Annotated in this window: 116 protein-coding genes, 1 pseudogene and 1 riboswitch (2 of these 118 cut by a window edge); of the genes and pseudogenes, 59 read left to right on the top strand and 58 right to left on the bottom strand. The window is 44.7% G+C overall.

Annotated features, from left to right (window positions below; genetic code table 11):
- Positions 1-116, bottom strand: the 5' end (the start) of a protein-coding gene (locus tag R7044_RS12245; protein WP_225455604.1) for a DsbA family protein. The gene continues 601 nt to the left of window position 1, outside the view; 116 of the gene's 717 nt are visible here — the first part of the coding sequence; it begins with the start codon at positions 114-116; its stop codon lies off the left edge, out of view.
- 96 nt (positions 117-212) lie between these two features.
- The gene (locus R7044_RS12240; protein WP_081107505.1) at positions 213-500 is read right to left on the bottom strand and encodes a hypothetical protein; all 288 of its coding nucleotides are present in this window, start codon (positions 498-500) and stop codon (positions 213-215) included.
- Positions 501-948: 448 nt separating this feature from the next.
- On the opposite strand from R7044_RS12240, the gene R7044_RS12235 reads away from it, so the two are divergent.
- The 5 genes from R7044_RS12235 to R7044_RS12215 all read left to right on the top strand — a co-directional run bounded on the left by R7044_RS12235 (position 949) and on the right by R7044_RS12215 (position 4,482).
- Entirely contained in the window at positions 949-1,686 is a 738-nt protein-coding gene (locus R7044_RS12235) for a nucleoside recognition domain-containing protein (RefSeq protein WP_064376878.1), read from the top strand.
- Positions 1,686-2,153, top strand: coding sequence for a YjiG family protein (locus R7044_RS12230; protein WP_005374849.1), 468 nt, complete (start codon positions 1,686-1,688; stop codon positions 2,151-2,153). The genes R7044_RS12235 and R7044_RS12230 overlap by 1 nt, the downstream gene beginning before the upstream one ends.
- 9 nt (positions 2,154-2,162) lie before the next feature.
- Positions 2,163-3,287, top strand: coding sequence for a M20 family metallopeptidase (locus R7044_RS12225; protein WP_064376876.1), 1,125 nt, complete (start codon positions 2,163-2,165; stop codon positions 3,285-3,287).
- 206 nt (positions 3,288-3,493) lie between these two features.
- Entirely contained in the window at positions 3,494-3,868 is a 375-nt protein-coding gene (locus R7044_RS12220; protein ID WP_033906664.1) for a YkvA family protein, read from the top strand.
- Positions 3,869-4,038: 170 nt separating this feature from the next.
- The gene (locus R7044_RS12215) at positions 4,039-4,482 is read left to right on the top strand and encodes a DUF6795 domain-containing protein (protein ID WP_033906665.1); all 444 of its coding nucleotides are present in this window, start codon (positions 4,039-4,041) and stop codon (positions 4,480-4,482) included.
- Positions 4,483-4,615: 133 nt separating this feature from the next.
- Here the strand turns inward: R7044_RS12215 and R7044_RS12210 are convergent, their stop codons facing one another.
- The 4 genes from R7044_RS12210 to R7044_RS12195 all read right to left on the bottom strand — a co-directional run bounded on the left by R7044_RS12210 (position 4,616) and on the right by R7044_RS12195 (position 9,613).
- Positions 4,616-5,080, bottom strand: coding sequence for a DUF6795 domain-containing protein (locus R7044_RS12210; RefSeq protein ID WP_033906666.1), 465 nt, complete (start codon positions 5,078-5,080; stop codon positions 4,616-4,618).
- A 402-nt stretch (positions 5,081-5,482) separates the two neighbouring features.
- Positions 5,483-6,787: a dicarboxylate/amino acid:cation symporter gene (locus tag R7044_RS12205; RefSeq protein WP_025768631.1), complete on the bottom strand. Its 1,305-nt coding sequence runs from the start codon at positions 6,785-6,787 to the stop codon at positions 5,483-5,485.
- Positions 6,788-7,176: 389 nt separating this feature from the next.
- Positions 7,177-8,442: a DUF1835 domain-containing protein gene (locus R7044_RS12200; protein ID WP_005374868.1), complete on the bottom strand. Its 1,266-nt coding sequence runs from the start codon at positions 8,440-8,442 to the stop codon at positions 7,177-7,179.
- Positions 8,443-8,722: 280 nt separating this feature from the next.
- Entirely contained in the window at positions 8,723-9,613 is an 891-nt protein-coding gene (locus R7044_RS12195; RefSeq protein WP_033906667.1) for a LysR family transcriptional regulator, read from the bottom strand.
- A 109-nt stretch (positions 9,614-9,722) separates the two neighbouring features.
- Between R7044_RS12195 and R7044_RS12190 the strand changes: the two genes are divergently transcribed.
- Both R7044_RS12190 and R7044_RS12185 read left to right on the top strand, forming a co-directional pair.
- On the top strand, positions 9,723-10,031 hold the full coding sequence (locus tag R7044_RS12190; protein ID WP_005374871.1) for a monooxygenase: 309 nt from the start codon (positions 9,723-9,725) through the stop codon (positions 10,029-10,031).
- 7 nt (positions 10,032-10,038) lie between these two features.
- Complete coding sequence (locus tag R7044_RS12185; RefSeq protein WP_017634450.1) at positions 10,039-10,410, top strand: hypothetical protein; 372 nt, start codon at positions 10,039-10,041, stop codon at positions 10,408-10,410.
- 65 nt (positions 10,411-10,475) lie between these two features.
- On the opposite strand, the gene R7044_RS12180 is transcribed toward R7044_RS12185, so the two are convergent.
- The 4 genes from R7044_RS12180 to nfsA form a co-directional block, all read right to left on the bottom strand.
- Complete coding sequence (locus R7044_RS12180; RefSeq protein ID WP_064376872.1) at positions 10,476-12,635, bottom strand: polysaccharide biosynthesis tyrosine autokinase; 2,160 nt, start codon at positions 12,633-12,635, stop codon at positions 10,476-10,478.
- A 29-nt stretch (positions 12,636-12,664) separates the two neighbouring features.
- Positions 12,665-13,105 (bottom strand): low molecular weight protein-tyrosine-phosphatase, encoded by a 441-nt coding sequence (locus R7044_RS12175; protein WP_064376871.1) that lies wholly within the window; start codon positions 13,103-13,105, stop codon positions 12,665-12,667.
- Between the two features lie 69 nt (positions 13,106-13,174).
- Entirely contained in the window at positions 13,175-14,296 is a 1,122-nt protein-coding gene (locus R7044_RS12170; RefSeq protein ID WP_033906671.1) for a polysaccharide export protein, read from the bottom strand.
- 418 nt (positions 14,297-14,714) lie between these two features.
- Entirely contained in the window at positions 14,715-15,437 is a 723-nt protein-coding gene (gene nfsA, locus R7044_RS12165; protein ID WP_053350001.1) for an oxygen-insensitive NADPH nitroreductase, read from the bottom strand.
- A gap of 195 nt (positions 15,438-15,632) precedes the next feature.
- Between nfsA and R7044_RS12160 the strand changes: the two genes are divergently transcribed.
- Positions 15,633-16,274: a MarC family protein gene (locus R7044_RS12160; RefSeq protein ID WP_005374889.1), complete on the top strand. Its 642-nt coding sequence runs from the start codon at positions 15,633-15,635 to the stop codon at positions 16,272-16,274.
- A gap of 190 nt (positions 16,275-16,464) precedes the next feature.
- Positions 16,465-17,337 carry a patatin family protein gene (locus R7044_RS12155; protein ID WP_017634445.1) on the top strand — a complete coding sequence of 291 codons (873 nt, stop codon included), beginning with the start codon at positions 16,465-16,467 and terminating at the stop codon, positions 17,335-17,337.
- 53 nt (positions 17,338-17,390) lie between these two features.
- Here R7044_RS12155 and gbpA read toward each other — a convergent pair whose 3' ends face one another.
- The 3 genes from gbpA to R7044_RS12140 form a co-directional block, all read right to left on the bottom strand.
- Positions 17,391-18,854 (bottom strand): N-acetylglucosamine-binding protein GbpA, encoded by a 1,464-nt coding sequence (gene gbpA, locus R7044_RS12150; protein ID WP_225455602.1) that lies wholly within the window; start codon positions 18,852-18,854, stop codon positions 17,391-17,393.
- Positions 18,855-18,952: 98 nt separating this feature from the next.
- Positions 18,953-19,053: riboswitch (cyclic di-GMP riboswitch) on the bottom strand.
- A 268-nt stretch (positions 19,054-19,321) separates the two neighbouring features.
- Positions 19,322-19,822, bottom strand: coding sequence for a fasciclin domain-containing protein (locus R7044_RS12145; RefSeq protein WP_005374896.1), 501 nt, complete (start codon positions 19,820-19,822; stop codon positions 19,322-19,324).
- 80 nt (positions 19,823-19,902) lie between these two features.
- Positions 19,903-21,384 (bottom strand): cryptochrome/deoxyribodipyrimidine photo-lyase family protein, encoded by a 1,482-nt coding sequence (locus tag R7044_RS12140; RefSeq protein ID WP_225455601.1) that lies wholly within the window; start codon positions 21,382-21,384, stop codon positions 19,903-19,905.
- 108 nt (positions 21,385-21,492) lie between these two features.
- Between R7044_RS12140 and R7044_RS12135 the strand changes: the two genes are divergently transcribed.
- Positions 21,493-21,798 carry a DUF6482 family protein gene (locus R7044_RS12135; protein ID WP_017634442.1) on the top strand — a complete coding sequence of 102 codons (306 nt, stop codon included), beginning with the start codon at positions 21,493-21,495 and terminating at the stop codon, positions 21,796-21,798.
- Positions 21,799-21,866: 68 nt separating this feature from the next.
- Here the strand turns inward: R7044_RS12135 and R7044_RS12130 are convergent, their stop codons facing one another.
- Both R7044_RS12130 and R7044_RS12125 read right to left on the bottom strand, forming a co-directional pair.
- Positions 21,867-22,847 carry a rhodanese-related sulfurtransferase gene (locus R7044_RS12130; RefSeq protein ID WP_017820145.1) on the bottom strand — a complete coding sequence of 327 codons (981 nt, stop codon included), beginning with the start codon at positions 22,845-22,847 and terminating at the stop codon, positions 21,867-21,869.
- A 464-nt stretch (positions 22,848-23,311) separates the two neighbouring features.
- Positions 23,312-24,607, bottom strand: coding sequence for an alpha/beta fold hydrolase (locus R7044_RS12125; RefSeq protein WP_017820146.1), 1,296 nt, complete (start codon positions 24,605-24,607; stop codon positions 23,312-23,314).
- 210 nt (positions 24,608-24,817) lie between these two features.
- Here R7044_RS12125 and R7044_RS12120 point away from each other — a divergent pair, with 210 nt between their 5' ends.
- Complete coding sequence (locus R7044_RS12120; protein ID WP_225455600.1) at positions 24,818-25,975, top strand: D-alanyl-D-alanine carboxypeptidase family protein; 1,158 nt, start codon at positions 24,818-24,820, stop codon at positions 25,973-25,975.
- Positions 25,976-26,059: 84 nt separating this feature from the next.
- Here the strand turns inward: R7044_RS12120 and R7044_RS12115 are convergent, their stop codons facing one another.
- Positions 26,060-28,717, bottom strand: coding sequence for an alpha-amylase family glycosyl hydrolase (locus R7044_RS12115; protein ID WP_031780902.1), 2,658 nt, complete (start codon positions 28,715-28,717; stop codon positions 26,060-26,062).
- Positions 28,718-28,846: 129 nt separating this feature from the next.
- The gene (locus R7044_RS12110) at positions 28,847-30,310 is read right to left on the bottom strand and encodes a helix-turn-helix domain-containing protein (protein WP_225455599.1); all 1,464 of its coding nucleotides are present in this window, start codon (positions 30,308-30,310) and stop codon (positions 28,847-28,849) included.
- Positions 30,311-30,477: 167 nt separating this feature from the next.
- Between R7044_RS12110 and R7044_RS12105 the strand changes: the two genes are divergently transcribed.
- Both R7044_RS12105 and R7044_RS12100 read left to right on the top strand, forming a co-directional pair.
- Positions 30,478-31,131: an oxygen-insensitive NAD(P)H-dependent nitroreductase NfsB gene (locus tag R7044_RS12105; protein WP_054574889.1), complete on the top strand. Its 654-nt coding sequence runs from the start codon at positions 30,478-30,480 to the stop codon at positions 31,129-31,131.
- 69 nt (positions 31,132-31,200) lie between these two features.
- Positions 31,201-31,491, top strand: coding sequence for a putative quinol monooxygenase (locus R7044_RS12100; protein ID WP_054574890.1), 291 nt, complete (start codon positions 31,201-31,203; stop codon positions 31,489-31,491).
- On the opposite strand, the gene R7044_RS12095 is transcribed toward R7044_RS12100, so the two are convergent.
- Positions 31,488-32,411 carry a LysR family transcriptional regulator gene (locus tag R7044_RS12095; RefSeq protein WP_005374928.1) on the bottom strand — a complete coding sequence of 308 codons (924 nt, stop codon included), beginning with the start codon at positions 32,409-32,411 and terminating at the stop codon, positions 31,488-31,490. The genes R7044_RS12100 and R7044_RS12095 overlap by 4 nt on opposite strands.
- A gap of 132 nt (positions 32,412-32,543) precedes the next feature.
- Here R7044_RS12095 and R7044_RS12090 point away from each other — a divergent pair, with 132 nt between their 5' ends.
- On the top strand, positions 32,544-32,762 hold the full coding sequence (locus R7044_RS12090; RefSeq protein ID WP_005374929.1) for a VF530 family DNA-binding protein: 219 nt from the start codon (positions 32,544-32,546) through the stop codon (positions 32,760-32,762).
- A 1,482-nt stretch (positions 32,763-34,244) separates the two neighbouring features.
- Here R7044_RS12090 and R7044_RS12085 read toward each other — a convergent pair.
- Complete coding sequence (locus R7044_RS12085; RefSeq protein ID WP_005374933.1) at positions 34,245-34,697, bottom strand: acyl-CoA thioesterase; 453 nt, start codon at positions 34,695-34,697, stop codon at positions 34,245-34,247.
- 210 nt (positions 34,698-34,907) lie between these two features.
- Here R7044_RS12085 and R7044_RS12080 point away from each other — a divergent pair, with 210 nt between their 5' ends.
- Positions 34,908-35,672 carry a ferredoxin--NADP reductase gene (locus R7044_RS12080; RefSeq protein WP_005374935.1) on the top strand — a complete coding sequence of 255 codons (765 nt, stop codon included), beginning with the start codon at positions 34,908-34,910 and terminating at the stop codon, positions 35,670-35,672.
- Between the two features lie 180 nt (positions 35,673-35,852).
- Positions 35,853-36,299, top strand: a complete 447-nt coding sequence (locus R7044_RS12075; protein ID WP_025768614.1) for an RDD family protein — start codon at positions 35,853-35,855, stop codon at positions 36,297-36,299.
- Between the two features lie 60 nt (positions 36,300-36,359).
- On the opposite strand, the gene R7044_RS12070 is transcribed toward R7044_RS12075, so the two are convergent.
- The 10 genes and pseudogenes from R7044_RS12070 to R7044_RS12025 form a co-directional block, all read right to left on the bottom strand.
- Positions 36,360-37,031: a DUF2057 domain-containing protein gene (locus R7044_RS12070; RefSeq protein WP_225455598.1), complete on the bottom strand. Its 672-nt coding sequence runs from the start codon at positions 37,029-37,031 to the stop codon at positions 36,360-36,362.
- Positions 37,032-37,247: 216 nt separating this feature from the next.
- Positions 37,248-38,396 carry an AI-2E family transporter gene (locus tag R7044_RS12065; RefSeq protein WP_005386936.1) on the bottom strand — a complete coding sequence of 383 codons (1,149 nt, stop codon included), beginning with the start codon at positions 38,394-38,396 and terminating at the stop codon, positions 37,248-37,250.
- Entirely contained in the window at positions 38,389-39,075 is a 687-nt protein-coding gene (locus tag R7044_RS12060) for a potassium channel family protein (RefSeq protein WP_047102392.1), read from the bottom strand. The genes R7044_RS12065 and R7044_RS12060 overlap by 8 nt, the downstream gene beginning before the upstream one ends.
- Before the next feature lie 16 nt (positions 39,076-39,091).
- The gene (locus R7044_RS12055; RefSeq protein WP_033906681.1) at positions 39,092-39,982 is read right to left on the bottom strand and encodes an HlyD family secretion protein; all 891 of its coding nucleotides are present in this window, start codon (positions 39,980-39,982) and stop codon (positions 39,092-39,094) included.
- 12 nt (positions 39,983-39,994) lie between these two features.
- Positions 39,995-40,198, bottom strand: coding sequence for a DUF1656 domain-containing protein (locus R7044_RS12050; RefSeq protein WP_005374946.1), 204 nt, complete (start codon positions 40,196-40,198; stop codon positions 39,995-39,997).
- Positions 40,198-41,841, bottom strand: coding sequence for a TolC family protein (locus R7044_RS12045; protein WP_054730103.1), 1,644 nt, complete (start codon positions 41,839-41,841; stop codon positions 40,198-40,200). Before R7044_RS12045 ends, R7044_RS12050 begins: the two co-directional genes overlap by 1 nt.
- Positions 41,842-41,851: 10 nt before the next feature.
- Positions 41,852-44,026, bottom strand: coding sequence for an FUSC family protein (locus R7044_RS12040; RefSeq protein ID WP_225455597.1), 2,175 nt, complete (start codon positions 44,024-44,026; stop codon positions 41,852-41,854).
- A gap of 388 nt (positions 44,027-44,414) precedes the next feature.
- Positions 44,415-45,284: a DMT family transporter gene (locus R7044_RS12035; RefSeq protein WP_206970601.1), complete on the bottom strand. Its 870-nt coding sequence runs from the start codon at positions 45,282-45,284 to the stop codon at positions 44,415-44,417.
- Positions 45,285-45,425: 141 nt separating this feature from the next.
- A pseudogene (gene yidZ / locus R7044_RS12030) lies at positions 45,426-46,390 on the bottom strand (HTH-type transcriptional regulator YidZ).
- Complete coding sequence (locus tag R7044_RS12025) at positions 46,365-47,555, bottom strand: MFS transporter (RefSeq protein WP_206970602.1); 1,191 nt, start codon at positions 47,553-47,555, stop codon at positions 46,365-46,367. The pseudogene yidZ and the gene R7044_RS12025 overlap by 26 nt, the downstream one beginning before the upstream one ends.
- 132 nt (positions 47,556-47,687) lie before the next feature.
- Between R7044_RS12025 and R7044_RS12020 the strand changes: the two genes are divergently transcribed.
- Both R7044_RS12020 and R7044_RS12015 read left to right on the top strand, forming a co-directional pair.
- The gene (locus tag R7044_RS12020) at positions 47,688-48,158 is read left to right on the top strand and encodes a GNAT family N-acetyltransferase (RefSeq protein ID WP_005386917.1); all 471 of its coding nucleotides are present in this window, start codon (positions 47,688-47,690) and stop codon (positions 48,156-48,158) included.
- A 24-nt stretch (positions 48,159-48,182) separates the two neighbouring features.
- The gene (locus R7044_RS12015; RefSeq protein WP_206957654.1) at positions 48,183-48,641 is read left to right on the top strand and encodes a GNAT family N-acetyltransferase; all 459 of its coding nucleotides are present in this window, start codon (positions 48,183-48,185) and stop codon (positions 48,639-48,641) included.
- Between the two features lie 34 nt (positions 48,642-48,675).
- On the opposite strand, the gene R7044_RS12010 is transcribed toward R7044_RS12015, so the two are convergent.
- Positions 48,676-49,188, bottom strand: a complete 513-nt coding sequence (locus R7044_RS12010; RefSeq protein WP_005374970.1) for a DUF2799 domain-containing protein — start codon at positions 49,186-49,188, stop codon at positions 48,676-48,678.
- A gap of 259 nt (positions 49,189-49,447) precedes the next feature.
- On the opposite strand from R7044_RS12010, the gene R7044_RS12005 reads away from it, so the two are divergent.
- The 4 genes from R7044_RS12005 (at position 49,448) to R7044_RS11990 (ending at position 53,431) form a co-directional block, all read left to right on the top strand.
- Entirely contained in the window at positions 49,448-50,158 is a 711-nt protein-coding gene (locus tag R7044_RS12005; protein WP_033906689.1) for a response regulator, read from the top strand.
- Complete coding sequence (creC, locus tag R7044_RS12000; RefSeq protein ID WP_033906690.1) at positions 50,158-51,600, top strand: two-component system sensor histidine kinase CreC; 1,443 nt, start codon at positions 50,158-50,160, stop codon at positions 51,598-51,600. Before R7044_RS12005 ends, creC begins: the two co-directional genes overlap by 1 nt.
- 75 nt (positions 51,601-51,675) lie before the next feature.
- Positions 51,676-53,016, top strand: coding sequence for a cell envelope integrity protein CreD (creD, locus tag R7044_RS11995; protein WP_033906691.1), 1,341 nt, complete (start codon positions 51,676-51,678; stop codon positions 53,014-53,016).
- Positions 53,003-53,431, top strand: a complete 429-nt coding sequence (locus tag R7044_RS11990; RefSeq protein WP_033906692.1) for a DUF2809 domain-containing protein — start codon at positions 53,003-53,005, stop codon at positions 53,429-53,431. Before creD ends, R7044_RS11990 begins: the two co-directional genes overlap by 14 nt.
- Positions 53,432-53,668: 237 nt before the next feature.
- Here R7044_RS11990 and R7044_RS11985 read toward each other — a convergent pair whose 3' ends face one another.
- On the bottom strand, positions 53,669-54,343 hold the full coding sequence (locus R7044_RS11985; RefSeq protein ID WP_025768603.1) for a fructose-6-phosphate aldolase: 675 nt from the start codon (positions 54,341-54,343) through the stop codon (positions 53,669-53,671).
- Positions 54,344-54,597: 254 nt separating this feature from the next.
- Between R7044_RS11985 and R7044_RS11980 the strand changes: the two genes are divergently transcribed.
- Together R7044_RS11980 and R7044_RS11975 are read left to right on the top strand one after the other, a co-directional pair.
- Positions 54,598-55,539 (top strand): glycyl-radical enzyme activating protein, encoded by a 942-nt coding sequence (locus R7044_RS11980; protein ID WP_025768602.1) that lies wholly within the window; start codon positions 54,598-54,600, stop codon positions 55,537-55,539.
- Positions 55,540-55,541: 2 nt separating this feature from the next.
- A complete protein-coding gene (locus R7044_RS11975) occupies positions 55,542-57,965 on the top strand; it encodes a formate C-acetyltransferase/glycerol dehydratase family glycyl radical enzyme (RefSeq protein ID WP_225455596.1) in 2,424 nt (807 codons plus the stop codon).
- A gap of 84 nt (positions 57,966-58,049) precedes the next feature.
- Here the strand turns inward: R7044_RS11975 and R7044_RS11970 are convergent, their stop codons facing one another.
- On the bottom strand, positions 58,050-58,595 hold the full coding sequence (locus R7044_RS11970) for a TetR/AcrR family transcriptional regulator (RefSeq protein WP_225455595.1): 546 nt from the start codon (positions 58,593-58,595) through the stop codon (positions 58,050-58,052).
- Positions 58,596-58,693: 98 nt separating this feature from the next.
- Here R7044_RS11970 and R7044_RS11965 point away from each other — a divergent pair, with 98 nt between their 5' ends.
- The 4 genes from R7044_RS11965 (at position 58,694) to R7044_RS11950 (ending at position 60,240) form a co-directional block, all read left to right on the top strand.
- Positions 58,694-59,167 carry an HPP family protein gene (locus tag R7044_RS11965; RefSeq protein ID WP_005374998.1) on the top strand — a complete coding sequence of 158 codons (474 nt, stop codon included), beginning with the start codon at positions 58,694-58,696 and terminating at the stop codon, positions 59,165-59,167.
- A gap of 138 nt (positions 59,168-59,305) precedes the next feature.
- Entirely contained in the window at positions 59,306-59,521 is a 216-nt protein-coding gene (locus R7044_RS11960; RefSeq protein ID WP_136976825.1) for a TIGR02450 family Trp-rich protein, read from the top strand.
- Between the two features lie 112 nt (positions 59,522-59,633).
- A complete protein-coding gene (locus R7044_RS11955; protein WP_005386881.1) occupies positions 59,634-60,011 on the top strand; it encodes a PH domain-containing protein in 378 nt (125 codons plus the stop codon).
- 10 nt (positions 60,012-60,021) lie between these two features.
- Positions 60,022-60,240, top strand: coding sequence for a DUF6500 family protein (locus R7044_RS11950; RefSeq protein WP_017634431.1), 219 nt, complete (start codon positions 60,022-60,024; stop codon positions 60,238-60,240).
- Here the strand turns inward: R7044_RS11950 and R7044_RS11945 are convergent.
- The 9 genes from R7044_RS11945 to fliD form a co-directional block, all read right to left on the bottom strand.
- Positions 60,237-60,524, bottom strand: a complete 288-nt coding sequence (locus R7044_RS11945; protein ID WP_005375002.1) for a hypothetical protein — start codon at positions 60,522-60,524, stop codon at positions 60,237-60,239. The genes R7044_RS11950 and R7044_RS11945 overlap by 4 nt on opposite strands.
- Before the next feature lie 77 nt (positions 60,525-60,601).
- Positions 60,602-61,597 carry a flagellar motor protein MotB gene (locus tag R7044_RS11940; protein WP_225455594.1) on the bottom strand — a complete coding sequence of 332 codons (996 nt, stop codon included), beginning with the start codon at positions 61,595-61,597 and terminating at the stop codon, positions 60,602-60,604.
- Entirely contained in the window at positions 61,597-62,454 is an 858-nt protein-coding gene (gene motA / locus R7044_RS11935) for a flagellar motor stator protein MotA (protein ID WP_005375006.1), read from the bottom strand. Before motA ends, R7044_RS11940 begins: the two co-directional genes overlap by 1 nt.
- A gap of 10 nt (positions 62,455-62,464) precedes the next feature.
- Positions 62,465-63,193: a FliA/WhiG family RNA polymerase sigma factor gene (locus R7044_RS11930; RefSeq protein ID WP_005375008.1), complete on the bottom strand. Its 729-nt coding sequence runs from the start codon at positions 63,191-63,193 to the stop codon at positions 62,465-62,467.
- 12 nt (positions 63,194-63,205) lie between these two features.
- Entirely contained in the window at positions 63,206-63,706 is a 501-nt protein-coding gene (fliL, locus tag R7044_RS11925) for a flagellar basal body-associated protein FliL (protein ID WP_005375011.1), read from the bottom strand.
- A 22-nt stretch (positions 63,707-63,728) separates the two neighbouring features.
- Positions 63,729-64,802, bottom strand: coding sequence for a flagellar hook-length control protein FliK (locus R7044_RS11920; protein ID WP_205391352.1), 1,074 nt, complete (start codon positions 64,800-64,802; stop codon positions 63,729-63,731).
- Positions 64,799-65,119, bottom strand: a complete 321-nt coding sequence (locus R7044_RS11915) for a hypothetical protein (protein ID WP_005375013.1) — start codon at positions 65,117-65,119, stop codon at positions 64,799-64,801. Before R7044_RS11915 ends, R7044_RS11920 begins: the two co-directional genes overlap by 4 nt.
- Entirely contained in the window at positions 65,103-65,489 is a 387-nt protein-coding gene (fliS, locus tag R7044_RS11910) for a flagellar export chaperone FliS (protein ID WP_005375014.1), read from the bottom strand. The genes R7044_RS11915 and fliS overlap by 17 nt, the downstream gene beginning before the upstream one ends.
- A 32-nt stretch (positions 65,490-65,521) precedes the next feature.
- Positions 65,522-66,868, bottom strand: coding sequence for a flagellar filament capping protein FliD (gene fliD, locus R7044_RS11905; protein ID WP_005375015.1), 1,347 nt, complete (start codon positions 66,866-66,868; stop codon positions 65,522-65,524).
- 416 nt (positions 66,869-67,284) lie between these two features.
- On the opposite strand from fliD, the gene R7044_RS11900 reads away from it, so the two are divergent.
- A complete protein-coding gene (locus R7044_RS11900) occupies positions 67,285-67,572 on the top strand; it encodes a hypothetical protein (RefSeq protein ID WP_005375016.1) in 288 nt (95 codons plus the stop codon).
- Positions 67,573-67,642: 70 nt separating this feature from the next.
- Here the strand turns inward: R7044_RS11900 and lafA are convergent, their stop codons facing one another.
- The 9 genes from lafA to R7044_RS11855 all read right to left on the bottom strand — a co-directional run bounded on the left by lafA (position 67,643) and on the right by R7044_RS11855 (position 75,853).
- Complete coding sequence (lafA, locus tag R7044_RS11895) at positions 67,643-68,494, bottom strand: lateral flagellin LafA (protein WP_005375019.1); 852 nt, start codon at positions 68,492-68,494, stop codon at positions 67,643-67,645.
- 301 nt (positions 68,495-68,795) lie between these two features.
- On the bottom strand, positions 68,796-69,566 hold the full coding sequence (locus R7044_RS11890) for an EAL domain-containing protein (RefSeq protein WP_017633491.1): 771 nt from the start codon (positions 69,564-69,566) through the stop codon (positions 68,796-68,798).
- A gap of 19 nt (positions 69,567-69,585) precedes the next feature.
- Entirely contained in the window at positions 69,586-71,676 is a 2,091-nt protein-coding gene (gene flhA / locus R7044_RS11885) for a flagellar biosynthesis protein FlhA (RefSeq protein ID WP_205391354.1), read from the bottom strand.
- Between the two features lie 31 nt (positions 71,677-71,707).
- A complete protein-coding gene (gene flhB / locus R7044_RS11880; RefSeq protein WP_005375025.1) occupies positions 71,708-72,835 on the bottom strand; it encodes a flagellar biosynthesis protein FlhB in 1,128 nt (375 codons plus the stop codon).
- A complete protein-coding gene (gene fliR / locus R7044_RS11875; protein WP_005375027.1) occupies positions 72,832-73,608 on the bottom strand; it encodes a flagellar biosynthetic protein FliR in 777 nt (258 codons plus the stop codon). Before fliR ends, flhB begins: the two co-directional genes overlap by 4 nt.
- Positions 73,608-73,877, bottom strand: coding sequence for a flagellar biosynthesis protein FliQ (gene fliQ / locus R7044_RS11870; protein WP_005375036.1), 270 nt, complete (start codon positions 73,875-73,877; stop codon positions 73,608-73,610). Before fliQ ends, fliR begins: the two co-directional genes overlap by 1 nt.
- 12 nt (positions 73,878-73,889) lie before the next feature.
- Entirely contained in the window at positions 73,890-74,648 is a 759-nt protein-coding gene (fliP, locus tag R7044_RS11865; RefSeq protein ID WP_005375037.1) for a flagellar type III secretion system pore protein FliP, read from the bottom strand.
- An 18-nt stretch (positions 74,649-74,666) separates the two neighbouring features.
- Entirely contained in the window at positions 74,667-75,038 is a 372-nt protein-coding gene (gene fliN, locus R7044_RS11860; RefSeq protein ID WP_005375038.1) for a flagellar motor switch protein FliN, read from the bottom strand.
- Positions 75,035-75,853 carry a FliM/FliN family flagellar motor switch protein gene (locus R7044_RS11855; protein ID WP_005375039.1) on the bottom strand — a complete coding sequence of 273 codons (819 nt, stop codon included), beginning with the start codon at positions 75,851-75,853 and terminating at the stop codon, positions 75,035-75,037. The genes fliN and R7044_RS11855 overlap by 4 nt, the downstream gene beginning before the upstream one ends.
- Before the next feature lie 379 nt (positions 75,854-76,232).
- On the opposite strand from R7044_RS11855, the gene R7044_RS11850 reads away from it, so the two are divergent.
- From R7044_RS11850 to fliJ, 8 genes are read left to right on the top strand one after another with little or no spacing between them, the layout of a single operon-like run.
- A complete protein-coding gene (locus tag R7044_RS11850; RefSeq protein WP_225455593.1) occupies positions 76,233-77,252 on the top strand; it encodes an OmpA family protein in 1,020 nt (339 codons plus the stop codon).
- Positions 77,252-78,583, top strand: a complete 1,332-nt coding sequence (locus tag R7044_RS11845; RefSeq protein WP_017820535.1) for a sigma-54 interaction domain-containing protein — start codon at positions 77,252-77,254, stop codon at positions 78,581-78,583. Before R7044_RS11850 ends, R7044_RS11845 begins: the two co-directional genes overlap by 1 nt.
- 15 nt (positions 78,584-78,598) lie before the next feature.
- Positions 78,599-78,955, top strand: coding sequence for a flagellar hook-basal body complex protein FliE (gene fliE, locus R7044_RS11840; RefSeq protein ID WP_005375045.1), 357 nt, complete (start codon positions 78,599-78,601; stop codon positions 78,953-78,955).
- 3 nt (positions 78,956-78,958) lie between these two features.
- On the top strand, positions 78,959-80,710 hold the full coding sequence (gene fliF / locus R7044_RS11835) for a flagellar basal-body MS-ring/collar protein FliF (protein ID WP_005384024.1): 1,752 nt from the start codon (positions 78,959-78,961) through the stop codon (positions 80,708-80,710).
- Positions 80,679-81,692: a flagellar motor switch protein FliG gene (locus R7044_RS11830; protein ID WP_005375048.1), complete on the top strand. Its 1,014-nt coding sequence runs from the start codon at positions 80,679-80,681 to the stop codon at positions 81,690-81,692. The genes fliF and R7044_RS11830 overlap by 32 nt, the downstream gene beginning before the upstream one ends.
- Before the next feature lie 4 nt (positions 81,693-81,696).
- Positions 81,697-82,452, top strand: a complete 756-nt coding sequence (fliH, locus tag R7044_RS11825; RefSeq protein ID WP_005375050.1) for a flagellar assembly protein FliH — start codon at positions 81,697-81,699, stop codon at positions 82,450-82,452.
- Positions 82,445-83,791, top strand: coding sequence for a flagellar protein export ATPase FliI (gene fliI / locus R7044_RS11820; protein WP_005375057.1), 1,347 nt, complete (start codon positions 82,445-82,447; stop codon positions 83,789-83,791). The genes fliH and fliI overlap by 8 nt, the downstream gene beginning before the upstream one ends.
- 24 nt (positions 83,792-83,815) lie before the next feature.
- Positions 83,816-84,256, top strand: coding sequence for a flagellar export protein FliJ (gene fliJ, locus R7044_RS11815; protein WP_005384016.1), 441 nt, complete (start codon positions 83,816-83,818; stop codon positions 84,254-84,256).
- Between the two features lie 16 nt (positions 84,257-84,272).
- Here the strand turns inward: fliJ and R7044_RS11810 are convergent, their stop codons facing one another.
- Together R7044_RS11810 and R7044_RS11805 are read right to left on the bottom strand one after the other, a co-directional pair.
- The gene (locus tag R7044_RS11810) at positions 84,273-85,331 is read right to left on the bottom strand and encodes a S1 family peptidase (protein ID WP_025768593.1); all 1,059 of its coding nucleotides are present in this window, start codon (positions 85,329-85,331) and stop codon (positions 84,273-84,275) included.
- A 73-nt stretch (positions 85,332-85,404) separates the two neighbouring features.
- Entirely contained in the window at positions 85,405-86,298 is an 894-nt protein-coding gene (locus R7044_RS11805; RefSeq protein ID WP_033906699.1) for a LysR substrate-binding domain-containing protein, read from the bottom strand.
- 128 nt (positions 86,299-86,426) lie between these two features.
- On the opposite strand from R7044_RS11805, the gene R7044_RS11800 reads away from it, so the two are divergent.
- The 6 genes from R7044_RS11800 to R7044_RS11775 all read left to right on the top strand — a co-directional run bounded on the left by R7044_RS11800 (position 86,427) and on the right by R7044_RS11775 (position 91,448).
- The gene (locus tag R7044_RS11800; RefSeq protein ID WP_025768592.1) at positions 86,427-87,350 is read left to right on the top strand and encodes a DMT family transporter; all 924 of its coding nucleotides are present in this window, start codon (positions 86,427-86,429) and stop codon (positions 87,348-87,350) included.
- Positions 87,351-87,449: 99 nt separating this feature from the next.
- Entirely contained in the window at positions 87,450-87,896 is a 447-nt protein-coding gene (locus R7044_RS11795; protein WP_005375065.1) for an SRPBCC family protein, read from the top strand.
- An 83-nt stretch (positions 87,897-87,979) separates the two neighbouring features.
- A complete protein-coding gene (locus R7044_RS11790; protein WP_033906857.1) occupies positions 87,980-88,732 on the top strand; it encodes a phosphatase in 753 nt (250 codons plus the stop codon).
- Positions 88,733-88,888: 156 nt separating this feature from the next.
- A complete protein-coding gene (locus tag R7044_RS11785; protein ID WP_005375067.1) occupies positions 88,889-89,278 on the top strand; it encodes a cytochrome b562 in 390 nt (129 codons plus the stop codon).
- A gap of 219 nt (positions 89,279-89,497) precedes the next feature.
- On the top strand, positions 89,498-89,857 hold the full coding sequence (locus R7044_RS11780) for a hypothetical protein (RefSeq protein WP_080276971.1): 360 nt from the start codon (positions 89,498-89,500) through the stop codon (positions 89,855-89,857).
- Between the two features lie 151 nt (positions 89,858-90,008).
- Positions 90,009-91,448: a PepSY-associated TM helix domain-containing protein gene (locus R7044_RS11775; RefSeq protein ID WP_225455592.1), complete on the top strand. Its 1,440-nt coding sequence runs from the start codon at positions 90,009-90,011 to the stop codon at positions 91,446-91,448.
- A gap of 50 nt (positions 91,449-91,498) precedes the next feature.
- Here the strand turns inward: R7044_RS11775 and R7044_RS11770 are convergent, their stop codons facing one another.
- From R7044_RS11770 to R7044_RS11760, 3 genes are all read right to left on the bottom strand, one after another.
- Complete coding sequence (locus R7044_RS11770) at positions 91,499-91,882, bottom strand: VOC family protein (protein WP_009704980.1); 384 nt, start codon at positions 91,880-91,882, stop codon at positions 91,499-91,501.
- Between the two features lie 30 nt (positions 91,883-91,912).
- A complete protein-coding gene (locus tag R7044_RS11765; RefSeq protein WP_104980165.1) occupies positions 91,913-92,842 on the bottom strand; it encodes a LysR family transcriptional regulator in 930 nt (309 codons plus the stop codon).
- Positions 92,843-92,919: 77 nt separating this feature from the next.
- Complete coding sequence (locus R7044_RS11760; RefSeq protein WP_158173230.1) at positions 92,920-93,393, bottom strand: hypothetical protein; 474 nt, start codon at positions 93,391-93,393, stop codon at positions 92,920-92,922.
- Between the two features lie 288 nt (positions 93,394-93,681).
- On the opposite strand from R7044_RS11760, the gene R7044_RS11755 reads away from it, so the two are divergent.
- The 4 genes from R7044_RS11755 (at position 93,682) to R7044_RS11740 (ending at position 97,438) form a co-directional block, all read left to right on the top strand.
- Positions 93,682-94,365, top strand: coding sequence for a spondin domain-containing protein (locus tag R7044_RS11755; RefSeq protein WP_005384002.1), 684 nt, complete (start codon positions 93,682-93,684; stop codon positions 94,363-94,365).
- A 9-nt stretch (positions 94,366-94,374) separates the two neighbouring features.
- The gene (locus tag R7044_RS11750) at positions 94,375-95,070 is read left to right on the top strand and encodes a spondin domain-containing protein (RefSeq protein ID WP_054579352.1); all 696 of its coding nucleotides are present in this window, start codon (positions 94,375-94,377) and stop codon (positions 95,068-95,070) included.
- Positions 95,071-95,216: 146 nt separating this feature from the next.
- Positions 95,217-95,948 (top strand): response regulator transcription factor, encoded by a 732-nt coding sequence (locus R7044_RS11745; RefSeq protein ID WP_192947989.1) that lies wholly within the window; start codon positions 95,217-95,219, stop codon positions 95,946-95,948.
- A 116-nt stretch (positions 95,949-96,064) separates the two neighbouring features.
- Positions 96,065-97,438 (top strand): sensor histidine kinase, encoded by a 1,374-nt coding sequence (locus R7044_RS11740; RefSeq protein WP_205391359.1) that lies wholly within the window; start codon positions 96,065-96,067, stop codon positions 97,436-97,438.
- Positions 97,439-97,465: 27 nt separating this feature from the next.
- Here R7044_RS11740 and R7044_RS11735 read toward each other — a convergent pair whose 3' ends face one another.
- Positions 97,466-97,981 (bottom strand): superoxide dismutase family protein, encoded by a 516-nt coding sequence (locus tag R7044_RS11735; protein ID WP_104976434.1) that lies wholly within the window; start codon positions 97,979-97,981, stop codon positions 97,466-97,468.
- A gap of 541 nt (positions 97,982-98,522) precedes the next feature.
- Between R7044_RS11735 and R7044_RS11730 the strand changes: the two genes are divergently transcribed.
- The 11 genes from R7044_RS11730 to R7044_RS11680 all read left to right on the top strand — a co-directional run bounded on the left by R7044_RS11730 (position 98,523) and on the right by R7044_RS11680 (position 112,234).
- Positions 98,523-99,932, top strand: a complete 1,410-nt coding sequence (locus tag R7044_RS11730) for an aminotransferase class V-fold PLP-dependent enzyme (RefSeq protein ID WP_005375092.1) — start codon at positions 98,523-98,525, stop codon at positions 99,930-99,932.
- A 62-nt stretch (positions 99,933-99,994) separates the two neighbouring features.
- Positions 99,995-100,927 (top strand): transporter substrate-binding domain-containing protein, encoded by a 933-nt coding sequence (locus R7044_RS11725; protein ID WP_225455591.1) that lies wholly within the window; start codon positions 99,995-99,997, stop codon positions 100,925-100,927.
- The gene (locus R7044_RS11720) at positions 100,924-103,254 is read left to right on the top strand and encodes a putative bifunctional diguanylate cyclase/phosphodiesterase (protein ID WP_005375094.1); all 2,331 of its coding nucleotides are present in this window, start codon (positions 100,924-100,926) and stop codon (positions 103,252-103,254) included. The genes R7044_RS11725 and R7044_RS11720 overlap by 4 nt, the downstream gene beginning before the upstream one ends.
- A 212-nt stretch (positions 103,255-103,466) precedes the next feature.
- Entirely contained in the window at positions 103,467-104,660 is a 1,194-nt protein-coding gene (locus R7044_RS11715; protein WP_005375095.1) for a glycine C-acetyltransferase, read from the top strand.
- Positions 104,661-104,704: 44 nt separating this feature from the next.
- Positions 104,705-105,736: an L-threonine 3-dehydrogenase gene (tdh, locus tag R7044_RS11710; RefSeq protein WP_005394871.1), complete on the top strand. Its 1,032-nt coding sequence runs from the start codon at positions 104,705-104,707 to the stop codon at positions 105,734-105,736.
- A 387-nt stretch (positions 105,737-106,123) separates the two neighbouring features.
- A complete protein-coding gene (locus R7044_RS11705; protein ID WP_005375099.1) occupies positions 106,124-106,669 on the top strand; it encodes a spore coat U domain-containing protein in 546 nt (181 codons plus the stop codon).
- A gap of 39 nt (positions 106,670-106,708) precedes the next feature.
- Positions 106,709-107,206, top strand: coding sequence for a spore coat U domain-containing protein (locus tag R7044_RS11700; protein WP_033906710.1), 498 nt, complete (start codon positions 106,709-106,711; stop codon positions 107,204-107,206).
- A gap of 20 nt (positions 107,207-107,226) precedes the next feature.
- Complete coding sequence (locus R7044_RS11695) at positions 107,227-107,982, top strand: molecular chaperone (protein WP_169628864.1); 756 nt, start codon at positions 107,227-107,229, stop codon at positions 107,980-107,982.
- Complete coding sequence (locus R7044_RS11690; protein ID WP_405540575.1) at positions 107,982-110,408, top strand: fimbria/pilus outer membrane usher protein; 2,427 nt, start codon at positions 107,982-107,984, stop codon at positions 110,406-110,408. Before R7044_RS11695 ends, R7044_RS11690 begins: the two co-directional genes overlap by 1 nt.
- The gene (locus tag R7044_RS11685) at positions 110,405-111,373 is read left to right on the top strand and encodes a spore coat U domain-containing protein (protein ID WP_225455590.1); all 969 of its coding nucleotides are present in this window, start codon (positions 110,405-110,407) and stop codon (positions 111,371-111,373) included. Before R7044_RS11690 ends, R7044_RS11685 begins: the two co-directional genes overlap by 4 nt.
- A 141-nt stretch (positions 111,374-111,514) precedes the next feature.
- Positions 111,515-112,234: a carbonic anhydrase gene (locus R7044_RS11680; RefSeq protein WP_225455619.1), complete on the top strand. Its 720-nt coding sequence runs from the start codon at positions 111,515-111,517 to the stop codon at positions 112,232-112,234.
- A gap of 72 nt (positions 112,235-112,306) precedes the next feature.
- Here the strand turns inward: R7044_RS11680 and R7044_RS11675 are convergent, their stop codons facing one another.
- Positions 112,307-113,410 carry a mechanosensitive ion channel family protein gene (locus tag R7044_RS11675; protein WP_065275477.1) on the bottom strand — a complete coding sequence of 368 codons (1,104 nt, stop codon included), beginning with the start codon at positions 113,408-113,410 and terminating at the stop codon, positions 112,307-112,309.
- Between the two features lie 301 nt (positions 113,411-113,711).
- Here R7044_RS11675 and R7044_RS11670 point away from each other — a divergent pair, with 301 nt between their 5' ends.
- A complete protein-coding gene (locus R7044_RS11670; RefSeq protein ID WP_005375109.1) occupies positions 113,712-114,059 on the top strand; it encodes a helix-turn-helix domain-containing protein in 348 nt (115 codons plus the stop codon).
- A gap of 90 nt (positions 114,060-114,149) precedes the next feature.
- Here R7044_RS11670 and lldD read toward each other — a convergent pair whose 3' ends face one another.
- A protein-coding gene (gene lldD / locus R7044_RS11665; protein ID WP_005383962.1) for an FMN-dependent L-lactate dehydrogenase LldD crosses the window boundary here: on the bottom strand, positions 114,150-114,334 show its final stretch. It continues 955 nt past the right edge of the window; only the last 185 of its 1,140 coding nucleotides appear in the window; the start codon falls outside the window, past its right edge; the stop codon is at positions 114,150-114,152.

Genomic DNA, 114,334 nt, shown 5'->3' with positions numbered 1-114,334 from the left:
TCTTTTAGTATCTGAGTAACTTCCTCTAGCTTTTGTTCTGCGGTCTTTTCTGATGCGAAAGATACGGCAGGTACGATAGCCATCGTTAACGCCAAAAGTGTACGAGTGAATGTCATAATATTTCCTAAAACTTTTAAATTTCGTTGTTTGTTATGTGAAGTGAATAAAATATGTACAAAAGTCAGGCCGAAAGGTCTCTCGCCTTGCTGGCTTTATTCTCTAAACACGCAAAGTTTTAGGTGAACCCGATACTTTTCCGGTATCGGTTCTGTGTATTCCAGATAGCGAATTGCTGTGGTTGTCATCGGCAGCGCCACAACCAAAGCAAACAGAAAAAATGGAATAAGAATATGATCAAACTGATGTTGGTACGCTTGAACCAGCTTTTCTGAAAGGTCGCAAGATGGTGATAAATTCACACTCTCATCTTGCTGACTCTGTATTTGGTGAGCCTTCGGGCAGCTTTTCGAGAAACCAGAATTTTGGCTTAAGCATATCATCACCACCCAAAGCACGAGGGCGAGTGTCCATTTGGCTATTTTATATTGTGAGCGTAACAATGGGTCGTATAGTCCTGTTAATTCTGGTTTATACCGTTTACATATGACCGGGCCATCCTAACCTAAATTTCGTGGCTGAATGTTACTTTCGAGTTAATCGATATTGCCTCAATGCCAAAGTATGAAGTACGTCATGAATGTTGTAGAAAGCAATATTCGTCAGAATCATTTGTTGAGTTGATGAAGAAGTCGTGAGCTATCGACATAGATTAATATACCTAATTGTTAGCACAAATTTTTATTATCTTTCAATTGTGATTGGAATCATAAAACAAAACTTCATAACTGAGTCGCGATAATGTTCGGCAGGCGGATTGATTTTGATCATCTCTCTAGCACATTATTCAGGTGAACATATGTGTTAAGTTCCACATGTGTAGGTAATGTTATGAAAATTCCTGTTCAAACTGAGCGTAAAGTTACACTGGGGTGCTACGTTGCTCTGGCGTTTGCGGTTGTGTTCTTTTCTGGCCTGATGCAATCTAGCGAATGGTACGGTGTATTCGATTTTACAACGCTCAATGGCTCTTTCGGCAAGGTGGCGTATGGTGTCACCGAAACGGCTGACGGTGTGCAAGTTGCAACAACGTCGCTTCGCGGTACTGGTGGTAGCGGTGCTCGCGACGGTTTCATTTTCGCACTTACTTTGATTCCAACTGTTATGTTCGCCTTAGGTATGATCAACGTACTTGAGCACTACGGTGCACTTGAAGCAGCTCGTAAGCTTCTTACTCCTCTTCTGCGTCCTCTAATGGGCATCCCTGGTAACTCTGGTCTGGCTTTAATTGCTTCTCTACAAAGTACCGATGCAGGTGCGGCAATGACGCGTCAGCTAAAAGATGAAGGTCACCTAACTAAGCGTGAAACGGACGTATTTACCATGTTCCAGTTCACTGCAGGTGCAACCATCGTGAACTTCTTCTCATCGGGTGCTGTGCTGTTCACACTGACGATAGCTGACGGCTCTCTAGCAGTAACGTCTTCTATTGGTTTAGCAGTTGTGGTGATGTTCGCATTTAAGATCATCGGCGCGAACCTGTTCCGTATCTACCTGAACATGACGGAAGGTAAAGAAGACAAGCAAGACCCAAACAAATCAGAGAACCTAAAAGAGGAGACGGCATAATGGGTGACGTTAAAGCGAAAAAACCAATGGTGACGGATATCTTCGTCGAGGGTGCTAAGAAAGGCTGGGTAATTGCGACTACCTCTACGGTGCCTAACGTATTGATGGCGTTCGTTATCATCAAAGCGCTTCAAATCACTGGCGCGTTGGATCTGATGGGCACGGTGTTTTCTCCAATCATGGCAGTGTTTGGTCTTCCGGGTGAAGCAGCAGCGGTATTGATCGGTGCTTGGATGTCGATGGGCGGTGCGGTTGGCGTAGTGATTACGCTGTTTGACCAAGGTATCCTGAACGGTACGCACATTGCGATTCTTGCGCCTGCTATCTACCTAATGGGCTCTCAAGTTCAGTACATGGGTCGTATCATGGGTCCAATTGGTACTGAAGGTCGTTACATCCCAGTTATGATTGCAATCTCAGTATTGAACGCGTTTGGCGCAATGCTGGTGATGAATCTGTTTGTCTAGGAGTGAGTCATGCAATTCTCTCTAAATGAATATCTAGAAGAGCTACGTCCGCTGATTAATGTGGATTGTGGCACTTACACGACTGATGGTATCGAGTTTATCGCTTCTCAATTTGAAGAGAAGTACCAAGCGATGTCAGGTTGGAGCGTAAAACGCATCGACTGTGGCAGAGCGGGCATCGGTCTTGAAGTTCGAAACAAGCCGGAAGCTGAGCAAATCGACGTAATGCTGATTGGTCACATGGATACCGTGTTCCCTGTGGGTACTGCTGAGCTTCGTCCAATGTCTCAAGATGCAGAGAAAGCCTACGGTCCGGGCGTCTCGGACATGAAATCTGGCTTGCTGAACATCGTATACGCGATGCGCAATCTAGACCAAGCGGTGTTGGATAAGTTGTCTATCGCTATCTGCATGAACCCAGATGAAGAGACGGGCTCTCTGGACTCTGTGGATTGGATTCAATCAGTTGCGAAAAACGCTAAGAATGTGCTGGTTGCAGAAGCAGCACGTGCAGACGGTGGTTTAGTGAAAGCGCGCAAAGGCATGGCTCGCTACAAAATGACCTTTAATGGCGTTGCTGCTCACGCAGGTAACGAGCCAGAAAACGGCCGCAGCGCAATCACTGAGATGGCGAATTGGATTCTGGCTGTCAATGCAATGACCAACTTTGAATCTGGTACTACGCTGAACGTCGGCATTGTTTCTGGCGGCAACGGTGCGAACATCGTCCCTGAGCACGCGGAAGCGATCGTGGATGTGCGTTTCTGGAGCAACGAAGAATACGATGATGTCGATAGCAAGCTAAATGGCATGCTGGAAACACCATTCGTTGGTGGCGTGAGAATTGAGTTGGTTCGTGAAGCTTATAAGCCTTCTATGGTGCCAAGCCCACAAACAGAAAGCCTGATGATGCTAGTTGAAGAAGCCGCAAGTGAACTGGCGATCGACATCAACTGGAAAGAAGTAGGTGGTGGCTCTGATGCAAACAACACGGCGATTCTTGGTGTTCCAACTTTGGATGGTCTAGGACCTATCGGTGCGGGCTTCCACAGCGATCAAGAGTACTTGTTGCTTGAGTCTATTGAACCACGTATCAAAATGTTGATACGTGTACTGGAGAAGATTGTTCAATAAGGCATTCTGCTTCTAAAGCTTGGCTCCCAAAGCTGTTGGTTTCAAAACCATTTGGTTTCCAAAGCAATAATCCCTGGACTTCGGTTTGGGGATTTTTTTATCTAGCCATTTTGTTTCCTTTCTTCATTATCATTACGCGCTATTAATCCTACGTTCAGGTTCATCGCCTTAATATCTATGCCACAGTCATAAATTTAGGAGGCACGATGACCACAAGCATGTCTGTAAATTCGGCGTCCGATGACGTCTTAGACCAAACGATGCAAGCACCAGATGAGAAAACCTTCTGGCGTAAAATGAAAGCGTCGGTTAGGAAAGCGGGTGAAGAAATTGCCGTAATGGGCATAAAATCATGGCTCGCGATGACAGATTCTAACACCTCTGTTCGCCATAAGGCGATTTTAGGTGGAGCATTGGCTTACTTCGTATTACCAACCGATATGGTGCCAGACGTACTCGCTGGCGTCGGTTTTACCGATGACATGGCAGCACTTACCTTAGCCGCGAACTCAGTCGGTAATGCCATCACTAAAGAACACGAAGCACAAGCCAGAGAAAAACTGAATTCGATGGTGGAGTAGGTATGGCCCATCAAACATGTTCTATGTTTGGTTTAGCGCAAACAAGAAATTGTTATTTTTAACATTTACTCAAAGCACACGAGCTCGTAACAATACGTTTTTCCGTAGTAGATTTGCTCGATTTGAAAGGGTACTTTCAGATTCAAGTTTTTATCTAAGAGAAACCTTTCATGTACAGGTATACGCCAGATATTATTGGTATGCTAACTTTGAACGTAAAACCGTTGTCATCTCAATTAGTGGTCCTCCGAGTCGGTGTGCGTGGAACCATTCATGAGTTTCAAACTATTACTGATGCTAACGGATCGTTTGCCTTCCCTGCATTTGAAGAGCATGAGTCTCAAGACTTATTGAACTTAGATCAGAAATACGTGCTCGTTTTCCTGAAGACTCATCTAGCAAATGGAGAAGAGGTGACGATATGGGAGTCTTCAATTGATGGTTATGAGACTTATGAGTTTGCTAGAGAAAATATGGGAAATTTGAATTGTGAAGTAACCAATGAAGTTTACTACTTCGCTTTTTCTTATTTTGGAAATGGTGAAGATGATACTTATGTGTACAGTCAGTGCAAACTAACTGGTTATGTAGAATCAGGAGTATACGAAAGTTAAGTAGTGAATTACTTTAGAGAAATATTCTGCGAATTAGCACTTTGATTGATATGTTTAAACTTGATTGAGGCGTGCAGGTATAACTTTTTCTTTTAAAGAACTTTGAGTTTAATAATCATCACAATCATAAACTCTATGAAAAATGTCTTTTATATAAAAATCCATTTAAATTGCAGTTGCTAATAACCATTAGATCTCCAGCATTTTCTAGATTGATATTCTTGAAAAAGTATCGAAACTCGGTACCTTCAAGCTCACAGTAAAGATTACTTAAGTTGTCCTTTATAAATATAGGTGGTGAAACGTAGTTTAACTGAGACTCCCAAATATATTTCTTTTCTTCATTTATATAGGTATATATTCCGATATATGAATATGTTTGATTCAAAGCTGATTCTTTGAACCTTTGAGCATGTATGACTGGTTTAAAGTGAAATTCACCTAACTCATTAGTACTTGAACTCCTTTTGTAATTATTTTTTAAAAAATTAGCTTCTAAGTAAACCGTTACATTTTCTAGAGGTCTTTGATCAAGAACTAAAGTACCTTTTACCTCTGGGCTTAATGTATATTTAAATTTCTTAAAAAAATCGAACATACTTTCGTTGAAACCTAATGCAAGTATTGGAAATGAGAAAATGAATAAAAAAGACTATTTTTAAACATGAAATTATGATGTATGTATCTTAGTACCAACTTAATTATCAGACTACTATCTATCGCGATTTGGTTTTGAACTTTAATTTGATAATGGAATTTGTATCTCTATATGATGAAAATGTTCCTTATATCATTTTCAAAGTAATAAACATAGGCGAGTTATCTTAACCCTCTAGATGAACTAATATAGAATCGAACTACTTACCGATTAGTAATTGAAACAACCTCGGGGGACGAGAAATTTATCTAAACCTTTTTGACTTCGGGTTAATTGGAAATAAAAAACCACCTTAGAGTAAGGTGGTTTTTGCTTAGACAGGATAATTTAACTTGGAAGGGTTTAAGCTTCCGCGCGTTTCAGGTGCACTTCTTCTTCGGCTACGCCTGCCATTGGGTCGTTGAAGCGAGCTTCATCCAATGCACCCTCTGATTTTGCAACGATGACGGTTACAGCACTGTCACCAGTGATATTTACCGCGGTACGAATCATATCAAGAAGACGGTCAACACCCATGATGAGCGCGATACCTTCAAGCGGCAGACCAACTTGGTTCAATACCATAGCAAGCATGACAAGACCCACACCAGGAACACCTGCGGTACCGATAGACGCCAGAGTTGCCGTCATGATAACCATTAGGTAATCGCCCATAGTTAAATCAATATTGAAAGCTTGAGCAATAAACGCAGTTGCTACGCCCTGCATGATCGCCGTACCGTCCATGTTCACGGTTGCACCAAGTGGTACTGTGAACGATGATACACGGTTCTCAACACCCATGCGGTGCTTTGCTGTTTCCATTGTCACTGGAATCGTCGCGTTTGATGATGCGGTCGAGAAAGCAAACATGATCGCGTCTTCCATCTTACGCAGGAACGTAATTGGATTTAGACCAGTGAAACCTTTTAACATTAAGCTGTAAGTGACTAGGCCGTGCAGGACAAGCGTCCCCGCCAGTACTAAGAAGTACTCTGCCAGATTGACGATTGCGCCCAGACCAAGACCAGTAAATAGCTTCGCCATTAAGAAGAACACACCATAAGGCGCCAAGTTCATCAAAATCGCAACCAGTTTCATGATCACTTCATTCAGATCAGCGAAGAACGCTGCAATACGTTCACCAGGTTTGCCTGCTGCGCTGATCGCGATACCAAATAGTACCGCGAACACAATAACTTGCAGGGTTTTACCTTCAGCCATCGCACTGATAGGGTTGGTTGGGAACATATCGATGATCACCTGACCCAAAGATGGTGCTTCTGCTGATTTGAATGAACTTGCTGCGGTTAGGTCAGCGCCAGCACCTGGCTGGAACAGAGTACCCATAGTTAGAGCAAGCGTAATCGCGATAGCCGTTGTTGTAACGTAGAAAGCGAGGGTTTTACCGCCCATGCGACCCAGTGTAGAAAGGTCTTTGAGAGAGCTAGTACCACAAACTAACGAAACAAATACTAGCGGTACAACAAGCATTTTTAAGCTGGCAACGAAGATCTGTCCACCAACTTCGAATAATCCATTAACAATGTATGCGTCGACAAATCCGTTGTCGGCAAAAAGTGTGCGAATTGCAAATCCTGTCAAGATACCCGCAACCATACCTAAAATTACGCGGCTGGTAAGCGACATCGGTTTCTTGGTATTCATGAGAACACTCCTTATAGTTATGCACCTTGAGTTCACTTCAAAGCGGCGAGCAGATTAGCAGCGGAGTGAGAAAATACGAAAGAATAATCCTCTAAATGGTTAATAGATGTGAACTTTATCACTAATAAAAATGGGATTTTAACCAAATATTAACGAATTGGCCGGATTAAAAGTTTGTATTTTAACACTTTTATCGAATATACAACCGATAACAAAGAGGATTTACAATAAATTTTAATAAGAGATAGAGTGCATACTCTCTTTGAGTGGATGCATTTCTGCATAACTATTTAAGTTGTATTCAGACTAGCGGTCGCTTCTTTAGCGATACTTTAGTATTGAGTGTTCATCAGAGCCAACGAACCTTTTATGCTTTCATATTTGTCAACTCAATGATGGTTGGCAAGTGTAGTTAGTTGGAGGTGATCCCAGCTCCAATAACTTTGACTGGTATTTTTAATCCCTCCAACCCAATAGCATTGTTTCGCTCGTATTAAACCCTCCAAACACTGCTTGCCAGCCTCAGTGATACGGACGCTTTGTTCCCACCAGTGCCTTTCACGTGATTCAATCGTGATCAACGGTGTTTGACACTGTGCTAGAGGGAGGAGTAACGCGTAAAACATCACGTCTCCTAGGTAAGGAAGAGGTTCTAGTTGTTGATATTGCTCAAACCAATCTTTGATGGGAATTGAACGATTTTGTGAGCTCAAGACCTTTAGTGCGAGGTGTTGTGTCAAGCTCAATCCAGTTTGTGAATTAGGTAACTCTTGCAAATGGCGTTTAAGCACGTTGAATATATTGGGCAAGCAATCCAGGTTATGCTGCTGAATCAAATTAACTATGGAAATAGGTGTCGGTGATGTAATAGCGTGCCAACACCGTTTAGCCTGACTGAATAATTTTGCTGTCACAGGTTTACGGTATCGCCAACAAGAACGAATAGCTTCTTCAGGCAACTGCCCAAAGCCGATGAATCGTTCAGTGCCCGGGAACTGGTTCAACTCAATGATCTCTATCACTTTATTCTCTACATTCTCTAACTGTGTTAGAGCACGAATTAGCATCAATTGATCATAACTGTCATGTTCGACCCAAAAGACGATTCGTTCAAATACATCACTTTGCAACAGATCGAGGTTTGATTGTTCCAATGTGACTATATCTTGAACCGAGTCTTCACGCTTCATCACAGGCAGCAGAGTCTCTACGACATATTGGGCACGAATGGCAAGGAAGTTCTGTGGTGTTGCTGGTATGGGGCCAATACAAAGCGGATCGATCAGGGCTAAAAATGTCCCTTCAAATCCGCTGGCTTTAAGTTGTTGTTGAATGTCGTGGCCACAACGAACGTGTAGCGTTTTTACTTTTGCATCTAGGGGCGGTTTTTGTTCTTTGATGGCTAGTTTGTGCGCTTCTAGCTCTTCGACATGAGCTTTTAGTTTACTCCAACTGGATAAGCCCAGTTCTCTTGCGAGTGCATGTTGAACGTCAGCCAATTGAATTGTATTGGGAGCCAAAGATTCTGGTTTGGAGTGAAATCGCTTAACTAACTCCAACGTGGCGTCATCGTATAGGCGGATAGCTTTGAGCCTTTTTTTAGCAATGGATTTTTGCTGATTGATATTGATCGAGAAGCTATTTGTAGAGTTCATATTTCACCTTTCTTATTTCTTCCACACTCGCCTAAATAGAAGCTAAAAAGAAGGTAAAAACAGATTGTGCCTGCTAAACCAAGCAGGTGAGGATATTGCCGTGAACCGAGTTCTTTCCGCGAGTGTTGGGTGCTTTAGGCATGAGCAGAGTGATAGTAGGTGGTCGCTATCCTTCGTGCAACCTTTTGTGAGAGTGTAGCGTCACAAAATGGCCGTTTCTCTATGTTTAGGGAGAATCAATAGGCGATAACACTAGCGATTCAACTCAATACCACTGTTGCTAGACTCGAGTTTCTACACTTTTGAGTAAAATACGATAAAGCGCTTGAGTCGCAGGACCACTTTTGGCTCCTTTGGGCAAAGTGAGGTGCAGCGCAACTTGATATTGATGGGAGTGTTCGAGCTCCAATACTTTAATTTTATCGCTCTTTCGGGCTGAGACTAAGTGCGCTGGTAGCCGACAAAACCCAACGCCTTGCTCTACGGCGTGAAAAGCGTGGTCGAAGTTATCGACGGTAATACGCTGACGTGCGCGTAACCAACCCACATCTCTTTTCGTTTTGTCTGAATCACCTAAGTCACGGATGACAATTTGGCTGGTGGTTGCAAAATCGTCGATGGAAACATGCGGCTTTTTAGCGAGTGGATGGTGTGCTGCGATTACAGGCAGCATGGTTGTTACGCCAAATGCTTCGGCAGGGTAGTTGGTTATCGGTAAGTTGATGATTGCGATGTCAGCGAGCTCATTTACGACCATTTCGGTTGTTTTGCTCAGTGACGTTTCAACCACTTGAACGGAGGTCGTGTTGTTGTCCTCCAAAAATTGACTGAGTGGTGCATAAAGCCAACAAGGGTCACAAAGATGATCTACTGCGACCGTGATTTGAGATTCCACCCCACTTTTTAACTGCTCGCTGATGACTTCTAGTTCCCGCGCTTGTTCAAGCATGGATTGTGCACGACGCAGTATGGTTTTGCCGTGCTCTGTCAAACCCGCTTTGCGCCCTCGTACTTCGATAAGTTGAATACCAAGTTGGTCTTCTAACTTCCTCACCGAGTAGATCAATGTAGTATGGCTCTTGTTGAGCAGTAAAGCTGCGGATTGAATGCTGCCTTCTTGATTAATCGCTTGTAGCGTTTGCCATTGTTCTAAGGTCGTTTTTAGTCTCATGAGTCAATTTTTTAGACAGTTAATGGCGAAATTATGAACTTTTCTGTCAGTTTTATAAAGGTAATAATCTTGTCATCGAAAACGAGTCAATAAGAAGAGGAGACTCAAGATGGCGAAATTATTGCAAGTTGATTTTGAATTTCATGGTCCGTTTGGTGACGAGATGTCGAATGCTCTGGTCGACTTAGCTAAGTCGATTAACCAAGAGCCGGGCATGATTTGGAAAATCTGGACGGAAAGCGAAAAAGACAAACTCGGTGGTGGTATCTATCTTTTTGAAGATGAAGCCACGGCGCAAGCTTATCTCGAAATGCATGCCGCACGCTTACGAAAAATGGGCGTAGTCGAAGTACGAGGTCAAATTTTCGATATCAATGTGCCGTTAACGACGCTCAATCAAGGGCCTATTAGAGGATAAGGAGATGATGACCAACCGCACTTTTCTAACCGTTCATGGTGTCGTATATACGGTATTCGCTTTTGCGTTGTTTTTTGTACCAACCATAATGTGGCCGATGTATGGAGTACAAATTAACGACCAGTACGCGCTGTTTTTATCGCAGCATACTTCGATCTTTTTAGGTGGAATCGCAGCGGTGAGTTTGATGTTACGTAATGTGGAATCAGGGCATACTGCGAAACAGCTGTTTAAAGCATTATTGATTACTAATGGCTTAGGGGCAGTGATTACTACCTATGCCGGCATTATCGGAGTATTTGTCGGTTTTGGTTGGAGTGACCCAATATTCTTTGTCTTGCTTAGTTTGATTACGTACAAGCAACTAAGAGTGCAATAGAAAAAGCCCTGCTGTTTCTAGCAGGGCTTTGTCATATTTGGTTTAATTAGCGATCTAAATTCAAGTTATGATTCGCTTTTGTACGCGTAGTTATAGTAGCCGTATCCATAGCCGTATGAGTTAGATGCTTTTTTCTCAACTGCATTGAGAATCACACCTTTAACTTCAACGCCTGATTGCTCGAAGCGACCTTGCGCGACTTCAATCTCCTTCAAAGTCGTTTGATCAAAACGAGCGACCATCAGAGTTGTTCCTGCAAGCGCGCCAACAATGCTTGGGTCGGTAACTGCGAGTACAGGCGGTGTATCGATGATGATTAGATCGTATTCTTTTGATACTTGTTCTACAAATTCAACAAATCGTGGATGCATCAAAAGCTCTGATGGATTTGGTGGTACTTGACCACGAGTAACCACATCCAAGTTTTCAACTTGACTTGGCTTGATTGCGGTTGCTCGATCAATTTTTCCACTTAGTAAGTCAGATAACCCTTGCTCTGCTGTGAGGCCAAAACATTGCTGTAAATAACCTTTTCGCATGTCAGCATCCACCAAAAGGACTTTTTGACCCGTTTTAGCCGCAACTGCAGCAAAGTTAGTTGATACAAACGTCTTACCTATGGAAGGCGCTGGGCCTGAAATCATTAAGACATTGTTTTTGGCTTCCAACATTGCGAAGTGTAAGCTGGTTCGAAGTCCACGTAGTGCTTCAATTGATAGATCTGCTGGATTGGCATTTGCTAAAAGAAGTAAGTCTTTGTTGTTTTTACGTTTTAGCTTGTTCGCAACTTCCAATTGTTGTGCTGATTTTGGAACACTTGCATATACAGATATTCCAGTTTGCTCAATTTCATCAGGAGAAGTCACTCCACGATGAAACGCGGTTTTTACCAGAACAAATGCGACAGCTACCATGCCTCCTAGAAGAGTAGCCAAAACCACAATCAAAGGTTTTTTCGGTTTAATAGGAACGGCGTAAGATTGTGCATTGTCAATAATACGCACATTACCCACGGTGCCAGCTTTTATGATATTTAGCTCTTGAACTTTATTCAAAAGTTGGATGTAGATTTGCTGGTTTACTTCGACATCACGAGTCATACGCAAGACTTCGCGCTGTGTTTTTGGTAGTTTTTGAACTTGTTTGTTAAGACGCTCTTTCTCTTGCAGTAATGTCTGACGTTTGTCTAACAGCGATTTATAAGCTGGGTGGTCTTGGGTGAATTTTTGACTGATTTCACTTTCTTTAAATGTTAGCTCATTAAGTTGGGCTTCAAGTGCCACCATCACTTTTAGAGTCGATTGTGCTTCGAGATTTAAATCGATAGATTCGTTTTCTTGTCTAAAACTGTTCAATGTATCTTCTGAAATAGTTAGCTTGTCCTTAATCTCGGGTAAATGACCTTTAAGGAAGTTGAGGCTCTGCTCAGCTTCAGCTGAGTTTCTTCTAACATTCTGCAAAAAATAGTTTTGAACAACGTCATTTAAAACAAGCTGATTGTGGTCTGGGTATTCACCTTCAATACTTAGAGATACAATACCTGTTTGGCTACCTCTCTCTGAAATAGAAAGTTGTGAGGCTAACTTGTTGATAGCATCTAACTTGCTTATTTTACTTATTGTAAAAGTATCTTCATTTTGAGCATTGAGCTGGTTCACTTTTACACGATAGCCATTCATCTCAATTAGTTGACCAACTGAACCAGAAAGTACCATTTGGTCTTCAAGCATCAAGCTGAATTGACCTTTCTCGATGTCTGTAGCAATCAGTTGATGAGATAATCCTTTAGCCGTTCGAGGTACTTCAAACGTGGTCAAAGAAATGTAGTTTTGAGTACCGTTGATTCGTGCTAGACCTTTACCAACAAAAGGTAAGTAATCAGGAGTGGCAATGGTTGTTAAGTTAAACTTATCAACGGTATCGCCAAGAATCATTCTCGATTTAATTATTTCAATTTCTGTAGTTGCAGATGATTCGGCAGAAAAGAGTTCTCCCATGTCACCGACCATCGCCGAAATACCACCTGAACTTTTCTTTTCGATTTGTATTAACGAGTCGGCTTTGTAAATCGGAGTTGATAGCAACGCGACCGCGATACCTAATGTTGCAAAAAAGAGTGTAATACTGATGATAAACCATTTCGCGTCTATCAATATGCCGAAGAGCTTGCCTAGGTCGATCTCATCATCAGCAAGAGCAGATGGTTGTATTGTTTGGTTAGCCATTATTTTTTATTTCGCCAAGTGATCTGAATTTATATTTTTTTTGCCCATGCATGAGCAGCATTTTCAATCAGAGATAATGCATGCTCAAAGGCTTCTCTACTCTGTCTGTATGGATCTGGAATATCCACGGAACCTATCCAGTGACCAAATAACATTGCTTTACCTCTAGCCTCTGGTACCAGCTCCGTCAAAGCATCGATATGACCTTGTTCCATCACCAATATTAGGTCTTGTTTTGCGCACAACTTAGCGGTTAGCTGCTGCGCTTTGTGGTCTAGCAGGTAGATACCACGTTCTGACGCGACAAGTCTGGCGGTTTCATCTGCTGGCTTTCCGGTTAGGCGACTTTTTTCTACGGCAATACCCGCCGAAGAAATCTGTTTATCTGGGAGTAGTTGCTGTAGTAACCGCTCTCCTGTGGGAGAGCGACAAATATTACCTACACACACGACAAGAATGTTCGAAAACATGTTTTGCTCCTTATAGACAACGTTTGAATGACTTGTTTATGTTCAAACAAGCCCTTCAGAATGCTTTTTCTATGGCCAAGTCCTGACTCGAAGGACGCCTTCTGTAAGTTCATTGAAGCCTGAGATGGTAGGTACTAGTTGTGCAATAACGCGATTCCAACGACTGATAGGCGCCGCAGTGACATAAACGATGTCATACGGTTTCAGAGCAAATTCAGTACCAATAACGAGCGCTGCCGCATCGGAGACATCAAGTTGATATATGTCGCCCAGTGAACCTGCGTCTTGTGACCTCCTAATTACGAATACACCTGTCGCATCCGCTGATATCTGATTAATACCGCCAACGTTGCTCAGAGCTTCCGTAAGGCTCATGCCAGCGCGATCTATTTTCAGTAGTTTAGGATCGTTAACTTCACCCATAACGAAAACCTTTTGTGAATCATTTCTTGGCACATGGATGATATCACCTGGTTGAAGTAGCCTATTTTCAGTGAGGTCGCCTTCTTGCATCAGCGCATAAAGAGATATGTTTTCAACTATGCCGTTTCTTGTCAGTGTTACATTTTTCCAGTCGGCGTTTTCGGCTAATCCACCTGCACGGTTAATTGCATCTAACAAGGTGAGTGGGATGTTGGTGATTGGTTGTTGTCCAGGATTACTTACTTCACCAGTAATGTAGGATTTTTTCGAACGAAAAGCTGCTACGCTGACATCCACTTGAGGACTTTCTATGTACTTTGCTAATCGGCGAGAAATATCAGCACGAATTTGACGAACGTTTTTACCCGCAACTTCAACAATACCTATATATGGATAGAAGATAGTACCATCAGCATGTACCCAATTCCCCGCTTCAGCAGAGCTGCGATAAGAACCAGCAGGAATAGTTAGTTCTGGGTGATCCCAAATAGTAATGTTTAGTATATCTCCAGGGCCAACCTCATACTCATAAGCGCTAAGTTGGCGATCTAGTTCAGGGTTGGATTTGGCTTCTATCCCCAAACTTTTAAGTTGAGATACTTTATCAAGTGTAAGTGGAAAAACATTGAAATCAGAAGTGCGACTAACATTGCTGTCTTCGACGAAGTTTTTTCCATCTGTGGAAAGGTGACTACCGGGTACAGTACATCCAGAAAGAAGTACTGAGGAGAGCACTAAACTAGCTAGCTTTTTATGTTTGAAATTCATGTTTTTTCATTCATCTGACGTAAAGAGCGAGTTGCTGGTAGCAACATTCTTTTCCAGAAAAGACTTCACAACATAACCTTATAAGCACCACCTTCTTCTATTTATAAAGTGCTCAATAAGGGATTGATTGCATCTGGAGGCATGAACTCTAATGAATTTCAATGATTAGAGCAATAGACAATAATGCAGCAAGTGTCCAGATAAATATCGTATTTTTATGTTTTCACTTACAAGATTTCATATTTCGGATAAAAAACTTGTTCAATTAGCTCAAATTTTGTTTATTAGCTCTATATGTAGTGTTTTCTTTCTAAAATACAACCAAGAAAATCTACCGACTAATTATCTCGTTGTATTAAATAGGATTATCAAAAGTGTGACTCGGATCTCTTTTTTGTTTTGTTGTCTTTCGACATGGTCACTTCTTCGCTAGCCCCTTCCCATTCAAATACGGCAGGATGTGCGGACGTGATTCGCCAGCCAGTTTACTGGTGACTTCTTGCGACCAAGTACTCTGTTTTTGATTGCTCGAACGGTTTGCATAGTAGTTTTGCATGGTTTGGTCATACGTCTGAATATCATCCAAGTTTAGGTCTTGATACTGATTCTCATGCACCACGACATGCTTAGGTAGGCGAGGTTTTACTTCAGGGGCTTGATCTGGATGACCAAGACACATACCAAATAAAATGGCGGTATTTTTAGGTAAACCTAATAATTCGTCTACTTTTGGGGCATTGTTTCGTAAACCACCAATATACACGCCTCCTAGTCCCATCGACTCCGCCGCAAGCAAGCAATTTTGTGCCATGATCCCCGAGTCTACAGCGCCTATTAGCGTTAACTCGGTAAAATCAGCTTGAACATCTGGGTTGATACTGGCATGGCGCTGGTAATCAATACAAAACACCAAAAACTCAGCCGCGCTTTCAACGTACCCTTGATTTCCGGCATATTGAGCTAATAGCGTACGTTTTTCTTTGTCGGTCACGCGGATAATTGAAACGACTTGCAACATGCTTGATGAGGACGCCGCAAGGCCGGCTTGAAGAATGGCATCTAATTGTTCGCTCTCAATCGGTTGTGAGGTGAATTTTCGAATTGAGCGGTGATTGAGAATTGTTTGAATCGTGCTGTTCATGGTGACTTAACATCCCCTGTTACGTGTAAAGGCTGAAGACTCACCTTAGCGACATTTGATGAGTCGGTAAACTATCTCAAAAGAAAAACAATGCTTGGCGCATAAGTGTGAAGGCGAATCGAGAATACACCACTCGTTCTGTTTGAGAGCGTATATACTGTTTTTAGAATCAATAATTTAAATGCAGTGGAAAATATGAAAGAACTCATTGTTCATACAGTTACGGTGTTTATGGGCTTCTTTGCCATCATGAACCCTATCGCCAATATTCCCATCTTTTTGAGTTTAACTGCTGATGAAGATAAAGAAACCATCCGTTCCATTGCGCTTCGCTCGGTTTTTATTGCATTTATTATCATCGCGATATTTTCTATTGCCGGTAAGTTAATTTTTGATTTGTTTGGTATCACGCTTTATGCATTGCGAATAACAGGCGGTATTTTGGTGTTTTTGATAGGTTTTAACATGCTTCAAGGTGATTCGACGCATCAGAAAACCAAAGAGAAGGCGTATTCACCAGCTCAGCAACGGGCGGCATTGAGTATTGCAGTGTCTCCACTGGCGATGCCAATATTAGCTGGGCCTGGAACGATTGCTACCGCGATGAACTTTGCGACAGCGGGTGGTTTCGATCAAACCATTATTACTATCGTTTCTTTCGCTGTCCTCTGTGTGATCACCTATGTACTGTTTTTATTTGGAGACAAATTGGTCAAAGCGGTTGGACCAAGTGCTCTAAATGTTGTGACTAAAATGATGGGCTTAATTCTAGCGGTTATTGGTACTCAAATGTTCATTGATGGCGCGGGCGAAGCCTATAAAACGGTTTTCTCCTAGATTTCTCTTAGACCTTGCCACCTTGGTTAAGCCCGCAATTACATTTCTAACGGGTACGGATTTTTTGAACTTTAGTTTTCATTTTCTAAGAGAGAAATAAATAGACTTCACCTATTTCAATAATAAGAATATTCAATTGTTGTGATTGCACGAATTTCATTACTCTTTTGGCAAGGAGAATGGGGGAAATATGGCAACAAAAGCAATTGTAGTAGAAGGTGGCGCGATGCGAGGCGTCTTCGCAAGCGGAGTGTTAGATGCGTTTTTAGAGCAGAGTTATAAACCGTTTGATTTTGCAATCGGTGTATCTGCTGGTGCATCAAATTTGATTGGGTATTTGACCGACTACCCGCATCGCAGTATTAACGTCATTACTAAGCTGGCCACAAGTAAACGCTTTTTTGACCCGACTCGCTTCGTTAAAGGTGGGGACCTCATCGATGTGAAGTGGTTGTTTGAAGAATCTAATCGCTTGTATCCCGTCGATGAAAATAAACTGTTTAATGGCGTTCCTTTTCTCGCAGCGACAACAAATGTAGATACAGGGCAGGCAGATTACTATCGCGTGACACGTGATAATTTTCACCATGCGATTGAAGCGACAACAGCATTACCGATTGCCTACAAGCATACCCCTTGTTTTTCTGGCGGTTGTTATACCGATGGTGGGGTCGCTGACTCTATACCAGTGCGTGAGGCTTATCGTCGAGGGGCTCGCGACATAACCGTAGTACTCTCTCACCCGCTGAATTATGCCAAAAAGCCAGTTAAGACCACATGGCTGATGAAGAAACTGTTTGCGGAGCACCCCAAAATGGCGGATGCGATGTTAAGACGTGCAGATAACTATAATCAATCATTAGAGTTTATTCGTAACCCTCCACCAGGAACACATGTTAGGGTAATTGCCCCACCAGATAATTTTCATGTTCAGCGCTTATCAATGCGACAATCCGTTTTACTAGAAGGGTATGAAATGGGGCTGATTGAGGGGCGAGCGCATCTCACTAGTTTATCTGGTGTTCATGGTTTAGACCGGGAAAATTGTCATTTTTGCGTTTGATTATAAAAGAGCCTCATAGTGAGGCTCTTTTTACTTAACGTTCGAAGGGTGATTTAGTTGACTTTATCCCAAGCCATCTCCCAGTGTGAACCTATTCCAGGCTCGTAATGGTTTGCGCTTTCTTTCCACTGCATACAGTAACCAGAGTATGGGAAAGGTTTACATTGATAAATGCCCCCGTCGCTGGCAAGCACTTTTGTGCCCGCCGTGTAGCTAGATAGTCCTTCAGGGAAGACAAAATCGTACTCACCAGATGGTGGCGGAGTAACTGACTCTTCTTTTAAGTGAAAGTCGAGTGTTTGCTGAACCACCAAGTTGCCATCTTTATCCTTAATACGTGTCACGAGCATATGGTGACCCGGCTCCGATTTACTTAAAGCGAGCGATATCGCCTCTACCGAGCCGTCTTTCATTTCGTTTGCCCAACTTGCAAGTGGTTCGCGATGGTGATTGTAAACGGTGAGTTCTGCATTTAAATCGCCTTCAGAAGTTAGTGTCAGATCCAACGTTGTCGGTGTTGACTCAATGATATACTCGTCTGCTAAGCCATCTACTGTGAGTGAGTATTCTGGAACAGGAGTTTCAATGTTATAGCCGATCTCTACTCGCTCAAGGCCGCTATTTGCTTGCAGATACACCGGATTAGTACCATAAACAGGAGTGAATTTATCCTCTGCATACTGCCCGGCTTGCAGTTTTGCTTGTTCTTGGTTTAGCTTAGTCGCGAGTGCGTAAGACCAGTTTTTCGCTTGGCCCATTGCTGCATCGGTAATTTCTAGTTCAGTTCTATACGCCACGTTTTCACCTGCTTGATCAAATACGCGTGTATAAACCGAATCCCCAATATTTAAATCCATTGTAGGAATAATTTGACCGCCTTGCTTCCAATCTGGAATAACGGGACTGCCACCATCAAATTTCACATCGATCACGTTATAAAATGAGGCTGCAGTGTCGCCAACATCCCATACTGCCAGGATGACATGGTATCCCTCGCGAGTAGGCACATTACATTGATGGCTTACCTGTTTCGGGGGTTGAACCATATTGCCGTCGACGACACAGAAAGGAGTTAGATCAAAAGAGTCTCGTGATAGTGAAGCGTTTGGGTTCCAATCAGGCTTGGTGATGTAATATTTCCAGTCGCGCGTCACGTGGTTAGCGGTAAATGTCCATTCAAAAGTTTGTGTACCTGCTTGAATAGGGCGTTTTACCCAACGGTCGGCAGTTTGCTCATCAAGGGCAGCTGCTAAAGCGGTTTCGGCACTCGCTATTTTACCATCGCGAGGCCCTGTTTCGGGAAAGCCATCAGGGCCTTCAACGCTTTGCGGTTCATATTGAATCGCACCGCAGTTATTATTTTTTTCGTTAGTATCTGGCGATGGATACTTACATAGTGCCGAGCGACTTGCAGCGACACCACCATTGGTTTCTGATACATAACCGTGAGCCGCAGCACCTGAGCTAATGCTTGCAAGTGCTAACGCGAGTACGGATTTGGTTGGAAATGATTTCATCACATGTCCTCTGTTATGGCTGACAAACTAGTGTCACACCCCGGCGCATGCTGAGCATAAAGCAACGCTACAGAAATTGGACTTCTGTAACACTGCGTCATGGTAACCCCGCTATCATGAGCATTCTTTTAGATTTTTAAATGCTGACAGACCGGAAGCTTTGCGTCCCACCCTTTCGAATGGTTTGCCGAAATGTGATTGAGCAGCCAAAAATTTAGCTTAAGAATTTACATGTGGAAAAGTAAACGTCACTGACATGGAATCCTGTTCTCAAATTGAAAGATAACGATATCTTAACCTCGTCAATATTGTGCAGTGTCGTATTGCAAGGTATTGATTTTAATTTTGTTTTTATCCTTTTTATAGTCATGGTGAATGAGTGGGGGTGGGGATAAGTGGAGAGGAATCGTGCTAAGGGTGGAAGAAGTTCTGTCTAAAGGGCGGAGTGTACCGCCCTCTGGATGGTGTTATTTCGGCATAATGACAGTATCAATCACGTGAATGACACCGTTTTTAGCTTTCACATCGGTTGCGATGACATTTGCATCGTTAACCATGACTTTATCGCCCATGGTTTTAATCATCACATCTTGCCCCTGAACCGTAGTCGCTTTGTCTAGCTTAACAACATCGGCAGCCATCACTTTCCCTGGGACGACGTGATAAGTCAAAACAGATACTAACTTGTCTTTGTTTTCCGGCATTAAGAGCATGTCGACTGTGCCGTCTGGCAGTTTTGCAAAAGCGTCATCCGTTGGTGCAAAAACAGTAAATGGGCCTTCCCCTTTGAGAGTGTCAACCAGGCCCGCTGCTTTCACCGCAGCAACAAGCGTATTGAAAGAGCCATTTTCAGCGGCAACGTCGACAATATCGGCTTTCATCATGCCATGCTCATGAGCCTGAACGGGAAGCATAAAAGATAATGTCGCCATCAGTGTCGCCGCGATAACTAAGATACGTTTGAACATAATGTGTTCCTTACTAGTTGAGGGTACAACGGGTTCCCTGGAGTGTGTTTGCATTTGTACGCATCGTGATTGAAAGATGATCATCGCGTCCTACTTTCTTTTGAGGGTCTAACATGTCGCGCAAGAATTCGTCTGCCTTCTTGTTTCACATCAGCTCGTTTCCGCCACGTCCATAAGCGCTCTCTTGCTGCCTTAGCTGCTTTGTCTGGTGCGATAATAGGTGCAAGGTAACGGCTATCTGGCTGCAATTGATACATGACAGCTTCCATCTGGGTCATTGTCCAGGGCTCGAATAAAAGAGGGGGAGGAACCATTTGTAACTCAGGTACCCACTTGTAGATGAACGTACCGTTAGGATCATGTTCTTGGGCCTGCTTGATCGGATTATAAATACGGATTGTGTTAGTCCCGGTTACTCCTGCTTGCATTTGGAATTGTGGGTAATGAATTCCAGGCTCAAAGTCGAGAAACAGTTGCGCTAAATGCGTTACACCTACTCGCCAATCCATGTTCATGTGGTGAGTAAGAAAGCTAACCAGCATGGCACGCATGCGAAAGTTAATGTAACCAGTGTGGTGCAAACAGCGCATGCAGGCATCAATCAAAGGTACGCCAGTATGCCCGGATTTCCATGCTGCTAACTTTTCTTCATCGAAAGTACTACTTTGTTTAATCAATGGTTCGTAAGCCCGATTAACGCAGTAAAACTCCATGTCGTATTCCGATTCGAATTTTTGGATGAAGTGACAGTGCCAATGAAGCCGTGAAGACAATGCAATTAAGCTGCGACGAAACCCAGCGACTTGCCAGTGTTTCAAAAGGTATTGATAAACTTCACGCAAGGATATGTTACCCCAAGCGAGATATGGAGAAAGTCGAGTACAGGCTGTGCGTGAGGCTGTGGGACTAGAAATGCTTCGATAGTAATCACGACCTCGACGATGAAAAAAGTCCTCTAGTGTTTTCCAAGCGAGCCGGCTTCCTCCCGTTTGCATTCCTTTGCATTTTGATAGCCAGGATGATGGTGGCGAAAACGAACAGCCGAGAGCTTCTGCATCCAATGAATGCAATAAGTCGGTTTGGAGCTCAATAGGGCTTATTGAGGCTCTCATGACAGAGTCCCAATGTTTGTCCCAACCTTGCCGGTTTTTTGCACCTCTGATAACAGCACCGTGTTCGAACTCAAACCAGTCGATGTTCTGCTTATACAGCCAAGCGGCAACTTGTCGGTCTCGTTCAAAGGTGCAGTTGAGTCCTATTTCTTGGTGAGAAAAAACAGCGTTGATTTGATATTGCGCTTGAATTGATTGGAAACATGCTAAGGCATCGTCAAACAGCACCGTGATTCGATGCCCATACGCTTTGAGCGTTTCATCCATGTCTTGCAGTGATTGCCAAACAAATCGCCAGTGGCGCTCAGAATAGTGTGGGTTGTTCAATAGCAATGGTTCAACAATATACAAAAGCACAGTTGGGTGCTTTGTTGATAATGCTTGAGTTAGTGGTTGATGGTCAGTCAGCCTTAAATCTCGCTTTAACCACACGACATTGATTGTTTGCATCGGAATCCTCTTTGTTTCCGATGTTGTACGCAAGTAAACCGAAGAAATCTCATCCAATGATCGGTTTTATTCCACAAAACGTAGAGGTAACTTTTAGGGAGGTGACACATGGCAATAGCATTGAGTAAGTTACAAAAATACTTCTATGTGGACAAATTGGTCATTCATTCGCTTGATCTCGCATTGTATCAGGCATCTGTTGTGATTGATGGAGAAGCGCAATTTATCACTGATGACAACGGTATCTTTTTGAGGGCTCATTCCCTGATCGAGATGCAAAAGAAGTGCAGGAATATCAAAGCAAATAAGCAGGTCTTAGTGCATCAAAGTGCTTATGATGAAATGGTGGGGCTACCCGAAGGTAAAAGAGACAATCAACTAGAGGTATTGGTGAGGGATACAAAATTGTATTGAAAGAGTATTGGTGCGCAGTAAAAGCGAGCCACCTTACGGCAGCTCGCTAAATATAAGGAGAGTTAGGCTTAGTCTTGTTTACGCTGCGCTTCTTTTTGCGCGTACTTAGCGGCACGTCGAGCTTCTCTTTGCTTGGCACTTTCACCACCAACATGCTGCTCGCCTCGCTGCTCTGCAAGAACAATTTGTTTTTCACGCTCGCGGAATCGAGCAATTTGTTCTTCTGAGTGTTTGCCGTGACATTTTGGACAGCTCACGCCTTGCTCGAACAATTCTGACTGTTTGTCTTCTTCAGTGATCGGTAGACGACAAGCGTTACATAAATCGTAATCTGCTTTTTCTAGCTGGTGGTTCACGGCAACACGACCGTCAAATACGTAACAATCGCCTTCCCACATGCTCTCTTCTTGAGGAACTTCTTCAAGATATTTAAGAATGCCGCCTTCTAGGTGGTAGACCTCATCAAAGCCCTGTTCTTTCATGTAAGCCGTTGATTTTTCGCAGCGGATACCACCGGTACAGAACATCGCAACTTTCTTGTGTTTTGCCGGGTCCATGTTTTCTTTTACATAGTCTGGGAATTCACGAAAGGTTTCAGTATTTGGGTTTACAGCGCCTTTGAATGTCCCGATCTCGATTTCGTAATCATTACGTGTATCGACAACAAACACTTCAGGATCAGCAATAAGATCGTTCCACTCTTGAGGTTTCACGTAAGTACCCACTACGTGGCGAGGGTCTATACCTTCAACACCTAATGTTACGATCTCTTTTTTCAATTTCACTTTGGTGCGATTGAATGGCTGGGTCTCAGAATACGACTCTTTGTATACGGTGCCAGTCAAACGAGGTTCGTTGTTTAGCCACTCCAGTAGCGTATCAATACCTGCACGATCAGATGCAACAGTACCGTTGATACCTTCACTTGCCAGTAGTAATGTTCCGCGAATATGGTGTTTTTCCATCAACGCAAGTAATGGCTCGCGTAGCTCTTGATAGTTATTCAGCTCAACAAACTTGTACAGCGCACAAACTACATACTGACTCATGAGGTTTCCTTTAAAAATACAGGTGGTCAACGACCTTAAAATTTTAGCGGCACGAAGTATACCTGACTAAACTAGTCGGAAATACGGACAAATTATACGGATATTATGAGTAGGCGGGGCCTGGCGGTCTTTGGTAGGGGGAGCATGTCCGCAGGTGAAGCCGCTATGTGTTCAAATTATAAGCATTAATTATAGTGGGTTAGGTAGGTTGGAGCCGATACTTTTGGTTTAAATTTATGCTGTTATTCTCTTTTAGGCCCTTCAAAAAAGTTAGGCGCAAGAAGCACCAAGTAATCACCGGAGTCATTGACAAGGAAAGGACATGTCGCAGTTTTATACATGAGGTGGTGAGGGATAAAGGTTTAGGGACAAAGAGTGAATGACTGATCGCCATTGTTCATAAACCGCTATAAAACGCCTTTTCACCACATACTGAAAAGGCGTTTTTCTAACGTCTGCCGTGCTTATTTCAACGTAGCTGCGGTCTGTTTTCCCATGGCAATGAGCCTGTCGAGAATACGTTCACCGTCGGCACGTAAGCCGTTGTGCTCGTACTCATTGGTGATCCACGCTTTTGAGTTTGGTATTAACGCGAGCGTCTCTCGGCTGATATCCATTTCAACAAACATATCATCGGCGTAAACGGCGCAACTGACAGGCACTTTGTTCTGAGCCAGTTGTGTTTGATCGTACAGCGTTGTCCAATCTTCTTTCGCTGCCAATATTTCTGCGGTGTCTTTTAGTGGCTTGAGGTTAACGTATTGGTCGAACATCCATGGGAAGACCATTTCCCCCGTAAAGTAAAATGGCTTGCCAGATTCATAATTAAACTCTGATCGGGTTTGGCGAACGCGGTGCGCACTCCAATTCGACGCGAAGCTTTGACAGTAAATCGATTCATGCAAAATGGCGTAGATCGGGTTGGTTTGGAAGTTTTGCTGCGCCAACATATCGTTTAAGAACTCATAACGAAGTTGTGGTTTGCCGTTCACTTCAATCAACGCGCTTTCTAGCCAATAGTAAGTTGGTAAGAAAGTATCACTCACACCAAAGTTGATGCCGATTTGTTGAAATTGCTCCACCGTGAAGCGTTGACCATTTGGTAGGTACTCTTCATTTTCCAGCAAGTGATTCGCAATGTTTTGGCAAAGTTGTTGCGCACTTGGAAATTGTTGGAAGAACGCTTGGTTTTTCTCCATGGTGCGTTTGAAAGTGGCTTCATACACATCGTCGGCATGACGTGAGACTGATGGCACGCCACCTGTGATGTAGCTTTGTAGCAAGCTATCTGGGAACAAAGACAAATAGGTGAGGGAGCAAAACCCACCAAAGCTTTGACCTAAGATCGCCCATTTTTCGACGCCAAATTGCTCACGAATGTATTCCGCGTCGCGCACGATGTTATCCGCTCGGAAGTGGCTCAAGTAGTCTGCTTGTTGCTCTGGCGTGAGGTGAGCAAGCGTCTGGTGATTAATTACGCTGCTGTTGCCCGTACCGCGCTGGTCGAGAAGCAAAACTCGGTACTCTTGCAGGGCGCGTTTTACCCAGCCGTTATTGCCGTTTTGACGTGGAGAGGGAAAGCCAGGCCCGCCCTGAAAGTAAACCAACCAAGGTTTGGTCGATTCTTCATCGCCAACTAGGCAAACCGAACGGGCGAAGACTTCAATGGTGCCTTTGCTCGCGTCTTGGTAATCCAGAGGAACGGTAAAACTGTGGGGAGTGTAATGCAATCCTGCGTCGATAAATGATTGAGCGTTCATTGTTATCTTTATTTCCTTATTGAGGGGTAGCGCTACTTTACTGCGAATGGCGCGAAGAACCAATGCTATTTCCCAATTGCCTCTTTAGTTCTATACCTTGGTCAAATCAATGTAAGTTCAAGAAAATGAAACGATTAGCGACTGGTGCAACTGGTTGAGTGAGCTATGCTCAATAGAGTTGCGACAAAGTAAGAGCATGGAGGAAGTCGGATGAAAGTGTCACTGGCTCGATGGACAATTGTGACTTGTTTAATAAGCGTACCTACTTTTGCCGTTGTTACGCCCAACCCACCTCAGTTACAGGCAAAAGGCTACGTATTAATGGACTTTCAATCCGGTGCCATTATTGCCGAGCATAATGGGCGAGCAGGCCTTGCTCCGGCGAGTTTAACCAAGTTGATGACCGCTTATGTAGTTGGACAAGAAATCAAAGCGGGGCGTTTGAAATGGGATGATGTTGTCACCGTGAGCGAAAACGCGTGGTCGGCCAAGTTTCCCGGTTCTTCTAAAATGTTCATCAAACCGAAAGATGAAATTAGTGTTGCGAACTTAATGCGCGGCGTGATCATCCAATCAGGAAATGACGCGTGCGTTGCACTGGCTGAGCACGTTGCAGGTAGTGAACGCGGCTTTGTCGCCTTGATGAATGGTTGGGCGGAGAAATTAGGACTGCAAGACACCTATTTTGTGAACTCCCATGGTCTTGATAGTGATGGCATCCAAACCTCACCAACCGATATGGCAAAACTCATGCAGTCGATCATCAGCGATGTTCCTGATGTGTATGCGCTATACAGCGAGAAAGTCTTCAAGTGGAACGACATTACGCAGTACAACCGCAATAAGTTGTTGTGGGACAATTCCATTGATGTCGACGGGGGCAAAACCGGCTACACCAGCAATGCCGGATACAGCTTGGTGAGCTCGGCCAAAGAAGGAAGAATGCGCCTTATCTCGGTGGTGATGGGTACGCCAAGTAAACAGGCTAGGATCAGCCAATCGAAGAATCTACTCAGCTATGGTTTTCGCTTTTATGACACCCAGCAAGTTGCTAAAAAGGGGGAAGTTGAGTCTAAAGTTCGCGTTTGGAAGGGAAATGCTAATCAAGTTGAAGCGATCTTCGCTAAAGATGCCTATCTCACTCTACCTCGTTCAATGACGGCTGGGCTTGATAAGAGTGTGGTGTTAAATGAACCGTTGATTGCGCCGATCGCGCAAGGAGATGAGATTGGTAAGGTCGTTTGGAAAAGCGATGACAGTACCGTGGCGAGTTATCCCTTGGTCAGCAGCCAAGCGGTAGAAGAGGGCTCGTGGTTCGGTCAGCTTTGGGACAGTCTGGTGCTGTGGGTGAAATCGTTCTTTAACTAGAATAAAAACGAGCAGAAGTGTCTTTCTGCATTCTTTTGTTGATGGCCGCCCAGCTAAACGCTGGGCGGTGTCTTTTTTAACGGTTTATTCCGACAAGGTGATGATTGGTAAATCGTCCCAAATCTTACTTTCATCCGATGCGCCACCGGAGAAGTTCCAAGGGCCTTTGTCTTGCTCTAGCGGACGGTAAGTTGCTGAAAGACCGTCTAAGTCCCAAGTCGTGACATAGAAACGGATACCATCGAGCGAATCTGGGCGGCCTAGTGCATCGCTAGCAAAGTCCATTGAAATGGTGTTGTTGGTTTTGTCTACTGTCACTGTTGGTGCTGGCGTTACGGCTTCTCCCCATGTCGTCGCATTTGCTCCTTTGGTGTTGTAAATAGAGCTTTGCCAGCCAAAAACAACCGCATTGCGACTCCAGGTTCCGCTTGGCATAGAAGCGTTGATCTTCGGTAGCTCAGACAAGTTGGTTGCGGCTTCTTCAGGTAAATCAATGAAGATGGTGAAACCTACGTGGTCGAAGCCGTTTGGTGGTAACCAAGTGTCGGTGATTTTGTCCATAGTGAAGGTCAAACGTACGTTACTGCCAACGGTAAACACTTCTGCTTTATTGATTGCGAGTTGGCTGTTGTCTTTGTCGAACGTTGGATCAGTTGGTAGCGAGTAGTTACCATTAGGGCCGCCCATGCCGTCTTGTGCATCGCCTGCATCATCAATGGTGTCATCCGGTGTGTTTGACCAGCTTAGGTTAGAGACAAAATTCACGTCCTCGATGCCTGCTTTTTTCTCGGTGGAGTAAATCGCGAAGCGGTGTTGCTGTTCGCCAATTGCAAAGTGACGAGTCGACAGCGTGACGCTAAACTGACCATCATCGCCTACAGTAATGGCTTGCGCCGTTTCCAAGTTACCATCGACGACGAGGCTCAACTTCTCGTTGGCGTTCGCACTACCCGCGATAACAATATCACCAGTGATGGTTTGTCCTTCCCAATCTTGAGCAAGTCGGATATTGAGGTCTGGGGTATCTACAGATTGATTGCTGCTTGTTTTTGAGTAAATCACTGCTGACTTGGCTGGCAATTCAAGGGTTACGTGACCATTTTCATCTGCGACTAACTGCTCTGGAGCTTCTGCCCAGTTCGACATGATTTGTTGTTGGAAGACGGTGCCGCCAACTTGTTCTACATCGAGTTGGTTCATCAACATCGGCGAGTTGGATGTATTCATCACAACCAAGACTTCGTCGTTATCCAACGTTCGAGTAAAGGCGAACACGCCCGCGCCCGCTTTATCGCTGCCAATCACTTTCATTTCGCCGCGTGTCATGACTTTGTTTTCAGTGCGTAGCTTGGCAAGTTCTTGAATAAACAAGTACATCTCACTGTTTTGGTCGAATGAGTCTACGTAGTTGCCATCTTCACGATACCCTCCGGCGAACATCGCATCACGCGCCGCTGACATCGCTTGCTCTGTACCTTGGTAAATCACAGGGATGCCCGGCACTGCCATCATTGTGATCAGAGCTTGCTTCATATCGTTGACACTGCCTTGCGATAGAAAACGTGGCATATCGTGGTTATCAATGAAGTTCGGCATGATGTATGGATTCGGGAACATGTCCATCATTTTCTCAAGACGGAAACGTAAATAGTCGGTCGGTTGCCCTGATGCAAATACGCGCGTCATGGTCGCTTGCAATGGGAAGTTCAGTACCGAGGTTAGCTGTTTCGGCGAGCCACTTTCACCGATGTAAGTCAGCATCTTCTCTTCGCCTTCGGTGTGGTAGGGCGCAGATGTTTCGAATACTTCACCAAAAGTGAGGAAGTTGTCACGACCAGTATCAACCGCTTGCGTCATCACACCATCGTCGGCGTGTAGGAAATCGTTCCAGAAATCGTGTTCAACAAACTTCACCGTATCGATACGGAATCCGTCGACGCCGACTTCGCGAATCCATTTTCGGTAGCTCTCTTTTAGATAAGCGCGTACTTCAGGATCGGACGTATTAAGGTCATCCAAATCAGAGAGCTGCCAGGTTTTTTCTTGTACCGGATCGTTGTGGTCGGTGATGGTTGGCGTCCAGTGGTAGCTGCCTGTGCCGTCTGTTTTACACTCGTTCATGTTGAGTGGGTACGGCAGTTCTTGCCCGGCGGGTAGTGCATTTTTTATCAAACGGAAACCTTGACAAGGTAGGCTTGGATCATAACTGTAAGGATCGTCGTAGGTAAAGAAGTTGCCTACATGGTTGGTCACGATGTCCTGAATTAAGAACATGTTACGCGCATGTACTTCGCGTGCTAACGCTTGGTAGCTTTCCATGTCACCAAAGTGTTCATCCACTTTTTTAAAATCGCGCGCCCAGTACCCGTGGTAGCCGCCGTAGTTTTGCTCAGCATCCCACCATTGGTTAGCAACTGGCGGAGTAATCCAGATCGATGTGGCACCGAGAGTTTCGATGTAGCTTAACTTATCACTCACGCCAACGAGGTCGCCGCCGCTGAACTTTTTATCCGACGTCGGATCGAATTCGTTTTGCCCTTGATCATTAAGAGCGCTGTCGCCGTCGTTAAAACGGTCGATCATCAAGAAGTAAATGATCTGGTCTTGCCAATCAGGAGATGCCACGTGGCTTCCTGTATCGGTTGGCGTAGTTTCATCGCTACCACAGCCAGAAAGAGCTAAGGCGATCGCTAAAGGTAGTATTTTTATTTTATTCATAGGGTTAGGTAAGTTTTCAAACACGGTTTTTGTCTCCGTTATGCAGCAATGCGGAAACGATAAATCAAGGGTTTGAAATTGAGAGTGTCATTTCACGCCAAAAAAGACGTGAAATGATGTCACGAAGAGACGATTTTGATCTGACCGACAGTTTTAATTGAGCGGTTGCACAATAGGATATTGTATCGGGTAATGATCTTTCGCGAGCTCGTTGTCGGATTCATCATAAAGGCGGAAACGGCACTGCTTTGCAGTTTGAGTGAGCGATAATTGCAGCACCCAACAAGCATAATGTAGCGAGTGTTGGGTCAAGCGCATTGCGTGAGGTGTGGGGTCATCATCGACGTAACAGTCAATCCTCGAAACGTTTTCAAGTCGGCATGCCAGTTCGATAAAGAGCGTGTATTGCGCCCCAATATTAATAAGCTGCCGAGTCGGGACAATGTATTCCGTTGCGCCAATTAAAAGCCCCTTAGAAACCACATAGTCACGCTGGTGGTTATTCTCAATGTAACGTTCCCCATCGACTTCATAACAAAGGCGAAAGGTAAGGGGGTGCGCTACCGGAAGTTCGGTCGTTGCCCAGAGTTCGGTGCCATGACTTAAAAAACGCTCGAAGAAGGCGGGGTAGCGCCGCCATGCGCCATCACGGTCACGGCATTCTACCGAGACCACTTTTTCAAACGCAATATTGTCCACTTCCATCCAGATTTTGCCGACAGGTTGGTCGATGTGGTTATCGTCGAAGGTATTGGCTTTGGCGTAGTATAAGCGGATCGGTTGTTGATTTAGTTGAGTTCGGTTATCCAAACATTGTTGGCGATATTGCATGGGTGAAAACGGATACCAACGACGAAAAGTGCGGTGAAAGTTCGAAGGTTCTTCATAACCAAGTTGATAGGCGATTTGCTGCGTTGTGAGTTGGGTGTCGGCAAGCAAAGTGAGTGCTTGCTTTCTTTTAGCGAAATCAACGCATTGAGAGTAGCTCATTTGCTTCTCTTGCAGTCGACGTTGCAAGGTGCGTTTGGAGACGCCCAGTTGCCTTGCCGCTTGCTCTAACTTGAGCGCGTAATTGCTGTTTTTGATGAACAAGGCGTTCAAAACACTCAGCAATTCGGGTTGCTCAATTGGCTGGTGAGAAAGCAGCAAATAAATATGTTTCACCAGTTCAAACACGCTTGAACTCGTTTTAGAATCTCGCGTTTCCCCTAGAAAAATATCGGCCGCGAATGGATTGCTGGCTTGAACTTGTACTTGTATTGATTCGCTTAGCTCAAGCATCTCCAACTGCATTCTGAGCAAGCCAAACACCGACTCCGCCCAATTTGGCATATCGGCCGTTCTACATTCGACTTGCAGATGGATTTGGGCATCACCATGTTGCAATGTGACGTACAAACGGCGGTCGAATAATGAGACACTTTTACTCCACCAAAGCAGCCCTTCTTGGAGGTTAGGCGCTTCTTTCAACATCATGCATTGCAAGGCCACCAACTTCTCAATGTGCCAATATTCGCCGGCAATTCGAAGGTGATTGTGACCGAGCTTTTTGCACAGAAAGGATGTAATAACGTTATCTTGAGGCAGCATGAGTTGAGTTTGGTTGCGAGCAAACATGCATTATTGCTGAAAAGATGAAGAAGTTCAGTGAGAACGCTCAAAGCCTTTCTTATCGTTTTATTTTCAAATTTATTTTGAAAATGTTTTTAATCGAAATCGGTTTTTCCCTTTATCTCATGAGGTTATGCTGTTACACAGCTTAAATTCATTAATTGGAGAACCTCATGGATATCGTACAAGCTGCAAAATCTCGTTACTCAACGAAAGTGTTTGACCCAACGCGCAAGCTACCTCAAGAAAAAATCGACGCAGTTAAAGAGCTGATTCGTTTTAGTCCATCGAGTGTGAACTCCCAGCCTTGGCATTTCATTCTGGCAAGCACAGAAGAAGGCAAGCAGCGCATCGCTAAAGCGGCGCAAGAGAATTACGCGTTTAACGCGGCGAAGATTCTCAACGCATCTCACGTATTGGTGTTTTGTGCAAAAACAGGCATTGATAACGACTACATTGAAGCGCTAATGGCGCAAGAAGAAAAAGATGGCCGATTCCCAACCGAAGAAGCGAAAGCGGCTGTGCGCGGTGGTCGTAGCTACTTTGTGAACATGCACTGTTTTGATCTGAAAGATGCAAACCATTGGATGGAGAAACAAGTTTACCTCAACGTGGGTACGTTGCTGTTGGGTGCTTCGACGCTAGAAATCGATGCAGTACCAATTGAAGGGTTTGATCCAAAAGTGCTGGATGAAGAATTTGGCTTGCGTGAAAAAGGTTATACCAGTGTTGTGATCGTGCCGCTTGGCTACCACGCGGAAGATGACTTCAACGCGAAAACGCCAAAGTCTCGCTGGGACGCAGAAACCGTATTCACCGAGATCTAATTCGAGCTTACTTACAGGTGACGTAGAACCCTGTAATCAATATATAAATCGCAAAAGAGTGATAAAACGATGATCCACTTAGTTGCAGAAGTTAAAGCCTATCCAGATCGTAAGGGTCAGGTGGCGAATTTGCTTTCTGGTTTACTAGAGCCAACTCGCAAAGAAGAAGGCTGTTGCCAATACGAGTTGTATCTCGACGAAAAAGTTGATGGCCTATTTATGTTCCAAGAAATCTGGGCATCGCAAGAGGCCTTGGATAAGCATTTGCAAAGCCCGCATATGGCGACGTTTCTTGAAACATTGGAAGAGAATGATTGGGTTGAATATACCCAGATTCGTCCTCTTCGATTTATCGCCTAATGACAGAAGGTTGCCAGCACGTTGGCGCGTTGCTGGCAGCATTTTTGTTGGATAAAGTCGCGGAAAGTCCGAATCGTTGGCGTCAATAATCGACGATCGGCGCACACCATGTAGAGCGGCACTGGGCCGCAATCCCACTCTGGTAACACTCGCACCAATCTTCCTTCGATTAAGTCTCGGCTAATGTCCATCAACGATTTATTCGCAATGCCTTTGCCTTTGATCGCTAACCGGTGTGGCAAGTCACTGTCGTTGCTCAACAAGTTACCGCTGACCACGATTTGTTCTTTCTCGCTGCCACGCGTGAGCGTCCATTTGTTGTAGACCGAATCCGCGACCATGTAGCACAAGCAGTTGTGTTGTGTTAAATCGGCAGGAGAGGCGAGTTCTGGATGTGTAGCTACGTACTCTGGCGATGCACATAATATCCGTTCGTTTGACCCACATAATGCCAATACGACCAGATTGGAGTCGGCCGGCTCGCCGTAGCGAATCGCAATATCGACAGGCTTGGTGTACATATCCGTCAAGCTATCGGACAGCTCTAGTTTAATGGAAACATTTGGGTAGAGATCGATGAACTCATCCACCCAATCGAGCAACATATTGCGACCAAAATCGGAGGGTGCAGTAATGTGCAGCTGACCAGACAACTCCCCGCGCGCACTTGAGATCTGATCCAACCCCTCTTGCAATGTTGCCAACGCTTGCGTGGTTTTGTCTAAAAACAGTTCGCCCTCTGAGGTTAAACGCAGGCTTCGGGTGGAACGCACAAACAACGGGAAACCGATTTGCCCTTCAAGACGCTTAATCGATGCGCTAATGGCGGCAGGTGTCATGTCCATGCTGTTAGCGGCTTTTGAAAAGCTGCCTTGGCGCGCGGTTTCGACAAAAATATTGAGGTCGTTGAGGGCTTTCATAATGAAAAGGGCTTTTAAGAAGTTTGGGCTACTATAGGGGAGAGTTGTAGGCCAATTCAAGGTTAAAACATTAGGTTGCACGGCGAGTTTGAGTTAGATTAGCGCGCAACTTCACTTTACCGGATCAATAGCATGAGCCAACAGCAGCCGAATAACCCACTTCACGGGTTGAGTTTAGAGAAAATCGTCACCCGACTAGTTGAACACTTTGGTTGGAATGGCATGTATGAGCGCGTTCGTGTGAACTGTTTCAAGAAAGATCCTTCAATCAAATCGTCGCTGAAGTTCCTGCGTAAAACGCAATGGGCGCGGGACAAAGTCGAAGCGCTGTACATCGAGACATTCTGCTAACCGCTCTATGGTCTGCAGCAGCGGTAAGTAGATTCTTAGTCTCGCTTTGGCTCGCTAGAATGACGCAGCTTTTCTTATCGCGTAGGTTGGAAGAGTCGCTCCACTGATACGTCCAAAGTGATTTTCCGGATGGTCACTTAGGCTTATCTGGAATCGCTTTTTTAGATGGTTTTGTAGAGGTCATAGCCAAACTCGAACTGTTATTCTGAACCGAGAGGAACGAGCGTGATTCAGAATTTACCCTCAGATTGTATTGAGTTTATTCATGGCTCTATGGTCTGTAGCAAGCGGCAAGTAGATTCTTAGTCTCACTTTGGCTCGCTAGAATGACGCAGCTTTTCTTATCGCGTAGGCTAGAAGAGTCGCTCTACTGATGCGTCTAAAGCGAGATTCCGGATGGTCACATAGGTTTATCTGGAATCGCTTTTTTAGATGGTTTTGTAGAGGTCAGAGCCAAACTCGAACTGTCATTCTGAACCGCGAGGAACGAGCGTGATTCAGAATCTACCCTCAGATTGTATTGAGTTTATTCATAGCTCTATGGCCTGCAGCAAGCGGTAAGGTAGATTCTTAGTCTCGCTATGGCTCGCTAGAATGACGCAGCTTTTCTTATCGCGTAGGCTGGAAGAGTCGCGCTGCTGATGCGTCTCAAGCGAGATTTCGGATGGTCACTTAGGCTTGTCTGGAATCGCTTTTTTAGATGGTTTTGTAGAGCTCAGAGCCAAACTCGAACTGTTATTCTGAACCGAGAGGAACGAGCGTGATTCAGAATTTACCCTCAGATTGTATTGAGTTTATTCATGGTTCTATGGTCTGCAGCAAGCGGCAAGTAGATTCTTCGTCTCGCTAGAATGACGTAGCTTTTCTTATCGCGTAGGCTGAAAGAGTAGCTCTACTGTTACGTCTAAAGCGAAATTCCGTATGGTCACATAGGTTCTTCTGGAATCGCTTTTTAGATGGTTTTGTAGAGATCAGAGCCAAACTCGAACCGTCATTCTGAACCGCGAGGAACGAGCGTGATTCAGAATCTACTCTCAGATTGTATTGAGTTTATTCATGGTTCTATGGTCTGCAGCAAGCGGCAAGTAGATTCTTAGTCTCGCTAGAATGACGCAGCTTTTCTTATCGCGTAGGCTGAAAGAGTCGCTCTACTGTTACGTCTAAAGCGAAATTCCGGATGGTCACATAGGTTCTTCTGGAATCGCTTTTTTAGATGGTTTTGTAGAGATCAGAGCCAAACTCGAACCGTCATTCTGAACCGCGAGGAACGAGCGTGATTCAGAATCTACTTTCAGATTGTATTGAGTTTATTCATGGCTTTATGGTCTGCAGCAAGCGGCAAGTAGATTCTTAGTCTCACTTTGGCTCATTAGAATGACGCTAGTTATCTTATTACGCGGGCTGGAATGGTACCTCAGCATCATTCCCGATAGCGATGAAGAAGCGCTGTCGGGAACCTCGCCTTTAATCTCTCGTTTATTGCTACTCCAAATGATGCGTACTACCCACGGTTCCTTCCAAGTCTAAAATCGACTGGCGAACGTGATCTGGAATCGCAGCTTTAACGTTGTTCTTAAAATCGAACATCACACCAGTGGCGGTCGCGATGGTCGCAATTTTACCCCACTTCTTACTCAGCACTTGGTACTCCATCGTGATGCGATCTTCTTGCATGTCGATTACGCGAGAACCGACTAATAGCGTGTCTGGGTAAGTAACAGGCAATTTGTAGCGGCATTGAGTCTCGCTCAGTACTGGCCCAATTTGCGAGGTCTGCAGGTCGACCAGCAGGTTAATTTTGTTGAAGTAATCTAAACGTGCGGTCTCGAAGTAGCGAAAATAGACCACGTTATTAACGTGTTGCAGAGCATCCATTTCACCCCATGCGACTTTTATCTCTGTGATAACGGGAAAGTCCTTTAACAGTGTGTCCATTTTTATTGCTCCTTTTTCATCTGCTTTGCCACAAATTGCGACGCGACTTATCACTTTGAGCATTTATTCTAGATGTAATCATTTAATATGTAATAAAATTGTTTTTAAAATGTGAAATGAAATGGTGGTTTGATTATGTAAACTAGAAACTTTACATAATTGAGTTGAAGGCGTAAGTTTAACTAAGAGTAACCAGATAGGAGGTGTCTCATGATTGAACTCAAAGGTTTCAACCTCGCAAGAGTTGAGAAACGCATCGATTGGACAGGTGAGCTGTTCAGTTTGAGAATATCTGGCGCGCCTCTTTCCTTTAAAGCTGGCCAATTCACCAAGCTTGCTTTGCTTGATGATGAAGGTAAGCCGATCAGCCGCGCTTACTCTGTGGTTAATGCGCCAAGCGAGCAATTCGATTGGTTGGAGTTTCTAATAGTAGCCGACCCTCAAGGACAACTTTCTCCACGGCTCCAAAAGCTTAAATCTGGTGATAGCATTTATGTCGGTGCCACCGCACATGGCGATTTAATCCATGATTCTATTCCTAAACAGGCTCATGACCTGTGGCTGCTATCTACAGGTACGGGGATTGGACCGTTTTTGTCGCTGCTGGATGATATAAACTTACCGCCTCACAATGAGCGCATTGTGCTGGTTCATGCCGTTCGTTTCGAAAAAGATCTGGTTTATAAATACCTAATTGAACAGCTTCAGCAACGATATGAAGGCAGATTAAAGTATATACCGATAGTTAGCAGGGAAGTGGTTGATGGTAAATTACAAGGCCGAATTCCTGAACTCATCGAATCGGGTTTACTGTCCAACGCCGCTGATGCGCCATTCTCAGCTCAGCGTAGCTTTGTCATGATGTGTGGGAATCCACAAATGATCAAAGATACCGTGCCCGTTTTACAAGAGCTAGGCTTGGAAAAGTATCGCCATCAAACTGGGGGAAATATCATTTACGAACGTTACTGGTAGCGTTTTGTTAAATTGATACGGTTATGCTCAAGATGTAATGATTACTTTTGAGATACGACCGCGATTTAGTATGTTCTTAGTTGAATATTATGTTGGCAATACCTAAACTGCGCTCACCATTGCGCGTCTGTACACTCAGTCATTCTCGCTTAACCAATTACATTGAGGTGACTGAAGTCCATGTATGCTTTTATCGCGAGCAAGCAACAGAGAATCATTGCTGGTTTTATCGATCTGCTCTTTACGATGGTGGTCGTGTTAATCATCGCATTGAGTATTAACTCTTTTCTTAACGACTTTCAGCTCTCTTTAGCAGATAACCTCACGCTTGTTCGTGAAACTCAGGCGTTTTACTTGCTTTCTTTACCAACGGTTTTAATGATCAACTGGAATGCATTGAGTCATGGGCAAACCATTGGTATGCGCATGATTGGTATTAAAGTTGTAATGAAAAATGATAGTAAGGCAACGAAAGTTACAGCAGGGTTAAGGCTTGTTATTAGCTACTTACTGGAGATGCTCATTCCGGGGATCCCGTTGGTAAATTTGGCATTGTTGTTCTTTCATCCGGAGCGACGTTTGTTGCATGACTTGATCGCCAATACTAAAGTTGTCCAAGTTTCCTAATTTTTTGATCGAAAAAGCCACGTGAAGTGGCTTTTTTAATATCGATAAAGTTAACCAGATTTACTGTTGATTAACATAATTCTTAAAGCGAGCTTTGGTTTCTGCGTCTGCTTTTTGGTACCAGAAGTGCAGCATCTCTTCAGCTGTCGAATCCGCTTTAACCGCAGTTGCTCTCACTTGCTTCATATCCGCAGGAACCTTTGCAGGAAGCGTGACTGGCTGCATGGTCGCTGCGCCAGCAAAAGCCACGGCTGCTGCACCGCCAGCTTGGTTATAATCTTCGATTTCACGTACGTAATCACGACCGATTTGCATACCCGGTTTGAGCAACTTGTCCTGGTCAACCGCGATTGCGTTGCCTGAATCATCAACCAGTTTCCAATCTAAGTCTTTGATCTTCTCTTCCGCATCACGTAGGTTGCGGTATTCTGGCATTTGTAGAGTGAGTTCGGCATTGGTCGCGTCAAATCGTGTAACGATAACATCGCTTTCAACACTTAAACGGTCATTACCTTGGTTGAAGTAAGGGGCGAAACGAAATACGACTTGGTTAAGGCCATCAGGTAACGTCAGTGTTCTTTCAGAGGCGAAAAAACCACCCGAAAGATCTGCTTTTTCACCGTTAGCCGCCAATACTGAAACGTTGTCAGGAACACTCACGGTTACATCTGCGAATGCCATGCCACTCATTGCGAGAGCAAGCGCACAAGTTAAAGGCTTGATCAATTTCATTGTTTTTATCCTAAGCAAATTAGTGGTCATCGAGAGTGCATCGTTCATTGCCCGATTGCAACTCCCAAGTGTAATAAGTATGAAAATTTAACAAGAACGTCATTTTTATCGCATTTATTACGACGAAACTGTGATCCAAATAGAATCAAACCGCTGAAATGCAGCGGTTTGATATCATAAGTTATAGATTAAATTTCTTTCTAACTTATTGATTTATTAAATGCCAGCACCGTGTCCAGGTTCTGATTGGTCATCAGAAGCGTCTTGTTGTTCTGCCATTTCTTCTTGCTGTTGTGCTTTCTCAATGCTCAACCACCAAACAAATAACTCATACCAAATTGCTAGGATAACGGCACCTAAGAACAGACCAACGATGCCGTAGAAAAGCATACCACCGATGGCACCGAGCAGAATCACAGGCATTGGCACGTCGACGCCACGTCCCATTAACATTGGTTTGAACAGGTTTTCAGAAAGAGCCGCAACTACGACCCAAACAGTAAACATGGTTGCTGTTGAGGTGTCTTGGGTCATGTACATGAAGCCAATCACAGGTAGCACTGCGAGCAACGCCGGGAGCTGAGCGATACATAAGATCATTAGAAGCAGTGTGAGTAAACCTGCTGCCGGAACGCCAAATACGAAGAAACCAGCACCGATCAACAGTGCTTGAATCGCCGCTACACCGACTACGCCAAGCAGTACGCTTTTAATTGTCGCTGCGATAAGCGTGGTCCAGCTTTTTGCGTTTTCACCAGCGGTACGAATCGCGATGGTTCTTAGGCCTGATGCCGCAGATTCAGAGTACGTCATGAAACCTGCTGCAATCGCAAGTGACAAGATTGAAAGCAGTAAACTTCCCAATACGCCCCCCAGTGTACCCAGTAAAGATGTGAGTCCTGCCTTTATTTGTGGCATAAAGGTTTGAATCGCTTGCTCAAGATTAGTAGCGAATAGGGTCCACACTTCGTAGAGCTTATCACCCACGATAGGCCAATCCGCTACGGAAGGTTTTGGCCCTGGTATTTTCACTTGACCATTTTGTAGTACTTCAAGCGCGTGCGTTGCACCATCCACAATGGAGCCTGATACCATAACAAGTGGCGTGACAAGGAGGGCAATACCAAGTAAAGCAATGGTTGTGGCTGCCAGACCTCTGCGACCACCATATACACGCTGCAATTTTTGGGTAAGCGGCATTAAAGCGACGGCTATAATAGCGCCCCAAATAACCGGAAGTATGAAGGGTTTGATGATGTCGTACGTAAACATCAGCAAGACAAAGATCAAGCCAATGCGTATTGCTGATTCCACCATATTACTGATGAAAAGCTTACTGTCGATTTTTACCGATTGTTTATCCATTTTTGTTTACCTGATGATCAATGTTAGAACTGACGAGACTTGAAACAACAATCGCCATATAAAAAACACCTGTGATGGCCTCTAAATACACCACGACTTGAGCCAGTGGTGTTAGAGGACTAATGTCGCCATAACCGAGCGTGGTTAAGGTAACGAAACTGAAATACGCTGCATTGGAGAAGTTCTGCCCCCAAGAAATCGCTTCCATACCGGTAAAGGCTTCAGGCGAAAACTCAAGCAGAATGAGGTAGGCAATCGCCCACATCAGACCAAGTAGCAAGAAAAGCGCTACCGAGCCAATGACTTTGTTGCTGTTGACATGGCCGGTGAAAAGAATCTGTCTTGCGATGGATTTAAAAGTGCCGAAAAAGAACGCAAAGGTGAGGGCAAGCATCACCACATTCATCTCTCTGATGTTGAAAACGGTCTTGATCACAATCACAAGAACCCAAACACCAAACAGGCTATAGAGGAAACGAGACCAGGTTTTGTCAAAGCGAAGGCTCGCAAAACAGACGATAAACGTCAGAACCGTGAAAGCCTGAAGTATGTGTTCAATCGTCCCTTCACCTACGACTTGTGCCATCGCACTCCCTAGCAACAAAATCACTAGCGCTAAGGTTAGATAGAAGAAGTTGTTTTCTTCATTAATGTTTTTGAGGTTTTTACCAATGACCATGGCTCTTCTCACTTAGTTATTGTTCACTTTCTGCGGATGACTCTTTCATCACCATGATGGACGCAGAAAGCCCGAATCGAAGATCAACATCTTCAGGAAGTTCTTGTAGGGAGATTCGCACCGGAATACGTTGTGCTAAGCGAATCCACTGAAAAACAGGGTTTACGTTTGGAAGAAGGTTGTAGCCGACCGTGCCGTCTTTGGGCGCAATACCCCAACCAATCGAGTCAACCGTCGCGTCAATTGGCGTGTCTGGGTGAGACATCAAAGTGACACGCGCTTGGCTGCCAGGTTCGATTTGCGCAAGTTGGTTTTCACGGAAGAAACCAAATACCCAAAAGCTGTTTTTGTCGATCAGTGCGAGCAGTGGTTGGTTTGCGACCGCTTGCGTACCGTTTCTAATATCGAGGTTAGATACAAAACCATCGACGGTCGCATAAACTTTGGTAAAGCTGAGATTAAGGCGTGCTGATTTTAGTTGCTCTTCTGCAGATTTGATTTGCAGTAGCGACTCTTCGTAAGCGATTTCACGACGAATCAGATCCTTGTGAGAAACCGCGCCACGGTCTTTGGCACGAATGTCTTTTAAGCGGTCATATTCGATTTTTTTACCGCGAGAGCTAACAATGGAGCGCTCCAGTGCTACTTCGGCTTGAGATAACGCAACCTGGTAAGTCGCAGGGTCGATTTCAAACAGTAAATCCCCCGTTTTTACTTCTTGGTTGTCTTGCACCGCGACATTTACAATTGGGCCTGATACGCGAGGAGCCACTTTGATGACGTTAGCACGCACTTGCCCATCTCGTGTCCATGGGTTATTAAAGTATTCCTCAAACTTTTGATAGCCGAGCCAAGCTGCGCCACCAAGAATGACAAGATTGAGTGCGATTACGAATAGTTTTTTCATCTTGTTTGGCACCTAAAATTGAATATAAAAGCTGTCGATGGCCACCACATAACCGACCATGATGGCAATAAACGTCAGAGACGGAAAAGCGATGAAGCGAGACAAACGTGTCTTGTTCAATATCATCACCGTTATCCACGTGGCCGTGACGGCGAGAAAGAGCACGAGTAGCGTAGGAGAAAAGTAAACGTCTCCCCAAGAAAGTTCATGAGGCATTAGAGATCCTCCGTTTTGTTCTTATCGCCGTTTTCCGTCGGTGTTTCGATAGGCAAAGGCGGCAATACGCGGTTTTCTTCATTTAAATAACTTCCCCAGTCAGTGCGCTCTGTCATCTGCGTGGCAATCGATTCACTGATGAAAGGTTTGCCTGTTTGGGTTTGCCAGCCTCCACCGAGGGCTTTGTAGAGCGCGACAACTTGGTTCGCAACATTACCTTTGATCGTTGCGTAGCTGTCTTCTGCGCGGGTCATTTTTTCTACCGAGTTAAGCAGACGTTCGAATGAAATTTGTCCGTTTTCGTACTGTGTCATGGATATGTTGAACGCACGAATGGAAGAGTTGACCGATTGCAAGCGTAAATCTTTTTGCTGCAAATACAGGTCATATGCTTCGATTGCATTGGTGACTTCATTAACGGCTTGCAGTACCTTTTTGTTGTAGTTCGTCAGCGTTTCTTGGAAGCGAGCATCTTCGAAACGAATGTTATTTTTCACGCGTCCGTATTGGAAAATGTTCCAACTGAACGTTGGGCCAATCACCATGGTGAGCGAATCGCTAAAACTGAAACTGCTGCCATCGGGAACCGTACTGTCGATACCGATGGAACCGAACAACGAAAAGCTTGGGTACAGAGCGGTTTCTGCCACGCCAATCTGCGCACTTTGCGCGCGAGCTTGCATCTCAGAGACTTGCAAATCCGGACGTCGCATCACTAAGTTAGCATCCACTAATGTATCCAAAAGCGGTGGACGTGGCACAATGGAACGCTCGTCGGTGCCCGATAGCGCCGATTTTCTGCCCGTCGCTTTGAACTGGGCTTCGTACTCAGCGATTTGCTTGTGCATCCCATCCGACTGTAGCAGTCGATCTACTTCTTCTGGTAACAGACCCAGTAGCAAAGCCAACACAGTACGTGATTGCTTCATTGCCACTTCGAGGCTCGGTAACGCTGCTTTGGTGGTGTAGAGTTGGTTTTTAGCTTGTTGAACGTCCAATTCTGTAACGTTGCCAGAGTCGAACTGCACCTGAGTAATACGTACGACACGCTCTTGAATCTCGATATTGCGGCGAGACAGCAAAATACGTTCTTGGAATGTGCGATAGTTGATGTAATTGCGCGCCACTTCGGCGGTTATGGTGACCATGATGTCGTGATACGATGCGATGGATGCGTAGTAACCCGCTTCTGCCGACTCAATACCGCGAGCATACTTGCCCCAAACATCCATTTCCCAAGCAGCATCAAACGACAAAGTGGCGTTATTCACGCCCTGATCATTTACGTAGGCACGCGCTAGGTTTCCTGACACGCTTTGAACTTGTGGGTATTGCAAGCCAGTCGAAATACCAAGCAATGAACGTGCTTGGACAATTCGTAGCCCTGCGGCTTCTAAATCGAGGTTTTGTTTGCTCGCCAACTCAACCAGCTGATTAAGAGTTGAGTCATTAAATTGCTGCCACCATTGTTGTAGCTGTTGCTCTGATTGCTGCGTATCTTTGGCTGCTTTTTGCACCGACCAGTCACTTGGCAGTGGCGCCTGCTTTGGATGAACATAATCTGGTCCTACCGTGGTACACGCACTGAGTCCGAGCAAAGAAAGTATGGCGAGGCTTGGTTTGGTTAGTTTTGGAAGCATCATATCCCCACCTTTAAAAACGCTTCTGTTGTAAGTTCACCCAATCGATATCCTCGTAGGTTTGCTTGCAATGCTTGATTGCTTCGAACACGTTCCGTTTTAAATTCAGCAAGATATAAAAACCGGCTATCTCTGAATAAGCGTAGTCAGATAAATCCAACTCACTAAAAAAATCTTCCAGTTTATCTTCGAATGTTTGGTAATCCTGACTGTATTGGTCGAATACGGAGTCGAGTTCTTGTGTTGCTTGATGGCTGGCTAAAGCGCCTGCCATCAAAGGAATGATGGAATCGCGGTGTTGTTGACGAAGCTGAGTAATCAGCGGATTGGCCATCAACTTTTTCTCGGCGGCCATTAAGATGTTGATGTGATTACTGAGTACATCACACGCTTTGCTAAACGCGCCAATCGCTTCTGGCGTGGTTTTATCAAAGTGTTTGTGGTTGATTTTCGAACCCCAGACTTTGAGCTTTTTCGATGAGACATTGAGCGTCACCAAGTGCAAGGCCCGTTTGAGCGGCGTAATAACCGAGCTGGACTGCTGTTGATAGGTAGTGAACAGCTCTCGGGTATGTCGGAAGTAGCGTTCTTTTATGGTCAAAAAGAGGTGTTCTGGTCGTGAGCTAAACGGGAAGTAGTGCGCGAAAATAATCATGAACACCACCATGTAGAACAACAGCATGATCGTCATGAGGATCCCGAAGTGATAAAACATGTTGTTGTCTAAACCAAGAACAAACAAGCCAATCATATAGAAAATCGTCACTGGCCCGTTAAACAGATAAAAACCGATAAAGGTGTAGATAAAGATAAACAGGCCAAGTTCTAATCCGAGATCCAATTGCGGAAGGATGAAGACGTAAGAAGGTACCGCGAACAAGAAGCCGAAAGTGAACAGAACAAGTAACAATATCGGGTGCACAGGTACGAACGACAGCAAAGACATAAACATGGTCGAGAAGACCACGAACGAGTAGCCGCCTGGTGGATTGAAATAAATCCAAATCAGTCCTGCAACCCAATAGGTAACAAAGGTTTTGACCGCAGTTTTAAAGTTTTCTGCGTCCCACCATAGAAACTTGCCTTTCGGTTTCGGCAGTGGCACGTCAAAGGAGACATTGTTCGTCACAGAGTCAATGCAGCTAATGCTCTCCGCTAAACGCGACAAGTTTTGATGCATCAGTTCCAATAGGTGACCAAGCGTAAGCGCAGAGCCTTTCTCTAGGTGAGCTGCGTCTTCAAGCAACGCTTGGTTGTATTTGACTTTGAATTCCTGGGCACGATAAGCGGGTTCTTTTTCGTCCCAGACTTGTTGGCAGGTATCAAATAGCGCGTCAATTTCCGCCACGGCTTGAGCAAAGTTGCTGATGCTTTCACGGTCTTGCTGGTGGCTAAAGTGGCTGTGCGCCGCGACGGTCAATTGTTGCGTTACCTGCTTGTTCAAATGAACTGCCAAGCGCCACTCTTTCATGTAGGCCGACACTTCACTGCATTCCACACTGACCGTAGCAAAGCGCTGTTCGAGCGCATTTTGGGCGGCAAACATCTGTTCGATGAGAGTGTCCACGCTAGGTTGTGGCTCTTCAGCTTCTGGATTTTCTTCTCCGCCTTCTTGAGGAGAGATTTGCCCTGCCGATTTTTGCTCGAAATTTTGCAAGATAGCGGTGAACAACGCGCGTTGTGCTTGGTTGAGTTGTTCGATGAGCTGTCTTAGGTTTTGTTCTGTTTTGGTCGGGAATAAGAAAGTTCCCACGAGTGTGTAAACCACCACCCCAAACACCGTCATATAGGCGCGGTCAACGCCATAAAGGAACGCACCTTCTGCGTCACCGCCATTGGACATCATCAACGTCATCACACCGGTCAGCATGAGTAGCGTAGGATCTTTTTGATAGGCATTACGGAAGTAAAAAATGAAAGAGACCACAACCGACACGCTCAGCATGTACAGCAAGCGATCTTGAGCAAACAACCCCACCAGTAACAAGCCAACCACGGCACCAACCAATGTACCTAACACGCGTAAGGTACCTTTGGCGAGGGATTCACGACGACTGCTTGTGGATGCAATCAGCATCACTGTGGTTGCGGCCGTCGATGCTTGCGGCCAACCCATGGCAAACGGGATCAGATAAGCCAGAGTTAGGCTAAGCGATACTTTAATAGCGAATTTTATTTTGTCGTTCATAGTGTCAAAGTTTGCTCAGGCTTATCGTTATAAGTTGATGAATTTCTTATATGAATAATCAGAATCTTGTTCTGAATAAATTCGGGGGGCGGAATATAGCGGGTGAAAAAGTGTGCTTTGTAAACCCTTTGTCAAAACAAAAAGTGCGTATTTGGCTTGATCTCGCGCTAGCCCTTGGCGTTATTGGTGAAACGCCTAAAACGAGCAAATTCGCGATCTGTGATGATTCTCACTTTTGAAACAAAATCGCTGCATTGTGTGAGCCAATTCTCACCTTATATTCTTCGCCTGGTACCAAAGCAGACCACTTGTACCATCTGCAATGAGCTTTACTGCTTTAAAAAGCATAGATGATGAATGGGTATTTGAGAGGGAAAGTTATTACTTTTTATCGGCTTGCCGATTGTTCGTTTGTTTTTTTGGATCGAGATAAAAAAACCAAAGCGATCCCACCAAGAATGATGCCGCTGGTTAAAAGAGTATGCAGTGAAAGAGGCTCGTGGAGTACGATGCTGCCGAGTAGCAAAGCAATGGCTGGCACGGAAAGTTGGCTGACGGCGGCTTGAAGCAAAGAGAGCTTACGTACGACTTGGTACCAAAGTGTATAACCAAGGCCAGAGGCAATGGCACCAGATGCGATAGCGAGCAACACTCCGCTCAAAGAAAGGTGGATTGAGGACAGCATCAATGGTGATAGGAGTATGCCAATTATAGATGCAGCGATGAATCCCCACGTGATGCCACTACTTGGAGAAGGCGCTTGTTTGCCGAGCGCAGTAAACGCAGCCCAGCAAACGCCAGAAATCAACATGAGAAGTGCAGAACTGATATCGGGGCGAGTGGCAGATGGCAACATTAACCAAACAAAGCCAACAATCGAAAGGCCGATACCGATGATTTCGAGAAACTGAAAGCGCTCACCTTGCCACCAATAGATTGCCAGTAACGTCAGTTGCACGGCACCAAACAGAAGCAAAGCACCAGTTCCTGTCGCCAGTTGTAAGTACGCGAAAGAGAAAAGGGCAGCGTAACCAAATAACGCCACGCCAGCAAAAAAGCGAAAGCGAGAAGTTGGCCGATCGGTTTTCCACTGGCCTCTCACGACAAGCATTGCGATTAAGGTAATCGCGCCAGATATCAATCGAACGAGCGTGAAGCTTCCTGCATCAATTAACCCTTCTGCCAAGGCAATTCGACACAATAATGAATTGGCAGCGAACGCCAGCATTGCAATAGCAGTGAGTAAAAAGGTCGACATCCTTGATCCTTAGCGTGTAAATGAACAGCTAGTGTAGATCCAAAAGAACATTTTTATTAGTTGATAAAGTGATTAGTTATAGCTATCAGAGCAAGAAAGTCATTAAAAATAACCAGATAAAACCTGACCTTAGCCTGAGTCTTACTGTGGTTGGGAAGGTTGTTTGTACAATGACTTAATGGTGTTTTTCAACCATAGCAATTTGGGATTGTACGCATTGCGTTTATGCCAAATCATGGTAAATGGAATCAGTAACTTGTCTTGTTGAGCTTGGTCTAATGGAATTGGCAAGCACACCAAATCGAGATGCAGCTTTTCTGTATAACTTTTGCAATAGTGCGGCGCGGTGGTGATCATGTCATGCGTCGGCTGCGCTGCCATAAAAAGGGATTGCTCAAAGTTGGACATCGTCAGCCCGATAGAGCGCTGTAGCCCTAGTTCCGTTAATACTTCATCCAACGCCCAAGTTTCACTTTTTTCCCAAACAATATTGATGTGTTGGTAGCTCAGAAAGGTCTCGAGATTCCACTCTTGCTGTAATGCCGGATGATCTTTATGTAAATACACCATCGGCAGGTCATAAAATAGAATCTCAAAATCCAAGAAATAAGGCAGAAGATCCAACGACTCTTTCGATCTCGGGTGACTCTCTCGGCCGGTAAAACCGATATCCGCCTCGCCTCGAATGATGGCGTCGAGTGAGTCGTAATCCCAGTTACTGGTTTTTACTTTCGCTTCAGGGTATCGCTGGTGGATAGCGACGATGAGTCTGTCCAGCATTGTGAGCACTAATGGCGACTCAATCGTGATATCCGCACTCCTTTAGGCGTAATATCGCTGCGTTTTTCTGCAATCTGGCAGCCAATTTGCAGCCATTCTGCAAGATCTTGCTCCATGCTTTGTGCCAAGGGCGTTGGCGCAAGACCTTTAGGTGTTTTGACAAACAAAGGATCATCGAACCAATGACGAAGTTTGTTGAGCGACTTACTTACGGTAGAGGGCGTAACGTTCAGCTTTTTCGAGGCTTTCGAGACGCTTTGCTCTTGCAGCAATAATTGCAGAGTGAACAGTAAGTTTAAATCAAGTCGCGCTAGGGATTTCTTCATAATGGGTATCGTGAACAGGCTTTGGAATCAATAGTATTAGAGCAAGGCTGATTACGCTACCTAACAATAAGATAAACACCAACATATTCAGTGCACTAACGCCGATGAAACCCATAAACCAAATATAGAACGCTGAACTACAAACTTGAGCAATGCCCAGTAACGAGCTAGCCACGCCAGCTTGTTGAGAGAATGGGCTGAGCGCTTGGCTCATGGCCACGCCAAAGCCACAAGCGAAACCAGCGCAAATCAGCCCAAGTCCGAATACATAGTAAAGAGATTGTCCATCATGGAAATGGGCAGCACTGAGCACGATGCCTGCACAAGCGAGCAATACTTGAGAGGTGATCATTAAGGTTCGCTGCTTAAAAATCCCCAATGCCAATGGCGCCGAGAACGAAATCAACATACTGATCGTCGCAGTCCCTGCCATGATGGAAGAATAGCCGCCGCGATCAAAACCAAGCATGCTCATCACGACAATTGGTGAAGCGGTAACAAAGGTCAGAATGGTGGTCACTCCAAGTGCAGTAATGATCAGCCTACTGATAAAAAATCGCTCGAAGAAAGTCTCTTGATGGCTCTCTGGCGCTGTCTGTTCTTCACCTTGTTGGCTGGGTAGTGATTCCTTGAGAACAAAAATGGCCAATACACTGACGAGAATGCCCATTCCTGCCATTGTGGTAAACAAACTCGGCCAAGGAAATTTCAGCATAATCAAGTGACCAATCACGGGTGCGATCACTGGAATGATACAGGTGATGCCATTGAGCATCGACAATACTTTCGCGCGGCGTTCATCGTCTAACGTGTCGCGTAAAATCGCGAACGCGACGACATAGCAAGATCCAGCACCGACGCCTTGGCAAAAGCGAGCAATCAAGAAAGTGTTTGGTTGTTCAGCCATCCCGCCGAGAAAAGATGCGAGCACGAAGATCATCGCGCCGACGACGGCAACAGGCTTTCGTCCCACAGAGTCTGCAATTTTTCCCGCGAATAACATCGTGGTAGCCATGCCAGCTAAATAGATCGAAAACGCAATATGCAACTGAGATTCACTGGCGTTGAGATCTGACGCAATTTGAGGCAAACCAACAAGATACAAATCAATGGCAGTAGGGTAGAGTAAGACGAGTGCAAAACTGCAAAGTAAAAAACGGGACATGGAAACCTCTCTATCGAATGGCGAGGATAATAGAGTGCTAAACGTTTGCCTGCGAGTGGGAAATACGACACCAGGTATTTCTATTTACGACATACCCTGTATGAATTGAGCATAAAAACAACAAGGAAGATTATGATTACCATTGAAAAGTATTCGCCTGAGCGACATGAACAAACTTGCGAACTTAGTGTGCTAGAAGAGCAATCGCAGTTTACGGTCGCGGATGTGGGTGAAATGCTTACGCGTCTTGAACCTACAGAACTTCCGCATCTGATTTTGACAGACGATGATGTGGTTGGCTTTTTTCTATTTGATGCTGCTTACAGCGAGAAATACGATTTTTGCCCGAAAAACAGTTTAGGCGTACGTGCTTTGCTGGTGGATCACCGTCATCAAGGCAAAGGCATCGCCAAGCAAGCCATTCAACAGTTTGCCGATTTCGCCAAACGCCATTATCCCGAGTTTGATGCGCTTTATCTCACTGTGAATTGCCGCAACATACCCGCTTATCAGTGCTATTTAAAATCAGGGTTTGAAGATACCAATGAGCTTTACCACGGCGGCCCCGTTGGACCGCAACACATTATGAGACAGCCGCTTTAGCTAGGAAAAACCAAGGATGGAAAGATGAGGATTGAAATCGACAATTTAGAACGGCTGCAAGTGATAGCGCTGTTGGAAGGACATTTACAGGACATGTACGCCACGTCACCACCAGAAAGCGTGCATGCGTTAGATTTAGATAAGCTCAAAGCGCCAGAAGTGACATTTTGGACCGGATGGAAAGGTGAGCAACTGCTTGGGTGTGCAGCGATTAAAGAGTTGGATGACCAACACGCGGAGCTGAAATCCATGCGCACCACGCTTACGGCAAGAAACCAAGGTGTGGCATCTCAATTATTGATTCATGTGATTGAGCAAGCGAAGCAAAAAGGTTTGCAGCGCTTGAGTTTAGAAACGGGCTCGATGGAGTTTTTTAAACCAGCGCGCCTGTTGTATGAAAAGCATGGCTTTGTGTACTGCGAGCCGTTCGGGGATTACGAACTCGATCCGAACAGTCAATTCATGACCCTAGAACTGAGTTAGGGCCATGAATTTTTAGAAGCTAAATCCAATCGATTTAGAAATTCAGATTCAAGTTGATGGTTGGCGACAAGAGGCTTGAACGCTCGTCAGCCAATCGCTTTCTCTTCTCTTTCAGTCTCTTGGCATTATCTTTGTCTGGATTGCCATCAAGCTGATTATCGATGACCGAGATTTCAGTATCGATTTGTTGGATGCGTTGCTGGCGTTGATATTCTTGATGACCTAACTGGTAGTTCTCAATAAACTCTTTGCTGCTGCATACACCGTAATATTCTTTGCCTTCGATACCGACAGTGTACCCATTGTCTGGTGAGCAATATTGGATAGTGCCTTTATCAAAGCCTTCTTTCCATTTCGCTCGGTCGGGTGTCACACCCGCTTCACCACAGTCTTCGGTATAGCTATTGATAATGTTTGGATCGTTGCCATCTCGGCCATCTTGATAACCTACGTTGTACCAGTTTGCCGTTTTGCACTCATCCGGAGACATGCTGGCGCAACCTGAGAGCAAAGTCAGTAAAGCCAGGGGGATTAGCGCTCTTTTCATCAGTGACTGTCCTTTAAATAAAATCGAATTGATAACTTGAGTTTAAAATGAACACTGTTCATATCAATGGTTGAAATCATTGTATTCACAATTGTGGTGACCCATTAATCTAAGTGATAAATTTATTATGCTGAATAGAAGTGTGTTTGATTAGTATTATCCACGAACTGCGCCTTTGCTGCATCAATCCACTAGCCTTGGCCCCAAATTAAGTGATAATACCAACATAAAGATAAACACCGTCAATGAGGCTAAGACATTGAGCGAACAACCCACCGTCCTTATTATCGAGGATGAATCTGCTATCGCAGAGAACCTGATTCATGTATTAGAGATGGATGGCTACCACGCAGAGTGGTTTGCAACGGCAGGAGAGGGCTTAGCCTTTTTGCAGCATAACTCTGCAGCGTTACTTGTGTTGGACGTAGGCTTACCGGATGGCAATGGTTTTGAATTGTGCAAAACCATCCGTGAGTTTTCTGATATTCCCATTATCTTTCTCACCGCAAGAAGCGATGAAATTGACCGTGTAGTGGGCTTGGAGATTGGCGCGGATGATTACGTGACGAAGCCATTTAGTCCGCGTGAAATGTTGGCGCGCATTAAACTTAGAATCAAAGCTAAAGCGCCAATGATGGAGCACAAACCAGAGCCTGTGGCTGTTCCAGAACAACCTCAATTGAGCCATGATTTGGTTGCGCAAAACTTTGACTACGGTGTTGGCGGGCAAATGCTTGGGTTAACTGCGGTCGAATTTAAGATTCTCGATAAGCTGATTTCCGTCTCTTCCAATGTATTGAGCCGAGAGCAGCTCATGGTCGCGGCAGACATGGCGCCAGAGGCTGCATACGAGCGCAATATCGATACCCACATCAAAGCCATTCGCCATAAGTTGAAGCCGTTTGAGATGTCTGAACGCATCTGTACCAAACGTGGCTTTGGTTACTTTTACTGCATTAAAGGTGAATGATGAATCGCTGGCCGAAGATCCCGCTTGGACTCAGACTGTTTTTTCTCTACTTCATCTTAGTCGGAATGACGGCTTACATGGTGAGCAAAACCGTTGTCCAAGAACTTAAGCCAACCGTGCGTCAAACCACTGAAGAGACGCTGGTGGATATGGCGAACTTGCTCGCGGTATTGGCAGAAGAGGACGTTGCAAACGGAAAGTTGTCTGAGAGTCGCTTCTCCAAACTGCTAGCGGCTTATGGGCAGCGAGAACCTCAAGCGCGCATTTGGGAAATTGGCAAAAAAGCGATTAATCATCGAATTTACATCACCGATAAACAAGGGATTGTGATTGCGGATTCTTGGCAGCAAGACGTTGGCAAAGACTACTCACAATGGAATGATGTGTATCTCACGTTGCGCGGTCAATACGGCGCGCGCAGTACCATCGAAGACCCGAAAGATCCGCTTTCAACCGTCATGCACGTTGCTGCGCCCATCTACCACAAAGGCGAAATCATTGGCAGCGTGACGGTGGCAAAATCTAATCGCTCAGTACAACCCTTCATCGATCTTTCTAAACGCAATGTATTGTTTTGGATGGTGTGGATGAGTGGTTTAGTGCTATTGGCAGGGGCATTGTTTGCTTGGCGAATTCACTCGGCACTGAACAAGCTAGAAGACTACGCGACCAAAATGGGTGAGGGTGAAAAGGTCTCTAAGCCAACATTTCGTATCTTCTATGAGTACGGCACGCTAAGCGACGCATTGGAGAAAATGCGCAACCAACTCGACGGCAAACAATATGTGGAAGAGTACGTACAGACGCTGACTCATGAGCTGAAAAGTCCGTTATCAGCGATTAAAGGCGCGAGTGAAATATTGCAAATGCCATTGCCTGAAGAAAAGGTCACGCGCTTTGCTGGCAACATTGAGCGAGAAAGCGACCGCATGCAGTCATTGATTGATAAGTTGCTAGAACTTGCTCGTCTTGAAAAGCGCCCCGAGCTAGAACAAGTCGAAGCTATCTCGCTAAAACAAATGGTCAATGAAGTGGTTGAATCGGCGGATGCGCGCTTGAGTGCTAAGTCGGTGATTGCCAACATCCAAATTGATGACCATCTCTCCGTACTTGGTGATGCCTTCTTACTGAAACAAGCCGTTTTTAACTTGATGGACAATGCGCTGGATTTTGTTGATTCAGAGGGACGCATTGAATGGAAAACTGAGGTCACGAAAGAGAAGGTATGCCTGTCGATTTTCAACTCAGGTCCTCACATTCCTGACTACGCGATGCCTCGTTTGACCGAGCGCTTCTACTCCCTCGCTCGGGAAAATGGCGTTAAGAGTACTGGGCTTGGGCTAAATTTTGTTGAGCAAGTGACCAAGCTGCACAAAGGTAAGTTGCAAGTCGAAAACGTCGATTCTGGTGTGAAAGTGACCTTGATTTTACCAACTCCATAGAAACTCCACATTAGCTCCATTCGTTCTCCAAATTGCTGATTTAGATTACTCCCATCAGCAAATGGAGAATGAAACATGAAAAAGATCCTCAATAACCAACTCGGCACGAAGTTCGCCTTCGTGCTGTTTTTGTTTGTCTTACTGCAAATCCCGCTTTCAATGGTCACAGGGCTGATCTCAGAACGCTCATATCGCCAAGATGAAGTCAGAAACGACATCGCACGCAGCAGCAGCGGCGAACAGCGCATCATTGGTCCATTCATCATGGTTAATTACACCGAAACCAGTTACCGAGATGACAAAGTACAGATTAAAGAGCGTCGTAAATTTCTTTTACCTAGCACTTTTGATATGAGCGCGAATCTGGACAGTTTTGAAAAGTACCGAGGCATTTACCGCGCGCGTTTATACAAAGCACAAGTGGTACTGAAAGGCACTTTTGATGCAGACGATCTCGCGGCGTTGCAGGGGCTTGATATTGACAACATGAGCCTAGTCGTTGGCATTGAAGACAGCCGTGGATTGATTCGTTTGGATGACATGACCATGGCGAGCTCTTATATCGAAGTCGCACCGGGAACGGGGTTAAATCAGTTACCACAAGGCTTCCACAGTGATCTGACACTTGCAGACCTAAACCCAGCACAACCTTTGGCATTCGATCTTAACTTCTTGCTACAAGGGATGGGGCAGCTTCAAGTCACACCAATCGGCAGTCAAACAACGGTTGAACTCTCTTCAACTTGGGCACATCCAAGCTTTATCGGTGATTACTTACCGGTGTCATCAGAAGTCTCTGAGGATGGATTTAATGCACAATGGGCGAGCAATAACTTCTCTACCAATATCGCGCAGCTGTTCCAAAGCTGTTTGTCATCGAATCACGCTTGTCACGAGCTTGAACAGCGACAAATGGGCGTAGATTTGATTGATCCCGTGGACCACTATTTGAAATCCCACCGAGCTGTGAACTATTCACTATTGGTTATCACATTAGTGTTTGCGAGTTTCTTCTTACTGGAGCTGTTCCAAGCGCGTCCGGTTCACCCTGTGCAATACGGTTTTATTGGTCTGGCTTTAGCGCTTTTCTATCTGTTGTTGATTTCGATGAGTGAACATCTGGGCTTTAACTGGGCATATGTGGTGTCGGCAGTCGCATCGACGGGGCTTTTAAGTGTGTACGTGAGCGGTATGTTGAGCAACACCAAACACGGCGCGATATTCGGAGTGTGTTTGCTCACTCTCTACGGATTACTGTTTGGCTTGCTACAAGCAGAAAGCTACGCATTGGTTATGGGGACATTACTGTGTTTCGCGATTTTGAGCTTCACTATGGTCATTACACGCAACATCGATTGGTACGCACGAAATAAGAAAGAAGAAGAAAGTGCAAAGGCGAATCATGAAGATATTTAAGCGAGCAACTCTCACTGGTCAGCCAAGCGATATGGTGGAAGAAACGTGCGCTATCCACCTGCGATTTTCTGCAAAAAATGGACTGAAAAGCTTGGTGTGTTTTATCGCATTGGTCGTTATTGCGCTCTATATTCGAGACAGCTTTATTCGTCCGACATTTGGTGATGTTCTGGTTGTGGTTTGGCTCTACTACTTTCTTGCAAGCTTGTTCTCCATGCCCGTTAACTGGCTGGTTTCACTGGTGGTGTTGATTGCGTTTGCTGTCGAGTTGGGGCAATTGCTTCAGGTCGTAGCTTGGCTTGGTATCGAACCTTCATCGCCTCTGGCTGTAATTTTGGGCGCCACATTTGATTGGAAAGATCTGCTGGCTTATAGCATCGGAGGTCTACTGTGTTGTTGGATGGAAAAGCAATGAAAACCGAGATGAAAGCCATTGCGCTACCAAACCGACTCCGCCATTCCAAACGAGGTATTCGTAAAAGGATCAAAATCAGTTTACTCAAGCGCGTGTACCTTTGGTCACTGACCAATAGAGAACTACTGTAGCGCTACTTCTCTATCTGAAATACAAAAGGGAATCTTAACTCACCGGCGCACAGGTGAGTTAAGACTCCCTTTATTATTCATTGAGACGTCTAGCTGCTACTTTTAATTAGCTTTCAAATGAAAGTTTCTCGCCGAACGTCTCTTTCCAGTCTTTATCGAACTGCTCAACCGCCGGTTTTACTGCTGGGTGAGCGAACATTTGTGCCGCCACATCGGTTGGCAATGTAATGGCTTCGATGCCCAGTTTCATCACTTCCATCGCTTGTTGAGTGTTCTTGAAGCTGGCTGCCAAAATCTTCGCTGGTAGTTGGTTTTGATCGAGCAACAATTGAAGATCCGCGACCACTTCAACACCGTTGCCGTTCATCGCATCAATGCGGTTTACGTAAGGTGCTAGGTAGTCAGCACCGCACAGTGCCGCTAGGAAACCTTGTTGAGCTGAATAGATAGCCGTGGCGAGAACCTGAATTCCCTCTTTTTTCATTAGCTTAATTGCTGCTAAGCCGGTTTCTGTTGCTGGCACTTTTACCACTATATCGTAAGGCAATTCATTCAGTTGGCGCGCTTCTGCCACCATACCTTCGACGGTTGAACTCACGACTTGAGCGTGAAAGCGAGGTGTACCGCCAAGTGCTTCTTGCATGCCTGCTAGGGTTTCATTCAGTCCCTGTTTTGACTTCGCCAAAATGCTTGGGTTTGTCGTCACGCCTTTTAGCGGTAGGCACTGGTTAAAGCGTTTTACTTCTGCCACATCAGCAGTATCTAAATAAAGTTCAATCATGGTTTCTACCTTAAACAAAATCTTCGTTTTGATGATGGGATCACTATAGATCTGACAATCGAACGAGATCTTGATTTTGATCAATTGAAGTTTCATTTGAAACTATAATAATTTCATTAAATGAAAGTTGAGTGAAACTTGTAAACGCTCAAATGAAGCTTTCAGTTCGAACAAAGAAAAGCCGCTGATAAGACTTAACCAGCAAGAAACGGATTAAGTACACAGCGGTAGCACAGACCAAGAGGCAAGCAGAGATGTATTTCAATATCCAACGATTCTCTACCCATGATGGCGATGGCATTCGTTCCATTCTTTTTCTTAAAGGATGCAGCTTGTCTTGCCCTTGGTGTCAAAACCCAGAAAGTCGCAGCGAAAAACATTCACTGTTGTTTGATCAGCGAAGCTGTATGGAAGGTTGCCAACTGTGCGTTTCTGCTTATCAAGCCACAACTCAATCCAGAGCGGATAGTGAAACGGTGAGCGATGGTATTCAACGCATCGACAACCAGATCATCATCAATCGCAAAGCCATCAAAGAAGACCAGCTGATCGCGCTGCGAGACGTCTGTCCTACGCAAGCACTGACTGTCTGCGGTGAAGAGGCGAAATCAGACATGTTGTTCGACACCTTGATGAAAGACAAACCTTTCTACGACCAAAGCCAAGGTGGTGTGACCTTCTCCGGTGGTGAGCCACTCATGCAAGCAGATTTGGTGGCAGAACTCGCGCAGCGTCTGCATGACAACCAAGTCTCTACCGCCATTGAATCGTGCATGCATGTGCCGTGGAAGAATGTCGAAAAAGCCGCGCCGCATATTGATTGCTGGTTGGCGGATTTAAAACACACTGATGAAGAAAAGTTTCTTAGCTGGGCGAAAGGTTCACTGAAACGCATCAAAGACAATTTCCGAAAACTGGCACCTATCGCGAAACGCATTGTGATTCGTGTTCCCGTTGTGCCGGGGTTCAATGACACCATCGAAGAGTTGAAAGACATCATCGATTTTGCGGCTTCACTAGAAAGCTGCCAAGAACTTCACTTGCTGCCGTACCACACGCTCGGCATCAATAAATACCGTTTGCTCGATATGCCTTACGAGTGTTCTGACAAGCCACTAAACAAACCAGAACTGCTAGAAAGCGCCATGCAATACGCAAGCGAAAACACCCAACTTAACGTGATTGTAAGAGGTTAACTATGGACCTGAATTACCTTCCTGAGCGTATCAAAGCGCACAAATCGGCACTGGTAAATATCGTAACGCCACCTGTCTGTACCGAGCGTGCAGAGGCATACACTCGTGCTTATCAAGCAAACGAAGACAAACCTGTGATTGTCCAACGTGCGCTAGCACTGCAAGAGCACTTACGCACTCGTACGATTTGGATTAAACACGATGAGTTAATCGTCGGTAACCAAGCGAGCAAAGTGCGCGCTGCGCCTATTTTCCCAGAATACACTGTACGTTGGATTGAAGCGGAAATTGATGAGCTAGCCGACCGTCCTGGTGCAGGCTTTGCGGTCACTGAAGAAGATAAACAAAGCATCCACAGCATCACACCGTACTGGCGTGGCAAAACCGTTCAAGACCGTTGTTATGGCTTGTTTACTGATGAGCAGCAAGAGATCTTAGCCAGCACCATCATTAAAGCTGAAGGCAACATGACTTCTGGTGATGCGCACCTTGCGGTGGATAACGAGAAAATCTTGAAGCTAGGCATGAACGGTTTGTTAGAGGATGTTCGTCAGCACCGTGCTAACAATGATGTTTCGACCTTTGAAGGCTTGAAGAAAGAGCAGTTCTATAAATCAGTCGAAATCGTACTGCTTGCCATTCAAGATCACATGGTGAGCTACGCTGAATTAGCAGCAAAAATGGCGTTAGAAGAGACGCGCCCGCTGCGCAAAGCTGAGTTAGAAAGCATTGCGGCAAACTGTCGTCATGTAGCAAGCCACGCACCAGAAAACTTCTGGCAAGCACTGCAATTGAGCTACTTTGTTCAGTTGATGCTACAAATCGAATCGAATGGTCACTCGGTTTCTTTCGGTCGTATGGACCAATTCCTCAACGAATTTTATGTTCGCGATATCGAAAACGGCACGATTGAAAAAGACTTTGCACTAGAGCTTTTACAAAGCTGCTGGTTGAAGCTGCTTGAAGTAAACAAGATTCGCTCTGGCGCGCACTCAAAAGCCTCCGCAGGTTCTCCGTTGTATCAAAACGTGTGTATCGGCGGTCAGAAGTTGAATGAAAAGGGTGAACCTGAAGACGCAGTGAATCCCCTTTCTTGGGCGATTCTGGAATCTTGTGGTCAGTTGCGTTCGACGCAACCTAACTTGAGTGTGCGTTACCACGAAGGTTTGAACCAAGAGTTCTTAATGGGTTGTATCGAAGTGATTAAGTGCGGCTTCGGTATGCCTGCGTTCAACAACGATGAGATTGTTATTCCTGAATTCATCAAGCTTGGTGTAGAGAAAGAAGACGCTTACAACTACGCATCTATCGGCTGTATCGAGACGGCGGTTCCGGGCAAATGGGGTTACCGTTGTACGGGCATGAGCTTCATTAACTTTGCTCGTATCCTGCTCGCTTCATTGAACGAAGGTGTGGATGCAACAACGGGTAAAGCTTTCTTGCCGCACGATAAGTCATTAGCAAAAGGCAACTTTGAGAACTTTGAGCAAGTAACGGCTTCTTGGGCAGAGCAAATCCGCTACTATACCCGCAAATCGATTGAGATTGATACAGTCGTCGACAGCGTACTTGAACAGCAAGCTCAAGACATCTTCTGTTCAACGCTAGTGGATGACTGTTTGGCTCGCGGTAAAACTGTGAAAGAAGGCGGCGCGAAATACGACTGGGTATCGGGCTTGCAAGTCGGTATCGCCAACTTGGGTAACAGCCTAGCAGCAATCAAACACCTTGTTTTCGATGATGCGCAAATCACCCAACCAGAGTTGGCAAAAGCATTGGCAGAAGATTTCGACGGCATGGAGAACGAGCAGCTTCGCCAACGTCTTATCAACTTTGCACCAAAATACGGTAACGATGATGATGCGGTAGACCAACGACTGGCAGAAGCGTACCAAGTGTACATTGATGAGCTAGAGCAGTTCGTTAATACGCGTCATGGGCGTGGTCCAATTGGCGGCGGTTACTACGCAGGTACTTCAAGTATCTCGGCAAACGTCCCATTCGGTGCTTCAACCATGGCAACGCCAGACGGTCGTAAAGCGAAAACGCCATTGGCAGAAGGTGCAAGCCCGTCATCTGGCTCAGACCGTTTAGGTCCAACGGCTGTGTACAATTCGGTCGGTAAGATCCAAGCAAATAAGATCCTTGGTGGCGTGCTGCTTAATCAGAAGTTAAGCCCGGCAGCGGTTGAGTCTGAAGGGGATAAACTCAAGCTTTCTATGTTGATTCGTACCTTCTTCAACCACCACAAAGGTTGGCACGTGCAGTACAACATCGTCTCTCGTGAGACCTTGCTAGCTGCGAAGAAGAATCCTGAACAATATCGTGATCTTGTCGTGCGAGTTGCAGGCTACTCAGCGTTTTTCACCGCGCTATCACCAGATGCTCAAGATGACATCATCGCACGTACTGAGCACGAGCTGTAAGTACACTGATTAACTAAAACAAAAGGCACCGATTGGTGCCTTTCGTTTGAATACTTAATCCGCAAATGACTATACCTGAACGCATTAAAGCTTGTGCAAAATGGTCACGCATTTCTTCGTGACGTTGTCGTACTCTTTCGTCATGTAAGCGGTAGTGATCGCGCCCTCTTTCATGATGCAAATGGCATCGAGTAATGAAGCGTTGTCTGATTTGAGATAGCGTTGAATTAGCTCTCTGACTTGCTGTTTATGGTAGCGGCAATACGTTGCGATCTCGCCACTGTCGTCACTGAATTCCGCGGACGTACTGATGAAAAAGCAGCCGCGAAACTCGCCCAATTTTTCTTCAGAGCCATGAAACCAGCCGTTGAGTGCTGTAAATAACTGATCGATCACCTCCGCGCACGTTTGTGCTGAAGAAAGCTTTTCCTCCAACCATTCCATAAATACTTGGTGGCGTTGTTCTAATGCGGCGATGATAAGCGCTTCTTTGCTCTCAAAATGGTTATATAGCGTGCGTTTAGCCACGCCGGAAACATTGAGGACTTCATTGATGCCAATAGAGTTGATGCCTTGTTTATAAAACAGTGACAAAGCTGTGTCGATCAATAACTGTTTCTTTTTGTTCATAACTACGTCCTCAAAAAGTTCCATAAACACATATTGACAAAGGTAGACAGATTTGTCTATTTTATTTTGTAGACAATTCGGTCTACTTTGAGGTGTTTATGAATAATTTAATTTTATCGTTGGTTGCCGGGCTTGGCGCTACGTTGGCTATTGGCGTATTGTCCTACGCTGAGGTATCACTGACGGAGGTTGTACTCCTGATGGCACCATTTGGTGCTACCGCAGTACTGGTGTTTGGGGTGCCTAGCAGCCCTCTCGCTCAACCAAAAAACGTGATCATTGGTCACTTCATTACGGCATCTATCGGTATTGCGTTTAGCCAGTATGTTGACGTCACGCCGGTCACGCTCGCGATTGCGACGGGGCTAGGTGTGTCTGCGATGCTGATTACGAAGACCACTCATCCACCTGCTGGGGCAAATCCAATTTTGATCATGGCGTCTGGGCAGGGATGGAGTTTTCTCTTCACGCCTGTCCTGATTGGCGCGGTAGTGATTGTTCTGGTCGGTAAAGGGTTACAGTTGCTACAAAGTCAGTACTTAAACCCTCGACTGAATGGTCAGAAGACCTAGTCGGATTGTAGTTAGAGCCGCGAAAGGGAGTGATCTCTTTTGCGGTTTTATCTTTTGTCGGTTTGCAAAAACAAAATCTGATTCTCTCTTGGTATTCAGTCGTATACATCAACATGGTAGTTAAATTGGTACAATGCGATGAACAGAATCCACCCTAAGAAACTATTGCACAGTAAATGGACGGCAATTTCACCTAAAAACAAAGAGAAGCATTTTGTCGTGACAGAAATGGAACTAGATGAAGATGGTAACGTTGTGAGATGTGTCATCGAGGCAGTCATTAGTAAACGCGACCGAGAGATGAACTGGCAAGACCTAAAAGACTCTGAGCAATGGATGCAAGGGTGGAAGTGAGTGACGCTTCGTTGTTGGGCGAATCAAGCAGAAACGTGCGTTGCGAGTAGGCAAAAGTGGTGCTATCTGATACGTTGATAATTCGTTCTAACGCCCACTCAAAGGATTAATTATGATTGATTTCGACAATTCCTCTGTATTTAAGCTTAAGCCGATTGACGTTTCTAATGCCAGAGAAGACTTCCTTAAGTTCTTGATTGATGGTGAGACTATTTTCGCTGCTTTTAAAACAGTTCGTGACCAAGTGGTGTTTACGAACAAGCGAGTGATAGCGGCAAATGTGCAAGGGATTACCGGCTCAAAAGTGGATTACACTTCTTTGCCTTACAGTAAGATCAATGCATTTTCTATCGAGACCTCTGGTACTTTTGATTTGGATTGTGAAATCGAGTTCTTCATGAGTGAGGTGGGAAGAGTGCGTTTTGAAATTAAAGGCTCGTTTGATTTGATTTCTTTCAACCGTATGGTTAGTGAGTATGTACTAGGTTAAGGGATTAGAAATGAGAGCTTCGCTGAGAGACAAAATTATAGAGGTCTGTGACAAAAAGATCGCGAGTAAAGGTGAATTGGTTGGTCTCTCATTTTATGCGTTTTTCGCTAATAAAAATGACGACCCAGAGCTGTTGATGGAAGCGGCTACGTGGTGGATTCAGACTCATCAGCTCGACCACTTCGAAAAAGCAGTAAAAATAAAATCAATGGTCGAGTCGGGGAGCTAAATTAAAAAAAAGAAGTAAAGAAAGCAGACAAATGCTAATAACGTTGCGGACAAAACAGGGTAGATAATGTAAGAGTCCTGCTTGTTGGTTCGTTGAAAACATAGCGAAACAAGTAAGACGTTATAAACAACAAGTAACAAGCTGATCATGGTTCCGCTGTTTAGTGTCATACTTGATAGCTGAGTTAAGAAAAACGCCAATAAAAGGTAATCGAAGACAATGAGCCATAAAAAGGCTTTCTTTAGTAAGTCGCTTTTTCTTTTTTCGGATGATGTTATGTGCATATAGAACTCAACTAAAAAGTCACAGTAACAGAGGCTTTGGTTAGAGAGGTCACCATCAGAGTGGTGACCTTTTAAGGTTATAATTCTTGAATTTTTACTTCGCTGGTGGCGGTATCGCCGGAGTAATTGATGACTTCTTGACGAATGACTGGTTGGTTAAATTCAGCCTTATCTTTCGCTTTTTGCAGTTCACTTTCTTGGTGGTTGCCAAAAAGGGTCTCAAGCACTTTAGCGGCAGGAGTCGTTAAAACAAACAGCTCAATACGACGGTTTTCGCTAGAATCTGGCTCATCAGGATTAAGCAGCGCTCTATCTGACATACCCGTTACCTGCATTACTCTATCGTCCGGCATACCGCCTTCAACTAACGTATTTCTTGCTACGTCTGCTCGAGAGGCTGATAACGCCCAGTTAGATTGACGACCAAAACGCTTTTTAAATGGAATTGCATCTGTGTGTCCGCTGATGATCAGAGGGTTGTTAACACGATGAAATATAGGCGCTAGTGCGAGCAGTAAATCTTCAAAAAAAGGAGTAAGTTCTGCACCACCACGGCTGAACATATGCTGTTTGTAATCATCTTGAAGGACGATACGCAAACCTTGTGGTGTCACCGTGACGTTTACATTTCCCTGCGCATTAATTTGGGCAGTCATTTGCTCAATTACTTTCGCTAGTGCGGCAAGTTGCTCTTGAGTATCGAAGTTACCAGGAATCAAAGAATCAATTTCTGGTCCATCCCCATCACCTTTGAAGTAAGAGCTTACCACATGGTTGGAGTTGTGTTTACTTGGCACAGAAGAGTCCTGTGCCAAGTCGATAGGAGAAATACTTTGTGATGTATCAAATGGGTTGCCGTAACTCTTGTCGAATACGCTTGAACTATGCAAGTGGGCAACAATCGCTTTACGCTCTTCTTTGTCTACCACCTGCATAACCCAAAGTACAAGAAACAGCGCCATTAGGGCGATCATGAAGTCAGCAAACGCGACTTTCCACGCGCCGCCATGAGACGACTCATCATGGCTGTATACTTTGGCACGTTTGAACACTACATGCTCTTGTTTTTGCATTATCCCTCCTGTTCAGCTAACCACTTCTCCATTTGGTTGAATGTTGGTTTGATGTCTAGCTGAATATGTTTACGACCAGCGTCAATGGCGAGCAATGTCGGCTTTTTCGCTACGTAGGCAACCAAGGTTGCACGAACGCACTCAAAAGCAGTCATATTACGTTTTACTCGCTGAGCCATGGCGTTACTTAGTGGATCTAAGCCACAGTAACAACCGAAAATACCAATGAATGTACCAACGAGAGCTGCCGCAACGTGATAACCAATCATAGCGATTGAGCCATCAATAGCTTGCATGGTGATAATGATGCCACCAACTGCTGCAAGAATACCGAAGCCAGGTAGTGCTTCTGCTGTACGCTGTAGTGAGCGTGAAGGTAAAAGCATTTCGTTCTGTATTGCTTCGATTTCTTGCTCTAGCAGTCCCTCTAATTCATGAGGCGACATCTGTCCCATTGCCATTAAACGTAAATTGTCAGTAATGAAAGAAATTAGGCGATGATCTTCTGCGATCGTCGGGTAAGCGAGGAACATAGAGCTTTGCTCCGGAGCCTCAATATGAGAATCCAGAAACTTGTATCCGCGGTTTCTCGCTGTCTCTAGCAAGTTGTTGAGTAGTGCCATTAATTCCATGTAGTACTCATGCTCTTCTGTTGGACCTTTAATGGTCGCTGGCACTTGGCGACGCATTTCTTTCAGTACATGAGGCGGATTACCGATGATCAAAGAACCAGCAGCGGCGCCAATAATGATAAGGAATTCGGCTGGCTGCCAGATAGCACCTAAGCTACCACCGGCCCACATATATCCACCGAAGACGCACACCAGGATAGTGAGCACTCCAAAAAACTTTTGCATCTTGTGACTCCTAAGAGGACATTAATTGGTTGAGTTGTTTCAGCGCTTGTTTGTGAAGCTGACATATACGAGGTGGTGTCAGATCCAATACCAGAGCTATTTCGTGTAAGTTGAGTTCATGTTGATAGAACAGAGTCAGGAGCAGTTGATCGCGCTTAGGTAATTTACCCAAAGCACTGTCTAAACTACGACGAATATGTTCATGTTCCATGCCATCGTATTGCCCGCCAATGTAGCTATCACCGCTGCTCTCCATCAGTTGGTCAAGGCTTTGCATCTCGCCTGCGAGAGCGGCATTTTGGCGGTTGTAATAATCTTGCTCATTCGTCCCTAAAGCCTGGATGATTTCGGCATCCGTTGGCATTCGACCTAACGTTCGAGTGAGATCTCGAGTCACGTCGTTGAGCTCGTGGGCTTGTTGACGAGTCTTACGTGAACGCCAATCTAGTCGGCGTAATTCGTCTAAAATAGCTCCCCGAACTCGACAAACGGCGAAAGCAGGAAAGTGAGGATCGTCAACATCGCCATATCGGCGTCCAGCCTCGACTAGAGCGATAAGGCCTATCTGCTGCATATCTTCAATACTACAGTGAGAAGTGGCATGAACGCGCAGCTGGTTAACTACGCGTTTTACCATGACCTGATGACGTTGTAGCAATGCGTTTTCATCAATTGGTCGTGACGGTGTTGTCACTTCCTCTTCTGTGGTGTAAGTGTCTTGTACATTCATGTCTAACATGGTTGTGCTCCGTTATTGCACAACATATTTAGTCAACAAAACATCGTCGATTTCTCGGACGATGTCTGTTTTGGCAAAAGCGAGTAGAAGCGTTTGCTTCACTTCGTCTTGCAGAATATCGATGGCACCCGCTTGCTGTAACTGATCAAACGTTTTGTCGCTAAACAGTTTTAATAGAGAGTTTTGTACCATAGGCATGTATTCATCGATCTCTTTGATACGCTCTGGACGGCGTGTCTCAATTGCCAGTTCTAGCATCACAAAGTGAGTCTGTTTCTTGCCTTTAACGGTCAAAACGACTTTGTCCAAAGGATGGAAGCTAGGACCTTTACTTGTCGGTTGTTCTGTGACCAAAAAAGACAGTGGAGAGTCTTCGATCAGTGAACCAGAGTCAGGTGACTCTTGAGCGTGTTTGTTTAAGTACCAGATTCCGCCCATAATTGTGACGGCCGAAACGAGGGCACTGGTGATGATCATGGCGATAAACAGGGCGATCATTTGTTGTTTGGTCATAACCTTTTTCCTCGAAGATTCACTAAGCTTGAGTGCTTAGCCAGTGTTCTGAATAGTTAGTTGTTGTCGTGGTTTGGAATTCACCAGATTCTCGTGCGGCGAAAATATTGGCGTCTTCTTCGTTTGCATGTGGGTCATTTCGACCTTGGTTTTGATCAGAGCCAACATTGACATCGACATGAACGAAGTTTTGCTCTTGTAACTCAGTACGCAATCGTTCCGAAACTTGCATTAAAGCTTCTCGTGTTGCTGCGGCATTGGCGTTGATGTGGACACTTAATCGGTCACCTTCAACACGTACAAGTAAATCCAATTTCCCTAAGTCTGGTGGGTCTAGGCGGATTTTTGCTTCTTGTACATTTTGTTGAGCTTGGAGCGTCACGCGATCATGTAAAACTTGCATCATTTGCTCGCCCCACTTTCCGGCAGTGGTATCAACACGCACCGCTGCCCACTCAGAGCCTTGAGCTTGAACATGACTCGTAGCAACCGGTGAATGTGCAGGTTGTGTTGTAGGAGCTTGTGCTTGAAGTAGAGATGCGGTTGGTTGCCCTTGAACAGGTTGATTCAAAAGAGTTTGAAACTCAGCACCGGAGATAGGCAAACGCGAACTCGATGAAGTCGGCAGACTTTGCTTCACATCTTGTTTTGATGATGTGTTTAACATAGCGTTAGACGAATCTTGAGTAACAGACTTAACTTCGCTCGCAGCCATTAAAGATGACGCTTTTCCTAGTTTCTCAGCCTGCTTCTCTGCCATGGTAATCATACCCTGGGTTAAAGCTTGAGCTTGCGCTGCAAGATCAGTCGATTCTGTTAACCCTGGTGTACTGGTCAAGTTGGCATCCGGATCTGAAGCTGAGCGGTCATCAGTATCAAAACCATGACTTTGTACTTTGTTTGCGTTGTTCAAAGTAGAGGCCGTAAGGTGAAAACTCGGTACCGCTGACGCAGAGTTAAAGTCTTGCTCACCATTCTGCTTGTTCCCTGATTTAAAACCATGAGAAAAGCCGTGTACCGAGTTCGCTTGCTTGATGTGACCCTCATTGTTAGCTGGCGAATTACCCGAGTGCTGAGTGGAAGAAGGTATGATCATTGAGTTAGCTCCATGGTCATTGCTAATTGATAGGCCATAGCGCGTTCTTGATGGTCATTGACCATGTTCATCTCTTTTTTCAACTCGTTGGTCGACTTCTCTAATACTGCGAAGGCATTAGCGTGCACTGTTTTCGCTCGCTGGATTTCAGGTGCAAGCTTAGGATCTTTCAAAAAAGGCTTGTGACTGATCAAAAGCTCTCGCAACTGCAAGTCGTACCGCTTGAGCGCATGCCAATCGGCCGTTTTTGCGGCGAACTGGATGAGCTGAGATAAATGACGGAATCGCTCTGGCGATACTTTATGCTTGTTGTCCAAAATTCATCCAACCTTCACGAATGTTACCCATTACACGCTCAACGTTAACCAAGCGATTTGCATCGTTTTGCACGCTAGCGTAATAAAGTTCGACTTGGCAGAAGTCATACAGCTGGCGTAGGTTTTCCGCAATTTCACCGCCGTTTTCATCATCTAGAGCACTTGTTAGTCCAATCAAGATGTTCATGCATTTGTTGATTCCATTCCCTTTCTCGGCCAAACGATTTGCGGCTAGGTGGCCGCGAATACGTTCAACTTCATCGAGTAGGCCATCGATTAACATGATGACCAATTGGTGTGGATTTGCTGCTGCCGCTTGAGCGTCGAGATCGACTTGTTGGTACGAATCGTAACCAGAATCCATAAGCATGAATATTTCTCCTAAATTTGGAACCAAATGTCTTATTTTTGAGCATTAAACATGGACATGGTTTGGTTCATTTGGGTCATAATTGAATTCATTTGAGTGAATTGTTTGAGATAGCGGTTGTACGACATTTCGTACTTACGCTCTAAATTGGTTTGTTTATCTTTGATTCGGTCTAAGCTTGACTGTATTGCGTCTTTACGCGTGCTGAAGGTACCTGATGAGAACTTCAAGAAAGGCTCTACCATCGCGTCAAGAGAATCTAGCAAAGCGTCATCTCCATTAAACAACGCCTCTAAGCCTGCGCTGTTTGTTTGTTGAGCTTCTTTGAACTTTTCTTGATCAACTTTCATTTTACCGTTGCGGTCTAGGCTCACGCCGATTTCGCTTAGGCGCATACCATTGTGTTCACCTCGGATTAACCCCGTTAACTGACTCTCAATAGAACGCAATGTCGAGTCGCTAGCGAGCACGCCGCGTTTCTGATCTTCACCGCCAATTTGGGTGTACTGATCGATAGTCGAAACAAGGGCATTGTAGGTTTCCACAAACTTATCTAGTTGTTCTTTAGTGCCTTCGCTATCAGCTCCAATTTTTAAACCGATTGGCGAATCTCCCGCGGCTTGCGGTTTAGATACGGTAATGTCAACACCGTCGATGACACCTTCAAAAGTATTACTTGCGTTGGTTAGTTTCAGGCCTGAGTCTTTTGCACCTAGCCACATAACCGCATCTTGCGGAGCGTTGATTTGCTTGAGGTTGGTGAAGGCGTCTTCAAACCACGCTTGGCCAGTACCCGATGCAGATACGTTGATCTTATTTTCGACACCAGTCTCAGTGCTCGATAGCATAAAGTGTGTTTGACCATTCGAGCGAACTAGAGTGGCGTTAACGCCAGGGTTATCCGTGTGATTGTTAATCGCACTGGCTAAATCGCTGATCGTTGCAGTGCCGTCACCATTAACATCAACGGAGGACAAGTCTAGAGTCATTGTTTCACCGTTGATGGTGAATTCTAAAGATCCAGTTGTTGGTACTTCTGTCGTTGCCTCAAGGTCTGCAGGCATACCTGTAGATACTTGATGCGCCGTTGCCACTTTTTCTACAAAAATCTGATAGTTACCCGTTAGCGCTTTAGCATCCGCGTTTGCAGTAAAGTTACCTTCTTGAGAGAGTGTCGCACTGTTTTTGATGATGCTGTTTGTACTGTTATTCATCTCTTTCATTGCAGTACGAAAATCACGTAGTGCGCTTTCAACTTTATTAAAAGCTGACAGTTGTGACTGGTACACATTAGCTTGCGCTTGGTAACGGTTTTTGAATGGGTTTGTGTCCAATTGTGCGAATTGGGTTGCCATTTTTACTGGGTCTAAAGAACTCATGAGGTGTGCTCCTCTCATCTCTTATTGGCTTGAATACTTTGAATGCTACGCCTTAGTTTAATTATCAGTGGCAAGATACGTGCCGTATATTAAATTCAATTAAAACAAAGGTTTAAAGCTATTTTGTTTTCTTGGGAGGAAGTGGTGTTTCCACCTTGTTTGTTCCTCCTTCCTCCATGGAAAAAGTAATTTCCTTATAAGAAAAGGCGACCTAAACAAAGAAAATATTTAATTGTATTGACGGTTCTAATTAGGAGAGATGTTTTAATTGGACGTTATATTCAGCCTTTACTTCAGCTTGATTCAGATAATTCTTACAGAGTGCATTAATTGCGTTCTGATATTATTTTTGATAGTGCGAAGTGCAAGTGTTCTCACTAAAAATTAAATTTTTTACGTTTCAAAGAATGTCAGTTATGAATGAATTTGCGTTGCGATTGATGAAATGTGCTCGTGCATATGAAGAGTTCATTAACAAAAAACTATTAAGTAAACAGAGCATCAATTCTGATGAGATAGCTAGTATCTTAAAGGAAGCTAAGTTCAATTTTCCTGAACTTAGAGATAGTAAAATAGGAAGCAAATTAGAGACGATAGAATTAGAACTGTTTAATAAGGTTTTATTTAATATTATGTTGAAATTCGGATTCAGAGTGCCTGAATCTCACAAAGATAATACGAGCTCTATTTATATTCGTAGATAAAAATAAAGCCTTCCATAGGAAGGCTTTATAATTAAGACGATTTAAATTAAGCGCACTATTAACTAAGTAATTAGCGTAGTAGTGACATTGCCATGCTTGGAAGCTGGTTAGTTTGAGACAGAACAGTTGTACCTGCTTGCATCAACATTTGGTTCTTAGTCATGTTTGAAGACTCTACTGCAAAGTCTGTATCCATGATACGACCTTTAGATGCTGTAACGTTTTCTACCATGTTACCAAGGTTAGCCATAGTGTGCTCAAGACGGTTGATGTTCGCACCGAAGTCTGCACGAGAGCTACCAATTTTTTCTACTAGACCGTCAGCGCCGCTGATTTTGTCTAGTGCTGCTTTTGCTTTAGTCGCGTCATCGATACCATCTGTAATTGCTGCATCAGCAAGAATAGTAGTGATTTCACCGATACCTGCGCTTGCGCTTACAGTCAATGTTTCAGCAGAAGATGCACCGATTTGGAATGTTACGTCACCTGCACCGAAGCCGCCGCCTTTAAGAAGGTTTTGACCACCGAACTTAGTGTTGTCTACGATGTTGTTTAGTTCTGCAGTAAGCTGTGTGAACTCTTTGTTAAGAGACGCACGGTCTGTTGCACTGTTTGAACCGTTCAACGATTGTGTAGCAAGGTCGTTCATACGGTAAACGATGTTTGTCATTTCATCCATCGCACCTTCAGCAGTTTGCATCATAGAGATGCCGTCTTGTGCGTTACGCATTGCTACTGACATGCCGCGTGTTTGCGCTTCTAGACGGTTAGCAATTTGAAGACCAGCAGCGTCATCAGCAGCTGAGTTCACACGGTAGCCTGTGCTTAGACGTTCCATTGCTGTGTTTAGAAGTCCGCTTGTTGTGTTCATTGTGTTTTGAGTTACAAGCGAAGCGTAGTTAGTGTGCATTGATAAAGCCATCTTAGTCTCCTTAGTTAGTCACTATATCTTTCAGGCCTCGGGATATTCCCTTGTCACTAACTAGAGGCGGTCGGTCGGCTTTAATGATTAATTTGAAAATTAAAAAATTTCTAAAAAAGATAAAAATTGATGATTTTTAGTGATTTGTATTCCATGAAAACCGGGAAAATCATCATATAAGCCTAAATTTTTTAGTTAAGTTAAAGAAACTATTGCCCAATGATCTTGTGGTTATCCGTTATAAATAAAAAAACAGCACGAATAAATCGTGCTGTTTTAAATATAAATGGTTGAGTTTCAACTATTCCTCATCAAAAGACTGAAAGGAGAGAGAGGTTGGGATATCGCTGAAATAACCAAAATAATAACTGGCACCCAATAAACGATAGCGGTTAAGTTCCGTTTGACTCGCTACACGTCCGGCAACCCAAGTATATTTATGCTTTCTTAAGAACTTAGCAATAGGTAGGAAAGCGTGTCTTTCTTCTTTATCCTCTAGTGTGACTGACAATTTGATCATATCGGGACTAAAGTCTGCGACGCGCTCGAAGTTCACTTGCGATGTCGCGACTTCAAACCAAAGTGAATATGCATTCTCTTTTAACTTTTTGGTGAGTGTGGCGACTTTATCACTATCACATAACGTTTCATCAGCTTGAAGAGAAGGAATCACATGTTGAAAAGCAGAAGAGTGGAATTGAATCGTCTGTTCGAGAAAATAAACCCCAGGCTCCCAAAGTAATGCATCCACGCGAATCGGCACGACAACATTACTAATCAAGTCGTGATGAAAGGCTTCTAACTGAAATTGTGTTTGTCTTAGTGCAAGGTAAAGACTGAACAAATCCAGGCAGTACTGCATTTGTTCAGAGAGTTTGAATTGATAGACACTTTGTTCTCCACGCATACCAAATCTCAACGTCAGGTGTTGGAATTCTACTTCCCCTGATTGAGCTTCCCTAATTGCTTGGCATGCGTGTTGGACATCATTGTGTTTTAAAGCATCAAAGACTAATTGATCGTCATCCGTGACGATGTGTTGTACTGCGAGACCAACCAAATGTTCGTACATCGCATGTGTTGAAATAAGATTAACCAAGGTTTCCTACCACATTGATTTGTTTGTTTTCTGGGATTTCGTTGTAAGACAATACTGCCAGCCCTTGTGTAAATGTGCGAGCGTAACGCGCTAGAAGAGGGCGCAGCTGTGGCATAACGAGAAGGATCGGAGGTAGCCCCTGTTGTTTAAGCTGTTGTCTAATCAATGGCAAGTTTTGTTGGAACTGACCAAGAATGTTTGGCTCAATTGGGAAGCTATCTAGTGTTACCGTACCAGAAGATTGTGCTTGTTGCAGTGAAGTTAGTAGCATTTGTTCTAACTCATCAGACAGTGCGTAGACATTTAATTCGTTCTTTTGTCCTGCAATTAAGTTAACAAGCGTACGCTTTAGTGCACAGCGTACATCAGATGCAAGTAGGATCGGGTCCTTTGTATTTTCCGCGGATTCCAACATTGTGTTGGCAATCGTGCGAATATCTTTTAGTGGCACTTGGTCCAATAAAAGCTGGCGATATACTTTCAGCTGCTGTGCTGGATTAAGTGCTGCTGCTAATGCTTCTGCTAGTTTCGGGGCTTGTTGTGTCAAACGCTGGGTTATTGCTTCCACATCGTCGTGCGTAAACAATTCTGCAAGGTTTGTCTTCATGATTTTACTAATATGAGTGGCAATAACAGTGCCATCATCGACAACTTGGTAACCCATATTAAGTGCTTTTGCTTTATCTTGATGCTCAATCCACACAGCTGGCAACTGATAAGCAGGATCGCTACCCAAAATGCCATCTACCTCACCGTAAGTTTCGCCAACCGCTATCGCCATTAAACGCTCTGGTTCAATAAAACCTTGCTCAATGACTTCGCCATTTAGAGCAATTGTGTATTGGTTTGGCTTGAGGCTCAGATTGTCACGAATACGAACTTCAGGTAATAAAAAGCCAACTTGTTCAGAAAGGTTTCGACGCACACCGCGAATTCGTTGTGATAAAGGTGCCCCTTGTTCTTTGTTGACTAGATGGACGAGTCGGTAACCAAGCGCAAGTGATAATGTTTGGACGTGAGGAATATCATCCCATGTCAGCGGTGTATCATCGTCTTGCATCGCTTGTGAAAGTGCTTCGACCTCTTCAATCTGGGAGTCTTGCACTGGCTTCTTGGTTTGACGCCACCCTGCGAACGCTAATGCGCCAGAAAACGCAAAAAAGGCTAGGTGTGGCATACCCGGTACCATACCGATTACCGCCATAATACCTGCGACAGTAAATAGCGTTGCAGGAGTTGCCAGTAATTGCTTTTGCATGGTTTCCGACATGCCATTATCGCTATCATTAATTCGCGTAACGATAATCGCGGCAGCCGTTGCCAATAGTAGTGAAGGAATTTGAGCAACTAGACCATCACCGATTGTGAGTAGGGCATAAGTTTTAAAGGCGTCAGACGCAGCGAGTCCATGCTCGAAGACACCAATACTAATACCACCAATGATATTGATAAACAGAATCAACAAACCTGCGATGGCATCGCCACGCACAAACTTTGATGCACCATCCATCGAACCATGAAAATCGGCTTCGTTGGCGACTTCTTTACGGCGTAAGCGAGCCGTTTCCTGATCGATAAGGCCAGCGTTTAAGTCGGCATCAATTGCCATTTGTTTGCCTGGTAAAGCATCCAACGTAAAGCGGGCTGAAACCTCAGAAATACGTTCACCACCTTTGGTGATTACGACGAAGTTGATGATCATCAAGATGACGAACACCACCATACCAACGACGTAGTTACCGCCAATGACGACTTCACCGAATGCTTGAATGACCTTACCCGCTGCGTCACCACCATTATGTCCTTCTAGGAGTACAATTCGCGTAGAAGCCACGTTCAATGTGAGACGTAATAATGTTGCGACCAGCAAAATAGTTGGAAAAACAGAGAAATCTAATGGTCGCTTTGCGGTTGTGCTGACCAGCAATACTAGGATTGCTAAGACGATATTAAAGGTAAACAGCGCATCCAGTAGCAGAGGAGGCAAAGGAAGAATCACCATTGCTAATATCATTAGCAAGACGATTGGAATGCCAACGTAGCCTTTGGTTGATGTTTGAAGTTGTTTTAACCGGTTAAGCATACTTTCGTGTCCTTGGATAAACGCGGGTTAATCAGTGCTGCAAATGTTTTGGAATCGAAAAATGAGGTAAAGGAATTGGCTCTTTTCCCTCACCTTTACGAAAGGCTTTCAATTGCAAAACGTAAGTAAGAATATGTGCCACTGCGATGTACAGTTGGCTTGGGATTGCTTGTTCAATCGCCGTCGTGTGATAAATCGAACGGGTAAGTGGCGGGGAGTTAATGATTTCCACTTTGTTTTCTCGGGCGATACGTTGAATGTGCATAGCGGTTTCGTCTACACCTTTTGCGACGACAAAGGGCGCGTCAGAAAGTGAAGGCTCGTATTTCAGTGCGACTGCATAGTGCGTTGGGTTAGTGATGATCACGTCAGCCGTCGGCACCATTTTATCGATCTTACGGCGCGCAAACTGTTGCTGTATTTGACGAATACGTTGCTTTACTTCCGGACGACCTTCATTATTTTTAAATTCCTCTTTCAATTCTTGTTTCGTCATGCGGAGTTCTTTTAGGTGTTCCCAACGCTGATAAGGAATGTCGATAACCCCAAATAACAACAAGGCGAAGCCCATTAAGAGTAAGCCTTCAAACAGAATTGACATTACTAGAGAAAAACCTTGGCTGAGCGGGAGATTTTGCATGCCAAGTAATGGCTGTAAGTGGTTGTCTAAATAGCCATATAAGATGCCGAATATCACGGCTACTTTGAACGTTGACTTTAAGAGCTCAACCACTGAGCGGGTCGAAAAAATGCGCTTTATCCCGCTCAAAGGATTAATTTTGCTGAGCTTTGGCATCACGTTCGCGGGACGGAACATCCAGCCGCCTAGCACAAGGCTACTACCACAGGTCACGATAATAATGACGGTAAACAATGGTAATAGCATGTCTATGATGACCGCTAAACTTTGTCCCAATTGCTCGACAAGTTGTTTAGGATTTTCTAGGTCGGCTCGCGTCAGCATCATGTTGTAGCGAAAGATACCCGACATGCTTTCCCAAATACTATTAAGCTGAGAGTAAAAGTAGAGCGCCACTGCTAGAAATATTACCGCAGTAGTAAACTCTTTCGCGCGAGGAATTTGTCCTTCCTGGCGGGCTTTCTTTACCTTCTGCGGTGAGGCTTTTTCAGTTTTGTCTTGAGAAGATTGATCGCTCATGCTCCCCCCAACATAAAGTTACTCAAGTGTCTAATGGTGTCGTGAACGAGCGCCGTGTAGCGACCAGGAACACCAGAAACTGAGATTAATACGCTGAATAGACCCAGCAGCATCGTCATAGGAAAACCTAACGCATAGACATTAAGTGATGGTGCGGCTCGGTTCATTACACCAAAACTGATGTTGGCTAGAAGCATGGAAACAATAGCGGGCAAAGCCAAAGCGAGTGAAGAGGCAAACATCCAACCGAAAATATTGACAACACCTTGCAGAGAAAGCGATGTGATACCAGATCCGACTGGCCAAACAACAAAGCTTTGAATCACGATATCTATGACGAGTAAGTGTCCTTCTAGCGCGAGGAACAACAAGGTTGAGAAAATCAGAAATATGCGTCCCAAAATGGCGACAGAAAGCCCGTTAATAGGATCATTCATCATCGCCATACCTAAGCCCATTTGCAGAGAAATCACCTGGCCAAGCATGGTGAAAACGTTAAAGAGCATGTGCAAAATTAACCCAAACATTACTCCCCAAATAGCTTGCTCAAAAGCAAGGAACAGGGAAGTCATAGAGAATAACTCGACTTGTGGCATGGGTGGCATTAACGGTCCAGTAATGACAACGATCGAGAGGGCCAGTAAAGTACGAACCCAAACAGGAATAATCGCATCACCAAAGAAAGGCATTGAAATAAATACGGCTCCCACACGAAAAAACGGCCACCAGAGTTGACCGAGTATCGCCGAGAGCTCTGCAAATGTGATGGCCATTAGCCAATCATCCCTGGTATGTTGTGGAACAAGAAATCAAACAGTTCCATGATCTTACGTAGCATCCAGTGACCTGCAAAAATCACCATTAATAAGGTAACGAGCAAACGTGGCAAAAAGCTGAGTGTTTGCTCGTTGATTTGTGTGGCAGCCTGAAATACGGCGATACACAAACCGACAATTAAGCCTGGAACAACCAATACGGCAACCATCAAAATGATCAGCCATACTGCATCGGAAAATAACGTTACGGTTAGTTCTGGGGTCATAACTGCTCCTAGTTAACCGAAGCTGGCAGATAAGGTGCCAACTGTCATTGCCCAACCATCCACGAGTACAAATACCACCAACTTAAAGGGAAGTGAGACAATCAAAGGTGATAGCATCATCATACCCATTGCCATCAGGACACTGGCGACAACCAAGTCGATGACCAAAAACGGGATGAAAAGCATAAAACCAATTTGGAAGGCGGTTTTCAGTTCACTAATGACAAATGCAGGCAAGACAACGGCAAATGAAATATCCTCAACGTTTTGGTCGAGAGGCTCATTGGCAATACGTAACATTTGTTCAAGAGAACTTTGGTGCGTCTGTGCCAACATGAACTCTCTCACTGGTTTCTCTGCAACAGAAAAAGCCTGTATTAGCGTGATTTCGCCGTTGTCGTATGGCTGAAACGCATTTTCATAAATATCGCTCCAGACAGGGCGCATAATCAGCAAGGTCAATGCGAGAGCGATCCCGACCAACACTCTGTTAGGTGGGCTTTGTTGAAGACCAAGAGCTTGGCGCAAAATCGCAAGGACAACGACAATTCGAGTAAAGCTCGTCGCCATCAAAATAAATGCTGGAAGAAAACTGAGCGCCGTCATCAACAACAGAATTTGCAGTTTAACGCTGTATTCTTGTTGTGTGTCGCCATCAGAAACGGACAAGATAGTTAAGCCGTTGTCAGCCGCCATTGTTGGGAAAGCAAACAAAAGTGACACCAATACCAAAAGAGGTAACCAACGGTGCCAAGCGCTCAGATTTTTCATTGTGATGCCTACCTAAGATTATTGACCAACGCCACTCAATGCAGAGTCATGTACATCGATCAGACGAAGTCCATACTTATCATTGACAACGACAACTTCAGCGTGGCCCATAAGAGAACCGTTTACTTTCACGTCTAAAGGCTCGCCATTGAGCTTTTCCAACTCGATAACCGTGCCTTCACCCGCTTTCATTAAGTCCCCAAGTGGGATCTCCTTACTCGCAACTTCCAGCGTGACTGTGACAGGAATGCTTTTGAAAAAGCTAAGGTCACGTTCCGCAGTGGCTGGTTCTTGTTGGAGCGTATCTTCGGCTTCAAAGTCTTCTAATTGAAAATCATCAAAGTTCAGTTCTTCTGCGTCGAATGCATTAGTTTCTAGCGCTTCGCTCATCGCTGCGGTTCCTTATCAGGGTTAAAGATCAAAACAAGTTGGCCGTCTTGCTCGGCAATACGACCTGTAAATAGAGATTGGTTGCCAATGCTTACTGGAACCGTGTTAAGAAGCTCAATAGGTAAAATATCGTTGGGTTGTAAGCCAACCACATCACTTAAAGGCATCTTCTTTTTACTTAGAACAACGTTCAGTCGAACGGGGGTCGTCTCTAAAGAACGACAGAAAGGTTGAAACAAATCGGTATCAGGCTGCAGTTCAAGCTGCTCGATTAGCGTTTGAATAAGATGACCATCTAGCTTGAGATGAATTGAGCCTTGATGATCGTCAAACGCAATGTTTAATTGAACGTTAATGCCAATACCTCTAGGGGTCTCATACTCACCCGTGTCCCACATTTCACCAGGAGCAAGCCAACCGATGATGATTCGACTGATGCGCTCTTGTAAACGTAAGTCACTGGCCGTCAGAGTAGCGGCTGAGCGCTCTGCACTTGCACCATAAAATCTATCAGCCAACTTTATGAGCGTGTGAGGGTTACCATGGATGAATACCATGCCGCCTTCCTGATGTTGATAGGTCGACGTTTGCTCTTTGTCCATCTCAACCGATGTAAAGCGGTGCAAGTCTACTGAGGTTAAGCTAGCTTCCACTTTTCCTGTGCTGAGCCAATTTTGTAATTCAGTCGTAAGGTTTGAGCAAGATTCTGAAATTAAATTATCGAGCTTCTCACGAATGATATGAATAGGTTTGCCTAATAATTCTACATCAAGTAGTTGACTATCAGAAATAGGCTCGCTAACTCTATTTTCCATTTATATTTTACCGTGCGTTAACAATCGAAAGTGTTTTAACTTAATGGCGTGTAGTCTACACAGAAATTTTAATGATCTTTTAGCTCCAAACTCTAAGATTGTGACTTTAGTTCACATGTTGCTTTGTTCATATAGTCATAATCTTTTAATGAAATTTAAAAAGAGTTAGTTTTCTTTATAAATCGCTTAATAAATAAAATAACAATGTTGAGCGTTTTAGTTGTTATAGATTTTTTAAATTGCCTTTATGGCGTAACAACAACTTCAAATAAATAAATTATAAGATACTGTTTTTTATGCTTAAAGCTTCCGTTGGAGGCTAAGCGTGCTCTCTTGAGCGTTTTGTAACCAATTTTAATATTCAGAATAGGTAATTAAAATGATTAGCTATGCCAGTTCTCTCGGCTTGGTGGCATATTTAATTAAACGGTTTAAGTCATGGGAATGTAAGATATACATGAATCATGTCCGTTTGATAATTTGTAACACAATTATTGTTATCAGTTTTATTTTTTCAAAAGTGTCATATTCAGAAGAAGTCTTAACAATCCCTATGGACCTCTCTAAATGGACATATGAGGGAAATAAATTCAAATGCAACTTGTTGCAATTAAATAATGACTATGGGAAGTTTTATTTCCTAGCGGAACCTAATAATAAATTCTATTTTATTTCCGATATAGAATATGAAAACAATAAATGGAAAACGATTGCTTTAACAACTCAAAATGCTCCTTGGAGTAATGAGCTTTATAGAAAAGAATTTGGCTCCCTTGAATTTACTAAGCCGTCTCAGCGTTTCATCTTTAATAAAGGCGCTGAAGAATTCATGGATTCAATTGCTTCGGGTAGTTGGGTGACGCTGTCACTTAAAGGAAGTAATGCTTCCTCTGTTTCAGAGATTGTGATTCCTACTCTTCAAATTCAAAACGCATTGAAATCATTTAATGCGTGTCGCGCGCGATTGCCTAAATTGTCTTTTTCAGAGGCAAGGGATATGGCGCTCTCATTTGAGTTTGGTCAGAAGACGTTAAGTCGTGGACAGAAAGCAACACTAGAAGCGCTGTATAGCTATGTATCTGTGGATGATCGAGTGACCAAAATCCTCATCGACGGTCACACCGATAACGTTGGTTCAAGTTTAACGAACCTTTCTGTGTCACGTACTCGAGCAGAGCAAGTCACCAACGCTTTGATTGAGCTTGGGGTCGACGAGTCGATGATCGAAACACGAGCTCATGGTTCACGTTACCCAATTGCCAGCAATAACTCGGTTAATGGCCAAGCAAAAAACCGACGTGTCACCCTGCGTTTAGTGAGGGACAACGAGTATACGGCTGCGAAACACCACCCAGATCTACAATCACAAAATCAACAAACGAAAGTTAAGGTTCAATGATGACGAAAACGAAAATTTTGTTGGTTGAGCCAAATGAAGCTCTTGCTCAACCAGTATTGGATGTGTTGCAAAATGCAGGTTACACCGCGAAACACACTCGTACTGGTCGAGGCGCTTTGCTTGAAGAGCGAGCAGAAATCACTTTAGTGAGCTCTACGCTGCCGGATATGTGTGTTCGTGAGTTTGTCGCGTGTCACCAAAAGCAGCGAAATTCGGGTGTTGTTATTGCGATTGTCGATCAAGAACAAGGCATCTTGGCTGCTGAGACGATGAAAGCGGGCGCTACTGATTATCTATTACGCCCATTTGAATCTAATCAGTTGGTTAATCTGCTTAAACGTGTTGAAGCGTTAGGTAAGCCAATGGCCAACATTGTTGCGGAGTCTTGGAGAAGCAAACAAGTTCTGCAATTGGCGCATCGTGCAGCATGTACTAACGCGAGTGTGCTTATTACAGGTGAATCGGGAACGGGTAAAGAAGTGCTGGCGCGATATGTGCATGAGCACTCTCCGCGTATCAATGGTCCATTTGTGGCGGTTAATTGCGCCGCCATTCCAGAGTCAATGTTAGAGGCTGTGCTATTCGGTCATGTAAAAGGCGCGTTCACCGGAGCGACAAATTCTCAAAGCGGTAAGTTTGAAGAAGCAAATGGCGGGACGATTCTGCTTGACGAGATTGGTGAAATGTCACCTGCGGTTCAAGCGAAATTGTTACGCGTCCTTCAAGAGCGTGAAGTAGAACGTGTTGGCAGCCATAAAGCCGTTCAGCTCGATATTCGTGTTATTGCGGCAACCAACAAAGACTTACGTGAGGAAGTTCAAAAAGGCACGTTCCGTGAAGATCTTTATTATCGATTAGATGTGCTGCCTCTGCACTGGCCGCCTTTGCGTGAAAGAAAAGAGGACATTCTACCAATTAGCCAATTCTTTATTGAAAAGTATCAAGATAGCAGCCGCTGTCACCTATCCCAAGATGCGATTAGTGCGCTGAGTCAGTATCACTGGCCGGGCAATATTCGTGAGTTGGAAAATGTCATTCAACGCGCTTTGGTCATGCGTCATGGTGATTACATTACAGCCCATGACCTGATGCTGCCTATTGAGCTTGTCGCGTCAGTTCCTACAGCAGAGCCAACTGCAAGTTTTGGTCATGTAGAAGCGAAGAAGCAAGCTGAATATCAGTTTATTTTGGAAAAGTTACGTCAGTTTGGTGGAAACCGAACGAAAACCGCAAACGCGCTTGGAGTCTCTACTCGAGCGCTACGCTACAAGCTCGCAGCAATGCGAGAACATGGTATTGATTTACAGTCGGCACTAGGCTCGGCTGCCTAATAGGAGAAAAAATAGATGGCAAGTCAACCTACTCATGCGGTCTCGGCAGAGCAACTTATGTTGTCAAAAATGCAGGCGATGCAGGCACAAGTGCAGCCGCCAGAGTTTATCGTGAGTGCAAATCCTTTAGATCAACAATCACTAAACGCACCTTTATCGTTCTCACAAGCGATGACAAATGTGTTGGATACAGTGAATCAACATCAATCAGTGGCTAGTCAAAAAATGACGGCCGTAGAAACAGGAAAAAGTGATGACCTAGTTGGTGCAATGGTCGCGAGCCAAAAAGCCAGCTTGTCCTTTAATGCTTTGATGCAAGTGCGCAACAAAGTCGTGACCTCATTTGAAGATATTATGAAGATGCCGGTGTAATTCATGTCAGAACTAACCCCCCAAGTCGCCGGAAACACAGCTATGGCTACCGGCACAGCACAGACATTTTCTACTGCCAACGGCATGGACGATGTGACAACGAAGCTGAAGCAAATCTGGTCTAGCAGTCAGAGAAACTTAGTGCTATCTGCGGTGTTAGCTGCGATTGTTGCAGCGATTATTGTGGTTGCACTATGGAGTTCCTCGCAGAGCTTTCGTCCGCTCTATAGCCAGCAAGAGCGTTTTGATATCGGCGAAATTGTGTCGGTATTAGAAAGCGAAGGCGTAAGCTACCGCATGCAAGAGCAAAATGGACAAGTTCTTGTACCAGAAGGTGAGGTTGCGAAGGTGCGCATGTTGCTTGCATCAAAAGGTGTTAAAGCTAAGCTGCCGACAGGTTTGGATTCGCTCAAGGAAGATAGCTCTCTTGGTACGAGCCAATTTATGGAAACAGCGCGTTATCGTCATGGTTTAGAAGGTGAGTTAGTACGTACTATCATGTCTTTGAACTCAGTAGCGAACGCGCGTGTTCATTTAGCAATACCTCGTCAAACTCTATTCGTCCGCCAAAACAGTGAGAATCCTTCAGCATCTGTCATGCTTGAGCTCAAACCTGGTGAAGACTTAAAGCCCGAACAAGTTGAAGCGATCATTAACCTAGTGGTCGGCAGTGTCACGGCAATGAAGCCAGAATTTGTTTCTGTCATTGACCAGTATGGCCGTCTTCTTAGTGCGGATGTCGCTTCTGCGGAAGCCGGCAAAGTAAACGCGAAATATCTTGAATACCAGAAGAGTGTTGAAAAACAGATCATCCAACGCGCAGCAGATATGCTTACGCCGATTGTGGGGCCGAGTAACTTCCGCGTACAAGTCGCTGCCGATCTGGACTTTAGCCAAGTTGAAGAAACACAAGAAATTTTGGATAACGCGCCGGTTGTGCGTAATGAGCACACCATTCATAACAACTCGGTTGATCAAATTGCGTTGGGTGTTCCTGGTTCTCTAAGTAACCAACCGCCAGTGACAGGATCTGGTGAAGTGGAAACGAACGATAGCCAAAACACGAATGCGCGATCTGAAGTGAATCGTCAATATGCTGTAGGTAGTAGTGTTCGTCGTACTCAATACCAACAAGGCCAAATAGAAAAGCTTAGTGTCTCGGTTCTGTTGAACTCCAAAGCTTCGCCAGATGGTGTGGCGTGGAGTGAAGCCGATAAAGAGCAAATCTCAAACATGATCATGGATGCTGTTGGTATCTCTGCCACACGAGGTGACAGCTTAAGTTTAATGAGTTTCAACTTCACCCCAATTGAAATTGATGCTCCTCCTGCACTGCCGTGGTGGCAAGACCCTACAGTACAGCAGCCAATACGCTACGTTATTGGTGGCTTGTTAGGCTTGGCGATGATCTTCTTCGTACTGCGTCCATTAATCATGCACCTAACTGGCGTTGATAAACCTGTGCCTGAGCTAAATTTTGCTGAGCCTCAGGAAGAGCCTGACTACGAAAACTTGCAAACGCGTGAAGAGCGCGAGCATGAAGAAGTACTTGATCGCCGCCTATCTGAAAAAGGCATCTCAGCCTCTTCAGGTTTAGATGTAAACAGCGACATGCTACCACCAGCAGGTTCGCCATTAGAAATTCAATTGAAACACCTACAGCTTATTGCTAATGAAGAGCCAGAGCGCGTAGCCGAAATACTGAAACAATGGGTAAACATCAATGAACACAGTTCTATCAAAGCAGACGCTTAGTTATGTTGAACAAACCGCGCTCGTGCTATTAGGCATGGGCGAGGATGCCGCAGCGAAGGTTTTGCAACACTTTAGCCGTGATGAAACCCAGCGTGTGACTCGTGCAATGGCGAAGTTAAATGGCATTAAGAGCGATTCTGCTCGTGGTGTTATTCAAACTTTCTTTGAAGATTTCCGTGAGCACAGCGGTATTCGAGGAGCCTCTAAGGAATACCTATCTAATACATTGCGTAAAGCGTTGGGTAACGATTTGGCAAAAGGGTTATTGAATACGTTATATGGCGATGAAATTCGCAACAATATGCAGCGCTTACAGTGGGTGGAAGCAGAAACTCTCGCTCGTTTCATTGTGAACGAGCACCCACAAATGCAAGCAATTTTTCTAGCGTATTTGCCAGCGGACAGCTCTTCAGCGGTATTGAAGCACTTGCCACAAGATTACCATGACGAAATTTTGTTCCGTATTGCTCAATTGCAAGATATCGATCATCAAGTTGCCGTTGATTTGCATGAACTCGTTGAGCGTTGCATCGAAAAAGTATCCGCGAGTCAAAGCACGCCGTTATCAGGTGTTAAGCAAGCAGCAGATATCATTAACCGCTTTGAAGGTGACCGTGGTTCATTGATGGAAATGCTGAAGTTGCATGATGAAGATGTTGTTAATGCAATCGAAGAAAACATGTTCGACTTTATGGTTCTTGGCCGACAACGCGAAGAAACCATGGACATGTTGGTGCAGCAGATTCCGCTAGAGTTGTGGGCAGTCGCGCTAAAAGGTTCCGATATTACCTTACAACAAGCTATTAAGCGTTCAATGCCGCAACGTATGGTGAAAGCGCTAGAAGATGACATGGACGCACGCGGCGCTGTTGCGTTAAGTCGAGTTCAAAAAGCACGTCAAGACATCATGCAAATGGTACGTGAGCTGGATGAATCTGGTGAAGTTCAGCTGCTTCTCTATGAAGAGCCAACGGTGGAGTAAGGTCATGCTAGAGACAAAATCAAGTACTATGCGATTGCCTCCGAGCGGGTATCGTTTACACCGTTTTCCGCCTTTAGCGCAACCTAAGACTATCGAAGACGAATTCGGGCTAGATAACCAAGGCTGGCAAGAACCTCAAATAGATATCCAACAGCAACTTGAAGAAGGTTTTCAACAAGGTTTGCAACAAGGACATGAGGAAGGCTTACGCCAAGGTATCGAACAGGGCAAGCAACAAGGTCTGTTGGAAGGCCAAAAAGAAGGTTTCCAAAAAGGCTTTGTTTCCGGTGAGCAGTCTGGAAAGCAAGGCTTTTTGGAGGCGGCGAAGCCTGTCAATGAACTTTTTCACGCCCTTTCTCGTTGGCAAGATGAAAAAGAACAGCAACAACGCCATATGATTTGTGAACTGGTACAAAAGGTAGCTCAGCAAGTGATTCGTGCCGAGCTCACTTTAATGCCTCAGCAGATCCTAGCTTTGGTGGACGAGACATTATCTGCCATGCCTGGTAAAGCGGAAACAGTAACTGTGCATTTAAATCCGCAAGATTTAGAGCGCATTACTCACATCAATGCTGATTTGCCGCAATCTTGGAAACTGGTCCCTAATACGGAGCTTCCTATTGGTGGCTGTCAGTTAGTGACTGATGACGCAGAAGCGGATGCGAGCTGCGACTCTCGTTTGGAAGCCTGTATGGACAATGTAAAGCAACACCTTTTGGATGAAGTCAGTATTCCACAGGTAGAGTCTGAGCATGAGTAATACCCTAAGCCATGAACTATTAAGTGAGCGTTTGAGCGAAGCCTTGGCTTCGCTCGATTCAATCCCTGTTGCTCGCGTAACAGGGCGATTGATAAAAGTAAACGGCTTAATGTTACAAGCCGTAGGGTGTCGGTTTAAGCTTGAGCAGCGTTGTCTCGTAGAAACCGCGGAAGGCGATATGATCGAAGCGCAAGTTGTGGGCTTTGAACACACTATTGCTTACCTCATGCCTATCCGCCGTTTAGGCGGTCTGTTTGCAGGTGCAAAAGTCATCCCTCTTGATGGTGACAGTACCGTGCAGCTAAGCTCTCAGTGGTTAGGACGCGTACTGAATGGTTTAGGTGAGCCGTTAGATGACGGGGCACCGCTTAAGGGGGGTGATCGAGTTTCACTTGAACCAAAACCGATTAACCCACTGAAGCGACGCCCAGTTGATACGCCACTCAACGTAGGCGTGCGAGCGATTAATGGACTATTGACGGTAGGCAAAGGCCAACGTATTGGTTTGATGGCTGGCAGTGGCGTCGGTAAAAGTGTGTTAATGGGGATGATCACCAAAAACACGGAGGCCGATGTAATTGTGGTCGGGCTTATCGGTGAGCGAGGCAGAGAAGTACGTGAGTTTATCGAGAGAAACTTAACCCCAGAAGCGCGCAAGAAAGCGATCATTATCGCGGCTCCTGCTGATGAATCCCCGCTAATGAGGTTAAGAGCGACACTACTTTGTCATCGCGTTTCAGAGTATTTCCGAGACCAAGGCAAAGACGTTCTACTTCTTATGGACTCTCTAACCCGATACGCCATGGCACAGCGCGAAATCGCTCTTTCGCTCGGTGAGCCTCCAGCTTCTCGTGGTTATCCGCCCTCAGTCTTCAGCGTGTTACCTCAACTCCTAGAGCGAGCGGGTAACAGTGAAAATCAACATGGTAGCTTAACGGCAATTTATACCGTATTGGCAGAAGGGGACGACCAACAAGATCCTGTCGTGGATTCCGCGCGCGCCATCTTAGATGGGCATGTCGTTTTATCGCGTCAACTGGCTGAGCAAGGGCATTATCCCGCGATAGATATCAACGCGTCTATTAGCCGTTGTATGAATACTTGTACGCAGGACGCACACAGCACGATTGCGAATAACTTCCGTCAAATGTACTCCAACTACCTTCAGGTTAAAGAGTTACTGCCATTAGGGGGTTATCAACCAGGACAAGATCCTGAGTTAGATCAATCTGTTGCTATGTATCCAAATTTGCGTGCATATCTACAACAAGCTGCCAACGAGTCTGTAGATTACCCAACCAGTTTGACCGAGCTCGCGCAGCTTTTTCAAAGTGCTTAATCAAATGGGAGTGACAAGGCTGAAATGAAATCCAAGTTAAAAGCCGTAGGCAAGTTACAGCAAATGGAAGAAAAACAGCGTGACCGTGTGGGTCAACAACTTGATGCCATGCGTCAGCGTCACTCCCATCTTTCAATGCAATTGGAACAGTTGTCGGCGTTGAAAGGCCACGCTGGACAATCAACCCGAACCGGCCCGACGCTGACGAGCGCGGCTTTGATGAACTTTAATCGTGTTGACCAAATGCTACAAAGAATGCTTCGTCACCACGAGCAAGAGCAAGCCGTTATGCAAGCGGAATGTGCATCTGTACAGAAAACGCTAGAACACAAGCACGCACGCGTTCAAGGGTTAGAAAAAGTGCTTGAACGTTGGCGTACTAAGCAGAACTATGAAAAAGCGAAAAAAGAGCAAAAGATGATTGAAGACATCATTAACTCTCGCGTTAAGCGCAAGATATTATGATGTCTTGTTGACGCTACTAGGAGCGCGAATAATTTCTGCGGTGTCTTAGCCAACCAAACCAGCCTCCAAGCATGATCAACCCTGATCCGAGAGCACCGCCGCCACTGCTGCCGTTGTTACCAAAGCCAGATGTGTTGGTATCGACAGGCTCAAAGCCAGAGTCCCCTTCGCTATGATAATCTTCCGAACTTGCTAAGAGGGCGTTATAACTGGTTTTTACACCTGAGCTGGTTTGGGTCTCAATCCATGTTGCATAGTTCAAAATCTCGGTAAACACACTTGGAATCGCAGCGGATTCGCAAACTGAAGAACCGTAGCTCACAATGCCAATTTGCTGATACATGCCATTATTGTCTTGATAGGTGAGAGGACCGCCTGAGTCACCACGACAGATGCCAGTGTAGCTTCGTTCAGGAAATCCATTCGCACATAAACTTTCCTGAGCGTTAAACCCTGTTACCAACGAAGCGCATTGGGTGTCGGTAAGGGGTTTTACTTCTGCCCAGCGTAAATAGTTAGGGGGGCTTTCATCATTGGTTGAGGTCTGACCTAAACCGAATATCTGATAAACTGACTTGCTGCTGTAGTCTCCAAAGTCTTGCGGTAAAGTGATGGATTGGACGTTATCGGTGATAGGTCTAGTCAATTCAAGGACAGCGATGTCATTAATCCATAAATCGCTAGGCACATAATCAGGATGAATCGTGATAGAGCGAACATCTTTGAATTCTTCAACAAACACGTCATTCATCGTAGGGTTTTTGACTAGCACTCGTAGGTCGTTGATTGTCCAGCCGTCAGTAAAAACGCTTGGTTCTACGCAGTGAGCCGCAGTTAAAATGAAGCGGTCGTTTACAATGGTTCCCCCACAAATATTGGCAAACTGATTCGCGCCAGTTTTATGTAGAATAAGACGTGCAAAAAAAGGAAGTTGGTTTTGGGTAGCCTGCTGACCCCCAATAATTGCCGTGGAGATCCCTTGTTCTGAAAGGCGGTTATCATTTTCTACTTCAGCGGTCGTACTCAAAGATACTGCAAAACAGAGTGCGCTTAGCCATATTTGATACTGCTTCATAAACCATCCTTGGATGAAAAGTGCTCTTCTAACTTTATACTAGTTTTTCAGTGAATGTGCTTAACAAAAGTTTCTAATAGTTGAATGATTGTTGTAGCCAAGATCGCAACAGATGAAACGATTCAAGCTTTAGCTTGTGTGGCGGGCATACAAAGTAAAGCTGTTGATGAGGATTAATGACGGGTTCACCCAGCTCGATTAGCTGACCATATTTGATGTCATCCTTCACAAACAAGCGATGAGTGACCAATAACCCCAAACGACGAGTTGTGGCCTGGACGGCTTGTATCGACATGTTAAAAGTGATTGGTTTTTTATTTTTAGGTCGCTGGATACCCGTCGCGTCCAGCCACACGTTCCAGTCATTTTTTCTTCGTTCGTTAGTAACTTCAATGATGGGATACTGCTTTAAGAGTTGAGTGATGTTTGAGTCCTTGGTCTTCGCTATCAATTCAGGACTGCACACCAAAACCAGTTCATCTTCACTAAGCTTTTCGCAGTAGTAATCCTGCCATTCTTCGGGATTTCCATGCACCAAGGCCGCGTCGATACCTTCTTGTTCTAAATTGAATCTGCCAGACAGGTTTGATAAACGAACGTCTAATTGAGGAGCAAACCCTTGTAAATCTGACATTCGAGGAATCCACCAGTGAAGAGCCAATGAATTCACCATATTGAGCGTAACACGCTGCAAGTTCTGATCTTGGATGAGTGCTTCCGTTGCATCGACAATTTGCTCTAAAGCGGGTGCCACCTTCCTGTAATACTTTTTACCGTCCGCGTTGAGTTGAACTTGTCTGCCTATGCGATCAAATAGAGGCTTGTTGACTTGACTCTCCAGCGATTTAATTGCCTGACTTACGGCTGAGTGGCTCACACTTAATATCTGTGCTGCTTCTGTCATGCTGCCAGACTCAGCTACTGCAACAAATGCGTAGATGGACTTTAAGGGGACTAGTTTCCGCATAATTTAAAAACCGTAGCTGGTGATAGATAAGTTAAACTGTAAGTTTTTCTTACATCAATGGTTAATATTACTCGCTATTTACGATAAGTGATGTCTTTTAAAATGCTCCATATATTAAGGAGTATTGAATGAATGCTGTAAATAAATCTATCCTTTTCATGTTGATGTCTACGTTAAGCTTATCTGTTACTGGACTGTTAGCAAAGCAGTTGTCAGGCGAACTTTCCGTCACACTATTTAGCTTCTTACGTTTTTTGGTGCCTGCGCTTATCTTGCTTATCTTACTTCGTGTGAAAAACCTTACCTTTCCTAAAGCGGGCACGCTAAAGCCTATTTTATTGCGTGCTCTTTGTATCGGTTTGTCACAACTTTGCTTTATCGCGTCATTACAAACGTTAACGCTCGTTGAGGGGGTCGTTTTGTTTGCTACTGGCCCATTATTTATTCCCTTGGTTGAAAAGCTGTTCATGAGGGGGCGCATTCGTGTTTCAACATTGGCGGCTTTAGCAATGGCGTTCACTGGTGTGGTTATGTTGGCGGGCGGTGGAAGTGAGATCACATGGCGAGCGGACTTATTGCTCGGCTTGGCTGGTGGACTCTTCAATTCTGGTTCTCAGCTTACGTTATATAAAGTGAGTAAAACAAATATGTCGCCGCTAGAAATCAACTTTTGGGCGTTTGGTTTTGCTGCCGTATTTCTGTTGCCGCTAACTTTGTTTAACGACTTCGACGTGTTACTTAATATGAGTGTTATGGCGCCTGAGATTTCTTCAAATACGCTGTGGATCGGTATGATGTCTCTGATGATCATTAACACCCAAGTTTTTCGCTCCAAAGCATATAAACTGGCAAGCAGTGGCTCTCAACTTGCACCACTCATTTTTACTAACTTATTGTTCACTGCGGTTTGGCAGAGCCTGTTTTTTGAAGACCGAATGAGTCAAAGTCAAATTGTTGGGATGAGTTTAATAGTGCTCGCAATCATACTGAACACATGTTGGGTTCGTTTTACGGCGCATCGCAGTGGTGGTTTACAAGCGAGAACTTCTTAGTCTGTCGGAAAATGAAGGGGGCAGGTAGATAAATTGGTCGTGTGGTTTGATTTTTCCTGAGTATGGGCTAGCGTCAAGAAAGGTTCAGGGAGAGAAATCATGCTTACGCTAAATTATTACGTCGAAATTTCGGCGACACCGCAACGAGTGTGGGAAGTGCTAACCGATGTTGAGTTGTATAAACGTTGGGCACAAGCCTTTTCACCGCAGTCTCAATTTGAAGGAGCTTGGGAAGAAGGAGGTGGCATCACTTTTTTTGATCCAGATATGGGCGGGACAAGGGCGATCATAGATACGGTGCTACCCCTTCAAAAACTTGAATTTCATCATGTTGCCATTTTTAATCCGGATAATCGTCAACAACTCGATGCTGACCTAGCATCTAGGTGGATCGGATCGCGAGAGATCTACCAGATCGATACCAACAACGATCGTTTACTACTCAATGTTACCATTCATACTCACAATGACTTTGTTTCCATGTTTAATCACGGATGGGAAAAAGCTTTACCCTTGATAAAAGCCATTAGTGAAGAGCAAGCTTAGGGTTCTTGCTTATCTTGGGCTGACGATGCGTTACCTGAAGGTATACAATAGCACGCAAGATAGCGCACCTAAGAGAGTGGATGATGGAATTTAAAGTTGATACCCATACACATACGTACGCCAGTGGTCACGCGTACAGTACCTTGATTGAAAATGCAAAGTTGGCAAAAGAGAACGGGCTGGATATGTTCTGCACGACCGATCACGCAGAATCAATGCCGGGTGCGCCTCATTACTGGTTCTTCTCTAACCAGAAAATTCTGCCTCGTTTTCTTGAAGGCGTTGCGATTATTCGCGGCGTTGAATCTAACATTATGAATACCGAAGGCGACATTGATATTCCACTGAGTGTGGACCGCAACTTAGATTGGGTGATCGCGAGTTTTCATGAACCCGTTTTTCGTCCAGCAAACAAGCAAACTCACACGGAAGCACTTGTTAATGTCATTCAGAGTGGTCGTATTGATGCGCTCGGTCATCTTGGTAATCCAAATTTCGACTTTGATTTTCAGACCGTTTTAGCGTGCGCGAAAGAGCACAATGTCGCGATTGAAATTAATAACACCACGCTGAAAGGCAACAGCCGAGTAGGCAGCGTAGACCGTTGCCACGAGATTGCACAAATCGGGAAAGATCTCGGTGTTTTCTTCACCACGGGCAGTGACGCGCACTTCTGTCACGATGTTGGTAATCTGGAGTTGGTTGGAGAGTTAATGGACAAAGTGGGTATTGATAGCAAGAAAGTGATTACTCACACCGCTCAGCAGTTTTTGTCTTTCTTAGCTTTGAGAGGCCGTAAACCAATTGCAGAATATGACAGCATTCTCAACGCATAAACTTGATTACATTTAAGGTATGCACCCGACGCCAGATTGCTTTACACTGCGACCCGGAAATACTCAACTAAGCTAGTTTTTCGCCTTTTATGGCGTAGGTTATTTGGGTGAATAAAGCCGACACAGAATTCGGCACTATAAATGGAGAAGTGAAAAATGTTACGTCCTTTAGTCCTAGGGTGTGCTATTGCGTTTGGCTCAACATACGCAATGGCAGAAGCGGTTGATTTAAAACAAAACATGAAACAGATGAAGATGGAATTCAAACAGGCGGCAGAAGCATCTGATGTCGAAACCATGAAATCTGCGATTGATAGCTTGCAAGCGATTGTTGAACAATCTAAGCGTGGTAATTACCCACCAGAGAAGTTTGATACTTACTTAGAAGGCTTTAACAAGCTGACGGTAACGCTAGATAAGATTGAAGCGGATCTTGATGCGGGCAAGCTACAAGAAGCAAAAGACCAACTGCGTGAAATCGATAGCCTTCGTGAAGAGTACCACGACAAGCGCAATCCAAGCATTTGGAGCAAGTTGTTCGGCTAATTATCTACTGAGCGGAGCATTTGCTCGTGGCAGTGGATTACGCGTTATCTCTAAGTAATGAATGAACACATTATCAGCCTGCCATTTCGGCGGGCTTTTTTGCGCCTGTCAATCGATGCATTCAAGAAAACCTGTGAGGTAGCAACCACTTATTGATACTGTTTTTTGAGCTATCACTCAAAATTGGTTACGCTGTGTGAAATTTGTTAAGTCACCGTTATGCGTAGATTAATTCCCTTTTACCGCTCGATGTTATTTGCTAGTGCTCTCAGTTGGGTGCTAGTGACGCTGATGCCTGTTATCAATGCTCATGGTAACAGCATGGGCGTGTGGGCGACGCTATGTACGCTTAACGGTTTTGAGTTGGTTCAAATAGAAGAGGGCGACAATTCGGTCAGCCACAAAGGCAAGCCTTGTCCGTTTAGCCACTTCTCGACTTTTCATCACGATACACTTCCAACGACACCGATACTTTCAAGACAGAGCTTGGTGACTTCTGACAGCTACGCTTATTTGGCTCTAAGTGTGCGATTTGAAACACCAGTTCCTAGAGCGCCGCCAGTTTCTCTTTTCTCATAACGAAAACAATAACAAGTAAAGTCACATAACACTGCCACTTCGAGCAGTGGTACTCCCAAATCTAAGTCAAATAACGCCGCATACGAATGTGTATGTGCAGGATGCGTTTGGCTGAATTTGGGTGTTCAACAATGAAAAAAGGAAAATACACATGTTGAGAAACTCGGCAAAGCCTCAACTCAAGGAAGCCTCACGCGCAAAATCCATCTACTTTATGACGTGGCGATGGCACTTTTACGCAGGTTTGTTCGTCATTCCATTTATGCTCATGCTTTCCCTCACGGGGTTGGTGATGTTGTTTGATGATGAAATCGAACTGGCTCGATACGAAGCGACATTACAAGTTTCACCACAAGAGCACATGATTCCTGTCTCTGCACAATTGGAAACCGTAAAGCAGGCGTATCCCGATTTTAATGTCACTCAATTTGTACCTGCTAAAACGGCCGATATCGCCAACCGATTCTCGATTCAAAACCAAGAAGGCAGCTCGCTGATTGTTGCAGTAAATCCTTACACAGGAGACGTACAAGGCACCATTAATCGTGGTGATAGCATCTATGAACTGATGAATAGTATTCACGGTACGCTGCTCATTGGCGACCTAGGCGACCGTTTAATTGAAATCGCCGCAAGTCTGGGGATTTTGCTGTTGGTATCTGGTTTGTACCTTTGGTTACCTAGAGACAACGCAAGTCGCGCCGGCTTTTTGAAAATTCGCCTTAACAATGGCCCTCGAATTTTGATGCGTGACCTGCATGCGAATTTAGGTGGCGTGCTGTCGATTGTACTGTTGTTCTTTTTGATTTCAGGATTGTCGTGGGTAGGGATCTGGGGTGCGAAAATGGTACAAGCTTGGAATACCTTCCCAACCTATTACACATGGGGTGAGAAACCGGAATCCACACTGACACACAAAGATCTTAACCATGGTGCTTCAGAAGAGATGCCATGGAACTTAGAGCTTGCTGCTGTGCCTGAATCGAAAGATAAGCCCGCTCATGATTATGCCAACATGAAGGAAGAGATGGCATACGCAGGCAGCCATGATGCGCTCTCCATTGATGATATCATCCTCAAGGCTGAAATGTTGGGCTTCACTGGTTATAAGTTGTTTTTGCCGCGCTCTGAGACGGGCGTTTACACCGTTGCAGCTAACTCTATGGGCGGCGACATTTCCGACCCAAGACAAGATCGCACCAGCCACTTTGACCAATATTCCGGTCGCTTGTTGGTGGATGTAACGTGGCAAGATTACAGCCTATTTGCCAAGTTCATGGCGGCAGGTGTGTCATTGCATCAAGGTGATGTCAGTGTGCTTAACAAAGTGCTCAACGTGGTGTTCTGTTTGGCGTTCATCTTAATCTCAATTACAGGTGTGGTGATGTGGTGGATTCGTAGACCAAGTCGCAGTGCTGCATTGGGCGCGCCACCTAAGTTTCAGCAAGACGGTATTTGGAAGCTTGGCTTAGTAACGTTGGTGATATTGTGCTTGGCGTTCCCGATGGGTGGTTTGGCAATTGTTACGGTTCTCGCACTGGATTGGCTGTTGTTTAACCGCGTCGAGAAGCTGAAAACGGCGTTGAATTAGTAAAGACAAAGAATGGAATAGTAAAAGAGCCAGCGACGTGCTGGCTCTTTTTATTTCTGGTAAATCTCCAGTGGCAAGCCATCTGGATCTTGGAAGAAGGTAAAGGCTTTGCCTGTGAATTCGTCAATACGAATTGGCTCAACTTCAACGTCATTCGATTCTAGGTAGGCTTTCACCTGTTCAACATCATCTACCAAAAACGCGAGATGTCGTAGCCCTTGTGCTTCAGGAAAGCTCGGTCTCTCTGGTGCGCCCGGAAAGCTAAACAGTTCCACTTGGCTGCCGTCAGGTAAAGCGAGGTCAAGCTTGTAGGAGTCTCTGGCTTCACGATAGTTTTCAGCAATGACTTTTAATCCCAACACTTCAGTGTAAAAGCGTTTTGACCTTGGGTAGTCGCTGCAAATGATCGCGACGTGATGAATGGCATTAAACATGGTTAGCCTCTTCAAACATGGCTCGTATCCTCAAGCATGGTTAGTGTCCTCGGAGACTAAATGCTCCTTAACGAAGTCGATAAACACGCGCAGACGAGCAGGCATGTATTTGGTTTGTGCATACTGCATCGCGATAGCGCCGTGGTAGTTACTCTTGATCATCCAATCCGGTAATACCTCCACCACTTCTCCTTGCTCTAACGCGTCTTTGATCACGAAGTCATGGAAGATCCCAATTCCCAAGCCAGACTTAACCCCGTTCAAGCGCATTTGAGAGTGGTTGACGGCGTAGCGTCCACTTACTGCAATCGAATGAAAGGCTTCCTCTTTAAAGAACGACCAGATGTTGTCTTTGTCATTCTCGGCGAGGTAAATACAGTCGTGCTGCTCAAGCTCAGTGGGATGCTCAGGCATACCGCGTTTGGTAAGGTAATCTGGAGAGGCACATAAAACGAGATTGGTCTTGCTGATCTCTTTGAGTACCAGATTCTCATCGGGTTTGTCGGTGAGCTTAAACGCGACATCAATGCCTTGGCGGAACAGATCGATCTCACCATCTGCTGCACGCAGCTTAAGCTGAATATTTGGATAACGTTCTAGGAATGGCAATACAAACGGTTGAAGCACCGAATTAAGAAATGCTTCAGGGGCTGCTACTGTGAGTGCGCCTGTTGGCTCAGCATGATCTTCCGCAGATAGCTCAACGGCTTGCTGCGCGGCATTCACCATTGCGATGCTTTGGTCGTAAACCTTTTGCCCAGCTTGAGTGATGATCAACTTACGAGTCGTGCGCTCAAACAGTTTGACCGAGAGGGCTTGCTCTAATCGTGTGATCAACTTACTTAAAGCCGATGGCGTCACGCCGAGTTGTTTGGCTGCAGCGGTAAAACTGCCTTCGTTTACCACTAAGATAAACGAAGCAAGATCAGGAAGTAGGGCAATGAGTTTTGGATTAACCATAATTGTTCAGTTCTGCGCAGCGGAATAACGATATTGTCTGGTACGGTTTCACGAGGTTCAAGTGTCACCGTCTCGCTTTAACGATATTTTGCTAAAAATGCATTGAGTGCAGGCAAGCCAGATTCACCAGTATGGTATTGCTGCCAACAGTGATAAATGGCCGTTTCATGGTCTGCAATTAACTCGATAGCTTCTCGCTCAGCGATTGAATACTGTTGTGAAGCGTTCACTTCTTCATGCCACTCTCGATACTTGACCTCATAAGGCTCCACCCACTTCAGAAGAGTCGCCACCAACTCTTGCCATGGTAAAACAATCCACTTGGTTGCATCTGCCAAGCCTTTATCTAGCATCTCTTGGTATCGACTTTCGATATCCATGCCATTTGTCAGCAGTACAGGTTTGAGCTTTTCTGCGGTGAGTTCTTCCACTTCAATCAAGGTTTGCCACAGCGTTTGTTGTTCACTTTGGGCGTAATGGCTCAAGTAGTGGTTGAAAAAAGCGATGCCGTAGATTTCGCCATAGTAGGCAGACAGAACGTTATGAATCATGGTGAGAATCGTGATTTAAACAGGGAATATCGCATTGTAGGAGGGGAAAGCGCGACGTGTAAACACCTGATTAAGAGTAAAAAAGTGCTGCTGACAGGATTCGAACAGAACTTGTGAGAATTTTATGAGAATTCGATGAAGTTGCTGATAGATTTGCTCGTCATTCTTAGAGGCAAGAACGCAAAACGTTCGAAACGTAATGCTTAACCTACTCAAGTCACGAACAAAGAAGTAAAGCCGTACAGATGGGCTTGGGTAGTTCAACCCTCATTAAAGGATGGAATCACAATGAAAAAACGTACCCAACTCGGACTCGTCATGACTTCAGTCGCTATGGCATTAGGCTCTGCATCAGTGAATGCGGCGGAATTGGAAATCACCGTGACAAACGCAACTAAAGGCATCTACTTTACGCCGCTTATTGTTGCTGCACATGGCTCTGACCTTCAAATGTTCAGAACAGGTCAAGCAGCGACTCCGGAACTAGAAGCAATGGCAGAAGGCGGTGATATCTCTGGGCTTGCTAGTGTGATTGGTAACGCTGGTGGTGCGGTGGTTGAGAACCCTGCTGGTGGCATTTTGAATCCAGGCGTTGCAACCACCTTCACCTTGGACAGTGGCGACCACGGATATCTTTCTCTAAGCGCAATGTTGCTGCCAACCAATGATGGTTTTGTCGGTCTAGATAGTTGGAAGATTCCAACGGAAGCGGGTACATACCGAGCAACGCTAAGAAGTTACGATGCTGGTACAGAAGCGAACGATGAACTTGCGTCTAGCATGCCAAACCCACCTTTCATTACCTTTGGTACTGGCGGCACAGGCGTTGAAGCAACGGTAACTAACGACAAAGTTCACGTGCATCCGGGTAACCTTGGTGATAGCGACCCAACCGGCGGCATCAGTGACCTAGACAGCAGCAGCCATCGTTGGTTAAACCCAGTTGCAACCATCACAATCGTTGTGAAGTAAGGGGGATGTATGAAATACAGAATCTTACTAGTTGCAGCTTCAGTCGGCTTGCTCGCCGGTTGCCCAAGCGATGATGATAATGACGTAGTGAAATCGTACCGCTACACCGTCAACGTGGCGAACTTGACTGCGAATCAACCAATGTCTCCGCTCGCGGTACTCACTCACAATGGTGACTACCAACTGTTTGAAATTGGACAAGCCGCATCTGTTGAACTTGAGCACCTTGCCGAAGGCGGCAGTAACGCCGAGCTGATTGAATTGATGAACAGCAATGACAGTGTTTACCAAGGTATTTCGGGTAATGGATTGGTGTTGCCTGGCGCATCGGACGAAGTCACCATCACGGTTGACCCTAGTCGTTACGGTTACTTGTCTGTGGCGTCTATGTTCGTGAATACCAACGATGCCTTTGTTGGCGAAACGGGGTTATCGCTCAAATCGCTCGCAGTAGGTGAAAGCTACGAAATGAGCATGAACGTTTGGGATTCGGGCACGGAACTGAACGATGAGCTTGCCGCAACCATTCCGGGTCCAGCAGGTGGCGGTGAGGGCTTCAATGCTGCTCGCAATGACAGCAATGACGTTGTTGCATTCCATGCGGGTGTTGTTAGCCAAGATGATGGATTAGTAAACTCAGCACTTTCTGCGAACCATCGTTTCTTGAACCCAGGTGCGAAAGTCACCATCACTCGAGTCGAGTAACACAGGCTCCGATGACGTCTCCTTTCCAAAGCGCTTGTAGCCGAGCGCTTTATCCCTCACGGCGTCATCGGAACCTTTTTTGAAAGAATTTCTAATTTGTTCCGGTCATGTGCAAAGTGAGGATACTCGAAGGCAAGGAAAGGACCATGGAACAACAGGCAATCAATTTAGTCGCGAACATCTTGTTGGTGGAAGATGACGATGATTTGGCAGAACTGGTTCAGATGCATCTCAAGTTTCAAGGACACCAAGTGTCGCGGGCCACAAATGTCGCCGATGCTAAAGCGCAATATCAGCAACAACCCTTTGATTTATTGATCCTTGACCGAGGTTTACCAGATGGTGATGGCCTAGACATCTGCCATTATTTGCGTCAGCAACAAGATTGGAGTCCAGTGCTCATGTTGACAGCCAGAGACGGTGAAATGGACAAGGTTGACGGTTTAGAAGCGGGCGTTGATGACTACATCACTAAGCCATTTAGCGTATTAGAATTCCAAGCACGAGTGCGAAACGTGCTACGCAGAGTCAGCCAAACCGCAGAAGCAAAGGTGGCAAATGAAGTCCTCGACGATGCGATGGATTTTGGTCCGCTGAGAATCATTCCGGAGTTGCACCGAGTATCCCTAAACGACAAAGACGTCACTCTTACCGCGACAGAGTTTACTTTGCTGCAGTTTCTCGCGACTCGTCCGGGCAGAGTCTACAGTAAAGATGAATTGCTCGATCACGTTTGGAACACCAGTCATTCTGGTTATCACCATACGGTGTGCAGTACCATAAACCGTTTACGCAGCAAGTTGTCGTTGTCTGATTCTGATCATCACTTCATTCAAACCGTGTGGGGTGTTGGATATAAGTTTCAGCCAAGACTCTAATGCAAGAAAGTAAGTCAAAACATCAAGCCAAGACAGTAAGTCGGCAGTTGTTTTCACCGTCATTTTTCAATCATCACGGGTGTTGCAAAAACACCGCTGTTTAAGGAGGCGATAGGATGAGCTTCAAATCTCGCTTGGTAGTATTTACTAGCTTGTGGTTCTGCCTCGCGGCGGTGGTGATTGCACTGACTTACAATTGGCAAAAAGAAACCATTGAGTTACGCACCAAGCAAAGCCTGCATAAAGAGCTAGCCAGCCACATGCGTGATGATAACCCGCTGATGATCGGGACGGATTACAACCCTAAAGCGCTCAAGTCGATTTTTCACACGCTCATGCTGATCGGCCCTGACTTTGAAATCTACTTCCTTGATAGCCAAGGCAATATCACCACCCATGCTGCACCGGAAGGGGCGGAGATCATGGGGAAGGTGGATCTCAATCCCATTAAGCAATTCTTAAATGACCAGCCTTTTCCTATTTTGGGTGAAGACCCACGTAATCGTGGTGAGCACAAAGTCTTTTCTGTCGCGGCGATAGAGGAATTAGGCTCAACGGTTGGTTATCTCTACGTGGTGATTGGCAGTACCCGACATGACGCCATTGCTAATGCTCAAGTCGATACTCCTTATATCGCGCTGGCAGGATTGGTCTTAGTCTCCATTTTAGGCTTTGCTCTTGGGGCTTATGTACTGGTCAAACGTAGCCTATTGAATCCGATTGAGCGTGTGACCAAGCAACTTCAACAGCAAGCTGAACATGATTTCCGCCTGCAACCTGATTTTACTCACCAAGTGCCGGAGCTCGTACCGATTGCGCACTCTTATCAGATGATGGCGAAGCATATTCAGCAGCAATTTTTACAGTTGGAGTATCAATCGTCTCATCGTCGTCAAAGCTTGTTGCAGCTTAGTCATGATTTAAAAACGCCGTTATCGAGCGTGCTGGGCTATTTGGAAACGTGGCGTTTGCAACATCCGAAATCCGATCCTTTAATTGACGTCGCTTTCCGAAATTGTGAGAAGCTCTCAACTCAATTGCATTCTCTATTAGACGCCGCACGCAAAGAAGCTCCAATGCCAAACTACGAGTACCGCCCCGTAGATCTGGGCGCTTTGATGGCAGAATGTGCTGAAACGATGCAGAGCCAGTTTTCTCGTAAAGAAGTGGTATTGAAAGTGGATATCGATAGCGAAATCCAAACCGTGGGTGACAAGGGGCTATTGGAGCGATTGGTATTGAACCTGCTTGAAAATGCATTGCGCCACAGCCCAATCGGTTCAGAAGTGCATTGCCAAGCGCATTTGAGTGAAGATAAGTCGCGTATCCACTTTACCTTCGTCAATCACATCGAGGAAGAAGCGGAGGGCGGTTCTTTGGGGATCGGGACGAAGATTGTCCAATCGATCTTAATGCTTCACCACAGCTACCTTGAGACCAATGCAACATCCTCTCAATATCAACAGAAGTTCACACTTCTCGCAATCTAAAGAGAAGTGTGAGACATAAGTTAATGTTTATTCAATAACACCACATACGACGCGAGCGCCGCCACCACCTAGCTTACTTGGGTGATCGGAGTGATTGTCACCACCTGCATGGATCATTAACGCTCGACCTTTTAAATCTGATAATTTTAGGCGAGGCGCGACAACGGGCTGATTGGCATTGCCGTCCATGTCCACATAGAGTGGAGGCAAGTCGCCTAAATGATTGTCATCGGTCCAAGGATAGCCATGCTTCCCTGTGTTGTTAGGATCATAATGGCCACCTGCTGCGCCGCCTAATACGGTTTTGTCATCCTTTTCTATGCTATCGCAAGATGGATTAGTGTGAACATGGAAACCGTGCACACCTGCTGACAAACCTGATAATTGAGGCGTAAAAACAACGCCATAATCACTTTGTGAAATCTCAATGGTACCCGCACTCTCATTGGTGTTGAGAGCAGTCATTTCTACCGTTTTCGCTAGCACGTTAGGGGCGGCGACAAGAGCGGATGCAACTGAAATGCATAGCAATCCTTTTAACATGGGACCTCCTTCTTTTAGGGTGTACGCTCAAGCACATATTAGTGAAAACCTGTTGTACTTATGTCTGTTGAGCGGTGAGTTTATGTAATAGAGTGATGTGTATCACTTTATGGTCTTAAACTGATATCTCGATCCGAAATCAGCTTTCTTTTATTTAGTCTTAACATGTTGAGATCGTTAAGATATAAAAAGAATAGACGCCAATCTTAAAATAGCCTGAATATTTTTAAATTAACGCAAAGTTAAATTTTTAATGACTTTATAACAAAGCTCATAATTGTTTTATAAAGAATTTGGTGGAATTGTCCGCAATAAAGAATAATCAAATTAACGAATATATTAATGTGAACATTGTTGTTTATAGATTTGTGGTCAAACTGTTGCTTATATCATCAAATAAGATAAAAAATTGGAACTAAAGTCACTTAATGGCAGAGGAAAAAATTAAACTCTGATTGTAATGGGTAATAATGTTTTAGTAACAGATAGTTACGCACTTAAAATTAATAATATGGCTAATTTCCGACAAGGATTGAAAAAGATGAAAGACAAGGAATCTATTCAGACTAATAGCAGCCGCCGTAATTTTCTGAAAGGCGCAACAGGAGCTGTTGTTGCTGGTGTGAGTGCTTCCGCTTTCTCAGGCGTAGCTCAAGCACGAGAACAGAAAATTGATTGGAGCAGCCGCGGGCTAGGTAGAAAACACGATAAGCGCTTCTGGCGTAAAGTGCGAAGACAGTTCGTTTTGGACAAACGAACCACTTACATGAACATTGGTACAACAGGTTCAATGCCAAAACATGTTCTTGAAGATTACGAGCATAACAACAAGCTAGTGGCTAAATATCCTTGGGATATGAAAGGCAAATTTGGCTCTTGGCCTTATGTTTCAGAGATGGTTAAAGACGTCGCACCAGGTTTTGGTGCTAACCCAGAAGAGATCATTCTCAGCCGCAACACTACTGATGGCTTATGCTCGATCATTAATGGCTTACACTTTGAACCAGGTGATGTGATTCTAACGACACACCATGAACATATTGCTGCAACATCACCTATGAACGTAGCGAAACATCGTTTTGGTGTGGATGTGGTAGAAATTCAACTACCAGTATTTACTGGTACCGAAAACGTTTCTGAGCAAGATTACATTCAAGCGTTCCGAGACGCGCTTGATGCGAATCAAAACGTTCGCCTAATTGTTTTCTCTCATATCACATACAAAACAGGAACCGCGCTACCAGCAAAAGCCATTTGTGCTTTAGCAAAAGAGTATGGTGTACCTACTCTTGTTGATGGCGCGCATACGGTCGGTATGTTTGACCTTGATTTCCACGATATGGATTGTGATTTCTATGCAGGATCTGGTCATAAGTGGCAGTGTGGTCCGGGCGCGACAGGTATTCTGTATGTTCGTGATAACGGTAACCGTTTGAATGAGTATTGGAGCGACCGAGAGAACCCGTTATGGTTGATCAACTCCTCACTTTCTCATGCTGATTACCTGGGTAAACAGCTGCAAATGCAATACATTGGTAACGATAACTATCCTGCGAAACAAGCACTAGTTGATAGTTGCAAAATGTGGGATGAGATTGGTCGAGACCGTATCGAAGAGCGAGTTGTAAGCCTTGGTAGTTTATGTAAAACCTTGCTTCAAGAGTACTTACCACAAGCCAAAATGTATTCACCAAACGTGGAAGGCTTAACCAGTGGCTTAACGACGGTTAACCCGTTCTCCGATGTAACTAATGAAGAGATACTGACGGAATTCCGAGATCGTTTACGTGAAGAGTATGGTTACATCATCCGTACGACTAGCTTTAAGCTGCATAAGGATGATGACTTTGATACTTACGCGCTGCGTATCTCTACGCATTTGTTCCATGACGAACAAGATGTGGAAGGGCTCGTAGTGGCGATGACGAATTTGTATTACTCGTCGTTCTAACATCGTTGTTTATCACTCAAGCGCCCATTATTGGGCGCTTTGTGAAAGGTAAGGATATTATTATGTCAGTCATAACATTCAAAAGAACTTTAGCGACGGTGGCGCTCATGGTTACCTCTGTTGCGTCGTCTGCCGCTTGGTCAGACGATTTACAACAAATCCGTGAACGTGGTGTACTGCGTCACATTGGTGTCCCGTACGCTAACTTTGTCTCCTATATTGAACAAGGTGAAGTGGAAACTTTGACTGGCTTGGATGTAGAGATAATAAAAGGTTTTGCCAAGTCGTTAGGTGTTCAGTACCAGTATGTTCCAGCACAGTGGAGCGACGTGGTTGGTAAGTTGACAGGGCAAAATGTGCAATATCACAACAAGCAGGCTGTTGTCGGAGAAAGTGTTCCAATTGAAGGCGATTTGATCGCAAATGGCGTTACTATTCTTGATTGGCGTTCTGAGGTTGTCGATTTTTCACAAGATTATTTTCCTTCAGGTGTATGGTTGGTTTCCAGATCCGACTCTAGTCTGAGCCCGATTAAACCAAGTGGGTCGGTCGATGAAGATGTTAAAAACGTCAAGCAGCTGATCGATGGTCGCGAAGTGTTAGCTTTAGAACATTCTTGCTTGGATCCTAACCTTTATGACTTATATGACACAGGTGCAAAAGTTATATTACCTGATGGGGCGCGTCTCCTTAATGAGATGGTTCCAGCGATAATGAAAAATGACGCGGAAAGCACATTATTAGATGTTGCGGATACGCTAATTGCCCTCGAAAAATGGCCGGGCGAAATAAAAGTCATTGGCCCTATATCTGAAAATCAAAAAATGGCTGTTGCATTCCGTAAAAATTCCCCTGAATTACGCAAAGCATTTGATCGTTATTTAAACTCGATAAAAAAAGACGGTTCATACGAAAAACTAGTAAAAAAATACTATCCATCTATTTACTACTTTTATAACGATTACTTTATAGAAGATAAAAAGAAAGTCCGATGAATAAGGCCGTTAAAAAATTTTCCAGTAAAAGATTTATTACAATAAGCGCAATATTAGTTTCAATTTACTTAGCTATGCTTATTACTGTGACTAGCGTAGGTCAAAATAAGTTAAAAGAATCTCAATACAGAGAACTAGATTTAAAAGTAAAAAGTTATGCAAGCACACTCGATAATTTATTTACCATAGCGAGTGAAGATGTTGATAATCTAGCTACAGATAAAACAATACAAACATTCTTTGGTAATTTAGCTTCTGGCATGTCAATGGAGTATGGATTAGGAGCCAGTCTAATTAATTTAAAGCGTCGCTTCGATGAGAAGATAGACAGTAAGCTAATTAATAGCAGCCAAATCTATAAGAAGCTCACGCTGGTAGGCAGTGATGGAGTCACCATTGTCACCACTGGATCTGAAAACCTTGCCGAGCACAAAATGGACATACAAACCTTAATGACTCAACACGGGCATCCCGAAGAGGTTTGTGCGACGCGATACAATGATGACGTTCGCATTCAAGTCATTAAGCAAGTTAAGTTCTCCGGAAAGCCTGTTGCTTTTTTAATTGCCGATCTTAATAAGAATATTGTTATTGACCAACTTACTAACCAAGAACACGAAGATAGTTATAGCCGAATGGTGCTAAAAATAAAAGACGTGGAAATGGTTGTATGGGATACCATAAATAAAACACCTTCTCACAATAAGGATGAGAATTATTTCGTTTCTGAGGCTGTAGACGGAAAAATTTACTTTGAAGTTCCTGTGGATAAACATCACTTCAAATTGATGGCGTGGTTCGAGCCTTTGAGTGAACGAGATATATTTACATCACGGCTCTTTATTATTGGTTTGAGTATTCTGGCCGTTATGATCGTCATTGCTTTATGTTATGCATTCATCACGAACAATAATAGGATTGAATTGAAAATTAAGCTTGAGGAAGAAAAAAAGCGTAAAGATATTCTTTCTCAACAGAATAAAAAATTAACGAACGAAATTGAACGTCGAAAAGCGTCTGAAAAAGAACTCGCCTTCCAAGCTAAATATGACACATTAACCAATTTACCTAATCGTAGTTATGGTTCCGAGCGATTGGCTTTGGAGTTAATTAGGGCATCGCGTAGTGGGTCTAAAGTTTTGGTGATGTTCATCGACTTAGACCACTTTAAGCAGATTAACGATTCAATGGGACACTTTGTTGGGGATGAAATCCTTAAACTCAGTGCTCAGCGACTGTATCAAGTCGCGAGAAAAACAGACTTATTGGCGAGAATTGGTGGGGATGAGTTTTTACTCGTCATCCCTGATTTGCCTGATAATGATACTGCAAAGCGAGTTGCTTCAAGTGTACTTTCGGCGTTTAACGATCCGTTTGTTTGGAACAACCATGAATTCTTCTTGAGTAGCAGCGTCGGAATGTCTGTGTTCCCGGATGATGGAGACAACGCTGAGCAGCTTCTTGCATGTGCAGATATGGCAATGTATCGGGCGAAACAAGATGGGCGTGATGGCTTTTGTTTTTATAACCATAATATGAACCAAGACTTGCAACGCTACTTAGATCTGGAAAATCGTCTGAGAAGTGCGATCTCCAATCAGTTGTTAGAGCTGTATTATCAGCCAATTATTGAGCTGAGTAGTGGTAAAATCGTAGGGGCAGAAGCGCTAATGCGTTGGAATGATGACAAGTACGGATTCGTAAACCCTGAAGAGTTTATCTCTATTGCAGAGAAAAATGGTTTAATTCATCAAATTGGTGAGTTTGCTATTCAACAAGCGTGTCGACAAGCGGCACAATGGCAGAGTCTGACTCCGTTGTTTGTTTCTGTAAACTTTTCTAGTGTTCAATTTAGGTACTGCGAGCGCTTACTTACGTTTATTAAACACAGCCTTGAGGAGTCTGGTCTTCCGTCAGATAAGTTCGATATTGAAGTGACAGAAAGTCTCCTCTTCAATCACGATTCTGAGCTATTAGACATGCTTAATAACTTACGAGCGTTAGGCACCAAACTTACTATTGATGATTTTGGTACTGGTTATTCTGCGCTGAGTTACTTGCAGAAGTTTCCGTTCGACCGCTTAAAAATTGATCGTAGCTTTATGCAAAATATGTTCGAGAACGACTCAGACCGCGAGCTTGTGAACGTAATCATAGCAATGGCAAAAGCGCTGGATCTTAAGATCGTCGCAGAAGGCATCGAAGAACAGCGTCATGTGGATTACCTGAAAAACCTAAACTGTGAGTTCGGACAAGGTTTCCACTATAGCCGACCATTACCTGCTAAGGACTTTGAAGCACTTTTGGCTAAGCCTACCTGGCTATAATTCCTTTTATAACAAACTCATAGAAAAGCATTAATCGAATTTGTGCCTAGGATTCATTAATGCTTTTCCACCTTAAGGTATAATCCTTCCTCCTTCCTTGAATTACACTACAATTAATTGATGAGTGATAGCCCGTGACGCCCGTCACATAAAGGCTAAGCCTAATTCTAAACGAGTAAATACTCGCCAAAATAACTAGGAAGGAATTTCAAATGTCTTCTGCATTCTACCAACAGATTCAGCAGCAAATCGAAGAAGTAAAGGCGGAAGGCCTTTACAAATCAGAGCGTGTCATCACGTCTCAACAGCAAGCGGCTGTTAAAATCTCTACTGGTGAAGAAGTACTAAACTTCTGTGCGAACAACTACCTTGGTCTTGCTAACCACCCGGCACTTATCGAAGCGGGTAAAGCAGGCATGGACGAGCACGGCTTTGGTATGGCTTCAGTACGTTTTATCTGTGGTACGCAAGACATCCACAAAGAGCTTGAGCAGAAGCTTTCTAAGTTCCTAGGTAAAGAAGATACGATTCTTTACACATCATGTTTCGACGCAAACGCGGGCCTATTTGAAACTATTCTAGGCAAAGAAGACGCAATCATCTCTGACGCTTTAAACCACGCGTCAATCATCGACGGTGTTCGTCTATGTAAAGCAATGCGTTTCCGCTACTCAAACAACAACATGGAAGAGCTAGAGCAACAACTGATCGCTGCGAAAGAAGCAGGTGCTCGCCACATTCTTATCGTAACGGACGGTGTGTTCTCAATGGACGGCGTAGTAGCAAACCTTCCGGCTATCTGTGACCTAGCAGAGAAGTACGGCGCGTTGACTATGGTTGATGACTCTCACGCTGTTGGCTTCATGGGCAAAACAGGTGCAGGTACGCACGAGCACCACAACGTGGTTGACCGTATCGACATCATCACTGGTACGCTAGGCAAAGCAATGGGCGGCGCTTCAGGCGGTTACACATCTGGTAAAGCGGAAGTGATTGACTGGCTACGTCAGCGTTCTCGTCCATACCTATTCTCTAACTCTGTTGCACCAGCAATCGTAAGCGCTTCTATCCGCGTTCTAGATCTACTAGAAGAGAGCGGTGACCTACGTGATCGTCTATGGGAAAACGCAGCACACTTCCGTACTCGTATGGAAGACGCGGGTTTCACAATGGGTGGTGCTGACCACGCAATCATCCCAATCATGCTTGGCGACGCAAAAGTAGCAGCAGAATTTGCAGAGCGTGCGCTGGAGAAAGGCATCTACGTAATCGGCTTCTCATTCCCTGTAGTACCAAAAGGTCAAGCACGTATCCGTACTCAAATGTCTGCGGCGCACTCTCGCGAGCAACTAGACCGTGCAATCGACGCGTTCATCCAAGTTGGTAAGGACATGGGTCTTATTTAAGATTCTAGGCCTTAGACAATAGGGCCTTTAATTAAGGTTACATTATGAAAATTAAAGCATTATCAAAGCTAAAGCCTGAAGAAGGCATCTGGATGACTGAGGTTGATAAACCTGAAGTTGGCCATAACGACATTCTGATCAAAATTAAGAAAACCGCTATCTGTGGTACAGACGTACACATCTACAATTGGGACGAATGGTCACAAAAGACAATTCCAGTGCCTATGGTTGTCGGTCACGAATACGTGGGTGAAGTGGTTGCGATTGGTCAGGAAGTTCGTGGCTTTGAAATCGGTGACCGCGTATCTGGCGAAGGTCACATCACGTGTGGTCATTGTCGTAACTGTCGTGGCGGCCGTACTCACCTATGTCGTAACACGATTGGTGTGGGCGTTAACCGCGAAGGCGCATTTGCAGAATACCTGGTTATCCCAGCGTTCAACGCGTTCAAGATCCCAGACGAGATCTCTGACGACCTAGCGTCTATCTTTGACCCGTTTGGTAACGCAGTACACACAGCACTTTCTTTCGACCTAGTAGGCGAAGACGTGCTTATCACAGGTGCTGGCCCAATCGGTATCATGGCAGCGGCAGTAGCAAAGCACGTTGGTGCTCGCCACGTAGTGATCACAGACGTGAACGAATACCGTCTAGAACTTGCTCGTAAGATGGGTGTAACACGCGCAGTAAACGTGGCTGAAGAGAAGCTAGAAGACGTAATGGCTGAGCTAGGCATGACAGAAGGCTTCGACGTTGGTCTAGAAATGTCTGGTAACCCAGCAGCATTCAACTCAATGCTAACCACAATGAACCACGGTGGTCGCATTGCACTACTCGGTATTCCACCGTCAGACATGGGTATCGACTGGAACCAAGTTATCTTCAAAGGCTTGGTGATCAAAGGTATCTACGGTCGCGAAATGTTCGAAACGTGGTACAAGATGGCTTCACTGATCCAATCTGGTCTGGATCTATCGCCAATCATCACGCACCACTACAAGATTGATGACTTCCAAGAAGGCTTCGATGTAATGCGCAGCGGTATGTCAGGCAAAGTTATTCTTGATTGGGAATAACTTATTCAAGTAAGAAATGCGCTCCTTTTGGGGCGCATTTTTGTTTCATGAAGATTTTTGTTTCGGGAAGAAATGGTCGCCAATCTTTTCTAAACTTCTCGTATCGTTCTGCTACTTTTTTAGATTTTTTCCACTCAACTTCACCCTACCTTCTAACTCATTGTCGATTCTATATTTGGAACAAGATAATAACCATTTGTTTTTGGTGGTTATTATTTAGCATTACATGCTTAAAAATCGTCACTTTTAAGTTTAATATTTTTATTTGCTGTTCGTCTTTATCCTTATCCTGCTTCTTTTTATTGTTTTACATTTTATATGCATTTGGTTTGTCATAATTGAGCTATAACTAATAAAAAGGTTACCGATATACAGTGGAATGTAAAAATGGAGCTTTATATGAAAAGATTTTATCTGATGATGCCTCTGCTCTTAACCTCATTTAGTTGGCAAGCGAGTGGAGCGTCAGTTAGCGGTACGATTGATGTTTCAATTAACCTTGTACAAGGTTGTGTGATTAATGGAAATAATGCGGTAGATGCAGCTTCTGGCGTTGGCTTTGGCTCACTCGCCTTTGGAGACGTGCCTGCAATCTTCAGTGAACAAGATGGTGTGGTAAATGGTGGTAGTGCGACGGGTATTGAAGTGCTTTGTAGTAACGGTGTGACACCGACGTTTACATTGGGCACCGGATTGTATGATGCAAGTGCGACCGTTGGTACCTATGCGATGTCAAATGGCGCGCAATTTATTGATTATACGTTGTTTACCGACTCAGACCGAAGCACACAAATTATACAAGGCGGGACGGTAGCTCTGTCTGAATTTACTAGTGCAACATCGCAAACTATTGAGCTTTTTGCGAAAGCTTACGGTACGAGCAGCATTGCCGGTACATACTCCGATACCATCAGTGTGACGCTAAGCTGGTAAAACGTGACGCTGGTTGTTAGGGGCTTTTCACTTGTCGCGATGAGTTTGTGCTCTTTAACTGTGCTGGCTGATGCGACACAAACTTTTCAGGTGTCTGCCACCGTAGATACAGGTTGTTTGATTAACGGCGTAGTACAAGAAGAAAGCGCAACCCAAGCCGGGCAAATAGGCACGTTAGATTTTGGTGAGCATTCTTCAGTTTACGCGACGGAAGTACAAGGCAGCATCACTTACAGTTCATCACTCACATTAAGCTGTACTCCGGGTATTACGATGAATGTTTCCGTAAATGGCGGGATGAATGCATCGGATGGTGTACGTAAGCTAAAGCACAGTGAAGAAGCGACAACGGTAGATTACTTTTTGTTCCAGGATCTAAATTACACGCAGGTGCTTGATATTGACACGCAATATTCCGTCGATACTGACCAAGACCCAGATAATATTCAGTTTCCTATCTGGGCAAAGGCGACAATAAATGGGAATGAAATGGCTGGAATTTATATGGATACGCTTACGCTGACATTAGAGTGGTAAGTGAACTTTGGAGGGGTGAAATGGAATTCATACTCAAAAAACTATTATTAATAGCCTTCCTTTTTGTTTTTTTCTCAAATGCCAACGCTAACTCATTATTAATTTGGCCGATTTACCCCAAAATATCAGAGGAGAGCAATGCAACATCACTTTGGATGGTAAATAAAGGCAGTGTTGATTCTTATTTACAGGTGAGAATTTTTAAGTGGGAACAAAACGAAGGAGAAGATAGCTATTCAAGTCAAAGCCAGTTAATTGCAACCCCTCCGTTTGTCAAAATTGAACCAGGTGAAAAGCAGTTAATCCGCATCATCAACCAAGATGAAGCCTCTGCGGGTAAGGAGTATGCATACCGAGTGATCATAGATGAATTACCGCCAACTCAAAACCCTCAAACAGAATTGACGGAAAATGAACTCGCTGTAAAAGTCCGAATGCGTTACTCGATACCTTTGTTTATTTACGGGAAAGGGCTGACTGATACTCAAAAACCAAACCGTGACAGTGAATTATGGGATGATTTACAGGCACAGTTTATTAAGAAAAATAATCAGCGTTTTGTTCACATTAAAAATTCAGGAAAACACCATGTTCGCTTAGTGAATTTACAATTGAACCTACCAAATAAAGATCCTGTCGTTATTTCCGATGGACTAGCTGGCTATATTCTTCCTGAACAGTATAAGGTTTGGTCTATTCCCCATAGTAATGTCAGACCTATGAGTTTGAGCGCGAATATTGGAGGTAAACGTTACCAAATACCATTGAAGCAATAATGAATAGATTTAATACAATGAATGCTTTCTTTTGGTTGGTATTACTTAGCGTAACGTGGAGCAGTATTGGTCTTTGTGCAAATTCAGCAAACCACTTCTCTGAGCTACCGAGTCCTGAAAATTTCTCTTTAGAAAAGTTTGAGAATATCAGCCTCAATCTGGAGTTGGTGATCAATCAAAGAGCAACAGGGCTTGTTGCGAAAGTTGAGCGAGTTGGCGATCAGTTCTTTTTGCTCCGGGAGGACCTCATTTCAGTTGGGGTTACCGCCAAGTCGTTGCCTGGAACCGAAGAGAGACTTGAGGTTACGTCTATCCCAGGTGTTAACGTGCGTTACTTGCAATCGTCATTGCAACTTGCAATTGACGTACCGCCTAATTGGTTACCGATGCAGAACTTATCAGCGCAGGATATGGGGCGATTTTCCCCGGCTCAGTTTGGGCGTGGTGGCCTGCTTAACTACAACGTATTTGGTGTGTACGAGAACGAAAGCCGACAAAAGGAGGTTTCTATCAATCATGAAGTCAGAGCCTTTTCTGAGTTTGGCGTTTTTTCTACTACCGGGATATTTAAATCTAACTTTCATCGCGATGTTCAGTCCCAGCAAAGCAGCCAGTACACTCGTTTTGATACGAGTTACGAGTACGTCAATCAAGAGAAGCGAATTCGTATAGAGGTAGGGGACTATATTGTTCGCCCTTTATCTTGGAGCCAACCAGTAAGACTGGCGGGTATTCAGTTGTCGCATGATTTCTCTATGCGTCCGGATGTCGTGACGACGCCGTTACCTGCATTTTACGGTGAGGTCACAGCGCCCACTACGTTAGATTTGTTTATCAATGGCTTTAAAACTGACTCAATGAATGTTGGGCCCGGTCCTTTCATTATTAACGATATTCCAATGCTCTCTGGTGCTGGGGAAGCAACGGTAATTGCAACGGATGCTCAAGGTAAGCAAACGGTCATGACCAGCCCATTTTTTCTCTCTTCCGATCTACTCAAGACCGGATTTACATCTTACAGTGCGAGTATTGGTGCGATCAGAGAAAATTTCGGTAATGCATCTAACGACTATGGAGACGGTGGCGTGGTTACCGCTCTGCGTCATGGCATGACTGATTGGTTAACACTAGAAGCTCAAGCTGAAGCAAAAGATGACCTGATCGTTGCGGGGCTGGGCTTTGTCACCAATGCTTTCAACTTGGGTACGGTGGATGCCTCGTTTCGTGTGAGTAATTTTCAGGATCAATCTACCTCATATGCGCTAGGTTATAGTTATCAGTCTCGGCTGTTTAGCTTCGCTGCTCGAACTCAAGTAGAACAAGCCGACTTTTATACCTTATCTCATTTACCAAATTACGAAATGCTCGATGAAGGCAAGGACGCTTCACTCGCGTCGCGCCATCTATCACAAATCAGTATGGGAGTCCGTTTGGGAGATTGGGGCTCACTTTCTGGTGGGTACTTTGATATTCAACAATCCGACTCAGATTCACGTACCCTAAATCTTACTTATAGCTACGCTCTGCCTTTTAATATCAATATGTCCCTTTCTTACAACCATAGTATTGGTGGTCAGAGTGTTACGCTGGCGCAATTCTCTCTACCTTTCAGTTCTTTGGGGGGAAGTTCGGGGCTAACGCTGAAAAGAGAGGACGATGGCGATGTGCGAGGGCGAGTGGGTTACAGCCGCCTTGCGCCAATACGAGGTGGGTGGGGCGTCAATTTAGCGCATGATATTAACGAACACCCAGAAAACCGTAAACAGGCCGATTTGACCTACCGTGCGTCATGGGCGCAGTTCAGAGCGGGGTTAAATGGCACCAGTGGCGACTATGATTATTTTGCGGAAATGGCAGGTTCAGTCTCTACGTTGGATGGAGAAATATTCCCAGCGAATGAAGTGTATGACAGCTTTGCGGTAGTGAGCACCAGTGGTTTTGAAGGTATTCCGGTTAAATATGAGAATCAAATTGTCGGAGTGACAGACGATGAAGGTTACCTACTTGTTCCTTGGGCTACGGCGTATTACACCGCCAAATATGAAATCGATCCACTTAATTTACCAGCCAATGCTGCGTTTTCTGCAACAGAGCAGTTTGCCTCGATACATTCGGGCTACGGCTACCTGTTAGAGTTCCCAATAGAGCTACAAATTGCACTGAGCATGACGGTGGTAGACGAAAATCATTTGTTCCTTCCGATTGGTACATATGGCCGCTCAGAAACGGGCTTAACAAGCCAAATTGGTTGGGATGGTTTTACCTACTTTGAAGGCGTTGACCCAGGCCGCTACATTCAGTTTTATCCTCAAGGACAGTCGCCATGTAAAGTGTTTATTGAGGGGTTGTATCAGCGTGACAGTCAAAAAATACAAACATTGCCTGAGCAGGTTTGTATCAAAGCCGAAGAAGAGATCGCACTATGATTTTGCGCAGCTGGTTTGCTAGCCTACTTCTCTTTTTCTCGTGCTCGACAATGGCTTGTCAGCTCACGGCGGCAACACCTTTAATCTTGTTTGGCAATGTTTCTTCGTTTACTGTTTCAAGCTCTCAGCAGCAAAGCTCAGCTCAGCCTCATGCGGGGATTACGTGTGACTTTTCTACACTTGTGTCTTTGTTAAGTGGCGACTACGTATCAGCAACGTTTAACAGTATAAATAATGGTTTGCTATTAAATGAGGATGATCCGAGTTCGGAGCTCAGCTATCGGATTTTTGGCGATCCAGGTCTTTCACAAGAGTATGAATTCGGCCAAACTTACAATTTTTTTGAAATCGGGTTACTCGATTTACTCGGGTTGTTTGGCTCTCAAGCTGAGTTTCCGCTCTATGCTCGGACGGGAGTAGGCAGTAATCTTTCCGCTGGGACTTATAAAGACCAAATCACCGTATCCTGGATTTGGGATTACTGTAAGGGTATCGGGGTTCTAGGGGTATGCATTGGCCGCGCCAATGGCAGCGCTCAAAGCGTGATTACGGTTGAGTTTGAAGTGACCCCTGATTGTATGATCACGGCGCCAGATATTGATTTTGGTTCGTCCCCATTAGTGGCCGGTTTTGAGCCAGTCAGTCAGGTTATATCGTTAACTTGTACCAAGAATAGCTCCTTCTCCATTGGCTTGAATGACGGCCTAAATGCGTCCGGCGGTCAGCGGCGAATGATTTCTAGTGGTCACTATTTGGAGTATGAAATCTATAAGTCATCAACGATGGAGCGCTGGGGAGGAACCAGTTCTGAACGTCGTGAACACAGTGACGTCGATACTGGCGGCTCCATTCCGGATGGTATCACGCCACAGAATTATAATTATCGCGCGCAGATACTAACCAGCCAAACGACCCCTCCTGCAGGTACTTACACCGACTCAATAATCGTTGACGTTCAATTTTGAGCATCATGTCAATTACATCATTAGAGGCTTCTATTCCAAAAATCTTTTGTAATCATAGTTTTCACTCTGTCACTGCTTAATTTTGTGAGATTAGTATGGCTTTATTCTCACGGAATTTAACTTTCAGAAATAAGGAAAATGATGAAGAAGTCACTAACAACATTAGGTTTGGCACTGGTATTTACAGGAACAGCTTATGCAGCAAGCTGGGGCTACGAGGGAAACCATGGGCCAGCTCATTGGGGTGAGTTTGCATCTGAGTGCGCGAAAGGTCAAAACCAGAGCCCAATCAACATTGAATCGGCGACCGAAGCGAAGCTAGAAAAATTGGATTTCGACTACGAAGGTAAGGCAATTTCACTGCTGAACAACGGTCACACTTTACAGACTGGTTTAGAAGGTAAAAACACACTCACCATTGATGGTAAAGAGTTTACGTTGAAACAGTTCCACTTCCATACGCCATCTGAAAACCATGTGGATGGTAAAGAATACCCACTAGAAGTACACTTTGTGCATGCCGACAAAGTAGGTCATCTAGCTGTTGTCGCGGTGTTCTTTAAACTGGGTGACGCGAACCCAGATTTAGCTAAGATGCTAGCTAACATTCCAACTAAAGATCAAGATGTTACCATCAAGGTTCCATTTGATGCTGATGCCCTTATCCCAAGTGATAAAGACTACTACCGCTTTAACGGCTCACTAACGACACCACCATGCTCTGAAGGTGTGCGTTGGTTGGTGATGAAAGAAGCACAAACTATTTCTCCTGAGCAGATAAAATCTTTTTCGGAAGTAATGCGGAAAAACAATCGCCCAATCCAACCGCTGAATGCACGTATGGTGTTAACGCAACAATAACCACTTCATGCGAAGAAAAATAAAAAGCCCGCTTAAACACAGCGGGCTTGATTATTGGGGTATTGGTGAGAACTAGAAGCCGTGATCTTCTTGCTCTTCCGATTTTACCATTTGTATAGGGTCGAGCTTAAGCGTCTGAGTAGGGAACGCGATATCTGCATCGTGCTCTTTAATGATGTTGATTACCTTAAGCAGTATGTCCTGCTTAACCTCATGGTATCTCACCCAATTCACGGTTTTAGTAAAGGTATAGATAAAGAAGTGCAATGATGATGGACCGAATGTATCGAAATTAACGATAAGTGTTTGGCGTGCATCAATGTCTTTGTGATTTTTCAGCATTTCTTTTACCGCGGTGATAATTTGCGGCATTTTTTCTGCATCGTCGTAACGAAGTCCAATTTTTTCGTAGATACGTCGGTTCAGCATGCGAGATGGGTTTTCTACGACAATGCTGCTAAACACTGAGTTTGGTACATACAGTGGACGCTTATCGAAAGTTCGGATAATGGTCATGCGCCAGCCAATGCGTTCTACTGTCCCCTCTATTTGTCGGTCTGGAGAACGGATCCAATCGCCAACTTTAAATGGACGATCGAAGTAGATCATAAGACCTCCAAAAAAGTTAGACAGCAAATCCTTCGCCGCTAAACCGACGATCAAACCACCAACACCACCGAAGGTAAGGAGGCCCGATAGTGACAGACCAAATGCCTGCATTACGGTTAGAATTCCGACGGTAATAAAGAACAGGCGCGCGACCTTAGCTATCGCTTGTACTGTTGTTTCATCTCGGTTCTTTTGTTCGAGAACATGCTCTTCAACATTGGTAATGAGCCGCATAACGGTCCATACGAAGATGCTGATGATTAAAATCAGTTTCAGCGTACTTAACCAGTTTATTTTATCGTTGAGCTCGCTCTCCAATATGATGCCGATAGAGACGGTTGCTGGCCAACACCAAATGAGTGTACTGACTGGCGCTTTTAGCGCATCAAGCAACATATCATCCCAGTGGAAGGGCGTTTTCTCTACGAGCGCAGCGAGGCGAGAGCGAATCAGCCGCCAAGCTATCCAAGCTATAAAGCTAGCGAGCGTAATGAAAAGGACGCTCCCACTCCAATTTTGATGAGACGTTTCAATGTAGCTTTGTAATTCGGTAAACCACTGTGGCATATGTAACTTATTTCTAGTGAACCATGGAAGGAAAGGTAGCAGATATTACTCCTTCACCCCAGTGATTTCCTTTAAATCATTTACTTATGTCTAAACCGTCCGAGATGGACTTTTCCTTCCGATGACAAGAGAGTCACCTCAATGTTCTGTTGAGCGACCGCCTCATGCATGTTCAGAGGTACGCTACCAATGATTGAGGGTTGATATTTGGACGATCAATTATAACTTCTCTGACTTATCGCTAACATTTATCTTAAGCAAGTGTGAGAGTGTATTGGCTCTTGAATTAGCGGAGGCAGATATGGAATTTACAGAGCTGGATCGAAACGCGCTCTACGACATCTGGATGTCACAAAAAGCCAAAATGCACATCACTCAAATGGAAATGGCGAAGCGCCTTGGTTTGAGTCTACACGAGTTTTCTGGCTTGTTACGTGGTAATTCTCCACTGACGCTAGGTTTTGTAAAACAGCTATGCGAGCAGCTACATGTACGTCCTGGTCAGGTGATTCCGTCTTTGACGGAGCGTGACCTATCTGCATCTGGTACCGTTTATTTACAAAATCGTGTGACGGTGGATGGCGATATCAGTAACGTGTTTATCGACGGAAACCAAGTCGTGATCGAGTACGTTCACCAAGTTAGCTAGCTTGCTCGTCAAATTATCGGGTTGAAGAGCAATAAAAAACGAGCCACTGTTGGCTCGTTTTTTCGTTTCTGTTTTGCTCGATTGCAAAGATTATGGGATTTTCACTAGCGAATCGCGTGAAAGATCCGCGATAGACTTAGCGCCAGTCAGCGTCATTGCTACACGCATTTCTTTATCGTACAGATCCAGTAGATTTTCAACGCCTGCTCCGCCTTGTGCTGCCAATGCGTACACAAATGAACGGCCAAGAAGCGTACAGTCTGCACCAAGTGCGA

This window comes from Vibrio sp. 1402 (assembly GCF_033340275.1).
Note: the sequence above shows the minus strand (reverse complement) of the source record. Positions and strands in the feature narration are given on the sequence as shown.

Coding starts and splice junctions, on each gene's coding strand:
- R7044_RS11900 (WP_005375016.1), top strand. CDS start 67,285: ATGAATGAATTTGCGTTGCGATTGATGAAATGTGCTCGTGCATATGAA.
- R7044_RS11675 (WP_065275477.1), bottom strand. CDS start 113,410: ATGCCACAGTGGTTTACCGAATTACAAAGCTACATTGAAACGTCTCAT.
- R7044_RS12095 (WP_005374928.1), bottom strand. CDS start 32,411: ATGAAAGCCCTCAACGACCTCAATATTTTTGTCGAAACCGCGCGCCAA.
- nfsA (WP_053350001.1), bottom strand. CDS start 15,437: ATGAACAGCACGATTCAAACAATTCTCAATCACCGCTCAATTCGAAAA.
- R7044_RS11705 (WP_005375099.1), top strand. CDS start 106,124: ATGGAGCTTTATATGAAAAGATTTTATCTGATGATGCCTCTGCTCTTA.
- R7044_RS11805 (WP_033906699.1), bottom strand. CDS start 86,298: ATGCGGAAACTAGTCCCCTTAAAGTCCATCTACGCATTTGTTGCAGTA.
- R7044_RS12215 (WP_033906665.1), top strand. CDS start 4,039: ATGTACAGGTATACGCCAGATATTATTGGTATGCTAACTTTGAACGTA.
- R7044_RS11775 (WP_225455592.1), top strand. CDS start 90,009: ATGTTGAGAAACTCGGCAAAGCCTCAACTCAAGGAAGCCTCACGCGCA.
- R7044_RS12080 (WP_005374935.1), top strand. CDS start 34,908: ATGATTGAACTCAAAGGTTTCAACCTCGCAAGAGTTGAGAAACGCATC.
- R7044_RS12090 (WP_005374929.1), top strand. CDS start 32,544: ATGAGCCAACAGCAGCCGAATAACCCACTTCACGGGTTGAGTTTAGAG.
- fliS (WP_005375014.1), bottom strand. CDS start 65,489: ATGCTTATGGATTCTGGTTACGATTCGTACCAACAAGTCGATCTCGAC.
- R7044_RS12120 (WP_225455600.1), top strand. CDS start 24,818: ATGAAAGTGTCACTGGCTCGATGGACAATTGTGACTTGTTTAATAAGC.
- fliE (WP_005375045.1), top strand. CDS start 78,599: ATGGCAAGTCAACCTACTCATGCGGTCTCGGCAGAGCAACTTATGTTG.
- R7044_RS12025 (WP_206970602.1), bottom strand. CDS start 47,555: ATGTCCCGTTTTTTACTTTGCAGTTTTGCACTCGTCTTACTCTACCCT.
- R7044_RS12070 (WP_225455598.1), bottom strand. CDS start 37,031: ATGAAATTGATCAAGCCTTTAACTTGTGCGCTTGCTCTCGCAATGAGT.
- R7044_RS11790 (WP_033906857.1), top strand. CDS start 87,980: ATGGAATTTAAAGTTGATACCCATACACATACGTACGCCAGTGGTCAC.
- R7044_RS12060 (WP_047102392.1), bottom strand. CDS start 39,075: ATGGTCATTGGTAAAAACCTCAAAAACATTAATGAAGAAAACAACTTC.
- R7044_RS12100 (WP_054574890.1), top strand. CDS start 31,201: ATGATCCACTTAGTTGCAGAAGTTAAAGCCTATCCAGATCGTAAGGGT.
- R7044_RS11750 (WP_054579352.1), top strand. CDS start 94,375: ATGAAATACAGAATCTTACTAGTTGCAGCTTCAGTCGGCTTGCTCGCC.
- R7044_RS11755 (WP_005384002.1), top strand. CDS start 93,682: ATGAAAAAACGTACCCAACTCGGACTCGTCATGACTTCAGTCGCTATG.
- R7044_RS11920 (WP_205391352.1), bottom strand. CDS start 64,802: ATGATCATACCTTCTTCCACTCAGCACTCGGGTAATTCGCCAGCTAAC.
- R7044_RS12135 (WP_017634442.1), top strand. CDS start 21,493: ATGGCAATAGCATTGAGTAAGTTACAAAAATACTTCTATGTGGACAAA.
- R7044_RS11830 (WP_005375048.1), top strand. CDS start 80,679: ATGAACACAGTTCTATCAAAGCAGACGCTTAGTTATGTTGAACAAACC.
- R7044_RS12105 (WP_054574889.1), top strand. CDS start 30,478: ATGGATATCGTACAAGCTGCAAAATCTCGTTACTCAACGAAAGTGTTT.
- fliQ (WP_005375036.1), bottom strand. CDS start 73,877: ATGACCCCAGAACTAACCGTAACGTTATTTTCCGATGCAGTATGGCTG.
- R7044_RS11690 (WP_405540575.1), top strand. CDS start 107,982: ATGAATAGATTTAATACAATGAATGCTTTCTTTTGGTTGGTATTACTT.
- R7044_RS12240 (WP_081107505.1), bottom strand. CDS start 500: ATGATATGCTTAAGCCAAAATTCTGGTTTCTCGAAAAGCTGCCCGAAG.
- R7044_RS11685 (WP_225455590.1), top strand. CDS start 110,405: ATGATTTTGCGCAGCTGGTTTGCTAGCCTACTTCTCTTTTTCTCGTGC.
- fliP (WP_005375037.1), bottom strand. CDS start 74,648: ATGAAAAATCTGAGCGCTTGGCACCGTTGGTTACCTCTTTTGGTATTG.
- R7044_RS11730 (WP_005375092.1), top strand. CDS start 98,523: ATGAAAGACAAGGAATCTATTCAGACTAATAGCAGCCGCCGTAATTTT.
- R7044_RS12010 (WP_005374970.1), bottom strand. CDS start 49,188: ATGAAAAGAGCGCTAATCCCCCTGGCTTTACTGACTTTGCTCTCAGGT.
- R7044_RS12015 (WP_206957654.1), top strand. CDS start 48,183: ATGAGGATTGAAATCGACAATTTAGAACGGCTGCAAGTGATAGCGCTG.
- R7044_RS11670 (WP_005375109.1), top strand. CDS start 113,712: ATGGAATTTACAGAGCTGGATCGAAACGCGCTCTACGACATCTGGATG.
- creC (WP_033906690.1), top strand. CDS start 50,158: ATGAATCGCTGGCCGAAGATCCCGCTTGGACTCAGACTGTTTTTTCTC.
- R7044_RS11795 (WP_005375065.1), top strand. CDS start 87,450: ATGCTTACGCTAAATTATTACGTCGAAATTTCGGCGACACCGCAACGA.
- R7044_RS11725 (WP_225455591.1), top strand. CDS start 99,995: ATGTCAGTCATAACATTCAAAAGAACTTTAGCGACGGTGGCGCTCATG.
- R7044_RS11980 (WP_025768602.1), top strand. CDS start 54,598: ATGTATTTCAATATCCAACGATTCTCTACCCATGATGGCGATGGCATT.
- R7044_RS11855 (WP_005375039.1), bottom strand. CDS start 75,853: ATGGAAAATAGAGTTAGCGAGCCTATTTCTGATAGTCAACTACTTGAT.
- fliH (WP_005375050.1), top strand. CDS start 81,697: ATGCTAGAGACAAAATCAAGTACTATGCGATTGCCTCCGAGCGGGTAT.
- R7044_RS12130 (WP_017820145.1), bottom strand. CDS start 22,847: ATGAGTCAGTATGTAGTTTGTGCGCTGTACAAGTTTGTTGAGCTGAAT.
- R7044_RS12175 (WP_064376871.1), bottom strand. CDS start 13,105: ATGTTTTCGAACATTCTTGTCGTGTGTGTAGGTAATATTTGTCGCTCT.
- R7044_RS11850 (WP_225455593.1), top strand. CDS start 76,233: ATGATTAGCTATGCCAGTTCTCTCGGCTTGGTGGCATATTTAATTAAA.
- R7044_RS11800 (WP_025768592.1), top strand. CDS start 86,427: ATGAATGCTGTAAATAAATCTATCCTTTTCATGTTGATGTCTACGTTA.
- R7044_RS11770 (WP_009704980.1), bottom strand. CDS start 91,882: ATGTTTAATGCCATTCATCACGTCGCGATCATTTGCAGCGACTACCCA.
- R7044_RS11960 (WP_136976825.1), top strand. CDS start 59,306: ATGAACAGAATCCACCCTAAGAAACTATTGCACAGTAAATGGACGGCA.
- R7044_RS11975 (WP_225455596.1), top strand. CDS start 55,542: ATGGACCTGAATTACCTTCCTGAGCGTATCAAAGCGCACAAATCGGCA.
- R7044_RS12085 (WP_005374933.1), bottom strand. CDS start 34,697: ATGGACACACTGTTAAAGGACTTTCCCGTTATCACAGAGATAAAAGTC.
- R7044_RS11970 (WP_225455595.1), bottom strand. CDS start 58,595: ATGAACAAAAAGAAACAGTTATTGATCGACACAGCTTTGTCACTGTTT.
- R7044_RS11955 (WP_005386881.1), top strand. CDS start 59,634: ATGATTGATTTCGACAATTCCTCTGTATTTAAGCTTAAGCCGATTGAC.
- R7044_RS11945 (WP_005375002.1), bottom strand. CDS start 60,524: ATGCACATAACATCATCCGAAAAAAGAAAAAGCGACTTACTAAAGAAA.
- fliD (WP_005375015.1), bottom strand. CDS start 66,868: ATGAGTTCTTTAGACCCAGTAAAAATGGCAACCCAATTCGCACAATTG.
- R7044_RS12055 (WP_033906681.1), bottom strand. CDS start 39,982: ATGAAAAAACTATTCGTAATCGCACTCAATCTTGTCATTCTTGGTGGC.
- flhA (WP_205391354.1), bottom strand. CDS start 71,676: ATGCTTAACCGGTTAAAACAACTTCAAACATCAACCAAAGGCTACGTT.
- R7044_RS11990 (WP_033906692.1), top strand. CDS start 53,003: ATGAAGATATTTAAGCGAGCAACTCTCACTGGTCAGCCAAGCGATATG.
- lafA (WP_005375019.1), bottom strand. CDS start 68,494: ATGGCTTTATCAATGCACACTAACTACGCTTCGCTTGTAACTCAAAAC.
- R7044_RS12195 (WP_033906667.1), bottom strand. CDS start 9,613: ATGAGACTAAAAACGACCTTAGAACAATGGCAAACGCTACAAGCGATT.
- R7044_RS12170 (WP_033906671.1), bottom strand. CDS start 14,296: ATGAATTTCAAACATAAAAAGCTAGCTAGTTTAGTGCTCTCCTCAGTA.
- R7044_RS11890 (WP_017633491.1), bottom strand. CDS start 69,566: ATGTACGAACATTTGGTTGGTCTCGCAGTACAACACATCGTCACGGAT.
- R7044_RS11965 (WP_005374998.1), top strand. CDS start 58,694: ATGAATAATTTAATTTTATCGTTGGTTGCCGGGCTTGGCGCTACGTTG.
- R7044_RS12110 (WP_225455599.1), bottom strand. CDS start 30,310: ATGTTTGCTCGCAACCAAACTCAACTCATGCTGCCTCAAGATAACGTT.
- R7044_RS12190 (WP_005374871.1), top strand. CDS start 9,723: ATGGCGAAATTATTGCAAGTTGATTTTGAATTTCATGGTCCGTTTGGT.
- R7044_RS11740 (WP_205391359.1), top strand. CDS start 96,065: ATGAGCTTCAAATCTCGCTTGGTAGTATTTACTAGCTTGTGGTTCTGC.
- creD (WP_033906691.1), top strand. CDS start 51,676: ATGAAAAAGATCCTCAATAACCAACTCGGCACGAAGTTCGCCTTCGTG.
- R7044_RS12160 (WP_005374889.1), top strand. CDS start 15,633: ATGAAAGAACTCATTGTTCATACAGTTACGGTGTTTATGGGCTTCTTT.
- R7044_RS11700 (WP_033906710.1), top strand. CDS start 106,709: ATGAGTTTGTGCTCTTTAACTGTGCTGGCTGATGCGACACAAACTTTT.
- R7044_RS11745 (WP_192947989.1), top strand. CDS start 95,217: ATGGAACAACAGGCAATCAATTTAGTCGCGAACATCTTGTTGGTGGAA.
- tdh (WP_005394871.1), top strand. CDS start 104,705: ATGAAAATTAAAGCATTATCAAAGCTAAAGCCTGAAGAAGGCATCTGG.
- R7044_RS12200 (WP_005374868.1), bottom strand. CDS start 8,442: ATGAACTCTACAAATAGCTTCTCGATCAATATCAATCAGCAAAAATCC.
- R7044_RS12155 (WP_017634445.1), top strand. CDS start 16,465: ATGGCAACAAAAGCAATTGTAGTAGAAGGTGGCGCGATGCGAGGCGTC.
- R7044_RS12050 (WP_005374946.1), bottom strand. CDS start 40,198: ATGCCTCATGAACTTTCTTGGGGAGACGTTTACTTTTCTCCTACGCTA.
- R7044_RS11760 (WP_158173230.1), bottom strand. CDS start 93,393: ATGATTCATAACGTTCTGTCTGCCTACTATGGCGAAATCTACGGCATC.
- gbpA (WP_225455602.1), bottom strand. CDS start 18,854: ATGAAATCATTTCCAACCAAATCCGTACTCGCGTTAGCACTTGCAAGC.
- R7044_RS12225 (WP_064376876.1), top strand. CDS start 2,163: ATGCAATTCTCTCTAAATGAATATCTAGAAGAGCTACGTCCGCTGATT.
- R7044_RS11695 (WP_169628864.1), top strand. CDS start 107,227: ATGGAATTCATACTCAAAAAACTATTATTAATAGCCTTCCTTTTTGTT.
- R7044_RS11985 (WP_025768603.1), bottom strand. CDS start 54,343: ATGATTGAACTTTATTTAGATACTGCTGATGTGGCAGAAGTAAAACGC.
- R7044_RS12235 (WP_064376878.1), top strand. CDS start 949: ATGAAAATTCCTGTTCAAACTGAGCGTAAAGTTACACTGGGGTGCTAC.
- R7044_RS11845 (WP_017820535.1), top strand. CDS start 77,252: ATGACGAAAACGAAAATTTTGTTGGTTGAGCCAAATGAAGCTCTTGCT.
- R7044_RS11930 (WP_005375008.1), bottom strand. CDS start 63,193: ATGTTAGACATGAATGTACAAGACACTTACACCACAGAAGAGGAAGTG.
- R7044_RS12125 (WP_017820146.1), bottom strand. CDS start 24,607: ATGAACGCTCAATCATTTATCGACGCAGGATTGCATTACACTCCCCAC.
- R7044_RS12180 (WP_064376872.1), bottom strand. CDS start 12,635: ATGGCTAACCAAACAATACAACCATCTGCTCTTGCTGATGATGAGATC.
- R7044_RS11780 (WP_080276971.1), top strand. CDS start 89,498: ATGCGTAGATTAATTCCCTTTTACCGCTCGATGTTATTTGCTAGTGCT.
- R7044_RS12230 (WP_005374849.1), top strand. CDS start 1,686: ATGGGTGACGTTAAAGCGAAAAAACCAATGGTGACGGATATCTTCGTC.
- R7044_RS12045 (WP_054730103.1), bottom strand. CDS start 41,841: ATGATGCTTCCAAAACTAACCAAACCAAGCCTCGCCATACTTTCTTTG.
- R7044_RS11735 (WP_104976434.1), bottom strand. CDS start 97,981: ATGTTAAAAGGATTGCTATGCATTTCAGTTGCATCCGCTCTTGTCGCC.
- R7044_RS11785 (WP_005375067.1), top strand. CDS start 88,889: ATGTTACGTCCTTTAGTCCTAGGGTGTGCTATTGCGTTTGGCTCAACA.
- fliL (WP_005375011.1), bottom strand. CDS start 63,706: ATGACCAAACAACAAATGATCGCCCTGTTTATCGCCATGATCATCACC.
- fliJ (WP_005384016.1), top strand. CDS start 83,816: ATGAAATCCAAGTTAAAAGCCGTAGGCAAGTTACAGCAAATGGAAGAA.
- R7044_RS12210 (WP_033906666.1), bottom strand. CDS start 5,080: ATGTTCGATTTTTTTAAGAAATTTAAATATACATTAAGCCCAGAGGTA.
- R7044_RS12205 (WP_025768631.1), bottom strand. CDS start 6,787: ATGAATACCAAGAAACCGATGTCGCTTACCAGCCGCGTAATTTTAGGT.
- R7044_RS12140 (WP_225455601.1), bottom strand. CDS start 21,384: ATGCAAACAATCAATGTCGTGTGGTTAAAGCGAGATTTAAGGCTGACT.
- R7044_RS11765 (WP_104980165.1), bottom strand. CDS start 92,842: ATGGTTAATCCAAAACTCATTGCCCTACTTCCTGATCTTGCTTCGTTT.
- R7044_RS11680 (WP_225455619.1), top strand. CDS start 111,515: ATGAAGAAGTCACTAACAACATTAGGTTTGGCACTGGTATTTACAGGA.
- fliF (WP_005384024.1), top strand. CDS start 78,959: ATGTCAGAACTAACCCCCCAAGTCGCCGGAAACACAGCTATGGCTACC.
- fliN (WP_005375038.1), bottom strand. CDS start 75,038: ATGAGCGAAGCGCTAGAAACTAATGCATTCGACGCAGAAGAACTGAAC.
- R7044_RS12020 (WP_005386917.1), top strand. CDS start 47,688: ATGATTACCATTGAAAAGTATTCGCCTGAGCGACATGAACAAACTTGC.
- R7044_RS11950 (WP_017634431.1), top strand. CDS start 60,022: ATGAGAGCTTCGCTGAGAGACAAAATTATAGAGGTCTGTGACAAAAAG.
- motA (WP_005375006.1), bottom strand. CDS start 62,454: ATGCAAAAGTTTTTTGGAGTGCTCACTATCCTGGTGTGCGTCTTCGGT.
- R7044_RS12145 (WP_005374896.1), bottom strand. CDS start 19,822: ATGTTCAAACGTATCTTAGTTATCGCGGCGACACTGATGGCGACATTA.
- R7044_RS12040 (WP_225455597.1), bottom strand. CDS start 44,026: ATGAACGACAAAATAAAATTCGCTATTAAAGTATCGCTTAGCCTAACT.
- R7044_RS11810 (WP_025768593.1), bottom strand. CDS start 85,331: ATGAAGCAGTATCAAATATGGCTAAGCGCACTCTGTTTTGCAGTATCT.
- fliR (WP_005375027.1), bottom strand. CDS start 73,608: ATGGCCATCACATTTGCAGAGCTCTCGGCGATACTCGGTCAACTCTGG.
- R7044_RS12220 (WP_033906664.1), top strand. CDS start 3,494: ATGACCACAAGCATGTCTGTAAATTCGGCGTCCGATGACGTCTTAGAC.
- R7044_RS12065 (WP_005386936.1), bottom strand. CDS start 38,396: ATGGATAAACAATCGGTAAAAATCGACAGTAAGCTTTTCATCAGTAAT.
- R7044_RS12035 (WP_206970601.1), bottom strand. CDS start 45,284: ATGTCGACCTTTTTACTCACTGCTATTGCAATGCTGGCGTTCGCTGCC.
- fliI (WP_005375057.1), top strand. CDS start 82,445: ATGAGTAATACCCTAAGCCATGAACTATTAAGTGAGCGTTTGAGCGAA.
- R7044_RS12185 (WP_017634450.1), top strand. CDS start 10,039: ATGACCAACCGCACTTTTCTAACCGTTCATGGTGTCGTATATACGGTA.
- flhB (WP_005375025.1), bottom strand. CDS start 72,835: ATGAGCGATCAATCTTCTCAAGACAAAACTGAAAAAGCCTCACCGCAG.
- R7044_RS12075 (WP_025768614.1), top strand. CDS start 35,853: ATGTATGCTTTTATCGCGAGCAAGCAACAGAGAATCATTGCTGGTTTT.
- R7044_RS11720 (WP_005375094.1), top strand. CDS start 100,924: ATGAATAAGGCCGTTAAAAAATTTTCCAGTAAAAGATTTATTACAATA.
- R7044_RS11940 (WP_225455594.1), bottom strand. CDS start 61,597: ATGCAAAAACAAGAGCATGTAGTGTTCAAACGTGCCAAAGTATACAGC.
- R7044_RS11715 (WP_005375095.1), top strand. CDS start 103,467: ATGTCTTCTGCATTCTACCAACAGATTCAGCAGCAAATCGAAGAAGTA.